Raw genomic sequence first — 103,768 nt, forward strand, 5'->3', positions numbered from 1 at the left:
TCCATGGGCGGCACCCTCGTGCAGCTGCTCCTGCTCGACGCCCCCGAGCGGCTGCGCAGCGCGACGGTGTTCGCCACCTCCGCGCTCGGGTCCGGCCTGGCCGACCCCACCGGCGCCTCCGAGCTGCCCGGCCCCGATCCGCGGCTGCTCGAGCTGTGGGCGACGATGGGGGAGGAGCGCGACGCGGCCGCCGAGCTGGAGTGGCGGGTGGCGCACTGGCGGCTGCTCAACGGCGACGGCGTGCCCTTCGACCCCGACTGGTTCCGCGCCCTCGAGCGGCGGCTCGCCGACCACCAGGGGTCGTGGCGCAGCCCCGTGGCGCACGCGCTGGCCGACCAGTCGGGCCTCGACCGCGGCGCGGAGCTGGCCGCGGTGCGCGTGCCCACGCTCGTGGTCGAGGCGCCCGAGGACCCGATCAACCCGCCGCCGCACGCCGCGCACCTCGCCCAGGTCATCGGCGGCGCCCGGCTGGTCCGCGTCCCGGGCATGGGTCACGCCCTGCCGCCGCCGGTGCTCGGCCCGCTGGCCGACGCGGTGCTCGCCCACACGGCCGCGGCCGACCGGGACCAGAGACCTTGATCGGCCCGGCGCGACGGGGGCAGGCTGTGACGCACACCACACCAGCCGGACCGTCGCGGAGGCCACCGTGGAAGACCGCACCGGAGACCTGATCCCCAGCAACCCGCCCCGGGGGGGGGGGGGGGGCGGCGGCCCCCCCCCCCCCCCCCCCCCCCCCCCCCGCCCCGGGCGGGCCCCCCCGGCGCCCCCCCCCCCCCCCCTCCGCCCGGCGCCTCCGACGGTCTGCGGCTGAGGCCCCGCCATGGCCAGGGACACCGCCCCCGCTCCCGCCCCGCGCCCCGCGGACCGGGTGCGCAACGTCGCCCTCGTCGGCCACGCCGGCGCCGGCAAGACCACCCTCGCCGAGGCACTGCTGGTCGCCGCCGGCGCCCTGCCCCGCGCGGGCCGGGTGGAGGACGGCGCCACCTGCCTCGACAGCGAGGACGTCGAGATCCGCCAGCAGCGCTCGGTCGGGCTGGGCGTGGCGACCATCGAGCACGCCGACCACCGCATCACCCTCCTCGACACCCCGGGCAGCCCGGACTTCGTGGGCGAGCTGCGGGCCGGCCTGCGCGCCGCCGACGCCGCCCTGTTCGTCGTCTCCGCGGTGAACGGCGTGGACGCGGCCACCGTGGCGCTGTGGGAGGAGTGCGCCGCGGTCGGCATGCCGCGCGCCGTCGTGCTCACCCAGCTGGACCGCTCGCGGGCCGACGTCGACGACACCGTGCGGCTGTGCCAGACGATGCTCGGCGAGGGCGTGTTCCCGTTGCACCTGGTGCAGCGGGGGCCCGACGGCGCGGTCCGCGGGCTGGTCTCGCTGCTGGAACCGCACGTCGAGCTGCCCGAGGCCGACCGGCTGCGGGCCGAGCTCATCGAGGCGGTGATCGGCGAGAGCGAGGACGAGACGCTCATGGACCGCTACCTGGCCGGCGACGAGATCGACGTCGCCGACCTGGTGACCGACCTGGAGACGGCGGTGGCCCGCGGGCACTTCCACCCGGTGCTGTGCGTCGCCCCGCTCACGGGCATCGGCGTTCCCGAGCTGCTCGACCTGCTGGTCTCGGCCTTCCCGTGCCCCATGGAGCACGGCTGCCCGCCGGTCACCCGGCCCGACGGGCGCCCCGCGCCGGCGCTGTCCTGCGACCCCGACGGCCCGCTGGTCGCCGAGGTCGTCAAGACGACCACCGACCCCTACGTCGGCCGGGTCTCCCTCGTGCGCGTCTTCTCCGGCACGCTGCGGCCGGACATCCCGGTGCACGTCTCCGGGCACGGCATGGCCGACCGGGGCCACCCCGACCACGACAGCGACGAGCGGATCGGCGCGCTCACCTCTCCGCTGGGGCCGACGCTGCGGCCGGTCGCGGCCTGCCCGGCCGGCGACATCTGCGCCATCGCCCGGCTCACCTCCGCCGAGACCGGCGACACCCTGTCCTCGCCCGACGACCCGCGGCTGGTGCCGCCGTGGGAGCTGCCCACCCCGCAGCTGCCGGTGGCCGTCGAGGCCGCCTCCCGCGCCGACGAGGACCGGCTGGCCACCGCGCTGGCCCGGCTGGCCGCCGAGGACCCCACCGTCCGGCTCGAGCGGCGGCCGGACACCGGGCAGCTGCTGCTCTGGTGCGTCGGCGAGGCGCACGCCGAGGTACTGCTGGACCGGCTGCGCAGCCGGCACGGCGTCGGGGTGGAGACGGTGCCGGTGCGGGTGCCCATGGTCGAGACCCTCGCGGGGCCGGCGCGGGCCACCGGGCGGCTGGTCAAGCAGTCCGGCGGGCACGGCCAGTACGCCGTGGTCGTGGTCGAGGCCGAGCCCGGCCCGCCGGGCTCGGGGATCGTCTTCGAGCAGCGGATCGTCGGCGGCACCGTGCCCAGCCAGTTCCACGGCAGCGTGGAGAAGGGCGTGCGCGCCCAGGCCGCCCGCGGGGTCACCGGGGACCGGCCGCTGGTCGACGTGCACGTCACGCTGGTCGACGGCAAGGCGCACTCCGTGGACTCCTCCGACGCGGCCTTCCAGTCCGCCGGGGCGCTGGCCCTGCGCGAGGTCGCCGCGGCCGCCGGCACCCGGGTGCTCGAGCCGTGGTGCGCGGTCGAGGTGACCGTGCCCGGGGAGTACGTCGGCGCGGTGATGAGCGACCTGTCCGCCCGCCGGGCGCGGGTCACCGGCAGCGACGCCGACCCCGACCGCGACCGGACGACGGTGCACGCCGAGGTGCCCGAGGTGGAGCTGCTCGCCTACGCCGGGGCGCTGCGGTCGGTATCGCACGGCACCGGCGCGTTCACCCGGCGGCCGCTGGGCTACGAGCCGGCGCCGGCGTCCCTGGCGGTGCCGGTGTGAGGGCCGCCCGCCTGCCCGCGCGGCTCGCCCGCGGGCGCGGCGGGGGGGACGGGGTGAGGTCGTCCTCCGTTCCGGGCGGCCCCGTCCGGAGGCTCGCCGCGAGCCTGCGAGCGGTGAGAGGGACGGGGTCCTTCGACTAGCCTCGGCACCGGAAGCGCGGCACGTGCGGGGTGGAGGAACGGTGACGTCGTCGAAGGGGCAGCCGGCCGCTGCCCGGGCACCGGCGGCGGGCACCGCCGGCACCACCGTCGCGACCCCGGTCGACCGCAACGAGCTGCCCGACCGGGTGTGGACCCTCCCCAACGCGCTCTCGGTGCTCCGGCTGCTCGGCGTGCCGCTGTTCCTCTGGCTGCTGCTCGGCCCCCAGGCCGACGGCTGGGCCGTCATCGTGCTCATGGTCTCGGGCTTCACCGACTGGGCCGACGGCAAGCTCGCCCGGGTGCTCGGCCAGTCCAGCCGGCTCGGCGCGCTGCTCGACCCGGCCGCCGACCGGCTCTACATCGTGGCCACCCTCATCGCCTTCGTCCTGCGCGACGTCGTGCCGCTGTGGGTGGTGGCCGTCCTCGTCGGCCGCGAGGTCGTGCTCGGCGTGATGCTGCTGGTGCTGCGCCGGTACGGCTATCCGCCGCTGCAGGTGCACTACCTGGGCAAGGCGGCCACCTTCATCCTGCTCTACGCCTTCCCGCTGCTGCTGCTCGCCGACGGCGACGGCCCGCTGGTGGCCGTCGCCCAGCCGGTGGCCTGGGCGCTGACCATCTGGGGTGGCGTGCTGTACGTGGTCGCCGGCCTGCTGTACGTCGTCCAGGTGCTCGGGCTGGTCCGCGCCGAGCGGGCCGCGGGAGCCCTCCGGACGCCGTCGTGAGCGCCCCCCGAGGCGGGCTGCGCTCGGCCGGTGCCTCGCTGCTGGAGCAGGTGCTGGCCGAGACCCTCGACCCCGCGTACGCCCGCGCCGCCCGGGCGCGGGAGGCCGCCGGCGGCGAGGCCCCGGCCGCCGCGGCACGCCGTCCGCGCGCCCGGCTGGCGGTCGCGCTGGTCATGGTGGTCGCCGGGGTGCTGGCCGCGGTCAGCTACGGCGAGGCAGCCGCCGGCTCGGAGGGCCGCCAGGAGATCCGCGCGGCGCTCGTCGGCGACATCGACGCCGAGCAGGACACCACCGATGCCCTCGCCGCCGAGCTCGAGCAGCTGCGCGCCGACGTCACCGCCGCCCGCGAGGAGGCCCTGGCGAACACCGACGAGGGGCAGCGGGTCCTCGACGACCTCGCCGCGGCCGAGCTCGCCGGCGCCGCGCTCCCGGTGCGCGGCCCCGGCCTGCTGGTCACCCTCGCCAACGCCGAGCCCGACGCCGACGCCGACCCGGTCGGCGGCGGGGACGCCGAGCAGGACCCCCGCGGCATGGTCCGCGACGGCGACCTGCAGCTGGTGGTCAACGCGCTGTGGTCGGCCGGGGCCGAGGCGATCAGCATCAACGGCCAGCGCCTGGGCCCCACCACCGCCATCCGCTTCGCCGGGCAGGCCGTCCTCGTGGACTTCCGCCCGGTCACCAACCCGTACCTGATCAGCGCGATCGGGGACCCGGACACGTTGCGCTCGCGCTTCCTCGCCAGCCCCGAGGTCGGCGCGCTGGCGGTCATCTCCGAGTCCTTCGGTCTGCGCTTCGACTTCGCCCAGGAGGACGAGCTGTCCCTGCCCGCGGGGGGCACCCCCGAGCTGCGATCCGCCACGTCCGTCGACCCCTCCGGGGCCGGCGCCGCCGAGCCCGTGGAGGTCCCACCGCCGGGCACCGGGCCTTCCGACGCCCTGCCCGGCTCGGGCGCGCCGGCGGACGGGGGCACCCCGTGATCCCCGTGCTCGGCCTGGCGATCGGCGTGGTCCTCGGCCTGGTCTTCGACCCCACGGTGCCGCTGTGGCTGCAGCCCTACCTGCCGATCGCCGTGGTCGCCGCCCTCGACGCGGTCTTCGGCGGTGCCCGGGCGCACCTGGACCGGATCTTCGACGCGAAGGTCTTCGTCGTCTCGTTCGTGTCCAACGTCGTGGTCGCCGCGCTGATCGTCTTCCTCGGCGACCAGCTCGGGGTGGGCGCACAGCTGTCCACGGCCGTCGTCGTCGTCCTCGGCATCCGGATCTTCGGCAACGCCGCCGCGATCCGCCGGCACCTGTTCCGCGCATGAGCGACGACCCGCGCACCGAGCCCCCGGCCGACGACGCCGTCCCGGCGCCGGAGGACGCGGCGACGACTCCCGAGCCGGGGCCGGGGCCGGAGCCGGGGCCGGAGCCCGAGCCGGAGCCCGAGCCGGAGCCGGAGGACGCGCCCCCGGCGGAGGAGGCCGAGCGCGGCGACGGGGCCACCGGGGCCGCGCCGGCCGGTCGGAAGCGCCGCCGCGATCCGCTGGCCGCCGCCCTCATCGGCATCCTGACGCTGCTGCTCGGCTTCGCCTTCGCCGTCCAGGTGCGCACCACCGACACCGCCGCCGACCTCGCCGGCGCCCGCGAGGAGGACCTCGTCCGCATCCTCGACGAGCTCAACGCCCGGGAGGACCGGCTGCGCGCCCAGATCGCCGACCAGCGCTCGGCGCTGCGCGACCTCAACAACTCCGACAGCCAGTCCGAGGCGGCGCTGGCCGAGGCCCAGGCCCGGGCCGACGCGCTGGCCATCCTCAACGGCACCGTGGCCGCCGAGGGTCCCGGGCTGCGCATGACCATCCGCGATCCGGAGGGGGAGGTGCGGGTCGCCGACCTGCTCGACGCCATCCAGGAGCTGCGCGGCGCCGGTGCCGAGACGATGCAGATCGACGGCGTGCGCATCGGGGTCTCCTCGGCGGTGACCGGCGAGCCCGGCGCGCTCAGCATCGACGGGACGCCGATCACCAGCCCCTACGAGATCGTCGTCATCGGCTCCCCGCAGGACCTCGAGACCGCCATGGACATCCCCGGCGGCGTGGTCGACAACGTCAACCGGCAGGGCGGCAGCGTGACGATCACGCAGTCCGACCGGGTGCTGGTCGACGCGTTGCGGCCCCTGGACGAGCCTCAATACGCTGCGCCCGAGACCGGCGACGACTGAGCCCGTCCCCGCCGGACACCCACCCCGCCCCCAGCCCTGGAGCCCCGCCGCATGGCCACACCCGACGACCGCCGCTACACCGACCAGCACGAGTGGGCCCTGGTCCAGGGCACCGAGGGCGCGGCGACCGTCGTCCGGGTAGGGATCACCGACCACGCGCAGGACGCGCTGGGCGACATCGTCTACGTGCAGCTGCCCGAGGTGGGCACGGAGGTCGGGCCCGGCGCGCCCATCGGCGAGGTGGAGTCGACCAAGTCGGTGTCCGACGTCTACGCCCCCGTGGCCGGCGTCGTGACCGCCGTCAACGAGGCCCTGGCCGACGCCCCCGAGACAATCAACGCCGACCCGTACGGCGCGGGCTGGCTCGTGGAGATCGCGGTGACGGGGGACGACGGCGACCCCACCGCGGCGCTGCTGGACGCGGCGGCGTACCAGGCCCTGGTCGACACCGCCTGACGACTGCGGCGGGAGCATCGCCGCGAGGGACGAGCGAGGCGCGGACCGGCGCGCGGAGTCGGGCCGAGGGACACGACCCAGCACCGCGCGGCGGCCCGATCGCGCCGGTCGGGCGGTCACTATGCTGCCCCTGGGCGCGCCGCTCCGGTGCCTTCCGGGCCCCCGCGTCGCACCCTGGACCTCCGGTTGACCCTCGGGACGACCGCTGGTTCCATGACCAACGGCCCGCCGTGCCCCGCACGGCGGCCGACCCACGACGGACTGTCCGGTCCGCCGTCCGCCGGCCGCCCGCGGCGACCTCCCCAGGACCGCGGCGGTGCCCCCTGCACCAGAGGAGACAGACGTGCACTGCACTCGTTGTGGACACAACAACCCCGAGGGCAGTCGCTTCTGCGCGCAGTGCGGCACGGCCCTGGCGCCGGAGCGCATCGGTGAGTCCACGAGCGTGATCCCCAAGGTCGGCGGGGAGGACTCCGGCGAGGTCGCCGAAGTCACCGCCGACAGTGCCGCCGACGCCCACGCCGGCGCGGTGGAGTCGCTGCCCGCGGGCTCGGCGCTGCTGGTCGTCAAGCGCGGCCCCAACGCCGGCAGCCGGTTCCTGCTCGACCAGGACGTCACCACCGCCGGCCGGCACCCCGACAGCGACATCTTCCTCGACGACGTCACCGTCAGCCGCCGGCACGTGGAGTTCCACCGCGAGGGCGGCGGCTTCTCGGTGCACGACGTGGGCAGCCTCAACGGCACCTACGTCAACCGCGAGCCGGTCGACGTGGCGACGCTGGCCGGGGGCGACGAGGTCCAGATCGGCAAGTTCCGGCTGGTCTACCTCACCGGTCCCCGCACGGGCGAGCCCGCAGCGCGCTGACCGCGGTGCCCAGCGCGCGTGCCCGCGCGTTGGGGGACGACGCCGCCGGCGAGCACACGCCCCGCCTGACCATCGGCGAGGTGCTGACCGTCCTCCGCGACGACTTCCCCGACGTGACGATCAGCAAGATCCGCTACCTCGAGTCCGAGGACCTGGTGCACCCGCAGCGCACGCCGTCGGGGTACCGGAAGTTCTCGTCGGCCGACGTCGCGCGGCTGCGCTACGTGCTGTCCGCCCAGCGGGACCAGTACCTGCCGCTGCGGGTCATCAAGGAGCACCTGGACGCGCTCGACCGGGGGGAGCCGCTGCCCGGTGCCCCCGGGCAGCCGGCGCCCCCGGCCGCCGCGGGGGAGGCCGGGGACGCCACCGGGGACCCCGCCGAGGACGAGGGGCCCCGGTCGATGGACGCCGCGGAGTTCGCCCGCGCCGCGGGCCTGGAGGACGGCCAGCTGGCCGACTGCGTGCAGTTCGGCCTGCTCACCCCCGACGCCGACGGCCGGCACCCCGTCGCCGACCTCGCGGTCGCGCGGGCCGCGGCGGGCCTGGCCCGGCACGGCATCGAGCCGCGCCACCTGCGCGTCTACCAGAACGGCGCCGAGCGGGAGGCCGGCCTGGTCGAGCAGCTCGTGGCGCCGGTGCTGCGCGCCCGTTCCGAGGACGCGCGGACCCGCGCCACGGAGAAGCTGCGCGAGCTCGCGGGGCTGTCCGCCCAGCTGCACAGCGCGCTCCTGGAGGCGCGACTCCGGGACCTCCTGCGTCCCTAGGGCGGGCGTACCGTGGTCGGCGTCGGGAGGCGCCCACCCGGTGCGCCGCCGCCCGCACAGGAGCACCGCACGCCCGTACCGCCGCCGAGGGAGACCACCGTGCACGAACTGCGAGTCGTCGGCGTCCGGGTCGAGCTGCCCGGCAACCAGCCGATCCTCCTGCTGAAGGAGACGCAGGGGGAGCGGTACCTGCCGATCTGGATCGGCGCGGTGGAGGCGGCGGCGATCGCCTTCGAGCAGCAGGGCGTGCGCCCGGCGCGGCCGATGACCCACGACCTCCTGCGCGAGGTGATCAGCGCCCTCGGCGCGACCCTGCAGGCGGTCAACATCACCGAGATGCGCGACGGCATCTACATCGCCGAGCTCGACTTCGGCGACGACCGCGTGGTCAGCGCGCGCCCGTCGGACGCCGTCGCCCTGGCCGTCCGCACCGGCACGCCGATCTTCGGCGCCGAGGCCCTGCTGGACGAGGTCGGGATCGAGATCCCCGACGAGCAGGAGGACGAGGTCGAGAAGTTCCGCGAGTTCCTCGACCAGATCTCCCCGGAGGACTTCGGCGCCGGCTCCGGTTCCGGCGGCGGAGGCGCCTGAGGCGCGTGTGACCTCAGCAGTCACAGTCGTCCCACCCGTCCCGGCCGGCTCCAGTGACCGGATCGTGATGCCGATACCCTCCTGATGGGTTGAGTGCTGCGACACGCCGCCCCGCTCAGTTGACCGGCCCCAGGGCCCGGCTTACGGTCGGCGAACAACACCGGTGGAATCCCTGGGGTGACCTGGGGGAGAGCCGGGGTCACCGCTGCGACCGTGGCGGGACACGGAGGAGGACGCTGACGTGAGCGACCAGAGCAACGGCTCCCAGGGTCAGCTCTTCAGCGACGCCGCCGTCGGCGCGCCGTCGTACGACGAGGTCGACACCGACCTCGTGGGGTACCGCGGCCCGACGGCGTGTGCTGCTGCCGGGATCACCTACCGCCAGCTGGACTACTGGGCCCGCACCGGCCTGGTCGCCCCCTCGGTGCGCAGCGCCACCGGCTCGGGCACCCAGCGGCTCTACTCCTTCCGCGACATCCTGGTGCTCAAGGTCGTCAAGCGGCTGCTGGACACCGGCGTCTCCCTCCAGAACATCCGCAAGGCCGTCGACCACCTGCGCAACCGCGGCATCAAGGACCTCGCCAACGTCACGCTCTTCTCCGACGGCGCCACGGTCTACGAGTGCACCTCGGCCGAGGAGGTCGTCGACCTGCTCGCCGGCGGTCAGGGCGTCTTCGGCATCGCCGTCTCCGGCGCGCTCCGCGAGCTCTCCGGTGAGCTCGCCGAGCTCCCGGCCGAGCGGATCGACGGCGCCCCGGTCAACGCCGCCGACGACGAGCTCTCCATGCGCCGCCGGCGCCGGGCCGCCACCGCCTGAACCACCCCGCTCCCGACGAGGGGCGTCCCGCTGCCGCGGGACGCCCCTCGTCGCGTTCCCGGCGGTCCCCTCCGCCACGTACGACCGTTATCCCCAACAACTGTGGCCACGGACGGCCGCCGGCGCCAGGACGGCGACGAGGGGAGCGGGTCCCGCGCCGCTGGTAGCGTGCCTTCAGTGACCGACCGCGCACCGTTGACCGGGTCGCTGCCCTCCCTGACCGATCTGGACCCCGCGGGGTCCTTCGCCGGCCGGCACATCGGCCCGCGGGCCGCCGAGACCGAGCAGATGCTCGCGGCCGTCGGCTTCGACTCGCTGCAGTCACTGGTCGACGCCTGCGTGCCCGAGGCCGTCCGCGACCGCCGGCCGCTGGACCTGGCGCCCCCGGCGGACGAGGCCGGGGTGCTCGCCCAGCTGCGCGAACGGGCGAGGGCCAACGAGGTCTTCACCTCGATGATCGGGCTGGGCTACTCCGGCACCGTGACCCCGGCGGTCATCCAGCGGACCATCCTGGAGAACCCCGCCTGGTACACGGCCTACACGCCCTACCAGCCCGAGATCAGCCAGGGCCGGCTCGAGGCGCTGCTGAACTTCCAGACGATGGTCGCCGACCTCACCGGCCTGCCGGTCGCCGGCGCGTCCATGCTCGACGAGGCCACCGCCGCGGCCGAGGCGATGACGCTGGTCCGCCGCGCCGGCGGCGTCGGCGGCGGGCGTGGCGCCAGGGACGGAGCGGTGTTCGTCGTCGACGCGGACACGCTGCCGCAGACCCTGGCCGTGCTGCGCACCCGCGCCGAGCCGCTGGGCATCGGGCTGCACGTCGCCGACCTCTCCGCCGGCTGGCCGGCCGACCTGCCCGAGGCCGGCGCGTTCGGCGTGCTGCTGTCCTTCCCGGGCGCCAGCGGCGCGGTCCGCGACCACCGGGCGCTGGCCGCCGCGGCGCACGAGGCCGGTGCCGCGGTCGTCGTCGCCGCCGACCTGCTGGCGCTCACGCTGCTCGAGGCTCCGGGGGAGTGGGGCGCCGACGTCGCCTGCGGCAGCACCCAGCGGTTCGGCGTCCCGCTGGGCTACGGCGGCCCGCACGCCGGCTACCTGTCGGTGCGCGAAGGGCTGGCCCGCCAGCTGCCCGGTCGCCTGGTCGGGGTGTCGGTGGACGCCGACGGCGACGTCGCCTACCGGCTGGCGCTGCAGACCCGCGAGCAGCACATCCGCCGGGAGAAGGCCACCTCCAACATCTGCACCGCGCAGGTGCTGCTGGCCGTGATGGCCGGCGCGTACGCGGTCTACCACGGGCCCGAGGGGCTGGCCGCGATCGCCGCCCGCGTGCACCGCACCGCCCTGGCGCTGGCCGGCTGGCTGCGCGCCGGTGGCCTGCGGCTGGTGCACGACTCGTTCTTCGACACCCTCACCGTGGCCGTGCCCGGCCGGGCGGCCGACGTGGTCGCCGCGGCCGCGCAGCGCCGGATCAACCTGCGGCTGGTCGACGCCGACACCGTGGCGGTCGCCTGCGACGAGACGACGACGGTGGACACCATCGCGGCGGTCGCCGAGGCGTTCGGCGTGGCGGCCGACCGCGCCGTCCTCGACGACGACGGACCGGACGCCCTGCCCGGGGACCTGCGCCGGCGGACGCCGTACCTCACCCACCCGGTCTTCTCCGCCCACCGGTCGGAGACGGCGCTGCTGCGCTACCTGCGCGCGCTGTCGGACAAGGACCTCGCGCTGGACCGCACGATGATCCCGCTGGGCTCGTGCACGATGAAGCTCAACTCCGCGGTAGAGATGGCCGCGATCACCTGGCCGGAGTTCGCCGGGCTGCACCCCTTCGCCCCGGCGGAGCAGGCCCGCGGCTACCGGCAGCTGATCGACGAGCTGTGCACCGACCTGGCGGAGATCACCGGGTACGCCGCGGTGAGCGTGCAGCCCAACGCCGGCTCGCAGGGGGAGTTCGCCGGGCTGCTGGCGATCCGCGGCTACCACGCCTCGCGCGGGGAGAGCCACCGCGACGTCTGCCTGATCCCGAGCTCGGCGCACGGCACCAACGCCGCCAGCGCGGTGATGGCCGGCATGCGCGTGGTCGTCGTCGCCTGCGACGAAGCCGGCAACGTCGACGTCCCCGACCTGCGGGCCAAGGTCGACCAGCACGCCGACCGGCTCGCGGCGATCATGATCACCTATCCGTCGACGCACGGGGTGTTCGAGACCGAGGTCCAGGAGATCTGCGCCGCGGTGCACGACGCCGGCGGCCAGGTGTACGTCGACGGCGCCAACCTCAACGCCATGGTGGGCCTGGCCCGCCCGGGCCGGTTCGGCTCCGACGTCAGCCACCTGAACCTGCACAAGACCTTCTGCATCCCGCACGGCGGCGGCGGTCCCGGCGTGGGGCCGATCGGCGTCCGGGAGCACCTGGTGCCGTTCCTCCCGGGCCACCCGCTGGCCGACACCGGCGGTGACGGGCCGACGGTCTCCGCGGCGCCGTGGGGGTCGGCGGGCATCCTGCCGATCTCGTGGGCCTACCTGCGGCTCATGGGGCCCGACGGGCTGCGCCGGGCCACCGAGCACGCGATCCTCGGCGCCAACTACCTCGCCGCCCGGCTGCGCGAGCACTTCCCGGTGCTCTACACCGGCCGCGACGGGCTGGTCGCGCACGAGTGCATCCTCGACATCCGGCCGCTGACCAAGGCCACCGGCATCACCAACGACGACATCGCCAAGCGGCTGGTCGACTTCGGCTTCCACGCCCCGACGATGAGCTTCCCGGTGGCCGGCACGCTGATGGTCGAGCCGACCGAGAGCGAGGACAAGGGCGAGCTCGACCGGTTCGTCGAGGCGATGGTGTGCATCCGGGCCGAGATCGAGAAGGTGGCCTCGGGCGAGTACGACCGCACCGACAACCCGCTGCGCAACGCGCCGCACACGCTGGGCATGGTGGCGGGGGAGTGGGGCCGGCCCTATCCGCGGTCGGCGGCGGTGTTCCCCGTGCCGCGGCTGGCCACCCGCGGGTACCTCAGCCCGGTGCGGCGGATCGACCAGGCGCACGGCGACCGCAACCTGGTCTGCTCGTGCCCGCCGCCGGAGGCGTTCGCCGAGCCGGCTCCGGCGACCGCGCCGGTCGGCCGGGTGCCCGGCCGGTCCGAGGGTGCCCCCGACGACCTCGGGACGGCGGCCGACGCCGTCGGCGCCTGACCGGTCAGCCCACCATCCGCGCCAGCGCGGTGACCGTCCGCCAGTTGCGGGTGGTCGCGCCGTAGCGGGGGCGGGCCAGGCGCTCGGCGAGCTTCGAGGCGAGGAAGCCCTCGGGGGTGTGCAGCCACAGCACGCGGCCCTCGATGCGGGCGTCCTCGGCGCTGCCGGCGGCCCGGGCGGCGGCCAGGGCCGCGGTCAGCTCGTCGACCATCTCCGGCGGATACGGCTCGCCGCGCGCCGCGACGTGCAGCCGCTTGGGGTCGTCCTGCTCGGGGAACGGGTTGCCGGCCACCACCGCGGCCACCTCGGCGCGGGTCAGGACGACGACCGGCACGGTGAGCCCGAGGTCGGCGGCGATCGCCGCGGTGATCCGGTCGGCCAGCTCCGTCGTCGTCGGCGACCCGGCGGCGGTGAGGACGACGTTGCCGCTCTGCAGGTACGTGGCCACGTCGGTGTGGCCGAGGCCGGTGACGACGGCGGTCAGGTCGGCCATGGAGATCCGGTTGGTGCGGCCGACGTTGATGCCGCGAAGCAGAGCGACGTGGGTGGGCACCCCGGCATGGTGCCCCGCGCGGTCAGCGCCCGGCGAGCGCCGGGGTGCGCCAGTCGCGGTGGTGGGCGACGGCCCGGCCGTCGGGGAGCAGCTCGCCGTCGTCGTCGAAGAGGACGACGCCGTTGCAGAGCAGGCTCCAGCCCTGCTCGGGGTGGCTGCTCACGACGACGGCGAGGTCGCGTACGTCGCTGGAGGCGTCGGGGCAGGGGGTGGCGTGCTGGCACATCGGAGGACTCCCGATCGTCGGCGGGGAAGGCCGCGGATACGTGGTGTGAGCGCCCGATCACTCGGACAGCACGAGTGTGCTCCCGGTCACGGCGCCGTGTCAGGGACCGTTCTCGCCCACGTCACCCGAACGGGTCGTCAGGACCTGCCATGGTGTGCCACGCCCTCCGCGGCGCACCATGCGCGGGCGTGGGGGACCGCCCCGTCACGCGAGCCCCGCCGGGAGGCGGATGCGCCGGCGCGGCGTCCCGGGCCCGATCCGGCGGTCCGGGCGCACACGCCGGGCGGGCGTCAGATCTTGCGGAGGAGGACCCGGCGCACCGAGTGGTCGGCGGACTTCTGCAGCACCGCCCGCGCGCGCGACCGGGTGGGCGCGATGTTGCTGCGCAGGTTCGGCCCGTTGACCCCGCGCCAGATGTCGAGCGCGGTCGCGCGCGCCTCGTCGTCGCTGAGCCCGGCGAAGCGGTGGAAGTAGGCGCTGGAGTCGGCGAACGCCGTCCGCCGCAGCGCGAGGAACCGCTCGACGTACCACTGCTGGATGTCGGCCTCGGCGGCGTCGACGTAGACGGAGAAGTCGAAGAAGTCGGAGAGGAAGACCTCCGGCGCGCGGCCGTCGCTGCGCCGGCCGGCCTGCAGCACGTTGAGCCCCTCGAGCACGAGGATGTCGGGCCGGTCCACCACCTGCACCGAGCCCGGCACGATGTCGTAGGACTGGTGGGAGTACATCGGCGCGCTCACCTCGCCGCGGCCGGACTTCACGTCGGCGAGGAAGCGGATCAGCGCCCGCCGGTCGTAGCTCTCGGGAAAGCCCTTGCGGCCCAGCAGCCCGCGCGCCTCGAGCACCTCGTTGGGGAACAGGAAGCCGTCGGTGGTGACCAGGTCGACGCGGGGGGAGCCGGGCCCGGCGGCCAGCAGCGTCTGCAGCAGCCGGGCGGTGGTGCTCTTGCCGACCGCCACGCTGCCGGCCACGGCGATCACGTACGGCACCTTGGCCGTGCTGTCGCCCAGGAACCGGCTGCGCTCGGCCCACAGCCCCCGGCTGGCCTGCACGTGCAGGTCGAGCAGCCCGGCCAGCGGCAGGTAGACGGTGGCGACCTCGTCGAGGTCGATGCGGTCCCCGAGGGACTTCAGCGCGGCCAGCTCGGCCTCGTCGAGGGGCAGCTGCTGGCCGGCCGCGAGGGCGCGCCAGGACGCGCGGTCGAACACCGCGTAGGGGGAGATGGAGGTGCGCGTCCCGGCCGTCACGGGCCCCATCGTGCCGTCCGCCCCCGCGGCCTCACCCGGCCGGGTGGGAGCCGGCGGCCATCCGGCGTCCGTTCCCGCCGGTGCGCGCCGACGCGTCTAGGGTTCCCCTGTGCCCTCCACCCGCGGGCTGCTCGACCGGATCGAGCAGTACCACGCAGCCGCGCCGCTCCCGGACGGGCCGGTCGAGCGGGTGGGCGCGCTCGCCGTCCCGCTGACCCCGCCGACCTGGCCGTTCCCGGCCCGGCCGGCGCCGGGTGCCGGACCGGTGACCGCGGACGACGTCCGCGCGGCCGCGGCGCTGCAGGAGCAGCACGGCCTGCCGGTGGCGCTGGAGTGGATCTGCGAGCGGTCCACCGAGACCGCCGGCGCGGCCCGCGAGGCCGGGCTGACCGTCGAGGACATGCCGCTGCTGGTCGCCGCCGACCCGGTCGAGCTGCTGCTGCCGGCCGGCGTCCGGCTCTACATCGTCGGCGCCGACGACCCGCAGCTGGCGCACTACCTGCAGCTCACCGAGATCGCCTTCAGCAACCCCGGGGGCGCCGCCGACGTCGACGGCCCGGACGAGGACCTGCCGGCCCCGCCGCGCACCGAGGTGCTGCGCGAGCGGATCGCCACCGGCCGCACGGTGATGATGGTCGCCGTCGAGGACGGCGAGCCGGTGGCCGTCGGCTCGCACCAACCGGTCGACCTCGACGGCACCGAGGTCACCGAGATCGCCGGGGTCGCCACGCTGCCCCGGCTGCGCGGCCGCGGCCTGGGCGCCGGGCTGACCTCCGCGCTGGCCGCGCACGCGCGCGAGACCGCGGACCTGGTCTTCCTCACCGCCGGCGACGACGACGTCGCGCGGTTCTACGAGCGGGTCGGCTTCGCGTGGCTGGCCACCACGGGGGTGGCCGACCGCCCGGCGTCCCCGGTGGGGGAGCCGCCGGGCGGCCGGGGAGCTCAGGCCTCCTCGTAGGTCGCCACCAGCGTGGCGCGCCCGAGGGTGTGGCTGAACAGGTTGAAGCCGAGCACGGCCGGGGTCGCGTCGGCGGGGACGCCGAGGTCCTCGGTGTCCACCGCGTGGACGACGACGAAGTACCGGTGCGGTCCGTGCCCGGACGGCGGCGCGGCACCGACGTAGCCGGCGAAGCCCGCGTCGTTGCGCAGCTGCACCGCGCCCTCGGGCAGGCCCGCGCCACCCTGGTCGCCGGCGCCGCTGGGCAGCTCGGTCACCGAGGCGGGGATGTTGCACACCGCCCAGTGCCAGAAGCCGCTGGCCGTCGGGGCGTCGGGGTCGTAGACGGTGACCGCGTAGCTGCGCGTGCCCTCCGGGGCGCCCGACCACGACAGCTGCGGGGACCGGTCCTCGCCGCCGGCGCCCATGACACCGCTGACGTGCGGCCGGTCCAGCGGCTGCCCGTCGGCGACCTCGGTGCTGGTCACCTGGAAGCTCGGCACCTGGGGCAGGAAGCCGTACGGGTCGGGCGGGGTGGGCCGGTCGGCCATGGGGGTCCTCTCCTCGGTCGGCACGCGGAACGGCGTCCGCCGTCCCGCGCCGAGACTAGGAGCGTGGGGGAGTCCACGCTCTCCCGTCCGACGCGCGGGCCCGGCCGCCGGTAGCGTCGGGCCGTGCTCGGGCTCCCGCACGGCATCCGTGCCTGCCTCTTCGACCTCGACGGCGTCCTGACCCGCACCGCCACGGTGCACATGGCCGCCTGGAAGCGCACCTTCGACGAGTTCCTCCGCGCCCACGATCCGCAGGCGCCGGAGTTCACGCAGGAGGACTACAACCGCTACGTCGACGGCCGCCCCCGTGCCGACGGCGTCCGCGGCTTCCTGGCCAGCCGCGGGATCACCCTGCCCGAGGGCGGCCCCGGCGACGTGCCCGGCGCGGCGACCGTCTCCGCGATCGCGCTGCGCAAGAACGAGCTGGTGCTGACCGAGCTCGCCGAGCACGGCGTCGAGGTCTATCCCGGCTCGATGCGGTACCTGCGCGCGGTGCGCGACGCCGGGCTGGCCACCGCCGTGGTCACCGCGTCGGCCAACGGCGGGCAGGTGATCGCCGCCGGCGGCTTCGCCGACCTCATCGACACCCGCATCGACGGCCTGGTGACCGCCGAGCGGGGGCTGCGCGGCAAGCCGGCCCCCGACACCTTCCTCGCCGGCGCCGAGGCGCTCGGGGTCTCCCCGGCCGAGGCCGTGGTGTTCGAGGACGCGATCGCCGGCGTCGCCGCCGGACGGGCCGGCGAGTTCGGCTACGTGGTGGGGGTGGACCGCGTCGGCCAGGCCGACGAGCTGCGCGACGCCGGGGCCGACGTCGTCGTCACCGACCTGGACCAGCTGCTGGAGGACCGGCGATGACCGAGGGCCGGGCCACCTTCCCCATCGAGCCGTGGGCGCTGACCGAGATCGGCCTGGACCACGCGTCGCTGGGCACCCACGAGTCGGTGTTCGCGCTGGCCAACGGGCATATCGGCATGCGGGGTTCGTTCGAGGAGGGCGAGCCGGTCGTCGTCCCCGGCACGTACCTCAACGGCTTCTTCGAGGAGCGGCCGCTGCCCTACGCCGAGGCCGGCTACGGCTTCCCGGAGCAGGGGCAGACCGTCGTCAACGTCACCGACGGCAAGCTGATCCGGCTGCTGGTCGGCGACACCCCGCTGGACCTCGACTACGGCGAGATCGTCGAGCACCGCCGCACCCTGGACCTGCGCCGCGGCGTGCTGCGCCGGCTCACCGAGTGGCGCTCGCCCAACGGGCGGACGGTGAAGGTGACCAGCACCCGGCTGGTCTCGCTGCGCCGCCGGTCGATCGCGGCCATCGAGTACACGGTGGAGTGCGAGGACGGCCGCGGCGACCTCTACATCGCGCTGCAGTCGGACCTGCTGGCCAACGAGCCGGTCGACAGCGGCAGCGAGAGCGACGACCCGCGCGCCGCGGCCGCGCTGCGCCGGCCGCTGGCCAACGAGCTGGCCGTCGGCCGCGGGCAGCGGGCGGTGCTGGTGCACCGCACCAAGCGCAGCAAGCTGCGGATGGCCGCCGGCATGGACCACGTCGTCGAGGTGCCGGACTCCGCCACCGAGGACATCGAGGCCGGGGAGGACCTCGCCCGCTTCACCCTGGCCGCGCGGCTGCCCCAGGGGCAGAAGGTCACGCTGGTGAAGTACCTGTCCTACGGCTGGTCGTCCCGGCGCTCGGCCGCCGCGCTGCGCGACCAGGTGGAGGGCGCGCTGGCCACCGCGAAGCTGGCCGGGTTCGAGCGGCTGCTGCGCGAGCAGAAGGAGGTGCTCGACGAGCACTGGGCGCAGGCCGACGTCGAGATCGAGGGCGACGACGAGCTGCAGCAGGCGGTGCGGGTCGGCGTCTTCCACCTGCTCCAGGCCGGGCTGCGCGCCGAGCGGCAGCCGATCCCGGCCAAGGGTCTGACCGGCCCCGGCTACGACGGGCACACCTTCTGGGACACCGAGACCTACGTGCTGCCGGTGCTCACCTACATCGCACCGCACGCCGCGCGCGACGCGCTGCGCTGGCGGCACTCCACCCTCGACCTGGCCCGGGCCCGCGCCGCCGAGCTCGGCCGGCGCGGCGCGGCCTTCCCGTGGCGCACCATCCGCGGCGAGGAGACGTCGGGCTACTGGCCGGCCGGCACCGCGGCCTTCCACATCAACGCCGACATCGCCGACGCCGTCGTCCGGTACTGGCACGCCACGCTGGACGAGGAGTTCGACCGCGACTACGGCGCCGAGCTGCTCATCGAGACCGCCCGGCTGTGGGCCTCGCTCGGGCACTTCGACGCCGAGGACGGCTTCCGCATCGACGGGGTGACCGGCCCAGACGAGTACACGGCCGTGGTCGACAACAACGTCTACACGAACCTCATGGCGCAGCGGAACCTGCGCGAGGCGGCCAACGCCGTCGAGCGGCAGCCCGACGTCGCCGGGCGGCTGGAGGTCGGCGAGCACGAGGTGGCCGGCTGGCGGGAGGCGGCGCGGCGCATGCGCGTGCCGTGGGACGCCCGGCTCGGCGTGCACATGCAGTCCGACGCGTTCACCCACCACGAGGAGTGGGACTTCGCCGGCACCCCGCCGGAGAAGTACCCGCTGCTGCTGCACTACCCCTACTTCGAGATCTACCGGCGGCAGGTGATCAAGCAGGCCGACCTGGTCATGGCGCTGCACCTGCGCGGCGACGCCTTCACCCAGGAGGAGAAGGTCGCCGACTTCGCCTACTACGAGGCCCGCACGGTGCGCGACTCCTCGCTGTCGGCGGCCCAGCAGGCCGTGGTGGCCGCCGAGACCGGGCACCTGGACCTCGCCTACGACTACTGGGGCGAGGCCACGCTCACCGACCTGCAGAACCTGCACGGCAACTCCGGCCACGGGCTGCACATCGCCTCGCTGGCCGGCGGCTGGACGGTCGCGGTCGCCGGGTTCGGCGGCATGCGCGACCACGACGGCCGGCTGCTGTTCGCGCCCCGGCTACCGCGGCGGATCACCCGCCTGCGGTTCCGGGTGGCCTACCAGGGCCGCTGCCTGGAGGTCGTCGTCGAGCCGGAGCGGGCCACCTACCGGCTGGTCGAGGGCGAGCCGCTGGACATCCACCACCACGGCCGCCGGGTGACCGTCGACCTCGACGACCTCGTGGTCGACATCCCGCCGCCGCGCGAGGTGGAGCCGGTGTACCAGCCGGCCGGTGCGGCGCCGCGGCGGCGGAGCCGCTGACTCAGGAGAGCAGCCACCAGCCGCCGAGGGCCAGCGCGCCGAGGTCGACGGCGAGGAAGACGCCGACCCACAGCGTGCCGGGCAACCGGGTGAGCCGGGCCAGCTGGTCGGCGTCGGAGTCCGGCGCGGCCCGCCGGCGCCGCGAGCGCTGCAGCTCGAGCACCGTCTTCGGCGCGGCCAGCAGCAGGAACCAGGTGAGGGTCGCGGCGACCACCGCCTGCCCCTCCGGCGGCAGCCACCGCGTCGCGGCGAACACCGCGACGCCGGTGACCAGCACCGACCACAGCCCGTACCAGTTGCGGATCTGCACGAGCAGCAGCGCGAGCAGCCCGAGCAGCGCCCACAGCAGGCCGACGGCGTGCCCGGCGGCGAACAGCGCCGCGGCGCCCAGGCCGAACAGCGCCGGCCCGGGATAGCCGGCCGCGCAGGTCAGCACCATGCCGAGGCCGGTCGGCCGGCCGGCGGAGACGGTGAGCCCCGAGGTGTCCGAGTGCAGCCGGATGCCGGCCAGCCGCCGCCCGGCCGCCAGCGCCACCAGGCCGTGCGCCCCCTCGTGGGCGATGGTCACGACGCTGCGCGCCGGGCGCCACAGCGCGGGGGAGAGGACGACGGCCAGCGCGGCGAGCGCCGTCAGCAGCAGGACGGGGAGCGGCAGGTCCGGCACCGGCGTGGTCACCCGCGCCCAGAACCGGCCGAGGGCGTCGGCCACGCGCGTCGTCCTCCTCGGTCCGGCGGTCGGTGCCCCAGCCTCGCAAAGCTTCCTGGCAGCCTCCTGGACGTTCGACCGTTATCCCTAACAGCACGCCAACTCTCGCTCCGCTGGGCACGACGCGTCGGGGGAGGAGCAGCGACGGTCAGGCCGCCCGCCGCCGGAATGCCCAGGAGGCGGCGCCGGCACCGACGGCCAGCAATCCGGTGCACCAGAGCAGCGCCACCCAGCCCGAGGATCCGACGGGCGTGCCGGTCAGCAGGCCGCGCACCGTCTCGATGACCGGCGTGATCGGCTGGTGGTCGGCCACCGCCCGCAGCGCGGAGGGCAGGGTCTCGGTCGGCACGAAGGCGCTGCTCAGGTAGGGGAGGAAGAGCATGAGGAACGACAGCGCGCTGGCCGACTCGACGCTGCGGGCGAGCACCCCGAGGAAGGCCGCGATCCAGCTCAGCGCCAGCACGTAGAGCAGCAGCAGGCCACCGACCGCCGTCCACTCGAGCAGGCCGGCGTCCGGCCGGAAGCCCATCGCGACCGCGGCGGCCACCACGACCGCCGTCGAGAGGGCGTTGCGGGCGACGCTGGCCACCACGTGCCCGGTGAGGACGGCCGAGGCGGCCACGGGCATCGACCGCAGCCGCTCGACCATCCCGCCGGTCATGTCGGAGGCGACCGCCATCGCGGTGGACGCCGCGCCGTAGCCGGCGCACAGCAGCACGATGCCGGGGACGACGTAGTCGACGTAGTCGCGCCGGGTGCTGATGGCGCCGCCGAAGACGTAGACGAACAGCGCCATCAGCATCAGCGGCAGCACGATCGACATCACGAGGGTCTCGGCGTCGCGGCGGGTGAGCCGCACGCTGCGGCCGATCATCGTGAGCTGGTCGGAGGCGGCGGCACGCAGTCCGCCGTGCACGGGCGTGGTCACGGAGCGCTCCTCGGACATCAGGCGGGGACGGGGGAGGGGAGGGGTGCTGCGGCGCGGCCGCCGCCGGTCAGCGCGAGGAAGGCGTCGTCGAGGGTGGGCCGGGCCGCGGTGACCCGGTCGACGGGGACGCCGGCGGCGAGGAGCTCGTCGAGCAGCCGGTGCAGGGTCGCCGCGGTGCCGTCGGAGGGAACGGCCACGGTGCGCCGGGCCGGGTCGGGGACCCCGCCGCGACCGGCCAGCAGCGCGGCCGCGCGCGTGGCGGCCGCATCGTCGGGGAGCTGCAGCACCAGCCGCTCGCCGCCGACGCGGGCCTTGAGCTCGTCCGGGGTGCCGGTCGCGGTCACCCGGCCGCCGTCGACCAGCACGATCCGGTCGGCGAGCCGGTCGGCCTCCTCCAGGTACTGGGTGGTGAGCACGATGGTCGTGCCGGCGTCGACCAGCTCGGCGATCGCCGTCCACATCGTCGCCCGGCTGGCCGGGTCCAGACCGGTGGTGGGCTCGTCGAGGAACAGCACCCGCGGCGTGCCGACGAGGCTCATCGCGAGGTCCAGCCGCCGGCGCATGCCCCCGGACCAGGTCTGCACGCGCCGGCCGGCCGCGTCGGTCAGCTCGAAGCGGTCCAGCAGCTCGTCGGCCCGCTGCCGGGCGGCGCGGCGTCCGAGGTGGGCGAGCCGGCCGACCATGACGAGGTTCTCCCGCCCGGTCTGCCGATCGTCGACGGCGACGGACTGGCCGGTCAGGCTGAACACCGCCCGGGCCCGCGCCGGCTCGCGGACGACGTCGTGGCCGGCGATCCGCACGCTGCCGCTGTCGGGCCGGGTCAGGGTGGTCAGCACCCGCACCGTCGTCGTCTTGCCGGCGCCGTTGGGTCCGAGCAGCGCCAGCACCTCGCCCTCCGCGGCGCTGAGGTCGATGCCGTCGAGCACCCGGTGCTCGCCGTAGGTCTTGCAGACGCCGCTCGCCTCGACGATCACGGCTCCTCCTCAGGAGTGGAATGCGTATGCGTACCGCATACGCGAAAAAGCGTATGGCCTACGCTGTGCAGCGCACAAGACCTCGAGAGCCCGGGAGTACCTGTCGTGGACACCGACGCCGAGCTGCCACCGGACGTGGCGCTGCTCTGGGGACGGCGGCCGGCGCCCCGCCGCGGGCGGGCGCCGTCGCTGACCCTGGCGGCGATCACCGCCGCGGCGATCCGGATCGCCGACGCGGAGGGGCTGGCGGCCGTCTCGATGGCGCGGGTGGCGGGGGAGCTGGGCAGCGCGCCGATGTCGCTCTACCGGTACGTGGCGAGCAAGGACGAGCTGCTGCTGCTGATGTCGGACGCCGCGCTGGAGGATCCGCCCGAGCGGCTGCCGGGGGCGGACTGGCGGGAGCGGCTGACCGCCTGGGCGTTCGGCGTGCTCGGGATGCTGCGCCGGCACCCCTGGTACCGGGAGATCCCGATCAAGGGGCCACCGGCCGGCCCGCGCAACCTCGCCTGGCTGGACCGCGCGCTGGCCGCGTTCGAGGACGTGCCGGTCGCCGAGGAGGAGAAGCTGCTCGTCGTCATGGGTCTCATGCCCGTGGTGCACGGGCAGGCGCGGCTGTCGATCGACCTGGCCGCCGGCTACGCCGAGGACCCAGCGGCCTTCGGCGCGGCCTACGGCGCCGCCCTCGCGGCGCTCGTCGACCCGGTGCGCCTCCCCGCGCTGAGCCGGACGGTCGCCGCCGGGGTGTTCGCGCCCGGTGACCCCGGCGCCGAGGAGGTGCCACCCGAGGGCTACGACGACTACGGCCCCGAGTTCGCCTTCGCGCTGAACTGCTACTTCGACGGCGTCGCTGCCTTCCTGGCGCACCGGACCGCCGGCGCCGGCTGAACCCGCTCGACGTCACCGTGCGGGCCTGCCACCCTCGCCGCCGTGGACCTCCCCGCCGGAACCGGGCTGCCGGCCTTCCTGGCGGCCGTGCTGCTGATCGCCGCCAGCCCGGGTCCGGCGATGGCGCTGATCGTGCGCCGGGCCGCGCTGCGCGGCCGGCGGGCCGCGGTGCCGACGGTGCTCGGCATCGAGGCGGGGCTGTTCGTCTGGGCGCTGCTGGCCGGCGCCGGCGCCGCGGCGCTCGTGGCCGCCTCCGAGGCCGGCTACCTCGTGCTCCGGATCGGCGGTGCCGGGGTGCTCCTGTACCTCGGCGGCCGGGCGCTGCTGGGCGTGTGGCGCGAGCGCCACGGCGGGGGAGCAGCGGAGGAGGCGGCCGTCCGGCCGGCCGGTCGGCCGTGGGCCGCCTTCGGCGAGGGGCTGGTCGTGCAGCTGGCCAACCCCAAGCTCGCCGTCTTCCTGCTCGCCTTCTACCCCCAGTTCCTGCCGGCCGGCCGATCGCCGTTCACCGCCACCCTGCTGCTCGCCGCGCTGCAGGTGGCCGTCGAGACGGTGCTCTACCTGGCCCTCGCCGCCGGCGTCGCGCGGGCGGGGGGCTGGTTCCGGCGGCCACGCGTGCGGCGGCGGCTCGAGGCGGTCACCGGCACGGTGCTCGTGGCCCTGGGGGTGCGCGTCGCCGTCTCCAGCCGGTGAGCGGTCAGGGCCGCCACCCGGGATCCGGTCGGCGAGGGCCTGCCGGCCACCGCGGCCGCCGGGCGCGGCTCGCCGTGCGGGGGCCGGGCGTCGCTGCCAGCATCTCTGCAGGTGGGAGGGGGAGTGCCAGGACCCGCCGTTCGGCACGCGTCCGGGAGGACCCCTCGTGAGCAGCTTCCGCTACAAGCCCAGCAAGCCCGTCGCCGTGCTCTCCGCGCTGATCGGCGCGGCGATGATCGTCTTCGCGCTCACCTCGCTGCGCGACGGGCCGGCCTGGTTCCTGGTGGTGTGGTGCCTCTTCGTCGCCGGGATCGTCGGGCTCAACCTCTGGGCCGCGTTCTCCCGGAACGGCTCCCTGGCCACTTTCACGCGGGTGCCGGACGACGACCGGCCCTGACGCCGCTCAGCGCGTCGTCGTCAGGTTGACCAGGTTGCCGTCGGGGTCCGCCACGTGGGCGACCCGCTGCCCCCAGGGCATGTCCGTCGGCGGGCCCTCCACCCGGCCACCGTGCTCCTCGACGCGCGCCCGCGCGGCGTCGACGTCGGGGACCTCGATGCTGAGCAGCACGCGCCCGGGCGACGTCAGCCGCTCGGCCTCCGTCACGAGGCCGAGGTCGGAGCCGCCGATCCGGAGGCCCTGGTAGAAGACCGGGCCTTCCTCGGGCATGCGCTCGGTGGCCACCGCGCCGGCGACCGCGGAGTAGAAGCGGACGAGACGTTCGACGTCGCCGGTGAGCAGCATGGGCAGGACGGTGCTGGGCACGGGGCCTCCAGGGGAGCAGATGTCGAGGGGTGGACCGTCGGGGCGGCCAGGACTCATCGCCAGGTCAGGACCCGGTCAGCACGACGAGTCGGTGCGTCGCCCGGGTCATCGCCACGTACCGGTCGACCGCCCCCTCGACGCCGGTGCCGAACCGGTCGGGGTCGACCAGCACGACCAGGTCGAACTCCAGCCCCTTGGTCAGCTCCGGGCGCAGCGACCGGACGCGGTCGCTCCCGCGGAAGGCGGGGTGCCCGATGACGCAGGCGATGCCCTCGGCGTGCCCGGCCCGCCAGGTGTCGAGGACGGCGTCGAGCTCGGCCAGGTCGCCGTGCTGGACCGGCACGCCGGTGCGGCGGATGGAGGTCGGCACGTTGGCGTCGGGCAGCACCGCGCGGATGACCGGCTCGGCCTCGGCCATGACCTCCTCGGGCGTGCGGTAGTTGACGGTCAGGGAGGCCAGGCGGACGTCGGTCAGGCCGATCCGCTCGAGCCGCTCCTGCCAGGACTCCGGGAAGCCGTGGCGGGCCTGCGCGCGGTCGCCCACGACGGTGAGGCTCCGCGACGGGCAGCGCAGGAGCAGCATCTGCCACTCGGCGTCGGTGAGCTCCTGGGCCTCGTCGACGACGACGTGTGCGAACGGGCCGGCCAGCCGGTCGGGCTCGGCCACGGGCACCGCCGCCTGGTCCACCAAGGCGTCGCGCAGGTCCCCGTGGCGGAGGCTGGTCATCAGCAGCAGCTCGGAGTCGTCGGTGGCGATGAGCTCGTCGATGACGCCCGACATCCGCTCCCGCTCGGCGGCGACCACGGCGGCCTGCTCCCGGCGGCGGCGGGCGGCCTCGGGGTCGCCGAGCCGCTGGCGCGCGGCATCGAGCAGCGGCAGGTCGGACACCGTCCACGCCCGGGCGTCCGCGCGCTGCAGCATCCGGACCTCCTCGGCGGTCAGCCAGGGCGCGCACCGGCGCAGGTAGGCCGGCACCGACCACAGGTCGCCGACCAGGTCGGTCGCCTCGAGCAGCGGCCAGGCCCGGGCGAAGGTGGTGCGCAGGGCGTCATCCTGGCCGATCGTCTTCCGGAGGACGTCGGGGGAGACGTCGGCGTCCTCGTGGGCGTCGACGAGGAGATCGAGCAGCTCGTCCCACACCTCGTCGCGGGCGTCGTTGTGCGGAGTGGCCGCGTCGCGGGCGTCGAAGGCCGCCGCCCAGTCCGCGGCGCGGACCCGGACGTCGCACCACGGTGTCGACACGGTGACCGCCCGGGCCGGCGGCTCCTCGTAGAAGCGGACGGCGGCCTCGACCGCCTCCACCATTCGAGCCGACGCCTTCAGCCGGGCCACCTCGGGATCGGCCTCGGCCGGCGCGGCGGCGCCCTCGGGTACGAGATCGCGCAGGGTGCAGATCTGGACGCCCTCCTCGCCGAGACCGGGGAGGACGTCGGAGACGTAGGCCAGGTAGGGCTGGTGCGGGCCGACGAACAGCACACCGCCGCGGCCGGCGGTCAGCCGTGGGTCGGCGTACAGCAGGTAGGCCGCGCGGTGCAGGGCCACCACGGTCTTGCCCGTGCCGGGGCCGCCGTCGACCACCAGGGCGCCGCGCGACCCGGCCCGGATGATCGCGTCCTGGTCGGCCTGGATCGTGCCGAGGACGTCGCGCATGCGCTCGGACCGGTCGCTGCCGAGGCTGGCGATGAACGCCGACTGGTCGTCGAGCGCGGCGTGGCCCTCGAGCCCGTCGGCGGTGAACACCTCGTCCCAGTAGTCGCGGATCCGTCCCCGGGTCCACCGGTAGCGCCGCCGGCTGGCCAGGCCCATCGGCGCGGCGTGGGTGGCGGCGAAGAAGGGCTCGGCGGCAGGGGAGCGCCAGTCGACCAGCAGCCGCCGGCCAGTGCTGTCGGTGAGTCCCAGCCGCCCCACGTAGACGGGGTCCCCGCCGTCGGCCGGCACGATCCGGCCGAGGCACAGGTCCAGCCCGAAGCGCCGCAGCGCCCGCAGCCGGGCGGTGAGCCGGTGCACCTCCAGGTCGCGGTCCAGCGCCTCCTGGCCGATCCCGCCGGGGGCGCGGCGCTCGGCGTCGAGGCGGGCGGCGAGGTCGGCGATCGCCCGCTCGAGGCTGTCGGCGACGTCGGCGAAGTGCCGTTCGTCGGCGGCGACGAGGGCGGGGTCGGCCTTGGCGGCGAGGTGCTCGGGCAGGTCGAACGCGCTGGTCACGGGGCTCACGGCGAGCGAGTGTGCGGCCCGACCGGGGTCTTGCCGCAAGCCCCGGGGTGAGCTATACGTTGAAGTGGGACGGAGTGAGGCGTGCCTCCGACCACTGTCTTCCTGGCCTGTTCGTGTCCGTCGCCCGGGCGACGGACAGCCGGGACCGTGCTGCGGATGCTCGTGCTCTGCCCCCACGTGGGGGCAGAGCACGAGGTCGCCGGCGGTAGGTCGGGCCGGCTGCCGATCGCCCGATGTACCGGACGCCTGCGCTCCGCAGGCCGCCGAAGCGCCGGACGGCGGGGGCCGTCCGGGACCATGCTGCGGACGCTCGTGCTCTGCCCACCGGTGGGGGCAGGGCACGAGGACGCGGACGAGAGGTTCCTCCGGCTGGAGAGCGCCGGACGGTCCGGACGTCAGCGGAGGCGGGGTCCCGGCACATTGGTTGACATAATGTGCATTATCGGCGCGAGGTCTACGGACGGCGGAGAGGGGCTGACCTCGGTTCCAGCCGAGTTCGACGAGTCGGCTGGTCCACCGATCGAGTCCGCCCGACGGTTCCCGGCAGTTCGTCGTGGCGAACGCCCGCCGGTCGCCGCACGACCGTCGACGCCCCATCAGGTCAGCCGGCGCCTGCCCCGTCGACGCAAGGCCCGCGCCTGGGCGCATGCGCCCCGGTCCGGGATCCCTCGGTGATCTCCGCTTCTCGGTCCAGCCGGCCGGCTCCCGGCGCCGTCCGGCACGCGTCCCCGGACCCTTCGCGCCATCCCCGCCACGACTCCCCCCACCCGCCAGGTCACCCCCAGATACGTCACAGTGACGCAATCGACCCCGTGTCGGCGGCTCGACGGGCGGACCGCCGGTGATCTCCGTAGGGTCGGGGCATGCACCTCCGCCGTCCCGTTGCCGCTGTGATGACCGCCCTGGCCCTCTTCGGGGGCACCGCCACGCTGGCCGCCTGCGGTGACCCCGCGGGCAGTGAGGTGGAGCGCCGGGACGGGACCACGGACGACGAGGTCAACGAGGGCGACAGCGAGGAAGAGGGTCCGAACTACACGGACCCGGAGCGCGACAGCGACGACGACGAGGACACGCAGGACCCGGACTGAGCCTCCCGGGTCAGCCGGCCCGCTCGGTGACCCAGAGCCGGTCGAGCCGGCCGGTGGAGCGCAGCAGGTCGGCCAGCGAGCGCTCGAGCTCGGCCTTGGTCGGTCGCTCGGTCAGCAGTGTCTGCACGTCCTCGAGGGCGCAGCGCAGCTGGTACAGCCGGTCCTGCAGGCCGTCGAGCTCGGCACGGGTCACCAGGACGACGTCCGGCGACAGGCCGGCCTTCGCGGTCGCCGACCGCTGCTCGTAGGCACGCTGCCGGCAGGCCTGCCCGCAGTACAACCGCGGCCGGCCCACCGAGCCCTGCTGCGGCAGCACCCGCCGGCACCAGCCGCAGCGCCGCTCGGGAGTACTCCCCTTCGTGCTGCCCTGGCCTGCGTCGCCGGAAGTCTCGACCTGTCCCTCCAGGGTCTGCTGCTCTGCCACGGGAGGCACGGTAGACCGCCCCTCCGACAGGACGCCGGGACACGCCCGACCCGCCGGTCGACGCGCCGCCGCCTCGCCGGGGCGGGACGGGCGGGACGGGTGTGACGTCGCTCCCGAGGTCCTGACCGGCCGGTTCCGGCCGCGCACTAGCGTGAGGGACGTGCCCCCGGCCCGTTTCGCGTTCCTCGACGCGCCGACCCCGCTGGCGATGGCGCACCGGGGCGGCGCGATCGAGCACGTCGAGAACACGATGCCGGCGTTCCAGGCGTGCGTCGAGATGGGCTACCGCTACCTGGAGACCGACGTGCAGGTGACGGCGGACGGCGTCCTGGTGGTCTTCCACGACCCGACGCTGGACCGCGTCACCGACCGCACCGGCCGGCTGGACCAGCTCCCGTGGTCGGAGGTGGCCGGCGCCCGCATCGGTGGCCGGGAACCGATCCTGCGGCTGGAGGAGCTGCTGGGCGCCTGGCCCGACGTCCGGTTCAACCTCGACATCAAGGCCGCCGGCGTGCTCGCTCCCCTGGTCCGCACCGTGCGGCGGATGAAGGTGCACGACCGCATCTGCCTGGGCTCGTTCTCCGACGCGCGGATCGCCGCCGCCCGCCGGCTGTTCGGCCCCACCGTGTGCACGTCGCTGGGCCCGCGGGGCGTGGCGGCGCTGCGGCTGTCGTCGTACTCGCCGCGCGCGGCGGGCCTGGTGCGCATCCAGGCCGGCTGCGCGCAGGTGCCGCTCAGACTGGGGGGCCGGGCCCTGGTCGACGAGCGGTTCCTGGCCGCCGCGCACGCCCGGGGCCTGCAGGTGCACGTCTGGACGGTCGACACCGTGGAGGAGACCACCGAGATGCTCGATCTGGGGGTCGACGGGATCATGACCGACCGTCCGTCGATGCTGCGCGAGGTGCTCCAGCAGCGCGGTCAGTGGGCCGGCCGGTGAGCGCACTTGGCGAGCGGCTGCGCGCCTGGCGGCCGGCGACCCCACCTCTGCCCGAGCACCTCGAGGGGATCCTCAAGCCCGACGACCCCGAGTGGTTCGCCCGCGAGCTCGCCATCGCCGCGGCGCCGCCGTGGTGGTTCTGGCGGTTCATGCTGCGCCGGTTCTCCTGGCTGGTGAGCATCTTCGGCCGCGTGGAGGTCACCGGCGAGGTGCCGGAGGAGCTGCGGAACGGCCCGCTGCTGCTGGCGGCCAACCACATCGGCGACTTCGACCCGTTCGTCATCGCCGTCGCCCTGCACCGGCTGGGCGTCATGCCGCGGATCATGGCCACCGGCGGCATCATCTCCGCGCCCGTCGCCGGCCCCCTGCTGGAGCGCACCGGGGGCATCCGGGTCGACCGCGGCACCGACCACGCCCGCCACGCCATCCGGGTCACCGAGGTCGCCCTCGTGCACGGCGGGCACGTCGTCGCCTATCCCGAGGGCCGGGTCGGGCTGACGCCGGACGGCTGGCCCGAGGCCGGGCGCACCGGCATGGCCCGGCTGGCCCTCGGCATGGCCGTGCCCGTGCTGCCGGTCAGCCAGTGGGGCGCGCACGAGGTGCTGCAGTACGCCAACGACTGGGGAAAGCTCCGCACGCTGCTGCGCGCCGTGGTCCGCCGTCCGGCGCTCAAGGTGCACGTCGGCCCGCCGGTGCGCCTGGACGACCTGCAGATGGGCCGGGTCGGCGACGCCAACCGGGCCCGGATGCGGATCGCCGCGGCGATCACCCGCGGCCTGGTGCCGCTGCGCGCCGGCGAGGCCGACCGGCCGCACTACGTCGACCGCACCCGGCCGACGACGGCCGTCGCGGCGTTCCCCGGCGGCGTCGTGCCCGACGACATCCCGTGAGGCGCCCGATGCGGGACGAGACCGTGCCGTGCTGGACCGGCCCCGCCGGGGCTGACACCCTGCGCCCGTGAGCAGCGAGGCCCTGGCCAGCGATCCCGCCGCCCCCTCCCCCGACCGGGCGCGGCGGCGCGAGCGGTTCGGCTGGTACTCCTACGACTGGGCGATGTCGGTGTTCAACACCAGCGTCACCACGGTCTTCCTCGGCCCGTACCTGACGTCGGTGGCCGAGGAGGGCGCCGGCGCCGACGGCCGCCTCGACGTGCTGGGGCTGTCCATCCCGCCGGGCAGCTGGTTCTCCTACGTGCTGTCGCTGTCGGTCGTGCTGCAGGTCGTGGTGCTGCCGCTCACCGGCGCCGTCGCCGACCGCACCGGCCGCAAGCGCGAGCTGCTGGGCGGCTTCGCCCTGCTCGGCGCCCTGGCCACCACCGCGCTCTACTTCGTCGCCGACGGCCGCTACCTGCTCGGCGCGGTGCTGTTCGTGCTGGCCAACATCTGTTTCGGTGCCGCCACCGTCGTCTACTACTCGTGGCTGCCCGACCTCGCGGGCCCCGACGAGCGCGACGCCGTCTCCAGCCGGGGCTGGGCGTTCGGCTACGTCGGCGGCGCGCTGCTGCTCGCCGTCCACCTGGGGCTGTTCCTCGCCCACGAGTCGCTCGGGCTCACCGAGGGCGAGGCGGTGCGGATCTGCCTGGCCACCGCCGGCCTCTGGTGGGGCGCGTTCACGGTGTTCACGATCTCCCGGCTGCGCAACCGCCGGATCGTCGCCGAGGTCGGCACACCGGCGTCCCGACCGCCCAGCGGCTTCCGCCAGCTGCTGGCCACGATGCGGGAGATGCGGGCCTTCCCGCTGACGCTGTGGTTCCTCGGCGCCTACCTGCTGTTCAACGACGGCGTCCAGACCGTCATCTCGCTGTCGGCCACCTACGCCACCGAGGAGCTCGGGCTCGACACCGGGGTGCTCACCGGCGCGATCCTCATGGTGCAGGTGGTGGCCGTCTTCGGGGCGCTGGGCCTGGGCCGGGTCGCCGCCCGGTACGGGGCCAAGCGGACCGTCCTCGGTTGCCTCGTGGCCTGGACGCTGGTGCTGGTGGCCGCCTACACGCTGCAGGAGGGCGCCGTCGGCCAGTTCTACGCGCTGGCCGCCGTCATCGGGCTGGTGCAGGGCGGCACCCAGGCGCTGTCCCGGTCGATGTTCAGCCAGCTGATCCCGGCCGGCAAGGAGGCCGAGTACTTCGGCTTCTACGAGATCAGCGACCGCGGCACCAGCTGGCTCGGGCCCCTGGCCTTCGGCCTGACCTACCAGCTCACCGGCTCCTACCGGTACGCGATCGTCAGCCTGGTGGTCTTCTTCGTGCTCGGGTTCATCGCCCTGGCCAAGCTGCCCATGCGGCGCGCGGTGGTGGCGGCGGGCAACACCCCGCCGGAGCGGCTGTGACCGCGCCGGGCGGGGAGCCCCCGGCACTGGTCGACGTCCCGGACCCCGATCCGCGCCGGCGCGCCCGGCCGACCGCCGTCCCCGCGGCGGGCAACCGCCGCTCCTATCCGGCGCCGGCCCACCTGCGCTTCTTCCACGGCACGATGGACTGCGGCAAGTCCACCCTCGCGCTGCAGGTCGACCACAACCAGAGCCGGCAGGGCCGCTCGGGGCTGCTGCTGACCCAGGGCGACCGGTCGGCGCGGCCGCAGATCTCCTCCCGCGTCGGGCTCAGCCGGGCGGCGGTCGAGGTCGACGCCGGCACCGACCTGCGGCTGCTGGTGCGCAGCCACTGGGCCGACGGCCACCGGGTCGACTACCTGATCGTCGACGAGGCCCAGTTCCTCACCCCGGCCCAGGTCGACCAGCTGGCCGAGCTGGTCGACGAGTCGCACGTCGACGTCTGGGCCTTCGGCCTGACCACCGACTTCCGCACCCGGCTGTTCCCCGGCACCCAGCGGCTGCTGGAGGTCGCCGACGACGTGCAGCGGGTGCAGGTCGAGGTGCTGTGCTGGTGCGGGCTGCCCGGCCTGCTCAACGCCCGGGTGGTGGACGGCGCGATGGTGCGCCACGGCGCCACCGTCGTCGTCGCCGACACCGCGCCCACGCCGGCTCCCGGAGAGGCCGGTCCGGAGCCCCGGGCGTACGCCCAGGTGCACTACCAGGTGCTGTGCCGGCGGCACCACGTGCTGGGCCAGCTGGGGCCGACGGCGGCCGGTCCGGGGCAGCTCGCCCTCCCCTGATCCCCCGTCCGAGGGGTGCCCGCGGCGCGGATCCCACCCCATGCGATGATTGTGGGCCGATACAGCGGAATCTCTCCGCGGAATCTGTCGTTGGTCTTTTCGACTCCCTCGTCCGGTGGGTAAGCCCCTGCCTGCGACGAGGAGTACCGACCGACACCACCAGCACGAGAGGACGGTGTGCCATGGGCGAGCGTTCCCTGCGGGGCAGCCGACTGGGCAGCGTGAGCTACGAGACCGAGCGGAACACCGCGCCGATCGAGCGGCAGTACGTGGAGTACCGGTGCCCCTCGGGTCACCTGTTCACGGTGCCCTTCGCCGACGACGCCGAGGTGCCCGACACCTGGGAGTGCAAGTTCGACGGCGGCGCGGCCAAGCTGGTCGGCGGCGCCGAGCCGGCGCCCAAGAAGGTGAAGCCGCCGCGCACCCACTGGGACATGCTGCTCGAGCGCCGGTCGGTCGAGGACCTCGAGGAGGTCCTCGCCGAGCGCCTCGAGGTGCTCCGCGGTCGTCGCACCCGCGCCAGCTGAGCGCACCCCGCACGTAGGAACGGCCCCGGTGGGAGAACCCACCGGGGCCGTTCCGCGTCCGCGGGCGGCCCGGGTCAGGCCGGCCGGTCGGGGTCGGGATCGCGGACGACCTCGCCCTCGATGACCAGCGGGCGCCCGCGCCCGTCCTCCCCGCGTTCCCGCACGCCCGCCGTGCGGGTGCTGCGCACCTGCACCGGCCCGCGCAGCTGCTCGGGCAGCCGCGAGACCAGCAGCCGGCCCAGCAGGGCGCGCACCAGCGGCCGGGTCGGCGGCAGCAGGCACAGCAGGCCCAGGACGTCGCCGATCAGACCGGGCAGCAGCATCAGCAGCCCGCCGACGGCGACCAGCCCGGCGTCCCCCAGCGCCCGGCCCGCGGGCCGGTGCTCCCGCGCCCGCTCGCGCAGGTCCCGCAGGGCGCGGGTGCCCTGCGAGGCCAGCAGCAGCAGCCCCAGGGCGCTGGTGCCCAGGGTGAGCAGGATGGTCCACCCGGCGCCGATCTGGCTGGCGACGAGCACCAGCACGACGATCTCGGCCAGCGCCAGCAGGGCGGCCACGGTGCGGATGCGTCGTGCCACGGTTCTCCTCCGGTCCCCCTCGGGAGCGGCCCGCGGTCCGCCTACCGGACCGCGCCCGACCGCCCGCCGTCGCGGACCCGTCCCGGCACGGGCCGCCGGACCCGCCCCGGCAGCCGGTCGGCCAGCCGGTCGGCGAGGCCCCACCAGGTGACCCGTACCAACGCTTCTCTAACGATCGAGAAGGTCATCTTGCTCCGGCCGAAGGCACGTTCGGTGAACGTGATCGGCACCTCGACCACGCGGGCGCCGGCCCGCCACGCCCGCCAGGCCCAGTCGACCTGGAAGCAGTAGCCCTGGCTGGCGACGTCGTCGAAGGGCAGCCGGTCCACCAGCTCGCCGCGGACCGCGCGGAAGCCGCCGGTGGCATCGGTCAGGGGCAGCCGCAGCGCCCAGCGGGTGTAGACGTTGCCGGCGCGGGAGAGCAGCAGCCGGTGTGCCGGCCAGTCCTCGACCGCACCGCCGGGCACGTAGCGGGAGCCGAGCACGAGGTCGGCGTCCTCCAGCGCGGACAGCAGCCGGGGCAGCTGCTCGGGCGGGTGCGAGCCGTCGGCGTCCATCTCGACCAGCACGTCGAAGCCCTGCTGGCGGGCCCAGCGGAAGCCGGCGACGTACGCCGGGCCGAGACCGGACTTCGCCGTCCGGTGGAGCACGTGCACCCGCGGGTCGAGGGCGGCCAGCTTGTCGGCCAGCTCCCCGGTGCCGTCCGGCGAGCCGTCGTCGACGACGAGCGCGTGCGCCTCGGGCACGCTGCGGTGCAGCCGGTCGAGGATCGCCTCGAGGTTCTCCACCTCGTCGTAGGTCGGGACGACGACGAGCACCCGCCGCCCGGGGAGCACCTCGCTCACCGGGCCCTCCGCTCCCCCGCCCGGCGGCGCAGCGAGGGAACCACGACGCCGAGCAGGGCACCGACGCCGAGGGCGGTCAGCACCCACTCGGGGCCGGCGCCCAGCCGCTCGGCCAGGGTGGTGCTGTCCCGCTGGGCGATGTCCTCGACGAACGTGGCCGCGGTGAACAGCTGGGAGCGGCGGACCAGCGAGCCGTCGGGCGACACGACCGCGGAGATGCCGCTGGTCGCGGCCACCACCACGGTCCGGCCGAACTCCACCGCACGCAACCGGCTGGCGGCCAGCTGCTGCTCGCTCTCGTCGGTGAAGCCGAAGGTCGCGTTGTTGGTCTGGACGACGAGCATGCCGGCGCCGGCCGCGACGGTGTCGTGCACCAGGCCGTCGTAGACCACCTCGAAGCAGATGACGTCACCGACCCGCGCCCCGGCCATGTCGAGGACGCCGACCTCCGTGCCGGCGCGGAAGTCGCGCCGGACCAGGTCGACCTTGTCGCTGAAGAAGCGGAAGAAGTCCCGCGCCGGCACGTACTCGGCCAGCGGCACCGGATGGCGCTTGACGTAGGTCTGGCCCGGCCCGTCGTCGGGGTCCCAGACGATGCCGGTGTTGCTGAGGTACTCCCCCGGCCCGTCGACGACGGCGCCGACGAGGATCGGCGCGTCGATCGCCTCGGCGGCCCGGCTGATCGCGCGGGCGGCGTCGGCGTTGGTGTAGGGGTCGATGTCGGAGCTGTTCTCCGGCCACACCACCAGGTCGGGCTGCGTCTGCTCGCCCCGGGCGACCTGGGCCGCCAGCTCGACCGTGCGGTTCACGTGGTTGTCCAGCACCGCCCGGCGGCGGGCGTTGAAGTCCAGCCCGGCCTCGGGGACGTTGCCCTGGATGACCGCGACCGTCACGGTCGGCCCGCCCTCGGTGAGCGAGCGACCGGGCAGCGGCAGCCAGGCGACCGCGCCGGCCAGCGGGACCAGCAGCACGCCGGCGACGGCGAGCGCGGCCGCGCGCAGTGCCGGGGCCCGCTGCGCGCCGTCGGCGTCGGCGTCGGTTCGTGCGTGGCTCCAGGCGCGCCCCAGCGCGAGCACGGCGGCGGCCAGGAGCGTGCCGGTGAGCGCCACGGCGAAGCTGACCAGCGGCACGCCCCCGTAGGCGGCCAGCGACAGGAAGGGCCCCTCGGTCTGGCTCAGCCCGAGCCGGCCCCAGGGGAAGCCGCCGAGGAACCAGCGGCCGCGCAGCGCCTCGTCGGCGACCCAGAGCGCCGCGGTCCACAGCGGCCACCAGCGCAGCCGCGAGGTGACCGCGGTCGCCGCACCCAGCAGTCCCAGGTAGGTGGCCTGCCAGACGGCCAGCGCCAGCCACGGGAACGAGCCGACGTAGATGCCGGTCCAGGACAGCAGCGGCACGAAGAAGGCCAGGCCGAACACCAGCCCGAGCCAGAAGCCTCCGCGGGCCCGCACGCCACGCACGGCCAGCGCGAGAGCGGCCGGGCCGAGGACGGCCAGCGCGCTGAGCGAGTAGCCGGGGAAGGCGAGCAGCAGCAGGAGACCGCCGGCCACGGCGAGGGCGGTGCGCCACGGCAGGCGGCGCCGCGCCCGGGCCGGCTCGCCCGCCGGCGGCGGCGCGGGGCGCGTGGTCACGGTGCCGGTCGCTGCAGCCGACACCATCGCCTCCGGGGACCTCGACGCGCCGGGGAGGTCCCGGGCGGGAACGGCACCCGCGCGGCGGGCGCCAGGGCCGCGGCACCCGTGCGGCGACCCGTCGCCCAGCATCCCACTCCCGAGCCGCCCGGCCGCACCCTGCTGCGCGGCCGGGTGCCGACGGCCCGTCGTGGTCACCCGTCCAGGTGGCGCCGGCGGGACCGGTCGCGGGCTCCCACGCCTTCGGGCCGGCCTCCCGGGTCGCTGGCGGCGACCGGCAGACCGTTGTCTGGTGGCGCGGGGTCCGGGCCGGACCTCGCCGGGTGCCCGGCTCGCCTCCCCCGGCGATCCGCGCGGCCCCCTCGTCCCGGTGCGGACCGGGGGGCCGGTGCGGTGCGTCCGGAGGAGCACGGACCGGTGCTCCCGGATGGAACTGCAGCGACTGTAGGAAGTGCGCCGCCGCCGTGCGCCTGCCCCGGGATTCCGGTGTCGGACTGTGACCCGATCGTTACGGCCAGGTCTGGACGGCGGGATCGTTCAGTGCCGGGGCCCGACCGGTTGCCCGCCCACGTACAGCCCCCGGCAGGCCGGCCGCAGCCGCGTCGCCAGCACCTCGGAGAGGGTCGCCTCGGTGGCCCAGAGGGCGAGGTCGCCGGGGGCGCCCACCGCCAGGGGGCCGGCCGGGTGCTCGGCGCGGGCCGCGTGCCAGCCGCCGTGCGTGGCGGCGTCGAAGGCGTCGAACGGCCGTAGCCCGGACGACGGCGTCCGGTGGTCGACCGCCGCGTACACCCCGCCCCACGGGTCCAGGGGCGTCACCGGGGCGTCGCTGCCCAGCGCGAGGGCGACCCCGGCGTCGGACAGGTCGGCCAGCGGGTTGCAGGCCAGCGCCCGCTCGGTGCCCAGCCGCTCGGCGTACATCCCGTCGGCCCCGCCCCAGGCGGCGTCGAACGCGGACTGGACGCTGGCCACCATCCCCCAGCGGGCCATCTGCGCGACCGCCTCCTCACCCACCATCTCCACGTGCTCGAGCCGGTGCCGGCAGGCGCGCACCGCGGCGACCCCGAGCTCCTCCACCACCGCGCCGACCGCGGCGAGCACCTGGGCGACCGCCGCGTCGCCGATGCAGTGGAACCCGGCCTGGAGCCCGGCCTCGGTGCAGGCGCGCACGTGGTCGACGACCGAGGCGGTCTCGAACCGCAGGGCTCCGGAGGTGTCCGGCCGGTCGCGGTACGGGGTGCTCAGCGCCGCGGTGTGCGATCCCAGCGCGCCGTCGCAGAAGAGGTCGCCGCCGGCACCGGCCAGCCCCAGCTCTCGGACCAGCGCCAGGCCGCCGCGCTCGGCCAGCTCGCCCCAGTAGCCGACCACCCGCGGGCCGGGCTCCTCGGCGGCCAGCGCCAGCAGCGCGGCGAGGTCGTCGGCGCCGGACACCTCGGGCCCGGCCATCTCGTGCACCGTGCCGATGCCCAGGGCGGCCGCCCGCGCCCGGGTGGCCCGCTGGGCCGCCCGGCGCTGCTGCGCATCCACCGCGCCGTAGGCGGCCTGCCGGGCCGCGTGGTGGGCGTCCAGCCGCAGCCGGCCGTCGGGCGAGAACCCGGGCAGGTCGGCGATCCCCGGGAGCCGGTCGAGCAGGGCGGTGGAGACGGTCGCGGAGTGGACGTCGACCCGGGCCAGGTAGGCCGGCCGGTCCCCCACCACGGCGTCCACGTCGGCGCGGGTCAGCCCCCGGCCCTCGGGCCAGCCGGTCTCGTCCCAGCCGGTGCCGAGCACCACGCCGCCCGGCACCCGGGCGACGTACCCGGCGATCGACGCCACGGCGTCGCCGAGGCTCGACCTCCCCGAGAGGTCGAGGCCCGTGAGCGACAGGCCGGTCGCCGTCGCGTGCACGTGGGCGTCCACGAACGCCGGGGTCAGCAGGGCACCCTCCCCCGCGACGACGCGCCCGGCGGCCGGTGCCTCGGCAGCGGCGCCCAGCCAGGCGATCCGGCCGTCGACCACGTGCACCGCCCGGCCGGGCCGGTCGCCCACGGTGACGTCGGTGAGGAGCAGGTTCATGGTCCCGAGCATGCCGGGCCCTGCCCGGGTGGCCACGCGCCGGGCCGGGGGGTAGGCACGACGGATGAACACGACGGCCGCGGTGCGGTGCACCACCGCCCGGCTGCGGCTGCGCCCGTGGACGACCTGCCGCGACGACCTGGCCCGCCTGGCCGACATCTACGGGCGCGACGAGGTGACCCGCTGGCTGGGCGGCACCCCGTCGGTGACGCCGGTCGAGCTGGTCGCCCGCTGGGCCGCGGTGACCGCGGCCGACGAGCGGTTCGGCTGCTGGGCCGTCGAGCGGCGCGAGGACGGCGTCGTCGCCGGCACCCTGCTGCTCAAGCCGCTGCCCGGCGGCGTGGGCGAGGTGGAGGTCGGCTGGCACCTGCACCCCGACTCGTGGGGCCGGGGCTACGCCACGGAGGCGGCGCGGGCCGCGATCGACGGCGCCTTCGCCGCGGGGCTGCCGGAGGTCTACGCCGTCGTGCGGCCCGGCAACGAGGCGTCGATCGCGGTGTGCCGGCGGCTGGGCATGGCGCCGCTGGGGCGCCTGCGGCGCTGGTACGACGTCGAGCTCGAGGCGTTCCGCCTCATGGCCCCGGTGGTCGTGGAGTGACCGCTCAGCGGCCGCGGCGGACCAGCCGGCGCACCCGCCCGGCCAGCGTCGGCTTCGGCTTGCGGACGCGCGTGCCGGTGTAGTCCGCGACGTCCAGCGCCCGGCCCTCCTCGGGCGTCGGCGCCGTGCCGCCCAGGTGGGCCGGCTGCCACCAGGTGTCGTCGGGCCCGGCCGGCCGGTCGGGATAGGTGCGCTGGGCCTCGTCGAGCAGCGCCTCCATGGCCGCCCGGGTGCGGCGCAGCAGCGGCTGCACCTTCTCCCCCGGCTCCGGGTGGATCGGCTCGCCGAGGACGACGGTGACCGGCACGTCGCGGCGCAGCTGGGTCGCGTGGTGCTTGGTGGCGATGCGCTGCCCGCCCCAGACCGCGGCCGGGATGATCGGCACGCCGGCGTCGATGGCCATGCGGGCGGCGCCGGCCTTGAGGTCCTTCACGGTGAAGCTGCTGCTGATCGTCGCCTCGGGGAAGACGCCGACGACCTGGCCGTCCTTGAGCGCGCGGACGGCGGACTCGAAGGCCGCGGCGCCGGCGGCCCGGTCGACGGGGATGTGCTGCATGGCCCGCATGAACGGGCCGGCGAACCAGTGCCCGAAGACGGCGGCCTTGGCCATGAACCGCACGAGCCGGTGCTGCGGCAGCGCGCCGAGGCCGAGGAACGTGAAGTCCAGGTAGCTGACGTGGTTGCTGCAGATGATCGCGCCGCCGGTCGTGGGCACGTGCTCGCTGCCGCGGACGTCGAAACGGAACCGGAACAGCCGGAAGATCACCAGCGCCAGCCGGATGATGAACCGGTAGGGGCGGTCGCGCGGGTCCGGCCGCGGTCCGAACAGGTCACGACGGACGACGTCGCCCCAGCTGGCGGTGTACATGGGCGGACGATAACCGGCGACCCCGGAACCCGCCGGTCCGCCCGGTCAGCCCTCCGCGGTGGTGGCCGCGACCGCCGCCCGGACCACGGCGGTGAGGTCGCCGGACTCGCGGTGCACCCGGCGCTGCAGCTGCGCGCCGTTGCCGCGGCCGAGCAGGGCGGCCACGCCCTCGGCCACCCGCTCCTCGTCGCCGGCGTCGGCCAGCGCGGGGCGGATCCCGTCGAGCAGCGCGGTGACCACGTCGGCGGCCGGCGCCGGCCGCCCGGTCAGCGGGTGCACCAGATCCCCGGTCAGGCCGGAGCGGCCGGCCCGCCAGGCGGCCACCCGCACGACCTCGCTGCGGACCTGCGGCGCGGGGACGCCGTCGCGCCACGCCCGTGCGGCGGTCTCCACCAGCCCCCGCACGAGGCCGGCGTGGGTCACGGCGTCCTCGACCCGCAGCGCGACGTCGGCGATGCGCACCTCGACCGTGGGCCACGACTCGGACAGCCGGGCGTCGAAGTAGATCATCCCGGTGTCGACGATCGTCTGCGTCGCCACGAGGTCGGAGACGACGCGGTGGTAGTCGGCGGCGTCGGCGAACAGCTCGGTGGCCCCCGACGAGGGCCAGCGGTTCCAGGCCTGGGAGCGGAAGCTGGCGTAGCCGCTGTCGCGGCCCAGCCAGAACGGGGAGTTCGCGGTCAGGGCGGTGAGCACCGGCAGCCAGACCCGGATCCGGTTGAGGACGGCCACGCCCTCCTCCTCGTCGGCCACGGAGACGTGCACGTGGCAGCCGCAGGTCAGCTGGTCCAGGGCGATCAGGCCGAAGGTGTCGGCCATGTCGGCGTACCGCTCCCCCGGCGTGGTCACCGGGGCCACCCGCACCGGCGAGCTGGCCAGCGCGGCCACCCGGGCGCCCACCTCGCGCGCGGCCGCATCGGCCCGGCCGCGCCAGTGCCGCAGCTCGCTGTCCACCTCGTCGAGACCGGTGCAGACCCGGGTGCCCAGCTCGATCTGCTGGGCCTTCAGCTCGGGCACCAGGTGTCCGGCCGGCCCGCCGTCGTCCTCCGTCGGCGCGGCCTCGCCCCGGTCGTGCTCGGCCGGCGTCTCCCCCTCGCCCCACCGGGCGGCGACCTCGAGCGCGGCGGGCCCCTGGGGCACGGGGGTGCCCGAGGGGTCCACGACCAGCAGTTCTTCCTCGACGCCCACGGTGCGCACCCGGCCATCGTTCCCAGCCGCGGGCCGCGCCGCAGGCCGGCGGACCCGACCGGGTGACCTCGCTGCTCCGGCGCCGGAGGCGCCGCCGTGGCGTCCAGAGCGAGGACCGCCGAAAATTAGGTACAAATTTGTTGTGGATAACGGTAGAGTTCGATCATGTCGAGTGCATGGCAGCTCCCCCTGCCGGACATGCCGGCCCCGCCGGCCGATCGGGCCTGGCGCCGGCTGCGACCCCCGGAGGGGTACGAGGTGCAGTGGCGCCGCCTGGTCGACGCGGCGCTGGAACTCGGGCTCGGTCCCGACCAGGTCGCCGAGGAGGGTCTCGAGCCCATCGCCGCGGCCCGCGGCTGGAAGCCGGCGACCGTGACGCTGTACAGCAAGGTCGCCCGCTACGGCGGCGTCGCCCTGCCTGTGCCGAAGACCCCGGAGCCCGATCCGGTCACCCTCGACCTGCGGCCGCTCACCGAGATCCGCAGCGCCGACCCCGAGCACCTGCGCACCGTCGCCTGGTGCGCGCTGGCCCTGGGATGGCCGGCGCCGGTGGGCACCTTCCGGTCGCTACGGCGGGAGCAGGTGCACCCGACCGCCCGCCGGCTGCTGGTCAGCACCGAGGACGGCGACTGGTCGGTGCCGGGCGCGCTGTCCGCGTGGCACGCGTGGGAGGAGGTGCGCAACCGCTTCCCCGCCCTGGCCGCGAGCCCGTGGGTGCTGCCCGCGCTGCGCAAGGGTCCCGGCATGGCATCGGCGGTGGGCGGCCGGCTGTCGTCGCAGGCGCTGCAGGTGACCTTCGCCAAGCACGCCGCAGGCACGGCCGACCACCTGCGGGCCACGGTGACGGGGCGCGGCCGCGCGCGGGCGCTGGCCCTCGCCGAGGCCTACGACGAGCTGTCCTACGACTCCTACCGGCGGCTGGCGCTGGCCGCCGGGGCGCCGCCGGTCGCCGCGCGGGGCGTGGTGCGGGCGACCCGCACGGTGAACCGGCTGGCCCGCGCCGCCGGCTGAGGAGCGGACCCCCCCACCCCGGCACCTCCCGGCCCGCCGGTCCTCGTGCTCTGCCCGCCCGTGTGGGCAGAGCACGAGGGCGCCGGTGCCCTGCCCGGCTCAGAGCAGCGCGAGCTGCTCCGGCGCCTCCACCACGGGCTGCGGAGCACTTCCCCGCCGCAGCTCGGGCAGGCTCCCGGCCGGGAACGAGCCCTCGTCGTCGCCGGGGATCCCGGCGTCCCGGGCCTCCCCGCCCGACCGGCGGTCCAGCCCGTGCGCGGCCAGCAGCGGCGCCACGCGGGCGGCGAGCCAGCGCCGGTACTCCGCCGGTACGTAGGCGCCGCGGCCGTACAGCTGCCGGTAGCGCGGCACCAGGTTGGGGTGCTCGCGGGCCAGCCAGGCGGTGAACCACTCGCGGGCTCCCGGCCGCAGGTGCAGCGGGACGACGGTCACGCCGGTCGCCCCGGCGGCGGCGATGGCGCCCAGGGCGGCGTCGAGGTCGGACAGCCGGTCGGTCAGCCCGGGCAGCACCGGGGCGAGGAACACGCCGCACGACAGGCCGGCGTCGGTGACCGCCTTGACCAGGTCCAGCCGGGCGCGCGGCGTGGGCACCCCCGGCTCGAGGGCGGCGTGCAGGGCGTCGTCCCAGATGGCCATCGAGACCCCGAGCCCGACCGGCACGTCACGGGCGGCCGCCGCCAGCTGCGGGATGTCCCGCCGCAGCAGGGTGCCCTTGGTCAGGATCGAGAACGGCGTGCCCGAGCCGGCCAGCGCGCCGATGACTCCGGGCATGAGCCGGTAGCGCCCCTCGGCCCGTTGGTAGGGGTCGGTGTTGGTGCCGAGCGCGACGTGCTCCCGGCGCCAGGAGGCGCGCCCCAGCTCGCGGCGGAGGACGTCGACGAGGTTGGTCTTCACCACGACCTGGGTGTCGAAGTCGCGGCCGGTGTCGAGCTCCAGCCACTGGTGGGTGCCACGGGCGAAGCAGTTGTGACTGATCACGCCGTTGGCGACGAAGTCGCCGGTGCCGGTGGTGATGTCGAACAGCGGGAGGTCGAGCCCGAGCGGTTCGACCGAGACCACGCGCAGATCGGCGTCGCCGGTCACCTCGGCGCCCACGAGCCGGCGGGGTGGGGTTGCCACCGAGCTCCCGAGGCCCACGAGCTCGTCGTCGGTCGTGAGGTGCGGCCGGCGGGCGGCACCGGACGTCGTCCCGGTGACGTACTTCCAGCCGCGAGCGGTGAGGAAGCGGTGGTCGCCGCTGGCGACGAGCTCCGTGCCGTCGGCCAGGTGGACGCGGTGGGCCGGCTTCGTCGTCGACCAGTGCGCCTGCACCTCGGTCGTCACATAGCGCCGACAGCCGCCCCGGCGCTCCGTGCCGACGATGCGGTCACCGACCCGCAGGTCGGCGAGTGCCCGCTGCCGGCCGTCGGCCAGCAGGATCTGCGTGTCGCCTGCCAGGCAGTAGACGCACGCGTGCGAGCAGCCCCGGTACGGGTTGATCGTCCACCGGAACGGCATCCCCGAGCCCTCGGGCACCGCGTTCAGCGCGCTGCGGCTGCGGACCTCGTGGAAGGTGAGCCCGGGGAACTCGGCGACCTCGACGCTGCGCAGCAGCCCGCGCACCGACGGCATCCCCGGCAGCGCACCCGGCTCGTCGAGGTCCAGGCGCTGGGCGTCCCACCGCATGCCCCCATCCGAACACGCGTTCGAACCGGTGTCCAGTCCGGCGCGCCGGACCGCACGGTCAGCCCGGCAGGGCGACGAGCTCCCGGGGGCCGGAGTTGAGCACCCGGACGTCGTCCTCGGTGCAGACGACGATGTCCTCGATCCGCGCGCCGCACCGGCCGGCCAGGTAGATGCCCGGCTCGACGGAGAACGCCATGCCCGGCGCCAGCGGGAGGCCGTTGCCCGACACGATGTAGGGCGCCTCGTGGGTGTCCAGCCCGATGCCGTGCCCGGTGCGGTGGATGAAGTGCTCGCCCCAGCCGGCCCCGGCGATGACGTCGCGGGCGGCGGCGTCGATCGACTCGGCCGTCGCGCCCGGCCGCACCGCCTCGGTGGCCACCCGCTGCGCCTCCTGCAGCACCGCGTACCACTCGGCGACCTCCGCGCCGGGCTCCCCGCCGACGACGTACGTGCGCGTGCAGTCCGACCGGTAGCCGGTCGCCGTCTCCCCGCCGATGTCGACGACCACCAGGTCGCCGGCGGCCACCACCCGGTCGGACAGCTCGTGGTGCGGGCTGGCGCCGTTGGGCCCGGAGCCGACGATGGTGAAGTCCACGCCGACGTGCCCCTCGGCCAGGATGGCCGCCGCGATGTCGGCCCCGACCTCGGCCTCGGTGCGGCCGACCCGGAGGAACTCGCCCATCCGGGCGTGCACCCGGTCGATGGCGGCGCCCGCGGCGGCCAGCTCCTCGACCTCGGCGGGGGTCTTCACCATGCGCAGCCGGTCGAGCACCGGGGCGGCGAGCTCCAGCGCCGACCCCGACAGCGCGCGCTGCACGCCGAGGGCGTGCTCGGCCCAGGTCCGGGAGCCGACGGCGACGCGCTGCGGTGCCGCGCCCAGCCGCGCGGTCGCGGCGGAGGCCAGCAGGGCGAACGGGTCGTCGGTCTCGTCCCACGCCAGCACCTCGAGCCCCAGCCCGCCGGCCGGGCTCGCGTCCACCATGGGCGCCTCCAGCCGGGGGACGACGAGCAGCGGCTCGCCCCGCCGCGGCACCACGAGCGCGGTCAGCCGCTCCATGGCGTGGGCGTGGTAGCCGCACAGGTACCGCAGGTCCGAGCCGGGCGTGAGCACCAGCAGGTCCAGCCCGAGCTCGCCGGCGACCTCGCGCGCCGCGTGCACCCGGTCGATGGTCACCAAGGGGTCGTCCCCGCCCGACTTCGCCACGGGAGGCAGGGTATCCGCGGGGCCGGCTCGCTACCGTCCGCCCTGTGACCACGATGCTGCTGGACGCGGCCAGCCTCTACTTCCGGGCCTTCTACGGCGTCCCGACGAGCGTGACCTCGCCCGACGGCCGGCCGGTCAACGCCGTCCGCGGGTTCCTGGACATGACCGCGCGGCTGGTCACCACGCACGCCCCCGACCGCCTGGTCGCCTGCTGGGACGACGACTGGCGGCCGGCGTTCCGGGTCGAGGCGCTGCCCTCCTACAAGGCGCACCGGCTGGCCGCCGACGGCGGCGAGGAGACCCCCGACGAGCTCGGCCCCCAGGTGCCGGTGCTCATCGACGTGCTCGCCGCGGCGGGCCTGGCGCGGGTGGGGGCGCCGGGCTACGAGGCCGACGACGTCATCGGCACGCTGGCCACCCGGGCCCGCGGGCCGGTCGACGTCGTCACCGGCGACCGCGACCTGTTCCAGCTGGTGGACGACGAGCGGCAGGTGCGGGTGCTCTACACCGCGCGCGGCATCTCCGACATCGAGGTCGTCGACGAGGCGGCGGTCGCGGTGAAGTACGGCATCCCGGGTCGCGCCTACGCCGACTTCGCGGTGCTGCGCGGCGACCCCAGCGACGGGCTGCCCGGCGTGGCCGGCATCGGCGCGAAGACCGCGGCGGCGCTGATCACCGAGTTCGGCGACCTCGCCGGGATCCGCGCGGCGGCGGCCCGCACGGTCGTGCCGAAGCCGCCGCTGACCGCGGCGGTGCTGAAGAAGCTGCACGCCGGCGCCGCGTACCTCGACGCCGCCCCGGTGGTGGTGGCGGTCGCGCGGGACATCGACCTGCCCGCCGTCGACGGGGCGCTCCCCCGCCGTCCGGCCGATCCGGACCGGCTGGCCGAGCTGGCCGCCGCGCACGGGATCGAGTCGTCCCTGCGCCGGCTCGGCGCGGCGCTGGGCTGGCCGGCCGGCGCGCTGGACTGACGCGCCGGCCGGCCGGGGATCAGCGGTCCTCGGACCAGGTGTAGGAGCCCTCGTCGTCGGTCACCCGGATGGTGATCGAGACCTCCTCGCCCTCGTCGGTCTGCCCGGTGCAGGTGTAGGTCGCGTCGACCTCCACCTCCATGCCCTCGGGGCAGGTCAGGGTGAGCGCGTGCCCGGAGTTCTCCTGGAACTGCGCGGCGACGGCGTCCTGCACGGCCTGCGGGCGCAGCTCGGTGGAGCCGAGCGCGAACGGCTGGGCGAGGATGATCCCAGCGGCCACGAGGACGGCGACGAGCACGACCAGCCCCACGATCAGGCCGGTCTTGGACTTCTTCGGCGGCTGGCCGTAGCCGCCCGGCTGGCCGCCGTACTGCGGGCCCTGCGCGTACGGCTGCTGCCCGTACTGCGGCTGCTGGCCGTACCCGGGCTGACCGCCGTACTGGCCGGGCTGCTGCCCCGGCTGGCCGTACCCGGGCTGACCGCCGTACTGGCCCGGCTGGCCGTACCCGCCGCCCGGCTGGCCGCCGTACTGGGGCTGCCCGTACTGCTGGCCCGGCTGCTGCCCGTACTGCTGCCCCGGCTGGTAGCCACCCTGCGGTGGGTTGGTCATCGTCTCTCCCGGTCGTCCCATGACGTGCGGTCCCATGACGGTGCGTCACGGGGCGGGTGGCATTGTGCACCACTGCGGCCCTCGGCACGGGCATCTGCGGCGCAGGTCAGCCGCTGACGGCCACCGCGACCACTCCCCGGCGCACCTTGCCGACCGCGGCGCGGGCCACTCCGGCCACCGGCTCGTCGGCCACCTTGGCCAGCTGGTCGAGCAGGTCGACCAGCTGCCGGGCCCACCGGACGAAGTCGCCACCGGAGAGCTCGGTGCCGGCCTGCTCGGCGCCGGCGAGCACCCGGTCCAGGCTCTGGCCGTCGGCCCAGCGGTAGGCGGCCCAGGCGAAGCCGAGGTCCAGGTCGCGGGTCGCCGGCACCTCGTGGTCGAGCTCGACGTCCTGCAGGCGGGCGCGGATGCCGCGCATCGCGCCGATGGCGGCCGACACCTTCCCGGCCGGCACCGCCGGCTGCACCGGCGAGTCCCGGCGTGCCTCGAACACCAGGGTCGAGACGCAGGCGGCCAGCTCGGCCGGCCCGAGCCCGCGCCACACCCCGGCGCGCAGGCACTCGGCGACCAGCAGGTCGGCCTCGGACCAGACGCGCGCCAGCCGGCGGCCGTCGTCGGTCACCACCGGCAGGTCGTCCACACCGGCCGGCTCCCCGTCGGCCGGGGACAGCGGTGCGACCTCCGGCACCAGGTAGCCCAGCTCCTCCAGCACGTCGCAGGTGCGGTCGAACTGGCGGGTCAGCGAGCCGGTGCGCTCGGCCATGCGCCGGTGCAGCGCCTCGGCCTCCCGGCGGGCGCGGATCCAGCGCTCGGCGGCGCGCACCCGCTCCTCCCGGTCGGGCAGCGCGTGCACCGGGTGGGCGCGCAGCGCGCGCCGCAGGTCGGCCAGCACCGGGTCGTCCGCGGCGGCCGAGCGGTTCTTGACCCGGCGGGCGCCGAGATCGTTCTCCATCCGGGCGTTGCGCAGCGTGGCGGCCAGGTCGCGGCGGGCGTGCGGGCTGCGCGCGTTGAAGTTCTTCGGCACCCGCACCCGCGCCAGCGCGGTCACCGGCGTCGGGAAGTCGCCGGCGCCCAGCCGGCCGGCCCACTTGTCCTCGGTGAGCACCATCGGCCGGGGCTCGTCGAGGTCGGTGACCCCCGGGTCCAGGACGACGGCCAGCCCCTGCCGCCGGCCCGACGGCACCCGGATGACGTCGCCGGGCCGCAGCGCCGCCAGCGCCTCCGCGGCCTCCATGCGCCGCTTGGCCTGCGAGTCGCGGGAGAGCTCCTTCTCCCGGTCGGCGATCTGCCGCCGCAGTTCGGCGTAGTGCCCGACGTCCCCGCCGGCGGAGTGCATCTCCTCCGCCCACCGCTCGGCGTCCCGCTCGTGGCGGGCGGCCGAGCGGGCCAGCCCGACCACCGAGCGGTCGGCCTGGAACTGCGCGAACGACGACGCCAGGAGCTCGCGGGCGCGGGCCCGGCCGAAGGAGCTGACCAGGTTGACGGCCATGTTGTAGCTGGGCCGGAACGACGAGCGCAGCGGATACGTGCGGGTGCTGGCCAGGCCGGCGACGACGGCGGGGTCCACCCCCGGCGCCCAGACGACGACCGCGTGCCCCTCGACGTCGATCCCGCGACGGCCGGCGCGGCCGGTGAGCTGGGTGTACTCCCCCGGCGTCACGTCGACGTGCGCCTCGCCGTTCCACTTGACCAGCCGCTCGAGGACGACGGTGCGCGCCGGCATGTTGATGCCCAGCGCGAGGGTCTCGGTGGCGAACACGGCCTTGACCAGGCCGCGCACGAAGCACTCCTCGACGGTCTCCTTGAACGCCGGCACCAGCCCGGCGTGGTGCGCGGCGAGGCCGGCCAGCAGGCCCTCCCGCCACTCCCAGAAGCCGAGGACGTGCAGGTCCTCCTCCGGCAGCGAGCCGGTGCGCTCGTCGATGATCGCGGCGATCTCGGCCCGCTCGGCCTCGTCGGTCAGCCGCAGCCCGCTGGCCAGGCACTGCGCGACGGCGGCGTCGCAGCCGTTGCGGCTGAACACGAAGGTGATCGCCGGGAGCAGGCCGGCGCGGTCCAGCCGCTCGACGACGTCGGAGCGGGCCGGCGGGCGGTACCGCGGCCGGCCGAACCCCTCGCGCCGCCGTCCGTCGCCGTTGCCGCCGCCCCAGCTGTCCAGCCGCCGCTCGTACTCCCGGACGTAGCGGACCAGCTCGGGGTCGACCACCGAGGCGCCGCGCTCGCGGGTGGCCTCCTCGCGCGGGTGTTCGCCCTGCTCGGCGGCGTGCGCGGCCGGGCGCAGGGAGAACAGGTCGAACACCCGGTTGCCGACCAGCATGTGCTGCCACAGCGGGATCGGCCGGACCTCGCTGACCACGACCTTCGTGTGGCCCCGCACGGTCACCAGCCAGTCGGCGAACTCCTCGGCGTTGCTGACCGTGGCCGACAGCGACACCAGCGTCACCGACGGCGGGAGGTGGATGATCACCTCCTCCCAGACCGCACCGCGGAACCGGTCGGCGAGGTAGTGCACCTCGTCCATCACCACGTAGCCCAGGCCGGTCAGCGCCGGGGACTCCGCGTACAGCATGTTGCGCAGCACCTCGGTGGTCATCACGACCACGGGAGCGTCGCCGTTGACGGCGTTGTCGCCGGTCAGCAGGCCCACCTTGTCCGGGCCGTAGCGGTCGACGAGGTCGGCGTACTTCTGGTTGGACAGCGCCTTGATCGGCGTCGTGTAGAACGCCTTGCGCCCCTCGGCCAGCGCCTTGTGGACGGCGAACTCGCCGACGACCGTCTTGCCGGCGCCGGTCGGCGCGCACACCAGGACGCCGGCACCCTCGTCGAGCGCCTCGCACGCCTCCACCTGGAAGGGGTCGAGCGAGAAGCCGAGCTCGGCGGTGAAGTCGGCGAGCGCGGGATGGGCGGAGCGCCGCCGGGCAGCCGCGTACCGCTCAGCGGGGCTGGACATGGCTCCCACGGTAGGCGCTGCCCTGCGCGCGCACCGCCGGACACGATCAGGGTCCCTGGTCGTCCGGGGTCCTCCCGGACGTCCCGCGCCCGGGGAGGACCCCGCGGGATCAGGTCACCTGATCGTCCGGGAGCGCCGGCCGGTCCCCACGACCCGCAGCGCCCCGGGCACGCAGACGCTTCCCGCGGGCAGCGGAGCGACCGGCTCGCCGTCGGCGTAGGTGGTCAGCCCCTCCCCCGCCAGCTCCACGCGCGCCGCGCGGTGCACGGTGACGGCGGGGTGCTCGACGTGCGTGCCCGCGGTCAGCCGCGGCCGGGTGCGCACCAGCTCCCGCCGGCCCACCGGGCCGACGACGGTGACGTCGAGCAGGCCGTCGGCGGGGTCGGCGCCCGGGCAGACCCGCATGCCGCCGCCGTACCAGGCGGTGTTGCCGACCGCGACGAGGGTGACCGGCAGCGTCCGCCGCTCCCCGTCGAGGGTGAGGGTCAGCTCGCGCGGCCGCAGCCGGGCCAGCTCGGCGAGGATCGCGACGTCGTAGCGCCGGGGTCCGCGCGGCCAGCGCAGCCGGTTGGCCCGGTCGGTGACGGCGGAGTCGAACCCGCAGCAGAGCACGGTGGCCCACCAGCGCTCCCCCGTGCGGCCGGCGTCCACGGCGCGCACGGTCCCGGCCGTGAGGTCCGCCGCCGCCGCGCGGGCCGCGGCGACCGGCTCCGGGGGCGTGCCGAGGGCCAGGGCGAGGTCGTTGCCCGTACCGGCCGGGACGACGGCCAGCGGGGTGTCCGTGCCCGCGACCGCCTGCAGCCCGGCGTGGGCCGCGCCGTCCCCGCCGACGGCGACCACAGCCCCGGTGCCGGACGCGACGGCCGCGGCGGCCTGTTCCTCGGCCTGCGCGCGGGTGGTCGCCGGCAGCACGCGCGGGGTCAGCCCGGCGCCGCGCAGCGCGTCGAGGACCGCGCCGGCCACCGACCGCGCCCGGCCGCGGCCGGCGGCGGGCGGCACCAGGACGGCGACGTCCACCGGCAGGTCAGCCGCGGCGGCCGGCGGCGCCGTCGACCGGCGTCTCGTCCAGCGACGAGGGGCGCACGTCGAGGTCCGAGGGCGAGGCGTCCAGCGGGGACGCCGCGTCGTCGTCCAGGTCGTGGAAGTGCTCGGCGGCCGCCCGCTTGGCCCGCCGCTTGTCCACGAAGCGGGCGATCTGGATGGCCAGCTCGAACAGCACGATCATCGGCCCGGCCATGAGCAGCATGGTGAACGGGTCCTGGGTGGGCGTGACGAACGCGGCGAAGACGATGGTCAGGAAGAAGATCCAGCGGCGGCTCTTGCGCAGCGTCTCGTAGGTCAGGACGCCGACGGCGTTGAGCGCCACGGCGATCAGCGGCACCTCGAAGCTCACGCCGAAGGCCACCAGCAGCGCGAGCACGAAGCCGATGTAGTCCTGGGCGGTGAGCGCGATGACCACGCCGTCGCCGGCCAGGCTCAGCAGCAGCTGCAGGCCCGCCGACAGCGAGAGGTAGGCCAGCACCGCGCCGCCGGCGAACAGCAGCGTCGAGACGCCGACGAAGGTGATGCCGTAGCGCCGCTCGTTCTTCTTCAGCCCCGGGGTGATGAAGGCCCACAGCTGGTAGAGCCAGACCGGGGCCGAGAGCACCGCGCCGGCGAGCAGGCTCACCTTGAGCCGGATGAACACACCGCCGAAGACGTCGGTGATCAGCAGGCCGCAGCCGGTGTCGGCGTCCCCGTAGCGCAGCTCCGGCTCCAGGCCGCAGTACGGGGCGCGGATGAAGTCACCCAGGCCGTGCTCGTACCACCAGAAGGCGAACGCCGAGGCGATCAGCAGGGCCAGCAGCGCCTTGCCGATCCGGTTGCGCAGCTCGGTCAGGTGCGCGATCAGCGACATCGTCGCCGCGGGGTCGCGCGGTGGACGGCGTCGGCGGCGGGGTGCGCGCGTCGCGGCCTCGCTCACGGGTGTGGTGCCCCCGCCGGGGGCGTCAGGAGGTGCTGTCGGCGGAGCCGGCGCGCTGCGCGGCCCGCGCCCGCAGCTCGGCGGCCCGGGCCTCCGCGGCCCGCGCCTCCGCCTCCAGCTGGGCGGCCTCCGCCTGGGCGGCCGACTCCGCGGGGGTCAGCACCTCACCGCGCAGCGGCGTGCTGGTGTTCGCGGGGCTCTTGCTCCGGACGTCGGTCTTGTCGTCGTCCTTCATGCCCTTCATCTCGCCCTTGAAGATCCGCAGGGACCGGCCGAGCGAGCGGGAGGCGTCGGGCAGCTTCTTGTACCCGAAGAGCAGCAGGACGGCCAGGATGATCAGGGCGATCTCCATGGGACCGAGGTTCATCGGGGTCCTCCAGGGGTGGGTGGCACCGGCGATGCTACGCCGGGAGGTCGCGAGGACCGGGGACGTAGCGGGTCGTCGCCGGCCGTTCACCCGCGTCGGCGACCCGGGCTGCGGTGGCCTGGGCCTGCTCGAGCAGGGGCCGGACCTCCCGGTCCAGCGCCGCGATCTCGCGGCCCAGCCGCTGGAGCGCACCGAGCAGCCCGTAGCCGAGCGCGGCCAGCACGACCAGCGCGAGCACCGGGACGGCGATCCAGACCACCAGCATGAGCACGGGTCGACCCTAGCCGCCGGCGCCGCGACCGGCCGCGGCGTAGCGGGCCAGCGCGGCGCGCGCGTCCGCGGCGACGTCGGCGGCGAGCTCGCGGGGCTCGTCGACCCGCGCGGCGCCCCCCAGGGAGGCGACCAGCCGCCGTGCCCACGCGAGGTCCGCCGTCCGCAGGGTGACCGCGAGGCCTCCGGGCGGGTCGTCGACCTCGCGCACGTCCTCCACCGGGTAGTACTCCGCCACCCACCGGGCGGTGCCGGCCAGCCGCAGCCGTACCCGGGGCGCGTCGGGCCCGGGCTGGTAGATGCCGGCCTCGACGTCGCGCTCGTGCGCCTCCGGTGGCGGCGCGGCCGGCTCGTCGAGGACGACGACGTCGTCGACCCGGTCGAGGCGGAACAGCCGCACGCCCTCGGCGCGGCGGCACCAGGCCTCCAGGTACCAGCGGCCGTCGACCAGCAGCAGCCGCATCGGGTCGACGGTGCGCTCCGTGCGCTCGTCGCGGGTGGGCACGTAGTAGTGCAGGTGCAGCGCCCGCTTGGCCTCCAGGGCCTCGCGGACGACGGCCAGCGCCTGTTCGCGCGCGTCGACCGACAGCGCCACCGGGGTCACCCGGTCCCCCGCCGTGCCCGCCGCGGCCGACACCTTGGCCAGCGCCCGGCTGACCGCCTCGCGCTCGGCCAGGCCGGGCAGCTCCAGCAGGGTGCGCAGCGCGACCACCAGGGCGACCGCCTCGTCGGTGGTCAGCCGCAGCGGGCGCACCATGCCCGCCGTGAACGTGACCCGCACCCGGTCGCCCTCGAAGGAGAGGTCGATGAGGTCGCCGGGGCCATAGCCGGGCAGCCCGCACATCCACAGCAGCTCGAGGTCTCGGCGCAGCTGCCGCTCGGGGACGCCGAAGTCGCGCGCCGCCTCGACCAGCGGCACGCCGTCGGGGCGCGCGGTGAGGTACGGGACCAGCGTGAGCAGCCGGGTCATGCGCTCGTTGGTGCCGGGGCTGGTCACGCCGTCTCCCCCAGCGCCGCCAGGCGGGTCAGCCGCTCGACGACCGCATCGCGGACCGCGGCCGGCGACTCGACCAGCACGTCGGGGCCGTAGGCGGCCAGCTGGTCGGCCAGCCGGTACGGCTCGGTGGTGCGCAGCTCCAGCCGGTCGTCGCCGTCCTCGGCCGGGCCCAGCGGCACCGCGTGCCGGCGCAGGCCGATCGCGGTGCCCGGACGGGCACGGACGACGACCAGGTGCTCCTCCCCGCCGTCCTGGTTGGCGATGAGCGCGGCGAGGTCGACGTCGGCCGGAGGCTCGAACGCGCCCGACGGACCGATGACCTTCGGCTCCCCCGCCACGCGGGAGAGCCGGAAGACCCGCGGCGCCTGCCGGTCGAGGTCGTGGCCGACGAGGTACCAGCGGCCGTGCCAGGCCACGACCCCCCAGGGCTGCACCCGCCGCCGGGCCGGCTGCTCCTCGTCGGGCCGCCGGTAGTCGAACTCCAGCTGCCGCCGGTCGCGGGCGGCGGTGTAGCAGGCCTCGAAGGCCGGCTCGTCGGAGTCCAGCCGCGGCTGCAGCGGCAGCCGCCGGCCGGAGTCGACCTCGATGCCGGCGGCCTTGAGCTTCACCAGGGCGCTGTGCGCGGCGCCGGCCAGCTGCGCCGACTCCCACAGCCGCAGGGCCAGCCCGACCGCGGCGGCCTCCTCGCCGGTCAGCGTGATCTCCGGCAGCTCGTAGTCGGCGCGGGCGATGCGGTAGCCGTCCTCGGTGTCGAACGCGCTGGTGCGGCCGGTCTCCAGCGGCACGCCCATCTCGCGCAGCTCGGCCTTGTCCCGCTCGAACATCCGCTTGAACGCCTCGTCGGCGCGGGCGGTGCCGTCGTCGGGCTCGTAGCCGGGCACCGTGGCCCGGATCCGCGCCGCGGTCACGTACTGCCGGGTGCCGAGCAGGGCGATGACCAGGTTCACCAGTCGTTCCGCCCGCTTCGCCGCCACGGGCACAGAGTAAGGACCCCGCCGCTCCCCACGCCGCGCGGAGCTCGGCACGGGCCCCTGCGGCGGAAGCCGGGCGCTGCATAGGCTGCCCCGCGTGGGGGACGAGCAGACGACGCAGACCCGGATCCGCTGGCGGCGCGGCACCGTGACCGCCCTCGGCCGCGCCTGGCGCGACGCCCAGGAGCTCACGGTGCAGGTGCCCGACGACGGCGAGGTGCGGGCGCTGGCCCATCCCTCGCTGGTCGGCACCCCCCAGGTGGGCGACGACGTGCTGCTCAACACGACCGCGTGGGCGCAGCGGCTGGGCACCGGCGGGTACGCGCTCGTCGTCGCCGTCCCCGACCGGCTGCCGCCGGACCCGGCCGGCCCCGGGCACCTGGTCAAGGCGCGGTACACGCCGCTGCAGGTGAGCGTGCAGGGCGTGGACGAGCAGGACACCGAGCACCACGCGACCATCGCCGACGCCGAGGACCTCGCCGGCATGCCGGTGGTCGTCGCCGACCTGCACTCCGCGCTCCCGGCGGTGCTGATCGGGATCCTGGCCACCGACCCCGACCTCAAGGTCGCCTACGTCATGACCGACGGCGGCGCCCTGGTGGCCGGCTTCTCCCGGACGCTGTCGGCGCTGGCCCCGTCGCTGGCCGGGGTGGTCACCGTCGGGCAGGCCTTCGGCGGCGACGTCGAGGCGGTCACCCTGCACACCGGGCTGCTGGCGGCCAAGCACGTGCTGGGCGCCGACGTGGCGATCGTGACCCAGGGACCGGGCAACCTCGGCACCGGGACGCCGTGGGGGTTCTCCGGCGTCGCCGCGGGCGAGGCGTGCAACGCCGTCAGCGTGCTGGGCGGGCAGCCGATCGGTGCGCTGCGGATCTCCTCGGCCGACCCCCGGCCGCGGCACAACGGCGTCTCGCACCACTCCCTGACCGCGTTCGGGCGGGTGGCGCTGGCGGGGGTCACGCTCATCGCCCCGCGCGGGCTGGGCTCGGAGCTCGGCAGCCAGGTCGAGGAGGACCTCGCCGGGCAGCCGGAGCGCAACCCCGTCGTCTGGATGGACGTCGACGGCCTGGAGGAGGCGCTGGGCCTCTCCCCCGTGCCGCTGTCGACGATGGGCCGCGGCTACGACCAGGAGCGGCCGTACTTCCTGGCCGCGGCGGCCGCCGGGCGCTACGCCGCGCTACGCGCGCCGCTGCCGCCCGAGGAAGCGGCGGAGTAGCTCAGCGGCGGAGCCAGTCGAGGTCCTCCTGCTGGTCGCGCACCCATTCGACCTGCTCCCCGGCGGGCGGGACGTCGGTCAGCCACCACGTCGCGTCGGGGTGCCAGCCGGCCAGCAGCGTGCGCGCCTCCCCCGCCGGCAGCGCCCGGCCGGCGGCGGTCAGGTAGCCGGCGACGGTGACGTGGACGGCGTCCCAGTCCGCGGCCACGGCGACCCAGTCGGGCAGCACCCAGGCGCCGTCCCAACCGCTGACCTCCCACCAGGCGTGCCGCCGGCTGCGGGTGACCTCCAGCGGGTACCGGGCGGCGAGGGCGATCCACGCGCCGGGGCCGGTCACCTCGTACACCCGCGCGCCGGGCGGGACGGCGATCCGCCGGGTGCGACCCGCGGTCCAGCCGAAGCCGTCCTCGACGAGGGACAGGCCGATCGGGATGGTGCCCCGGCCGCAGCCGGTGGTGAGCGTCAGCAGCGTGCCCAGGGGGCTCGACCACCGCGAGGAGCCGCCGTCGGACGCGCGGCGCTCCTCGTCCACGGTCTCCGCGCGCCACCGGCGCAGCTCGTCGGCCGCGGGCCGCGGCGCCGGCTCCGGCTCTCCCCCGGATGGCGGCCAGAGGACCGCGTGCTGGTCGTCGCGGTCGATGGCCGCCTCCCACCACGCCGCCGCCGGCGCATCGGCGACCGCCTCGGCGACCGGAACCAGCGCCCGGGCCACCCGGGGGTCGCGGAGGGCGGAGTCGACGTCGTCGGGACCCTGCCAGTACCTGGCGGCATCCACCGTGGCGGCCAGCGCGGTCAGCAACCGGTCGGCGTCGCACCGGGCCGGCAGGGCGGTGGCGGCGACGGCGTCCGCGAGCCGCTCGGCGAGGGCGGGCTCCTCGCACGGTCGCCGGAACCAAACCGGAGCTGCCGGCCGCTCAGCCAGCAGCTCCCAGCACAGCCGCCGCCCGCGCGGCCCGGCCAGCAGGCCGGCCGCCCGGTCACCGGTCATCACATGCTCGCGATGAGCTTGTCCACGCGGTCGTCGACGGACTTGAACGGGTCCTTGCACAGCACGGTGCGCTGGGCCTGGTCGTTGAGCTTGAGGTGCACCCAGTCGACGGTGAAGTCGCGCCGCTTCTCCTGCGCCCGGCGGATGAACTCACCCCGCAGCCGGGCCCGGGTGGTCTGCGGCGGCACGTTCTTGGCCTCGAACACCCGCGGCTCGTGGGCCACGCGGTCGACCTGGCCGTTGCGCTCCAGCAGGTAGTACAGGCCGCGGGTGCGGCTGATGTCGTGGTAGGCGAGGTCCATCTGCGCCACCCGCGGCGAGGACAGCGGCAGGTCGCGCTTGGCCCGGTACCGCTCGATGAGCTGGTACTTCGTGGCCCAGTCGATCTCCCGCTCGATCAGCGAGAGGTCACCGGTGTCGACGGCCTTGAGCACCCGGCCCCACAGCTCCAGCATCTGCCGGTGCACCGGGCCGAAGCCCTCGCGGTCGACGAACTCGGTCGCCCGCGCGTGGTACTCGCTCTGGATCTCCAGCGCCGACATCTCCCGGCCGTTGGCCAGCCGCACCTTGCGCCGGCCGGTCATGTCGTGGCTGATCTCGCGGATCGCCCGGATCGGGTTCTCCAGCGTCATGTCCTTGACCGGGACGCCGGCCTCGATCATCCGCAGCACGAGGTCGGTGACGGTGACCTTGAGCAGCGTCGTCGTCTCGTTCATGTTCGAGTCGCCGACGATGACGTGCAGCCGCCGGTAGCGCTCGGCGTCGGCGTGCGGCTCGTCGCGGGTGTTGATGATCGGCCGCGACCGGGTGGTGGCGCTGGAGACGCCCTCCCAGATGTGCTCGGCCCGCTGGCTCACGCAGTAGATCGCGCCGCGCGGGGTCTGCAGCACCTTCCCGGCACCGACGATGATCTGCCGGCTGACCAGGAACGGGATGAGGACGTCGGCCAGCCGGCTGAACTCCCCGTGCCGGCCGACCAGGTAGTTCTCGTGGCAGCCGTAGCTGTTGCCGGCCGAGTCGGTGTTGTTCTTGAACAGGTAGATGTCGCCGGTGACACCCTCCTCGGCCAGCCGCTGCTCGGCGTCGACCAGCAGGCCCTCGAGGATCCGCTCGCCGGCCTTGTCGTGGACGACCAGCTCGGTCAGGTCGTCGCACTCCGCGGTGGCGTACTCGGGGTGACTGCCCACGTCGAGGTACAGCCGCGAGCCGTTGCGCAGGAACACGTTCGAGCTGCGCCCCCACGACACGACGCGGCGGAACAGGTAGCGGGCCACCTCGTCCGGGGACAGCCGACGCTGCCCCTTGAAGGTGCACGTGACGCCGTACTCGGTCTCGATCCCGAAGATCCGTCGGTCCACGTCCCGAGACTAGGCCGCGGAGCCGACAGTGGCCGGTCGTCGCCGCGCCGGGTCGGCCGCGCTCCGCCTCCAGCCGCCGGAGCAGGTCGTCGACGGCCTGCTCGACGGCCTGGTCGTGGCGTCGCAGCGGCCGTGCCGCCGGTCAGATGTTTCCGGCGTCGCCGGCGGTGCCGCCCTCGCCGTCGGCCGGACCGGGCTGGGGCCCGGCGCCCTCTCCCCCGCCCTGCGTGCCGCCGGCGGTGTCCGGCGCCGCGGGGTCGCCGAGGCCGGCGGGCGTGCCCGGTGCCGGGTGGCTCGGGGTGTGCGCGGCCGTGGTGCCCTCGGCCGGCTCCGGCCCGCCGGCCTCGTCGCCGAGCAGCCGGCGCAGCGCGGACCCGACCACGCGCCGGAAGGCCCGCTTGGGCCGGCTGCGGTCGAGGACGGCGACCTCCAGCTGGGTGGCCGGCAGCAGCCCGTCGCCGTCGCCGACGGCCGGGCTGACCGCCGACAGCGCCCGGACGCCGACCATGAGGGCCTCGGCCAGCCCCATGCCGGCGGTGAAGCCCTCGCGCAGGTGGCCGGTGACCGCCTCGGCCTGGCCGCCCATCACCACGAAGTCCGGCTCGTCGACGACGGAGCCGTCGAAGGTGAGCCGGTAGAGCTGGTCGGTCTCGGGGGTGTCGCCGACCTCGGCGACGCAGAGCTCGACCTCGTAGGGCTTCATCTGCTCGGTGAAGATCGCACCCAGGGTCTGGGCGTAGGCGTTGGCGATCACGCGACCGGTGACGTCACGGCGGTTGTACGAGTACCCGCGGACGTCGGCCAGCCGGACGCCGGCGACCCGCAGCGACTCGAACTCGCTGTACCGGCCGACGGCGGCGAAGCCGATGCGGTCGTAGATCTCGCCGACCTTGTGCAGCGTGGAGCTGGGGTTCTCGGCGATGAACAGGACGCCGCCGGCGTAGGTGAGGACGGCGACGCTGCGGCCGCGGGAGATGCCCTTGCGGGCGTACTCCGAGCGGTCCCGCATGACCTGCTCGGCGGAGGCGTAGTACGGCATCGTCATGGCGTCAGGCCCCCTGGGTGGCGTCGCGGTCGGCGGCGGTGCGCTCGGCGACGATCGAGTCGGCGACGGCGGCCACCTCGTCGTCGGTCAGCCGCACCGCGCCCTCCTCGTCGACCCGGTAGACGATCGGGTAGAGCCGGCGCACCGGGTCCGGTCCGCCGGTGGCGGAGTCGTCGTCGGCGGCGTCGTAGAGCGCCTCGACCACGGTGCGGGTGGCGGCGTCGGCCGACAGGCCGGCCCGCCAGGTCTTCTTCAGCGAGTTCTTGGCGAAGATCGACCCCGAGCCCACGGCGGCGTAGCCGCGCTCCTCGTAGTTCCCGCCGGTGACGTCGTAGCTGAAGATCCGGCCGGGCGTGGTGCCCTCGGCGGCGTCGAGGTCGTACCCGGCGAACAGCGGGACGACGGCCAGGCCCTGCAGCGCGGCACCGAGGTTGCCGCGGATCATCGCGGCCAGCCGGTTGGCCTTGCCGTCGAGGCTCATGGTGAGCCCCTCGATCTTCTCGTAGTGCTCGAGTTCGACCTGGTACAGCCGGACCATCTCGATCGCGATGCCCGCGGCACCGGCGATGCCGATGACCGACCAGGAGTCGGCCGGGTAGACCTTCTCGATGTCGCGGCTAGAGATCAGGTTGCCCATGGTGGCGCGGCGGTCGCCGCCCATGAGCACGCCGCCGGCGTAGGTGACGGCGACGATCGTGGTGCCGTGCGGAGCCATGTCCCCCACCGGGAGCTGCGGGGTGGGCCGTCGTCCGGGCAGGAGGTCCGGGGCGGCCACCGCCAGGAAGTCGGTGAACGAGGAGCCCACGCGGTCCAGATAGGCGGGCGGGAACCCGCTCCGACCAGCCGACGACTCGTTCACCCATCCGCCTTCCCCACCGGACCCTGCCGGCGTCGATCGCTGGTGTCCGCCCCGGTGGACCGGCTGCTGCGGGTCCGGCCAGGGCGTCGCTGCGACCCTACCGGCGGGGTCCCGGGTCGGCTGGCCGCGTCCGGGGCGCCGGAGGACGTCTCCTCGCGGGCTCGCGGGTGACGTACGCGGTGGATCTCCACGTAGGCCGCGGCCGACCGCATGAGCTGCGGGTCGTCACGGAGCAGCCCGAGCGCGAGGTTGCACCTCTCGCACAGCAGACCTCGCACCCGCCCGCCGACGTGATCATGATCGATGTGGCCGGGGTCCGAATCGGCGCAGATGGCGCAACGGTTCCCCTGACGGGCTCGGAGGTCGGCGATCCCCTCAGGAGTGAGCCCGTATCGCCGGTAGAAGTAGCCATGCCGGTCGGCGGTCCGCTTGCAGCTCTTGCAGTTGCTTCCGAACCCCGAGGCGGTGGAGGTCGACCTCGCGTAGTCCTCGTGCGCCACTGCCTGCTCACAGCTCGGGCACCAGCGGAACCCTTCCGGTATCCACGAGTGATCGCGCACGGCCTTGCCCTGTCGACGACGACGTTCCCGGTACCACTGGTTGCTCCGGGCACGGTTGCAGGACAGGCAGTAGAACGAGAGCCCGTCCCGCAATGTCTTGTTCCGACCGAATTCGGTGGCCGGCTTGACCTCGCCACAAGACGGGCACTGCTTCGACATAGGACCGCGCGTAACGCAGCGTAGTCGAGCGACTACTCTCCGCCCTTCTGCACGTAGCTTCTCACGAACTCCTCGGCATTCTCCTCGAGCACCTCGTCGATCTCGTCGAGGATGGAGTCGACGTCCTCGGACATCTCCTTGTGCCGCTCGGCGACCTCGGCGTCGACCGACGCCTCGACCTCCTCGGTCTCCTCGCGCGACCGCGTCGCCCGCTGCTGCCCGCCGGTGTCCCTCGTGGCCATGGTGGTGCCTCCCCAGTCCGTGCCCGAGCTGCTGCCGCTGAAGTTACCCGCCGCCGGTGACGGCGGGGTGTCGACGTGAGGGCCTGTGGAGAGGCGTGCCGCCGCGGATCAGCCGCCGGTGATGGTGTCGACCAGCTCCTGCGCGGTCGACGTCGACTCGAACAGCGCGCCGACGTGCTCCCGGGTGCCGCGCAGCGGCTCCATGGTCGGGATGCGCACCAGGTTCTCCCGGCCGAGGTCGAAGACGACCGAGTCCCACGAGGCGGCGGCCACCTGGGCCGGGTAGCGGCGCAGGCACTCCCCGCGGAAGAACGCCCGGGTGTCGGTGGGCGGGGTGACCATCGCGCGGGTCACCTCCTCGTCGGTGAGCAGCCGCTGCATCGAACCGCGGGCGACCAGCCGGTGGTAGAGTCCCTTCTCCGGCCGGACGTCGGAGTACTGCAGGTCGACCAGGTGCAGGCGGGAGTCGCCCCAGCCCAGCCCGTCACGGCCGCGGTAGCCCTCGAGCAGCCGCAGCTTGGCCGGCCAGTCCAGCCGGTCGGCCAGCCGCATCGGGTCGACGGCGAGGTCGTCGAGCACCTCCGCCCAGCGGCGGAGCACGTCGGCGGTCTGCTCGTCGCGCTCCCCCGCCCGGTCGACGAACCGCTCGGCCTGCTCGAGGTAGACCTGCTGCACCTCCAGCGCCGTCATGGTCCGCCCGTCGCGCAGCCGCACCTTGTACTCGAGAGACGGGTCGTGGCTGATCGCCTGCAGCGCCGCGACCGGCTCGTCGAGCGAGAGGTCCTGCGTCAGCGCTCGGGCCTCGATCATGGCCAGCACCAGCGACGTCGTCCCGACCTTGAGGTAGGTCGACAGCTCCGCGAGGTTGGCGTCGCCGATGATCACGTGCAGCCGGCGGTACTTGTCGGCGTCGGCGTGCGGCTCGTCGCGGGTGTTGATGATCGGCCGCTTGAGCGTCGTCTCGAGGCCCACCTCGACCTCGAAGAAGTCCGCCCGCTGGGACAGCTGGAAGCCCTGCGTGCGGCCCTCGGTGCCGATGCCGACCCGGCCCGAGCCGGCGAAGACCTGCCGGGTCACGAAGAAGGGGATCAGCCCGCGGACGATGTCGAGGAACGGCGTCCGCCGGTCCATCAGGTAGTTCTCGTGGGCGCCGTAGGAGGCGCCCTTGCCGTCGGTGTTGTTCTTGTACAGCTGGATCGGCTGGGTGCCGGGCACCCGCGCGGCGCGCCGGGCCGCCTCGGCCATCACCTGCTCCCCCGCCTTGTCCCACAGGACGACGTCGCGGGGGTTGGTCACCTCCGGCGTCGAGTACTCGGGGTGGGCGTGGTCGACGTAGAGCCGGGCGCCGTTGGTGAGGATGACGTTGGCCATCCCGGCGTCCTCGTCGAGGTCGTTGTGGTCCAGCGCCTGGGCCGGCGAGAGGTCGAAGCCGCGGGCGTCGCGCAGCGGCGACTCCTCCTCGAAGTCCCAGCGGGCCCGGCGCGGGGTCGGCGCCTCGGCCACCGACCAGGCGTTCACCACCTGGCTGGACAACGTCGTCGGGTTGGCCGACGGCTGGCCGGGCACCGAGATGCCGTACTCGACCTCGGTCCCCATGACCCGGCGCACGCTCATGACCCAACCCTAGGCCGCTCGCGCACCCCGCCCGGGCGACGGTTCCGGTGGCCGGCGGTCAGGGCCGCAGGCTGCCGGTGACCTGACCGCCGGCGGCCGGCCGCACGACGCACCGCGGCTCGGCGCCGTTCTCCCACTCCTCGGCGGTGTCCACCCACACGTCCACGACGTAGTCGCCGGGCAGGGCCGCGCCGGAGAGGTACTCCTGCACGTCGTCCGAGCAGCTGGCGACCGCGGCCTGCCGGGTCGGGTCGTCGGGGTAGGGGGCGTCGCTCGGGATGTCGGCCAGCGAGTAGCCCACCGGCTCGGCGTCGTGGTTCTGGTCGCACGGGGTGACGGCGAAGTCGCTCGGCGTGCCCACGAAGCAGGTGCGGAAGGCGGCCGCGTCGTCGCCGGCCAGCGCGTTGGCGAGGACGCCCGGGGACGTGCGCGGCGTGACGTAGCCGTAGTAGACGTCGCAGCGCATCCAGCGGGCCCCGGCCGACCAGGCCTCCTCGCTGGGCAGGTAGGTGGCGTAGAAGGCGTACGGGTCCTCGAACGACTCGCCGCCGAGGTACTCGATCACCGTGTTGAGGTCGCACAGGTCGCTCAGGGCCGCCCCGATGTCGGTGTCGGGGTCGGTGACGTCGTCCTCGTTCGGCCGCGGCTCCTCGGGGCCGAGGCCGGTGTCCTCCACGACCGCCGTCTCGGCGTTGTGCTCACCGCCGCACTCGACCGGCATCGGCGGCTCCAGGGGCGTGTCCTCCTGGCCCTCGCCGATCTCGTAGCAGGCGCCGACCACCGGCAGCGCCGCCGGGTCGGCGCCTTCGATGCCGGCCGGCGGCACGGTGGGCTTGCCCGCCTCGAGCTCGGCCGGGAACGCCTCCCCCGCCACCGTGCTGGTGCAGCCGGCCAGCAGCAGCGCGGCAGCGCAGCCGAGCAGCGCGGACCTGCGACGCGCTCGCCTCATGACCAGCCCCCTCCGGACGTCGCGAGCGCCCCGGCGCGGGCGCGACCGGGTCGGTGGAGCGAACCAACCACGCTCGCTCCCCACGGCGCAACGGCTCGCCGCCCGGCGCGTGCGGTGCACCGGGCGGCGAGCCGGTCGCCGTTACAGGTACTGGCCGGTGTTGGTGGCGGTGTCGATGGCCCGGCCGGACTCGTTGCCCTTGCCGCTGATGAGCGTGCGGATGTAGACGATCCGCTCGCCCTTCTTGCCGGAGATCCGCGCCCAGTCGTCGGGGTTGGTCGTGTTCGGGAGGTCCTCGTTCTCCTTGAACTCGTCGAGGCAGGCCTGCATCAGGTGGCCGACCCGCAGGCCACCGGCCCCGGTCTCCAGCCGCTCCTTGATGGCCATCTTCTTGGCCCGGTCGACGATGTTCTGCAGCATGGCGCCGGAGTTGAAGTCCTTGAAGTACAGGACCTCCTTGTCACCGTTGGCGTAGGTGACCTCGAGGAAGCGGTTCTCCTCGCTCTCGGTGTACATGCGCTCGACGGTCCGCTGGATCATCCCGGCGATGGTCGCCTCGCGGCTGCCGCCGTGCTCGGCGAGGTCGTCGGGGTGGATCGGCAGCGTCGTCGTCAGGTACTTGCTGAAGATGTCCCGCGCGGCCTCGGCGTCCGGCCGCTCGATCTTGATCTTCACGTCCAGCCGGCCGGGCCGGAGGATCGCCGGGTCGATCATGTCCTCGCGGTTGGAGGCGCCGATGACGATGACGTTCTCCAGGCCCTCGACACCGTCGATCTCGCTGAGCAGCTGCGGCACGATCGTGCTCTCGACGTCGGAGCTGACCCCCGACCCGCGGGTGCGGAAGATCGAGTCCATCTCGTCGAAGAAGACGATGACCGGGGTGCCCTCGCTGGCCTTCTCACGGGCGCGCTGGAAGACCAGCCGGATGTGGCGCTCGGTCTCGCCGACGTACTTGTTGAGCAGCTCGGGGCCCTTGATGTTGAGGAAGTACGAGCGCCCGGAGTTCGGGCTCTCCTCCCCCCGCACCGCGGCGACCTTCTTGGCCAGCGAGTTGGCCACCGCCTTGGCGATCAGCGTCTTGCCGCAGCCGGGCGGCCCGTAGAGCAGGATGCCCTTGGGCGGCCGGAGCTCGTACTCGCGGAACAGGTCCGCGTGCAGGAACGGCAGCTCGACGGCGTCCCGGATCTGCTCGATCTGCCGGGACAGGCCACCGATGTCGCCGTAGTCGATGTCGGGGACCTCCTCAAGGACGAGCTCCTCGACCTCGCTCTTGGGGATCCGCTCGTAGACGTGGCCCGACCGGCTCTCCAGGAGCAGGGAGTCGCCGCTGCGCAGCGGCTGGTCGGACAGCGAGTCGGCGAGGGTGACCACGCGCTCCTCGTCGGTGTGCCCGATGACCAGGGCGCGGCGCGCCTCGCCCTCGATCGGCTCGAGCAGCTCCTTGAGCATGACGACGTCGCCGGAGCGCTCGAAGCCGCGCGCCTCGACGACGTTCATCGCCTCGTTGAGCATGACCTCCTGCCCGCGGCGCAGCTCGTCGAGCTCCACCACCGGGGAGACCGACACGCGCAGCTTGCGCCCGCCGGTGAAGACGTCGACCGTGCCGTCGTCGTACCGCTCGAGGAAGACGCCGTACCCCGACGGCGGCTGGCCGAGGCGCTCCACCTCCTCCTTGAGCGCCACCAGCTGCTCGCGCGCCTCGCGCAGCGTGCCCGCCAGCTTGTCGTTCCGCTCGGAGAGGAAGGCCGCACGGCCCTCCGCCTCGGCGATCCGCTCCTCCAGCGCCCGCACCTGTCGGGGGCTCTCGGCCACCTTGCGCCGCAGCAGACCGATCTCCTCCTCGAGGTAGGAGATCTGGGACAGCAGTGCCGTCACGTCACGCTCGCGCCGCGCTCGGAACTCGTCGGGACCCAGGCCCATCGCGCACCTCCACACCCATCGGGAGAGCCAGGAGGCAAATCTATACACGCCCGACGACAGCGTGCCGGGGGCTCGCGGCTCAGTCGGACGACGGGCGGTCAGCCCTTCTGGGGGCGCCTCTGCCGCAGCGGTGCCACCGTGCCCTCCGCCAGCCGCCGGGCGGTCACCAGGAAGGCGGTGTGGGCGACCATCCGGTGCTCCGGCCGCACGGCGAGGCCGACCGCGTGCCAGGGCCGCAGCAGCGACTCCCACGCGTACGGCTCGGTCCACACGCCCTGCGCGCGCAGCGCCTCGACGTAGGTGGACAGCTGGGTCACCGTCGCGACGTAGCCGACGAGCACGCCGCCGGGCCGCAGCGCCGCGGCCACCGTGGGCAGCACGGCCCACGGCTCCAGCATGTCGAGGACGACGCGGTCCACGACCTCCTCCGCCGGGTGCTCGGCGAGGTCGCCGAGGCGGAGGTCCCAGTTGGCCGGGCGCTCGCCGAAGAACGCGGTGACGTTGGCCGTGGCGATCCCGGCGAAGTCCTCCCGCCGCTCGTAGCTGGTCACCGAGCCGCCGCTGCCGACGGCGCGCAGCAGCGAGCAGGTGAGCGCGCCGGAGCCGGCACCGGCCTCCAGCACCCGCATGCCCGGGCCGACGTCGCCGAAACCGACGATCTGCGCGGCGTCCTTGGGGTAGATGACCTGCGCGCCGCGGGGCATGGACAGGACGAAGTCGGCCAGCAGGGGGCGCAGCGCCAGGTAGCCGGTGTTCGCCGTCGAGTGCACGACCGACCCCTCGGGCGCGCCGATCAGGTCGTCGTGGGCGATGGCGCCCCGGTGGGTGTGGAAGGCCTTGCCCGGCTCGAGGACGACGGTGTGCAGGCGGCCCTTGGGGTCGGTGAGCTGCACGCGGTCGCCGACCCGGAACGCGCCGGCCACGGGCTCGCGCGGGGTCTCGACCTCCACCTCGGGTCGAGGCTCCTCCCCGGCCTCGTCGGCGGGCTGGGTCCCCTCGGCGGGGTCGAGGGGCTGGTCCGGCTGCGTGTCCACGGGCGTCGAGGGTACGGAGCGCCCGGCTGTGGCCGCGCTCTCGGCGTCCGGCACCGGCGCGGGCGCTCGGAACTGTCGGTGGCCCGACCTAGCCTCGGACCCATGACGGCGATGGTGCAGACGGTGGGGGCCGGGGCCCCCGTCCCCGCGGCCCCGGCGGGCGGCGACGCGCAGGCGCCCCGGCGTCCCTCGCTGTCCCCGAGCCGGGCGGCCGACTTCAAGAGCTGCCCGCTGCTCTACCGGTTCCGCACCATCGACCGGCTGCCCGAGAAGAAGAGCAGCGCCGCGGTGCGCGGCACCCTCGTGCACGCGGTCCTGGAGAAGCTCTACGACCTGCCGCCGCGCGAGCGCACCCCCGAGGCGGCGCGGGAGCTGATCGCCCCGGCGTGGGCCGAGCTGTCGGCCGATCCCTCGATCGCCGAGCTGTTCGCCGCACCGGAGGCGCCCGCCGAGGGCCAGGCCGCTCCCCCGTCGCTGGAGGCGTGGCTGGCGTCGGCCGGCAAGCTCGTCGACGCCTACTTCACCCTGGAGGATCCGACCCGCATCCAGCCGCACGGCCGGGAGGAGCTGGTCGAGGTCACCCTGCCCGACGGGCTGCTGCTGCGCGGCTACGTCGACCGGCTCGACGTCGCCCCGACCGGCGCGCTGCGGGTGGTCGACTACAAGACCGGCTCGATGCCGCGCGAGGCGTTCGAGTCCAAGGCGCTGTTCCAAATGAAGTTCTACGCGCTGGTGCTGTGGCGTACCCGCGGCGTGGTGGCCAGCCAGCTCAAGCTGCTGTACCTCGGCGACGGCGACGCGCTGACCTACGCCCCCGACGAGGCGGAGCTGGTGCGCTTCGAGCGCACGCTGCTGGCCATCTGGGCGGCGATCGAGCGGGCCGCGGCGACCGGCGACTTCCGGCCCAACCCCAGCCGGCTGTGCGGCTGGTGCGACCACCAGGCGTTCTGCCCGTCGTTCGGCGGCACTCCCCCGCCGTTCCCGGCCGAGGCCGCCGCCGCGGCCGGGTGGGCGACGCTGCCGGTCGTCGAGCGGGACTGAAGCAGGACGGGGCCAGCTCCTCCCACGGGCTGCCGGAGGCGCCGGGCCGTCCGGCCCTGACGCCGCCGCGATCCCCGTCCTAGCGTGACCTCGCCAGTCGCCTTCGCCACGTCAGGGGGCCGGCCATGCGGGCACACCGGGCAGCGCACGCCTTCGACGGCGACCGCGTCCTGCCGGGTGGCGCCCTGGTCCTCGTCGCGGACGGCCGCATCGCGGGCGTCGAGCCCGCCGGTGCGCCGGTGCCGGCCGACTGCCCGGTCACCGACCACCGGAACGCGACCCTGCTCCCGGGCCTGATCGACACCCACGTCCACCTCTGCGCCGACGCCGGCCCGCGGGCGCTGGACACCATCCCCGATCTGTCGGCGGCCGCGCTCGACCGGGTCGTCGAGACCTCCCTGCGCCGGCACCTCGCCGCCGGCGTCACGGCGGTCCGCGACCTCGGCGACCACCGATGGGCCGTCGTCGAGCGGCACCGGGGCCGCGTCGAGGGGCCCACCGTGGTCGCGTCGGGGCCGCCCATCACCTCCCCGGGTGGCCACTGCGCCTCCATGGGCGGCGAGGTCACCGGCCCGGACGGCCTGCGCCGAGCCGTCCGGGAGCGGGCCGAGCGGGGCGCCGACCTGGTGAAGGTCATGGTCAGCGGCGGCATGCTGACGCCCGGCACCGACCCGCTGGCCTGCCAGTTCGACCTCGCGGACCTGCGCGTCCTGGTGGACGAGGCGCACCGGCTGGGCCTGCCGGTCGCCGCGCACGCCCACCCGCTCACCGCCGTGGAGCGGGCACTGGACGCCGGCGTCGACGGCATCGAGCACTGCAGCTGCCTCACCCCCGACGGCATCCGCACGCCACCCGGGGTCGCCGCCCGGCTCGCGCGAGGCCCGGCGGCGGTCTGCCCCACGGTCGGCAACCTGCCCGGCGCGGACCCGCCCCCGCACGTGCGGGCCCGGATGGCCGCGGCCGGCGCCGGCTTCGAGCAGCTGCTCGCACACGCCGGGGATCTCTGCCGGGCGGGCGTCCGGCCGGTCGCGGGCACGGACGCGGGCATCGCGCCGGGCAAGCCGCACGGCGTCCTGCCCTACGCCGTGGCCGAGCTGGTCTCCGGTGGTCTCGCGGTGCCCGAGGCGCTGGCGGCCGCGACCGGGCGCGCCGCCGATGCCTGCGGGCTGACCGGCCGGACGGGGCGGCTGGCCGCGGGGCTCGACGCCGACCTGCTGGTGGTGGACGGCGACGCCACGGCCGATGTCGGCTGTCTCCTGCGACCCCGCCTCGTCGTCTCCCGCGGCCGGGAGGTCGACCTCGGGCCGGAGCCCCGCTAGCGGCCGGCGGCCGCGAGACGGGCCGCGGTCAGCACCCCGGCCAGCGTCGCCACGTCGGTCCCGGCCAGCGTCTCCACCAGCGTCAGGCCCGGCGCGGGTGGCACCGCCTGCAGGGCCGGCACCCCGAGCACGGCCATGCCGGCTGCGAGCCCCGCCTGCACGCCCACCGCGGAGTCCTCGACGACCACGCAGGCGTCCGGGTCCACGCCGAGCCCGGCGGCGGCCTGCAGGTACGGCGCCGGGTCGGGCTTGCGCGCCGGCACCTCGTCGCCGCACACGGTCAGGTCGAACGGATCGCCGCCCAGGTCGCGCGCGAGGCTGCCCAGCACGATGGCGGCCAGCCGGCGCGGCGTCGTCGTCACCAGGGCGGTGGCCACCCCCGCGGCGCGGACCGCCTCCAGCAGCTCGCGGGCGCCGGGTCGCCACGCGATGCCGGTCGACATCAGCTCCCCGGCCCGGTCCTCGACCCACCGGGCGTCGGCCTGCAGCTGCTCCTCCGTGCGCCGCAGGCCCAGGTCGGCGTGCAGCACCTGCATGGACCGGCGCATGCTCGTGCCGACCGTCGCCGCCCGCGCCTCGGGCGACATCCGGCCCCCCAGGGAGCCGGCGAGCTCGAACATCGCCTCGCCCCAGTACTCCTCGGTCTGCACGAGCGTGCCGTCCATGTCGAAGAGGACGGCGGCGAGCTCGTGGGACACGGGACCTCTGCTGATCGGCTGGTGCGGACGCGGCGGGGGTACCGCACCCCGAGTCTCCCAGCCGGTCCGCAGCCCGGGCGCCTCCTGAGGGGCAGATCACCCCGGCGGGCGCCGGTCAGCGGACGGTGTAGGGGCCCGTGCTCACCTCGTGGTAGCCCTTGGCGCCGATGCGGTCGGCCAGCGGACTGCGCGCCGGCCTGCCGTCGCGCAGCAGGTCCAGGGCGGTGGCGAAGTCGTAACGCGGCCGCCAGCCGAGGTCGTCCCGGGCCCGGGCGTTGACGTACACCCGGTCGATGCGCGGGAACATCCGCCAGCCCAGCCGGTCGTACACCTCCCGATATCCGGGGACCAGCCGCTCGACGACGGCGGGCGCGTCGCGGTGCAGCTCGTCGAGGTCCCCCGGACCGAAAGGGGTAGTGGCGCTGACGACGTACCGCCCGAAGCCGAGCGCGGGTGCGCGGTCCAGCGCGGCCAGGTGCGCGTCCACGACGTCGGCGAGGTCCACGCGGCGATACAGCAGCTCGTTGACCTTGGCGTTCGCGTCGGCGTACCCGGTGCGCACCGCCTCGCTGTCGTCGGCCTCCGGGAAGAAGCGCGACGTGCGCAGCACCAGGCAGGGCAGGCCGGCGTCGCGGGCGACGAGCTCGCAGAGGTCCTCGGCGGCGACCTTGGTCACCCCGTACACGTTGCGGGGCCGCGGGACGACGTCCTCGGTGATCCACGCCGCCGGGGCCCCCTCCCCCGGCGTGAGCGCGCGCCCGAAGGCGCTGGTCGTGCTGGTGAAGACGAAGGAGCCGACCCCGGCCGCCACCGCCTCCTCCAGCAGGACGAGGGTGCCGGTGACGTTGGCGTCGACGAAGTCCTGCCGCGGGTGGGTGCCGACGTGCGGCTTGTGCAGCGTCGCGGTGTGCAGCACGGCCGCGACGCCGTCCAGGGCCCGGCGGACGGCGTCGCGGTCGGTGACCGAGGCGACCACGTCGGTGTGCGGCGACGGCAGGCGGTCCAGCCCCACGACGTCGCCGCCCCCGGCCCGGAGCGTCGTGACCAGCGCCTCCCCGAGGTGCCCGGCGCTCCCCGTGACGAGCACTCGGCCGTGCCCCCCGCGGCCCCCGTGCAGGCCCCCGCGGGGAGCGGAGCGAGTCGTGGGGGGCACGGGGGTCCTTCTACTTCATTCGTCCTCGGTGCGGTAGCCCAGGTTCGGCGACAGCCACCGCTCGGCCTCGGCGACGGTCCAGCCCTTGCGGGCGGCGTAGTCCTGCACCTGGTCGCGGCCGATCCGGCCGAGCACGAAGTACCGCGCCTGGGGGTGGGCGAAGTACAGGCCGCTGACCGCGGCGCCGGGCCACATGGCCATGCTCTCGGTGAGGCTGATGCCGGTGGCGGCCTCGACGTCCAGCAGGTCCCAGATCGTCTGCTTCTCGGTGTGCTCGGGGCAGGCCGGGTAGCCGGGGGCGGGCCGGATCCCCCGGTACTTCTCCGCGATCAGCTCCTCGTTGGCCAGGTGCTCGTCGGCGGCGTAGCCCCAGAACTCCCGCCGCACCCGCTCGTGCAGCCGCTCGGCGAACGCCTCGGCCAGCCGGTCGGCGAGGGCCTCGAGCATGATCGCGCTGTAGTCGTCGTTGTCGGCCTTGAACGCCGCCACCCGCTCCGCCGAGCCGAGCCCGGCGGTGACGGCGAAGGCGCCGACGTAGTCGCGCAGGCCGGTCTCGCGGGGGGCGACGAAGTCGGCCAGCGACTTGCGCGGGGCACCGTCACGGCCCTCGGTCTGCTGCCGGAGCTGGTGCAGCGTCGTGCGCACCGCCGTCCGCGACTCGTCGGTGTAGACCTCGATGTCCTCGCCGCCCACCCGGTTGGCCGGGAACAGCCCGAGCACGCCGTTGGCCGTCAGCCACCGCTCGCCGATGATCCGGTCGAGCATCGCCTGGGCGTCCTCGTACAGCCGGCGCGCGGCCTCCGCGGTGGCCGGGTTGTTGAGGATGTCGGGGAACCGCCCGCGCATCTCCCAGGCGGAGAAGAACGGCTGCCAGTCGATGTAGCCGCGCAGCTCCTCCAGCGACTGGTCGCGCAGCACCTTGACGAACTGCGTCGCCGCGCCGTGGGCGTGTCCGCAGTCGGGGCCGGTGCACACGTCGCGGGCCTGCTGCAGCAGCATCCGCGGGCGCGGCGGGGTGTAGGCGCTCCAGTCGAACTCCGGCGCGGCGGCCCGGGCGGCGGCCAGCGGCAGCAGCCGGCGGGTGTCCTCGCGGGCGGCGTGCCGCTCGCGCAGCGCCTCGTACTCGCTCTCCACCGACGCCAGCAGCTCCGGCCGCTGCTCGTCGGACAGCAGGGCGGCCACGACGGGCACCGACCGCGACGCGTCCTTCACCCACACGACGGGGCCGTGGTACCGGGGCGCCACCTTGACGGCGGTGTGCGCGCGCGAGGTCGTCGCACCGCCGATCAGCAGCGGCACCTCGAAGCCCTGCCGCTCCATCTCCGAGGCCAGGTTCACCATCTCGTCCAGCGACGGCGTGATCAGCCCGGACAGGCCGATGACGTCGGCGCCGTGCTCCTTGGCCGCGTCCAGCACCTTCTGCGCCGGCACCATCACGCCGAGGTCGACGACGTCGTAGTTGTTGCACTGCAGGACGACGCCGACGATGTTCTTGCCGATGTCGTGGACGTCGCCCTTCACGGTGGCCATGACCACGGTGCCGTTGGTGCGCTCGGCGTCCTCGGGCCGCTTCTCGGCCTCGATGAAGGGCACCAGATAGGCGACCGCCTTCTTCATGACCCGCGCGCTCTTGACCACCTGCGGCAGGAACATCTTGCCGGCGCCGAACAGGTCGCCGACGACGTTCATGCCGTCCATCAGCGGGCCCTCGATGACCTCGATCGGCCGGCCGCCGCGGGCGCTGATCTCCGCGCGCAGCTCCTCGGTGTCGGCCTCGACGAAGCCGTCGATGCCCTTGACGAGCGCGTGGGTGATGCGCTCCCCCACGGGCAGGGAGCGCCACTCCTCGGAGGCCGCCTCGCGCACCGCGCCGTCGCCGGCGAAGTCGGCGGCGATCTCCAGCAGCCGCTCGGTGCTGTCGGGCCGGCGGTCGAGGACGACGTCCTCGATCCGCTCGCGCAGCAGCGGCGGCACCTGCTCGTAGACCTCCAGCGCGCCGGCGTTGACGATCCCCATGTCCATGCCGGCGGCGATGGCGTGGAAGAGGAACACCGCGTGGATGGCCTCGCGCACCGGGTTGTTGCCGCGGAAGGAGAACGAGACGTTGGAGACGCCGCCGGAGACCAGCGCGCCGGGCAGGTTGGCCTTGATCCAGCGGGTGGCCTCGATGAAGTCCACGCCGTAGGTGGCGTGCTCCTCGATGCCCGTGGCCAGGGCGAAGACGTTCGGGTCGAAGATGATGTCCTCGGCCGGGAAGCCGACCTGCTCGACGAGGATGTCGTAGGCCCGCCGGCAGATCTCCTTGCGCCGCTCGAGGGTGTCGGCCTGGCCGTGCTCGTCGAAGGCCATGACCACGACCGCGGCGCCGTGCATGCGGCACAGCCGCGCCTGGCGGACGAAGTCCTCCTCGCCGGACTTCAGCGAGATCGAGTTGACGATCGACTTGCCCTGCACGCACTTCAGGCCGGCCTCGATGACCTCCCACTTCGAGGAGTCGATCATGACCGGCACGCGGCAGATGTCGGGCTCGGCGGCGACCAGCTTGAGGAAGCGGTCCATGGCCGCGACGCCGTCGATCATCCCCTCGTCCATGTTGACGTCGATCACCTGCGCGCCGGCCTCGACCTGCTGGCGGGCGACGGCGAGGGCGGCCGGGTAGTCGCCGGCCTTGATCAGGTTCCGGAAGCGCGCCGAGCCGGTGATGTTGGTGCGCTCGCCGACGTTCACGAACAGCGACTCGGGGGTGACCGTGAGCGGCTCCAGACCCGACAGCCGCAGCGCCGGCGCGACGACCGGCGGGATGCGCGGGGTCGCGCCGTCGACCGCGGCCGCGATGGCGGCGATGTGCGCGGGCGTCGTGCCGCAGCAGCCGCCGACCAGGTTGAGGAAGCCCGCGCCGGCGAACTCGGCGAGCACGGCGGCGGTCTCCTCCGGCGCCTCGTCGTACTCGCCGAAGGCGTTGGGCAGCCCGGCGTTGGGATAGCAGGAGACGAAGGTGTCGGCGATGCGCGACAGCTCGGCGATGTAGGGCCGCAGCTCCGCGGCGCCCAGCGCGCAGTTCAGCCCGACCGCCAGCGGCCGGACGTGGCGCACGGAGTGCCAGAACGCCTCGGTGACCTGCCCGGACAGCGTCCGCCCCGAGGCGTCGGTGATCGTGCCGGAGATCATCACCGGCCAGCGCCGGCCGCGGGCCTCGAACAGCGTCTCCAGGGCGACGATCGCGGCCTTGGCGTTGAGCGTGTCGAAGATCGTCTCGACCAGCAGGACGTCGGCGCCGCCGTCGACGAGCCCCTCGGCCTGCTCGCGGTAGGCCGTCACGAGTTCGTCGAAGCCGACGTTGCGGGCGCCGGGGTCGTTGACGTCGGGCGAGATGGACGCCGTCCGGGTGGTGGGGCCCAGGGCGCCTGCGACGTAGCGCGGCTTGTCCGGCGTGCGCGCGGTCATCGCGTCGGCCTCGCGGCGGGCCAGCCGGGCCGCCTCGAGGTTGATCTCGCCCGCGAGCTCGCTCATGCCGTAGTCGGACAGCGAGACGGCGTTGGCGTTGAAGGTGTTGGTCTCGATGAGGTCCGCGCCGGCCTCGAGGTACTCGCGGTGGATGCCGGCGACCAGCTCCGGCTGGGTCAGCACCAGCAGGTCGTTGTTGCCCTGCACGTCCGACGGCCAGTCGGCGAAGCGCGCGCCGCGGTAACCGGCCTCGTCGGGCCGGTCCCGCTGGATGGCCGTCCCCATGGCCCCGTCCATGACCAGCACCCGCTCCCGGAGCAGGGCGGTGAGCTCGGCGGTGGCGTCGGGGCGCGGCGACGGGTGTGCGGGCACGGGCATCCTCAGCGGTCGGTGTCGACTCCGGTGGGGCGGCGGCGTCGCGGCCCCGGACCGGCCCAGGCACGGACGACCCGGACGTCGGCGCCATTGTCCCACTGGTGTCCACCGCGAGCAGCCGCCCGGTACATGGCACCGGGACGGGTGGTACGGGTGGTCCGGACGGGTCGCGCGGCCACGGCGGGGTGGCCGGACCGACGTAGGCTCGCAGGGGTGATCGACCCCAAGTCCGCACCCGAGGACCTGCCCGAGCTGACCGACCCCGTGGTGGTGGTCGCCTTCGAGGGCTGGAACGACGCCGGGGACGCCGCGACCGGGGCGCTGGAGCACCTCGAGCTGATCTGGGACGCCACCCCGCTGGCCGCCCTGGACCCCGAGGACTACTACGACTTCCAGGTCAACCGGCCCACCGTCTCCCTCACCGGCGGCCTCAGCCGGCGCATCGAGTGGCCGACGACCCGCATCTCGGTGGCCCGCCCGCCGGGCAGCCGGCGCGACGTCGTCCTCATCCGCGGCATCGAGCCGAACATGCGCTGGCGCAGCTTCTGCGAGGAGCTCATCGAGCTGTGCCACGAGCTCGGTGCACAGACCGTGGTCGCCCTCGGCGCGCTGCTGGCCGACACGCCGCACACCCGGCCCACGCCGGTGACCGGGTCGGCCTACGACACCGAGTCCGCCGAGCGCTACGGGCTGGAGACGTCCCGCTACGAGGGGCCGACCGGCATCCTCGGCGTCTTCCAGGACGCCTGCGTGCAGGCCGGGCTGCCGGCGGTGAGCTTCTGGGCCGCCGTGCCGCACTACGTCTCCCAGCCGCCCTCGCCGCGGGCCACCGTTGCGCTGCTGCAGCGGGTCGAGGAGGTGCTGGAGGTTCCCGTGCCGCTCGGCGCGCTCCCCCAGCAGGCCGACGAGTGGGTCAAGACCGTCGACGAGATGGCCCAGGAGGACGACGAGGTCGTCGAGTACGTGCGCTCGCTGGAGGAGCGGGCCACCGAGGACGACCTCTCCCGCGCCAACGGCGACACCATCGCGCGGGAGTTCGAGCGATACCTGCGCCGGCGCGGCACGAACTAGCCGGCCGCCTCCGGAGGCTCGCCCCGAGCGTGCGAGGGGTGAGGGGGAGGCGGTCCTTCCCCTGCGCCGGCGCGGCACGAACTGACGGCAGGGTGGGGGCATGCAGCCCCGCCTCGACCTGCTGACCCTCGCCGTCCCCGACCTGGACGCCGTCCGCCGCTTCTACGTCGACGGGCTGGGCTGGACGCCGGCCCTCGACGTGCCCGGCGAGGTGCTGTTCGTCCAGGTGAACTCCGGGCTCCTGCTCGCCCTCTTCGGCGCCGCGGACCTGGCCGCCGACATGGGCCTGGACCCCGCGGACGTCGTGCCGGGCGCCGGCTTCACCCTGGCGCACAACGTGGACAGCCCGGACGCCGTCCGCGAGGCGATCGCCGCGGCCGTGGCGGCCGGCGCGCGCCTGCTCAAGGAACCGCAGCCGGCGGCGTTCGGCGGGTTCCACGGCTACGTCGCCGATCCGGCCGGCATCCGCTGGGAGGTGGCCTGCAACCCCGGGTGGTCGGTCGCGGCCGACGGCACGGTGACCATCCGCCCGGTGGAGGGCTGAGCAGCGCCGGTCAGGCGGGCAGCAGCGGCCGCATCCGGGCGGTGGCGTCGTCGCCGAACAGCCGGTCGTGCGTCGCGAGGGCGAACCGGTCGGTCATGCCGGAGACGTAGTCGACCACCTGGGTGACCGGATCGGCCTCGGTGTCGCGGTAGCTGGCCGGGATCAGCTCGGGGTGGGCCAGGTGGTGGTCGACCAGCCGGCGGATGACGTCGACGGCCAGCTGCTTCTGCCCGGCGGCGGTCTCGGAGCTGTAGACCCGCTCGAACATGAAGGCCCGCAACTCGTGGAAGGCGGCCAGCGGCTCCGGGGCCATGACCACCGCACCGGCGGTGTTGGCCTCGGCCAGGCTGCCGGTGACCACGGCGTCGATCATGGCGCCGACCATCGTGCTGCCGGGCTCGCCGAAGACGGCGCGGGCGCCGGCGGGCAGGTCGCCCGGCTGCAGCACCCCGGCGCGGACGGCGTCCAGCGCGTCGTGCGACAGGTAGCCGATGCGGTCGGCGTAGCGCACGCACTCGGCCTCGCGGGTGGCCGGCGGCGGGTCGATCTTCCAGCTGTGCGCCCGGACGCCGTCGCGCACCTCCCATGTCAGGTTGAGGTGCTCGAGCACCTCGACGATGCGCACGCCCTGCGCGGCGTGGTGCCAGCCGCCGGGCACGTAGGGCTCCAGCGCGTCCTCGCCGATGTGGCCGAACGGCGAGTGGCCGACGTCGTGGGCCAGCGCGATGGCCTCGGCGAGGGTCTCGTTGAGCCCCAGCGCCCGCGCCAGCGACCGGGCCACCTGGGTGACCTGCAGGGTGTGGGTCAGGCGGGTGACGAAGTGGTCGCCGTCGGGGTTGAGGAAGACCTGCGTCTTGTGCTTCAGCCTGCGGAAGGCCTTGGCGTGCAGGATCCGGTCGCGGTCGCGCTCGAAGGCCGTGCGCAGCGCGTCCTCCGGCTCCGGCCGGGCCCGGCCGCGGGTGGCCGCCGAGCGCGTGGCCGCGGGGGCCAGCGCCTCCTCGGCGCGTTCCCGGGCGGCCCGGTCGGTGAGCCGGAACGGAGGCATCAGCAGTCCTGCACCGCGACGCCGAGCAACGCGTCGACCGCGTCGCAGACCACGGCGGGGGCGCCGTCGTCGAGGTCGTCGTCCGGGCCGGCCGCCAGGGTGCGCGCCGCCCACTCGTCGACCAGCGCGATCGCGCCGGGGCTGTCGAGGTCGTCGGTGAGCCGCTCCCGCAGGCCGGCCAGCACCGGCGCGGCCGGCGCCCCGGCGGGCAGGGCCATCGCGCGGCGCCAGGTGGCCAGCCGCTCCTCGGCGGCGGCCAGCAGGTCCGGCGTCCAGGCGCGGTCGGTGCGGTAGTGCCCCGACAGCAGCGCCAGCCGGATCGCCATCGGGTCCACGCCCTCGCCGCGGAGCTTGGAGACGAACACCAGGTTGCCGCGGCTCTTGCTCATCTTCTCGCCGTCCAGGCCGATCATCGCCGCGTGCACGTAGGCCCGGGCGAAGGGCTTGGTGGCCGTCAGCGCCTCGGCGTGCACGGCGGAGAACTCGTGGTGCGGGAAGACCAGGTCGCTGCCCCCGCCCTGGACGTCGAAGCCCATGCCGATGGTGTCGAGCGCGATCGCGGCGCACTCGATGTGCCAGCCGGGCCGCCCGGCGGTGCCGCGCGGGCCGGGCCACGAGGGCTCACCCGGGCGCTGCCCGCGCCACAGCATCGGGTCCAGCCGGTTGCGCTTGCCGGGCCGGTCGGGGTCGCCCCCTCGCTCGGCCGACAGCCGCAGCATCGTCTCCTCGTCGTAGCCAGACTCCCCGCCGAAGCCGGGGGCCTGGGCGATGTCGTGGTAGACGTCGCCGGTGCCGTCGTCGACAACGTAGGCCAGGCCCTCGTCGAGCAGCGACTCGACGTAGGCCACGATCGCCGGGATCGACTCGACCGCGCCGACGTAGTCGTCGGGCGGCAGCACCCGCAGCGCCGTCATGTCCTCGCGGAACAGCGCGGTCTCCCGCATGCCGAGCACGACCCAGTCCTCGCCGTCGCGGTCGGCGCGCTCGAGGAGGGGGTCGTCGATGTCGGTCACGTTCTGCACGTAGTGGACGGCGTGCCCGGCGTCCCGCCACAGCCGGTTGACCAGGTCGAAGGCCAGGTAGGTGGCCGCGTGGCCGAGGTGCGTGGCGTCGTAGGGGGTGATGCCGCAGACGTACATGCGCGCGATCCGGTCGGGACTGGTGGTCACCACCTCGCCGCGGGCGGTGTCGTGGAGCTTGAGCGCGGGCCCCGTCCCGGGGAGGGTGGGCAGGAGCGGAGCGGGCCAGGCGAGCACCCCCCGAGCCTAGAGGCGACCGCCGACGGTGCCGCCCGGCCCTCGGCCGGACCTGTGGAGGCGAACGTGGACGTGGACCAGTACCTGCCGGTGCTCCAGCGCACCGACGCCCGCCTCGCCGACGCCGCGGCGGAGGCCGTGCTGGCCCGCGGCTGGTCGGCGCCGGTGCCCGGCTGTCCGGGGTGGCGGCTGTCGGACCTGGTCTGGCACGTGGCCTCGGTGCAGCACTTCTGGGCGTGGGTGGTGCGCACGCGGGCAGCCGACCCATCCACCTACGTCGAGCCGGCCCGCCGTCCCGACGACGAGCTGCTCGGCTGCCTGGCCGGGCACGCCGCGGAGCTGGAGACGGTGCTGGCCGGCGCCGACCCCGCCGAGCGGGTCTGGACCTGGGCCCCGCAGCAGGACGTCGCGTTCGTCCTGCGCCGGCAGGTGCACGAGGCGGTGGTCCACGCCGTCGACGTCGAGCAGGTGCTCGGCGACGTCCGGCCGATCCCCGCCGACGTCGGCCTGGACGGGCTCGACGAGTGGCTGCAGGTGATCGTGCCCGGCGTCCTCCCGGACGGCCCGCCGGAGGACGCGCACCCCGTCGTCCTGCACGCCGTGGACGCCGACGCCGAGCGCGTCCTCTTCCCCGGCAGCCGGCCGTTCCCGGTGGCCACCCTCACCGGCACCGCCGGCGACCTGCTGCTGGCGGTGTGGCGGCGGGTGCCGCTGGAGGTGCTCACCGTGCACGGCGACGGGCTGCAGGCCGCGGCGATGATCGACCGCGTCCGGCTGGAGTGAGGCTCAGGGCCAGCTGACGGCGAACCGGTCGAACTCGTCGGGGTGCTGGACGCCGACCACGCAGAACACCAGCCCCACCGGGTCGGTCATCTGCCACCAGCCGCCCTGCTCGCTGCTCTCGACGAAGCGCAGCCGCTTCGCCCCCAGCCCTTCCAGGCGGGTCACCTCGGCCTCGATGTCGTCGGCTTCGATGTCGAGGTGCCAGCGCGCCGGCGTTCCCTCCCCCGTGCGCTGCACCTCCAGGTGGAAGCCCTCGGCGAACCGGCCGAGCACCGCCCAGTCGGGGTCGTCGGGCTGCGGCTGGGCGGTGCGGCCGGTGGCCTCGGCCCAGAACAGGCTGCCCACGGCGTGCTGGTCCGGCGGGAGGTCGAGCAGGAGGATCGACAGGCGCGACCGGTGCGGCATGCCCCGATCCTGCCGGGCCGTCCCGGTGCGTGCGCTGCGGCCGCAGAACGGCCCCGGAACCGCCGCCTGAGCGCACACGCTGCGGTCAGAAAGGCGGCCAGGGCAGCGCCGGCCACTCCCCGCTCGGCTCGGGGTGCACCTGCGTGCGCAGCAGCGTGGCCACCCGCTGCTGGGTGCAGCGCACCTCGCGGCGGGTGAGGTGCTCGTGCAGCTGCTCGCCGAGGTCGCCGCGCAGCTCGTCGTCGAGCCGTTCGAGCACCTCCAGGGCGCCCACGGGCAGCGGCTTGCCGGCCCAGCGCCACAGCAGGGTGCGCAGCTTGGGGTCGACGGAGAAGCAGATGCCGTGGTCGACGCCGTACACGTGCCCGTCCGGCGTCGGGATGATGTGCCCGCCCTTGCGGTCGGCGTTGTTGACCACGGCGTCGAAGACGGCCATGCGGCGCAGCCCGGGGTGGTCTGAGCGGACGAACGCGGCGAGGTCGACCTCCGGGTCGCCGTCCACCCACAGCTGCACCATGCCCGGGCCGAACGGCCCGTCGCGCAGCACCGTCGGGGGCACCACGCGCCAGCCGGTGGCCTCGGACACGAGTGCGGCCGAGACCTCGCGGCCGGCGAGGGTGCCGTCGGGGAAGTCCCACAGCGGCCGCTCCCCCGCCACCGGCTTGTACACGCACTCCGCGGTCAGCGTGCCGGTACGGATGGTGCCGAACAGGGTCACGTTGCTCGCGTCGAGCATCCGGCCCTCGAGGTCGATCTCCCCGTCCAGCAGCAGGGCCCGGGCCTCACCGTCCCCGTCGGGCGCGCGCAGGTCCGGCACGGGCTCGGCCGGCTGCCCGGTCAGCGGCGGTACCCGTTCTGCCGTGGGCAGACGTGCCCGGTCGGGTCCAGCGGCAGCGAGCACAGCGGGCAGGCCGGCCGGCCGGCGGCGACCACCCGGCGGGCGCGGGCGACGAAGGCACGCGCGGCACCGGGGCTGATGGTCACCCGCAGGGCGTCGGGGCCCTCCTCGCTGTCGGAGAGGATCGCGTCCTCCTCGATCGGCTCCTCGCCGGCGGCGACGGCCTCGACGACGACGGCCTGCGCCTCGCCGTCCCAGGCCAGGCCCATGGCGGCGACGCGGAACTCCTCGTCGACCGGCGCGGTGAGCGGATCGAGGTCGTCGACCTCGACGTCGGCGGGGATGGCCGCGCCGGGGCGCGTGGCCACCTCGTCGAGCAGTTCGGCCATGCGCTCGGCGAGCACCTGCACCTGGCTCTTCTCGAGGGCGACGCTGACCACGCGGCCGGTGTCGTCGGAGGCCTGGAGGTAGAAGGTGCGGTCTCCCGGCTGGCCCACCGTGCCGGCCACGAACCGGGACGGGCGGTCGAAGAGGAAGACCTGTCGGGGCACGTGCCCAGGTTACGCGGGGACGGCGACGCGGCGCGGCGGGCGCCGAGGTCAGACGGTCGCGCCGGCCCCGCCGCCGACCACGGCGTCGGAGTCGGCGGCCTTGCGGCGGCGGCCCTTCTTCTTCGGAGGGATCAGCGCGGCGACGTCCCCGCCGGTGTCGTTCATGCGGACGACGAACGGCCGGGTGTCGGTGTAAGTGACCACCGAGATCGACGCCGGGTCGACGACGATCCGCTGGAACTGGTCCAGGTGCAGGCCCAGCGCGTCGGCCAGGACGGCCTTGATCACGTCTCCGTGGCTGCAGGCCAGCCACACGGCCTCGGGGCCGAGCGTGGCGTTCCACGCGCGGACGGCGGCCACCGCGCGGGCCTGCGTCTGCGCCAGCCCCTCGCCCTCGGGGCCGGGGAAGACCGCCGCGGACGGGTGCTGCTGCACGACCTTCCACAGCGGCTCCTTGGCCAGCTCCTTGATCGGCCGGCCGGTCCAGTCGCCGTAGCGGGCCTCGCCCAGCCGGTCGTCGGTCCGCAGCTCCAGCGACCGCCCCTCGAGGACGGCGCCGGCGGTCTGCCGGCAGCGCTCCAGCGGGCTGCTGACCACCGCGGCCAGCGGCACCGGGGCCAGCCGCTGCGCCACCGCCTGCACCTGCGCCTGGCCGGTCTCGTCGAGCTGCACCCCGGGGGTCCAGCCGGCGAGCACGCCGCCGGTGTTGGCGGTCGTCCGGCCGTGCCTCAGCAGGAGAACGGTGGTCATCCGCGCAGCTTATGGCCGGGCTGCAGGGTCCCGCCGCGAGCTCGCGGGCGGCGGGGAGCAGCCGGGCCCTTCCGCGCTCAGGTCGGTGCCAGCACCCCTGCGCCGACCAGCGCGAGCAGGGTCAGGCCCAGGACCACCCGGTAGACGACGAACGGGGTGAAGCTGCCCCGGTCGAGGTAGCGCAGCAGCCAGGCGATGACGGTCAGCCCGATGCCGAAGGCCAGGACGGTGGCCACGATCGTCGGGCCCCAGTCGACGGTCTCGCCGGCGACGCCCCCGGTGAGCACCTCGTAGACCTGGAAGAAGCCCGATCCGAGGACGGCGGGAACGGCGAGGAGGAACGAGTACCGCGCCGCGGCCGCCCGCGAGTAGCCGAGGAACAGGCCCATGGTGATCGTGCCGCCCGAGCGGGAGACCCCGGGGATCAGCGCGGCGGCCTGGGCCAGCCCGTAGGCGATGCCGTGGCCGACGGTGAGGTCCCGGAGCTCGCGCTGCTTGCGGCCCACGCGGTCGGCCCAGTACAGGACCAGCGAGAAGGCGACCAGCGCGATCGCCACGATGCGCAGGTCGCGCAGGGTGGTCTCGATGCGGTCCTGGAACAGCAGGCCCAGGACCACGATCGGGATGCTGCCGACGATGATCAGCCAGCCCATGCGGGCGTCGGGGTCGCCCTTGCGCTTGCCGGCCAGCGAGGCCAGCCAGGCGACGACGATCCGGGCGATGTCGCGGCGGAAGTAGAGCAGCACCGCGGCCTCGGTGCCGATCTGGGTGATCGCGGTGAACGCCGCACCGGGGTCACCCCAGCCGAAGGCCTCCCCCACCACGCGCAGGTGGGCGCTCGAGGAGATCGGCAGGAACTCGGTGAGCCCCTGGACGACGCCGAGGACGACCGCTTCGAACCAGCCCATCGCGCTCAGCCCGCCCGGCCGGCGGACATCGGGGCAGGGACGGGGCGGGCTCCGGACAGCACGGGGAGCCAGCCTAGGCGGCCCTCCCGGCATCCCCCGGGCGCGTCGCCCACCGCTCGGCGCGTCGTCCACCGGTCGGCCGTGCCCACCGGCCCGGGCCGCCGGGCGCCGGTAGGTTGGCCGGTCGTGGAACAACGGGCGCTCGGACGCAGCGGGCTGGTCGTCTCCCGGCTGGCGCTGGGCACCATGACCTGGGGCCGGGACACCGACGAGGACGAGGCGGCCATGCAGCTCACCGCCTTCGTCGACGCCGGCGGCACGCTGGTCGACACCGCCGACGTGTACTGCGACGGGGAGAGCGAGCGGGTGCTCGGCCGGCTGCTGGCCGACGTCGTCCCCCGCTCGGAGGTGCTGGTCGCCACCAAGGCCGTCGGCCGGACGGCGAACGGCCCGATGGGCCGCGGCGCCTCCCGCGGGCACCTGCTGGCCGCCCTCGACGCCTCCCTCGACCGGCTGGGCCTGGACCACGTCGACCTCTGGCAGCTGCACGCCTGGGACGAGGTGACCCCGCTGGAGGAGACGCTGGCCGCCTGCGACGCCGCGGTGGCCAGCGGCCGGGTGCGCTACGTCGGCGTCAGCAACTTCACCGGCTGGCAGACGGCCCAGGCCGCCACCTGGCAGCGGGCCTGGCCCGGCCGGGTGCCGCTGGTGAGCACGCAGGTCGAGTACTCGCTGCTGCAGCGCGGCGTCGAGCGCGAGGTGGTGCCGGCCGCCGAGCACCTGGGCCTGGGCGTGCTCGCCTGGTCGCCGCTGGGCCGCGGGCTGCTGACCGGCAAGTACCGGCACAGCACGCCGTCGGAGTCCCGCGGGGCCTCGCCGCAGTGGCAGGGGTTCATCGACGGGCTGCGCTCGGCGACGTCCGACCGGATCGTCGAGGCGGTCATCACCGCGGCGGAGGGCCTGGGCACCACGCCGCTGGCCGTCGCGCTGGCCTGGGTGCGCGACCGGCCGGGTGTCGCCGCTCCGGTGGTCGGCGCGCGCACCGCCCAGCAGCTGCAGGTGTCGCTGGACGCCGAGGCCGTGCGGCTGCCCGCGGCGATCCGCACCGCCCTGGAGGACGTCTCCGCGCCGCCCTTCGGCTATCCCGAGCGGCGGTACGACCGGTGAGCGACGCCGCCCCCGCGCCGGCTGCCGGCGACCCGGTCTTCACCGCCTTCTGCGCCGCCGGCCTGTGGCCGGGGCTGGGCAAGCGGACGGCGGCCGAGCTGCCCGCGGCCGGCATCACCGGCCCCGACGACGTCACCGCCGCTCGGCTGCTCAAGCTGCCGCGGGTCGGCCGGCAGCGCGCCGAGCGGCTGTTCTCCGGCTTCCTGTCCGCCCAGCCGACCTACGACGTCGTCGCGCTGCTGGTCGGCGCCGGCCTGGACGCCAAGCTGGCCGCCTCCGCCGCCGACGCGCTCGGCCAGGACGCCGCCCGCCGGCTGCGCGACGACCCGTGGGCGCTGCTCGCGCTGACCGGGGTCACCCTCGCCGACGCCGACCGGCTGGCGATCGCCGTCCTCCCCCGCGCCGACCGGCAGGACAGCCGCCGCGGCCGGGCGATCGTCTCCCTCACCCTGCGCACCGCCGCCCGCGACGGGCACACCGTGCTGCCGGTCGATCTCGTGGTGGCCGCGCTGCGCGCCGAGGGCATGGCCGACCCGGCCGCCGCGATCGTCGCGGCGGTGGAGTCCGGCGAGGTGCTCGACCACGAGCCGCCGGAACCCGACCTGGACGAGGACGCCGACCTCGACGAGCTCCCCGAACCCGACCCCGCGCTGCGGATGGTGTCGCTGGCCCGCTACGGCATGGCCGAGGAGGCCGTGGCCGAGAACGTGGCCCGGCTGGCCGCCACCGCCGAGCGGATCGCCGATCCGGCCGCGGTGCGGTCGGTGGCCAAGGGGCTGGACGAGGCGCAGCGGCAGGCGGTCGCCCAGGTGCTCGGCGCCGGCGTCTCCCTGCTCACCGGTGGCCCCGGCACCGGCAAGAGCCGCACGGTCGCGGCCGTCGTGAAGCTCCTGATGGCCAAGGGCACCGAGGTGGCACTGGCCGCGCCGACCGGGCGGGCGGCCAAGCGCCTGGAGGAGCTGACCGACCACCCGGCGGTCACGGTGCACCGGCTGCTGGGCGCGCAGGGCTTCTCCGGCGGCTTCGCCCGCAACGAGGAGTGGCCGCTGGACGCCGACGTCGTCGTCGTCGACGAGGCCTCGATGCTCGACGTCGAGCTCACCGCCGCGCTGCTGGAGGCCTGCCAGGACGGCACCCACCTGCTCCTGGTCGGCGACCCGGCGCAGCTGCCCTCGATCGGCCCGGGCCACGTGCTGGGCGACCTCATCGACTCCGGCGTCGTGCCGGTCACCGAGCTGACCACCCTCTACCGGCAGGCCGAGGGCGGGGCGATCGCGCGGCTGGCGAACGCCGTCCGGGCCGGCGAGCTCCCGCCGGTCGACTCCCCCGACCGCGAGGTGGTCGTGGTGCCGGCCACCGGCAGCGCCGAGGCCGCCCGCCGCGTGGTGCAGCTGGTCACCGACTCCATTCCGCGGGCCCTCGGCATCGACCCGGGCACCGTGCAGGTCGTGACGCCGGTGCACCGCGGCCCGGCCGGCACCATCGAGCTCAACAAGGCGCTCAAGGCGAAGCTCAACCCCGGCGACGGCACGGTGTGGGGCTTCGACGTCGGCGACCGGGTCGTGGCCACCGCCAACCACCTGGACCTCGAGCCGATCGGCTTCGCCAACGGCGAGACCGGGGTGGTCACCGGCACCGGCGACGGGTCGCTCGACGTCGCGTTCGCGTCCGGTCCGGTCACCGTCACCGGCACCGCGCTGTCGGACCTGCGGCACGGCTGGGCGATCACCGTGCACCGCGCGCAGGGCTCGGAGTGGCCCGGCGTGGTCGTGGTGCTGCCGCCGGAGGCCGGCGGGATGCTGTCGCGGCCGCTGGTCTACACCGCGCTGACCCGCGCGCAGTCACACCTGTCGATCGTGCACGCCAGCGGCGCGGCGCTGGCGCGGGCGGTGCGGGAGGTCGACGTCCGGCCGCGCCGCACCCGGCTGGCCCGGCTGCTCGCCGAGAACCTCGGGTGAGGCCCCCGGGTCAGCCCTGCCGGCGCAGCGCCGCCCGGGCGGCCCACAGCAGCTGGGCGGTGGCCGCGCGGAGCTCGCCGGCGCACCCGAGCGGCCGCGGGAACGGGATGCGGACGTCGGCGTGCCCGGCCGGGCGCTCGATCCGCAGCCGGTAGCCGTAGCGGTCCAGCCCCAGCGGCCGGACGGCGTCCCGCGGGCCGACGGCGCCGGCCGGGATGCGGCTGCGGAGCAGCGTGAGCACCTCGGGGTGGTCGCGGTCGAGGTGGGTGAGCATGTCGGCCTCGACGGCGGCCAGCGGATCGGGGCGGGCGGCGGCGTACTCGGGCAGGCCGACCTCGGTGCAGGCGCCGTGCTCGCCGAGCACGACCTCCGCGAGGTCCAGCCGCAGCAGCGTCGTCCCGCGGCCGACGTCGAGCAGCTCGCCCGCCGGCCGGACGTCGGCGAAGGCCAGCGTGGCCTCGCGGCGGTCGTGCGCCGGCACCGGGGTGAGCCAGCCGGACAGCCAGAGCTGGGCGCGGACCGGGTCGCGCAGCGGCACCGGCGCGCGGTCGCTGACCATCAGCAGCGCCGTCACGTCGGAGGTGGCGCCGGCCTGCAGGGTGCGCATCACCTCGCCGTCGTCGGGGACGAGCACCAGCACCCGGCCGTCGGCGGTGGTGGCGTGCGCCAGGGGCCGGCCGGGCTCACGGCCGGCGACGCACAGCGCCGCGGCGGCCCGGGTGGCCACCGTGCGGGCGCGCTCGGCGGGCGCGGCCAGGGTCGGGACGGCGGCCGGCTGCGGTCGGGTCATGCGCTCCCCCTCGGGTTGAGTTAGGGGAGCCTAACCAAACTGGGGCGTCGAGGGGAAGTCGTCAGGACGCGGCGGCCGGGCCGGTGTTCCGGTCGACCGCCCGCTGCAGGTTGCGGCGCAGCAGCCAGGGCAGCACCGCCTGGTTGCCGAGGTTGACCACCGCGAGGACGAGCACGAACAGGTGCGCGCCGCTCCCCCGCGCCACGGCCAGCGCGGCGCCGACGAGCAGCAGCACTCCTCCGAGTAGCAGCAGCGTGCGCACGACGGCGGCCCGGCGCGGATGCGCGCGCCGCTGCTCGTCCAGGGCCGTCAGGCCGGCCTGCGCCCAGTCGGCGGTGGCGCGGCGCAGCCGCGGCTCGGTCAGCGCGCGGCCGCGGGACATCGCCCGCTGCACCTGCGGGATCTCCGCCGGCGTCAGCCGGTGGCGGCGGACCATGTCGGTGTAGGTGGTCCCCGACGACGCCCCGCCGGCCGAGGCCCAGAACCGCCGCCCGCCCACGTACCAGGCCAGCAGGGGCAGCCCGAAGGCCAGCAGCACGATGATCGAGAGTGCGAGCGCCACGCCCGCAGCATGCGGGACCGGCGGTGGAGCGCCGCCGCGGGGTCAGGCGTCGCGGGCGTCGGCGGGGTCGGGCTCGTTGAGGGCCAGCGTGCGGCGCAGCCCTCGCCGCCGGCGCACGAGCCAGATGCCGGCGGCGGTCCACACCGCGGCCATGACCCAGTTGACGTCGCCCGCATGGCCGCTGACCACGCGGGAGACCGCCCAGCCGACGACGGCCGCGGCCCACAGGACGGCGGCACCGACCAGCAGCCGCCGGCCCCGGGCGCTGCGGGGCCACTGGTTGCCCGCGGTGTCGAGCAGCTCGTGCGCCCACTCGACGGCGGCAGCGCGCAGCCGGGCGTCGTCGAAGCGGACCCCGCGGGGCACCGCGGCGCCGATGCGGGCGGCCTCGCCCGGGGTCAGCCGGTGCCGGCGCACCAGGTCGCCCCACGGATCCCGCTCGGGCCGGCCGCGCAGCCGCGCCCAGAACGGCCGGCCGCCGATCCACCACGCGAGCAGCGGAACGCCGACCAGCAGCCCGACGACGAGCAGCACCAGGCCGGTCACGGCCGCCGCACCGGCTCCGCCGAGCCGCCGTGCCGGGCGATCGCCCGCCGCAGGCCCGCCCGCCAGGGCGCCTCGGCTCCGCGGACCAGCAGCCCGCGCACGCCGGGCCGGGCAGCCCGCTCCTCGGCGCGGCGCAGGTCCCACCCGAACCAGTCGACGGCGGCCGCGCGCAGCGCGGGATCCTCCGGCGGCCGCACCGGCCACTCGGCGGAGAGCCCGACGTGCCGCGCCAGCCGGTGCATCTCCGGCCCGGTCAGCCGGTGCCGCTGCATGATCTCCGTCCACGGCTCGCCGGCCCGGCCGGGACGCAGGCGGGACCAGCCCGACCAGCGGGCGGCGAGCAGGGCCAGCAGCGGCAGGCCGACGGCGATGCCGCACACGACCAGCACCGCCGTCACGACCGGCGATCGTGCCCGATCCGGGGCATCGCCGCAGGTCGGCGGCTCGGGTGGGTCAGTCGGCGAGGTCCTCGTCGTCGTCCAGCGGGACCTCCGCCTCCTGCTCGAGGACGTCGGCGTCGTTGGCCTCCCGGTCGCCGACCGGGCGCAGCGGACTGCCCGCCTCCCCCGGCCGGGCGGCGAGCTGCTGCTCCAGGGCGTCGGCCTCGGGCACGCCGTCACCGGGGGCGGCCGCCTCCGCGGCGGTGCCCACGGCGGGCGGGTCGACCAGGGCCTGCTGCTCCGCGCGGTCGGCGTCGTCGGCGCCGTCCGTACCGGCGAACTCGGTCACACGTACCTCCGTCGTCGAGGGCTGGGGCCGCCCTCCATCCTGCCGCCGGAGACGTCGCACGGCAGGACGGGAGCGATCGCGCGGGTGACGAGCAGGTGACCGGCGTGCACAATCGCGAGGATGGAGGCGGTCGCGGGAGAGTACGAGTTCGCGCCGCTGCGGATCCCGCCGGGCACGTCCCGGTCCGCGGCGGCGACCATGCTGAGCCTGCAGGCGGACACCGGCGGATGGGAGCTGGCCCGCCTGCAGCTGCATCCCGACGGCACGCGCAAGGTGATCCTGCGCCGCCGGGCGCGGCTGTCCTACCTGCCCGGCCCGGTCATCTAGTCCCCGTCAGGGGACGAGCACGACCTTCCCGACCGTGCCGCGCTCGGCGAGCGCGGCCATGGCCTGCGGCGCCCGGTCCAGCGGCAGGACCGCGCCGACCAGCGGATCGACCTCGCCGCGCTCGACCATCCGCACCAGGTCGGCGTGGACCTCGCCGATGAGCGACGGCTCCTTCTGCCGGTAGAGGCCCCAGTGCAGGCCCACGACGCTGTAGTTCTTGACCATCGCGTGGTTGGCCGGCGCGTCGGGGATGCGGCCGCTGGTGAAGCCGACGACGACGATCCGGCCCTCGAAGGCGACGCACTTGCGCGAGCGGTCGAAGACGTCGCCGCCCACCGGGTCGTAGACGACGTCCGCCCCGTGCCCGCCGGTGACCTCCTTGACCACGCCGACGAAATCCTCGCTGGTGTAGTCGACGACGTGCTCGGCGCCGAGCTCCCGGCAGACCTCCACCTTGCGCGCTCCCCCGGCGGTGGCGATCACCCGCGCCCCGGCGGCCCGGCCCAGCTGGATGGCGGCCGAGCCGACACCGCCGGCGCCGGCGTGCACGAGCAGCCACTCCCCCGGCTGCAGGTGCGCCCGGCGGTGCAGCCCGACGTGACCGGTCTGGTACGTCAGGTAGAGGGCGGCGGCCTTCTCGTCGGGCATCGGGTCGGGCACCGGCCAGGCGTTGGCCTCGTCCATGAGCACGTACTCGGCGAACGCACCGGGCCCGCCCGACGGGCCGCCGACGACCCGCTGGCCGGTGCCCACGACCTCGCCGCACAGCTCCACGCCCGGGGTGAAGGGCAGCGGCGGGCGCACCTGGTAGGTGCCCCGCGCCATGAGGACGTCGGGAAAGTTCAGCGCCGCCGCCCGCACCCGGACCAGCACCTGCCCGGGACCGGGAGTGGGCTGCTCGACCTCGTCGAGGGTCATGACCTCCGCGGGGTCGCCGAGGGAGTGGACCCGCCATGCACGCATGGTCCGGACCCTGCCAGAACCGGCGTGACACCGGTCACGGGGTCCCGCTCCGGTCGACGTGCGGGCGCCGCCGTGTCAGGGTCCCCGGTGGGCGATCGCCCGGACCCCTCGCCCGGGAGGAGCCCCCTGTGAACCGACAACTGGCCGACCGGCTGCAGTTCCTCCGCGCCTTCGTCGCCAACCCCCGCCAGGTCGGTGCGATCCTGCCGACCTCCCGGTGGGCGGTGCGCGACATGCTCGACCTCGCCGACCTGCCGACCGCCAAGCTGGTGGTCGAGCTCGGCGCCGGCACCGGCGTGCAGACCGGCGAGCTGCTGGCCCGGCTCGGCCCGGAGGCCGAGCTGGTGTCGGTGGAGATCGACCCGTCGCTGGCGTCGCTGCTGGCCGGCCGGTACCGCGATCCGCGGCTGCACGTGGTCTGCGACTCCGCGGAGAACCTCGCCGAGCACCTCGACGGCCGGCAGGCCGACGTCGTGGTCTCCGCGCTGCCCTACACGTCGCTGGCCCCGGCGCTGCGCCGGCGCATCCTCGACGTGCTCCCGCGGACGGTGGCCCCCGGCGGCGACGTGCTCGTCATCCAGTACTCGCCGGTGATGCTCGGCGAGCTGCGCCGCCGGTTCGAGTCGGTCACCACCCGGCTGTCGCCGTGGAACGTGCCCCCGGCGTTCCTCTTCCGCTGCACGAAGCCGCGGGTGGACTAACGCATCTCCGGCGGCCGCAGCGCCTCGGGCACGACGGCGGTCTCACCGGTCGCCGTCCGCGCGGCCGGCACGCCCTTGAACCGGTAGGGCACCGTGCCGACGCCGGGCTGGACGACGTAGGCCGCGCCCGGCTCACCGGCCGTCCAGGCGGCGATCATCGCGTCGGCCACCTCGTCGGCGGTCAGCACCGGGAAGCTGGCGGCGGTGAACTGGTCGCGGATGCGGTCGATGATCGCGGTGTCGGCGAAGCCGGGGCAGATCGCGGTGATCGTCGTCCCCTCCCGGGCCAGGCGCGGCGCCATCGACCGCACGAACGCGATCGCCCCGCCCTTGGCGACGCTGTAGCCCGGGTCGGTGGCCATCGGCGAGAGACCGGCCAGCGAGGCGGTCACGACGATGGCCCCGCCGCCGGCGCGGGCGATCGCCGGCCGGGCGGCCTCCACCCCGTAGACGACGCCGAACAGGTCGACGGCGACCACGCGCATGAACTCGTCGATGTCGAGGGCGTCGTCGGTCTTCGCCGCGGAGATGCCGGCGTTGAGGTAGGCGGCGTCGAGCCGGCCGTGCTCGGCCTCGACCTGGGCGACGACGGCCTGGTTGGCGGCGCGGTCGGTGACGTCGAGCGGCAGCAACGGCGCGCCGAGGTCGGCGGCGACCGCGCGGGCACGCTCGCTGTCGAGGTCGGCGAGCACGACGCGGACGTCGGCGGCGAGCAGCTTGGCGGCCAGGGCGCGGCCGAAGCCGCCGGTGCCCCCGGTGATCAGCGCGACGGACCCGGGCGGCGGAGTGGGAGAGGTCACGCCCCCGATCACATCACGCCCCGATCCCGCCACGCGCTGCGGAGGAACCGGTCGAGCACCCGGATGCCGAAGCGCAGCGACTCCACCGGCACCCGCTCGTCGATGCCGTGGAACAGCGACGCGAAGTCCAGGTCCGGCGGCAGCCGCAGGGGCGAGAAACCGAAGCAGCGCATGCCCAGGCGCTCGAAGCTCTTGGCGTCGGTGCCGCCGCTCATGGTGAAGGGCACCGGCCGGGCGCCGTCGTCCTCGGCCTTCAGCGCCGCGACCATCGCGTCGACGGTCGGCCCGTCGAACGTCGTCTCCACCGCCTGGTCGTGGACGATCCACTCGCGCTGGATGCCCTCGCCGATCAGCGAGGCCAGCTGCCGCTCGAACTCCTCCTCCTGGCCGTAGAGGAAGCGGCCGTCGACCGTGGCGCTCGCGGTGCCGGGGATGACGTTGGTCTTGTAGCCGGCGTCGAGCATCGTGGGGTTGGCGGTGTTGCGCAGCGCGGCGCCGATCATCCGGCTGATCGAGCCGAGGCGGGCGAGGGCCTCCTCCGGCTGGTCGGGGTCGATCTCGACGCCGTAGGCGTCGCTGACCGCGTCGAGGAACTGGCGCATCGGCGGGGTGAGCACGGTCGGCAGCCGCGTGGAGCCGAGCCGCGCGACGGCCTGGCAGAGCCGGGTGACGGCGTTGTCGTCGTGCACGAACGAGCCGTGGCCGGGCTTCCCGCCGGCGGTCAGCCGCATCCAGGCCAGGCCCTTCTCCGCGGTCTGCACCAGGTACAGGCGCAGGTCGTCGCGGACGGTGATGCTGAAGCCGCCGACCTCGCTGATCGCCTCGGTGCAGCCCTCGAACAGGTCGGGGTGCTCGTCGACGAGGAAGCGGGCGCCCAGGCGGCCGCCGGCCTCCTCGTCGGCGACGTAGGCCAGCACGATGTCGCGCGGCGGGCGGACGCCGGTGCGCGCCCAGTCCCGCACCAGGGCCAGGACCATCGCGTCCATGTCCTTCATGTCGACCGCGCCGCGGCCCCAGACGTAGCCGTCGCGCTCCTCGCCGGAGAAGGGGTGGACGCTCCACTCGGCCGGATCGGCGGGGACGACGTCGAGGTGGCCGTGCACCAGCAGCGCCGGGCGGCTGGGGTCGGTACCGGGGATGCGCGCGACCAGGCTGGCCCGCCCGCGCTCGGACTCGACGATCCGCGAGCCGATGCCGGCCTCGTCGAGCTTGCCGGCGACCCACTCGGCCGCGGCCCGCTCACCCTTGCCGGTGGCGGTGTCGCCGGTGTTGGTGGTGTCGATGCGGATGAGGTCGGAGAGCAGTTCGGCGACCTCGGCCTGGGCCCCGGCGAGCGGTGCGCTGTCCATCGGGCGAGCGTAAGCGGGCGGCTGCCGCTGGGTCAGCCGGTGGCCTGCACGGACGGCGGCGACACGCTCCCCGGGCGGGGACGGGGGTGTCGGAGCGCCGGGGGCGGTCGGGTATCGTTGCCCTCGCACTCGTCCGGGTGGCGGAATGGCAGACGCGCTAGCTTGAGGTGCTAGTGCCCTTTATCGGGCGTGGGGGTTCAAGTCCCCCCTCGGACACAGCAGAGAGCCCCCGCGGTCATCGACCGTGGGGGCTCTGTCGTTCTCCGCGCCCCCCGGACCGGACGCGCCCGTCAGCGGCGGCGGGCGGCGAGGATCCGGGCCTCGGCGTCCGGCCCGGGTCCCACCGAGGGCAGCCGGAGCATGAACAGCAACCCGAGCCCCCACCAGGCGGCCAGGATCAGCCACTCGTACGGCCAGATGAGCGCCGCCGGCATCCCGGGGAGGAAGAGGACCCCGAGGCCGATGGCCAGCGCGGCGGCGAGGACGCCGGTCGCCTGGCCCCCGGGTGCGCGGAAGGGGCGGCTCATGTCCGGTTCGCGTCGCCGGAGCACGACGAAGCTCACCGCCACCATGATGTAGGCCACGGTGATGCTCAGCCCGCCGGCGTCGACCATCCACACGAGGGTCTGCCGTCCGAAGAAGGGCGCGATCACCGAGAGTGCTCCGATGAACAGCAGCGCGTTGCCCGGCGTCCGGAACCGGGGGTGCAGCCGGCCGAACCAGGCCGGCACCATGCCGGACTGACCGAGCGCGTAGAGCAGCCGGCTGGCCCCGATGAGGAAGCCGTTCCACGAGGTCAGGATGCCGGCGATGCCGCCGAGCACCAGGATGTCGCCCATGAGGTCGCTGCTCCAGAGCGCGGCCATCCCGTCGGCGGCGGCGAGCTCCGATGCGGCGAGCTCGCCGACGGGCAGCGACGAGCCGACCGTCAGCATGATCAGGACGTACCAGCCGACGGCCATGGCGACGGACACCAGCAGCAGCTGGCCGATCCGCCGGTAGGACATGTCGATCTCTTCGGCCGACTGCGGGATGACGTCGAAGCCCACGAACAGGAACGGCGTCGCGACCAGCACCGCGATCAGCCCGGCGGCGCCGCCGGTGAAGAGCGGCTGCATGTTCTCGGTGCTGCCGCCGACGAAGCTCCCCACGGCCAGGGCCAGGCCGACCGCGAGGAGGAAGAGCACCGCGACGCTCTGGAACACCGCGGCCGGCCGGACCCCGACGTAGTTCAGCGCGGTCATCACGACCGCCGCGACGACCCCCACCGCGACCCAGCTGGCGTAGACGTCGTATCCGGCGACCGTCCAGAGCTTCCCGACGAGCATGTCCGGGAAGAGGTAGAGCATGGTCTGCGGCAGGGCGACCGCCTCGAACGCCACCACGGAGACGTACCCGAGGACCAGTGCCCACGAGGTCACGAACGCCGGCCGGCTGCCCATCGCGCGCAGTGCGTAGTTGTGCTCCCCGCCCACGTGCGGCATCGCGGACACCAGTTCGGCGTAGGTCAGCCCGACCAGGGCGACCACCACCCCGCCGATGACGAAGGCGAGGGCGGCGCCGAGCGTGCCGGCGCTCTCGAGGAACCCGCCGGTGAGCACGATCCAGCCGAAGCCGATCATGGCTCCGAAGGCGACCGCCAGCACGTCCCACCGTCCGAGCGTGCGGATGAACCCGCCGTCCCCCCTGTCGGCCATCGCCACTCCTTCACCGGGCACGAGCGTGCAGAGAAGAGTTCCGTCGGTCGGGCCGATGATCCTCCGTCCGTGCTCGCGCGGCCCGGTGGAGCGGGATCTGGACCGTCGCGCCCTCCGAGCTGTCCAGGCCCTCGCCCGGAGGCGTCAGCCCGGCGCGGAGGAGCCGCCGTCCGCGTCGTCGTCGCCGAGGTCCTGCGGCACGCCCTCGGACGGCTTGCTGTGCCGTTCGGGGTCCAGGTCCTGGGCCAGCCGCTGCTCCACGTCCGCGTCCTGCCGGGGGTCCGTCATGTCCCTGGCGGTTCCCCGCCGTCGCACGCGGCATGCACCTGCCACGGCGCCGGCGCCAGTACGGTCCAGGCGCCGTGCCGCCCCCCGTGGCCGGCGGCGATCCGTTCCGACGTCCCACCGGGAGGCCACGGCCATGACGGCGAACCGCGAGACCCTGCTGCGCGCGCTGTACGACGCGTTCAACGCGCGCGACATCGACACGGTCATTGCCGCCATGTCACCGGACGTCGACTGGCCCAACGGGTGGCAGGGCGGCCGCGCGGTCGGTCACGACGCCGTCCGCCGCTACTGGGAGCGCCAGTGGGCCGAGATCCGCCCCAGCGTCCGGCCCACCTCCATCTCGGAGCGCAGCGACGGCACGGTGGAGGTCGGCGTCCACCAGGTGGTCCGCGACCTGACCGGCTCGATCCTCGCCGTCGCCGACGTCCGCCACGTCTACGCCTTCGACGGGGACGTCGTCGCGCGCATGGACGTCGAGGCGTAGGGGGCGCTCAGCTCCCCGCGGACAGCCGCCGGCCCATCTCCTCGTGGACGGCCTGGATCCCCTGGAGCGGCCGCATCATCACGCGGAACTCGACGATCCGGCCGGCGTCGTCGCAGCGGATGATGTCGACGCCGTTCACCTGCCTGCCGGCCACGCCCGTCTCGAACTCGAGCACCGCGGTGTCCTCGGACAGCACCTGCTTCGTGTACCGGAAGGCGCCGTCCGCTCCCTCGACCAGGGTGGCGTTCGCCGCCTCCAGGTACCGCGTCGTGATCGCCTTCCCGCGCTGGGGCGTGTGCACCACCGGCGAGTAGAAGACGACGTCGTCGGCCAGCAGCTCGTCGAGACCCCCGGGGAGCTCCCCGGCCAGGAAGCGGTGCCAGCGGTCGATCACGTCGTCGATCACGTCGATCCTCCTCGTCACGCCCTGGGGAGCGCTGCCACGCCCCGCCGCAGCTCCTCCAGCGCCTGGGCCAGGCCGACGCGCGGCGCCCAGCCCCACGCCCGCGCCCGGTCGGTGCGCAGCCGCCCCGTCCAGACCGGCCCGTCGGTCCACTCCGGGGCCACGCCGAGCGCGTCGGTGACCGTGCCCAGGTAGTCCCGCCACGTGGCCGGCTCACCGGCGACGATGACCGGAGTGGCGCGTCCGGCCACGGGACCGCGCTCCGGATCGTCGGCGGTGGCGACGGCACCGGTCGCGACGGCCGCGATCATGGCCGCCAGGTCGTCGACGTGCACCCAGCCCCAGGTCTGCGCCGGGTTCGCCCGGCGCTCGCCGTCGCGGATCCGCTGCGGTCGCAGCGTGTTCCAGACCGACGTCTCCCCGGCCCCGAGGATCGCCGGCGGGCGGACCAGGACGGTCGCCAGCCCGCCGATCTGCGCCAGGGCGGCGTCGGCGGCGTTCTTGGTGTCGGGGTAGGCGCCGCTGCCCTCGGGCAGCAGCGGACCGTCCTCGGCGATGTCGCCGTCGCCGTCCCGGCGGTCGTAGACGCCGGTCGTCGACACGTGCACCAGCCGGGCGACGCCGGCGTCCCGGGCCGCCCGGGCGAGCACCGCGGTGCCCTCGACGCCCACCCGGTACTGCACCTCCCGGGGCGAGCCCATCGGGTGGACCGTCGTGACGACCGCGTCGGCGCCCCGGGTCACCTCGCGGGCGAGGTCGCCGTCGGCGGGGTCGCCGACCACCTCGGTGACCCCGCCGAGCCGGGGCGCGCTGCCGGACCGGCGGACGACGGCGCGCACCCGTGCCGACCGCCCGGCCAGCGCCCGGCACACCGCGGTGCCGACCAGGCCGTTGGCGCCGGTGACCACGACGACGGGCGCGACCATGCCCACCACCCTGCCAGGACCGGCGGCGCCGCACCGGTCAGTGCCCGCGGAAGGCCTCCTCCAGCCACCACGACGGCTGGTCGCGGGTCACCTTGGCGTCGACCAGCAGCGGCGTGCTGCGGGGCCCGGCCAGCCACTCCCCCACCGCCGCCAGGTCGCCGGGCTCGCGCACGGTGACGGCGCTGAACCCGTGGCCGCGGGCGATCGCCGCGAAGTCGGTCTCGGGGAACCGCACCGTGTCGAGCGCGTGCCCGCCGGGGCCGAAGTGGTGCACCTCGGCGCCGTACGCCGCGTCGTCGTAGACCAGGACCACCATCGGCAGCCCCAGCCGGACGACGGTCTCCAGTTCCGAGGCGCCCATCAGCGCCCCGCCGTCACCGAGGGCGGCCACCGGCAGCCGGTCGGGGCGGGCCAGCGCCGCGCCGATCGCGGTGGCCAGCCCCAGCCCCACCGACTGGAACGCCTGGGTGAAGCAGAATCCGGCCTCGTCGGGGACGTCGAGGAACATGCTCGGGTAGCCCATGAAGTTGCCCGAGTCGACGGCCACGACGCGCTCGGCGGGCAGCAGGTCGTCCAGCGCGGTGGTCAGCGTCCGCGGGTCGACCAGGCCGCCGCCGCCGGCGTCGTCGTACGGCTCGTCCCGCCAGCGCCCCCGCTCGGCGATCGCGCGGCGCACCTCCGGGGTCCGGTACCCGGTCGCGGGGCCGGGGAGCAGCGCGGCCGCGGCCCGCGCCACGGCCCCGACGTCGCCGACGACCCCGAGGTCGACGGGGCGCTGCGCGCCGAGCGCGTCGGCGTCGAGGTCGACCTGGACGACGACGGCGTCGTCGGCGATCAGCCGGCCGTGCCGCGTCGTCCACATGTTCAGCGCGCATCCCCAGCCGACCACGAGGTCGGCCCCGGACACCAGCTCGGCGGCCAGCGGCGTGGCGAAGCCGCCCGACACGTCGAGGTCCCACGGCTCCCCCCGGAACAGGCCCTTGGCCACTGCCGACGTGGCCAGCAGGGCGCCGCCCCGGTCGGCGAGCGCCACCAGCTCGGCGCGCGCGCCGCGGGCGCCGCGGCCGGCGACGAACACCGGCCGGCGCGCGCGGCGCAGGGCGTCGGCCAGCCGGGCCACGGCGTCCGGGTCGGGCGCGGGGACGTCCTGACCGGCCGGCGCCACCGCGGGCGCGGCCGGCGCCTCGTGACCCTGCACGTCGAGCGGCAGGTTCAGGACGACGACGCGGCGCCCGTCCCGGGCGGTCCCGACCGCCTCGGCCGCCCGGGCGACGGCGTCGCCGGCCGAGTCGACGCGCATCGGCACCGCCCCGACCGCCTCGGCGAGCGCGGCCTGGTCGATCCAGAAGTTCGACCGGCGGGAGGTCGCCTCCGCCGTCACCACGACCAGCGGGGTGCGGCTCTTCGCCGCCTCGGTGATGCCGGTCAGCGCGTTGGTCAGCCCGCAGCCCTGGTGCACGCTGAGCGCCGCCGCCCGCCCGCTGGTGCGCGCGTAGGCGTCGGCCATGGTGGCCGCGCCGCCCTCGTGGCGGGCCGCGACGTACCGGGCGCCGGCCGCCACCATCGCGTTGGTGGTCAGGAAGTTGCCCGACCCGACGACGCCGAAGACGGTGTCGACACCGCAGCGGACGAGGGTCTCCCCGACCGCCCGCGCGACGGTCATCCGCGCTCGACCAGCGCGAGCACCCGCGCCGGCGATCCGGAGCCGTCCACGATCGGCAGCGGCGCGGCCACCACCAGCGCGCCCGTCGGCGGCAGCCGGTGGAGGTTCTGCAGCTGGGTCAGCCCGTACTTGCCGCTGCCCATCAGCGCGGCGTGGCAGGGGAACGGCGGGTCGAAGGAGTGCGCGGCGCCGGCGTCGGTGCCGACGGTCTCCACGCCCAGCCCGATGACCGGCGCCTCCTCGGCCAGCCAGCGGGCGCACGCCGGCGAGATGCCGGGCGTGTGCGGCCCGCTCTCGTCGGCGTTCAGGAACTCCTCCTGGGAGGCCGAGCGGGCGTCCCAGCCGGTGCGGTAGAGCAGCCAGCCGCCCTCCGGCAGCGGGCCGTGCGCGGCCTCCCACTCCCGGACGTGCTCCACCTCCAGGAGGAAGTCCGGGTCCCCGGCCACCTGCTCGGAGAAGTCGAGGACGACGGCCGGGGCGACCATCCGCCGCACCGGCACCGAGGCGACGTCGTCGCCGTCCTTGCCGGTCACCCAGTGGTTGGGCGCGTCGAAGTGGGTGCCGGTGTGCTCGCCGGTGCGGAAGTTGTTCCAGTACCAGGCCGGCCCGCGGTCGTCGTACCGGCTGAGCTCCTCCAGCTCGAACCGCGCCGTCTGCGCGAACTGCGGGGGCAGTCCGATGACCGGCGTCTCGGACGACAGCGGCGCGGTGAGGTCGACGACCTCGACGGAGCCGGAGGCCAGCGCCTCCGCGACGGTGGACAGCAGCGACATCGTGGGCCCTTCTCGCAGGTGGAGGGCCAGCCAACCATCCCGGGCCGCCGTTGCTCCAGAGCCGCCCGGCCGCGGCGGTCAGCCGTTCCCGCGGACCGTGACGAACGCCGACGCGACGAGGGCGACGGCGCGGTCCTCGTCCCCGGCCAGCCGGCGCAGCACCTCTCCCGGGGCCTCCCCCGGCAGCTCGACGAGCACCTGGGCCAGGCGGATCCGCGACGCGGTGCCCGCGCCCGGCGCGTCGAGCTCGTCGACCAGCGCGCCGAGGATCCCGGCCGCGCCGGCGGGGTCCGCGGACAGCGTCGTCAGGGCCTCGGCCGCCTCGACGTCGTGGTCGCCCTCGACCACCATGCCGACGAGCACGGGGACGGCCGCGGCCACCCCCAGCCGGCCCAGCGCCAGCGCGGCGTGCCCGCGCACCGTGGCGTCGTGGTCCTCCAGCGCGGCGGTGAGCACCGCGGCCGCGCCCGGCGCCTGCGGCATCCCGGCGAGCGCGAGCACCGCGCGCCGTCGGACCTCGACGTCGTCCGCCCGCGCGCCGGCGGCCAGCGCCGCCACGCCGTTCCCGTCGGCGCGGGCCAGCGCCCAGCGCAGCGCGCCCGCGACGTGGGGATCGGGCTCGGCGAGGACGGCCCCGGCCAGCACCTCGGCGGAGAGCGCGGCGCCCTCCGGCTGGGCCAGGGCGGCCTGCTGCCGGCGCGCGGCGCTGGCCGAGCCGAGCCCCTGCAGGAGCTCGACGATCCGCAGGACGTCCTGCCACCCGGGCGGTGCCGACGCGTCGATCGCGCGGAGCCGCTCGAGCAGCTCCCGGTCGCGCGCCAGCCGGTCCTCGGTCCAGCGGATCAGGTCGCCCACCAGGCCGGACGGCGCGAACGCCGGATCCTCCAGCGCGCGGCCGATCTGCCGGAGCGTGAGACCGAGGGAGCGCAGGCTCTCCACGTGGAAGATCCGGCGGACGTCGTCCGCCGAGTACTCGCGGTAGCCGCCGACGGTGCGGCCGGTGGGCCGCACCAGCCCCAGGGCGTCGTAGTGCCGGAGCATCCGGGTGCTCACCCCCGAGTGGCGGGACACCTCGCCGATCAGCACCGCGCCGCCCGGCCCGGACCGAGTGCCAGCACCCGCTTCGCCTCCTCGACGGCCGCCGCGAACCGCATGTCCGGATCCTGCAGGAGCAGGCCGGTGGCACGTGCGTGGGCGGCCACCGCGGGGTCGGGATCGGCGGCCGCCGCCTCCAGGGCGGGTTCGACCAGGTCGCCGAGGGCGACCAGCGCCCGGCTGAGGCTCAGCTGGACCTCGGGGCCGCCGCGACCGAGCTGCCCGGCGAGCTCGCCGGCCAGGCGCCGCCGCTCCTCCGCGTCCCCGGGCACCAGCGCGACCGCGGCGCGCCACGCGCTCCGGGCCACCTCGTCGTCGGGGTCGCCGATCAGCCCGGGCGTGATCCACTCCCGCGGACCGGGCTCGCCGATCTTGGAGAGCGTGTGCAGTGCCTGGCTGCGGGCCTGGGGGCGCGCCGCCTCCAGCTCCCGGCGCAGGCGGGGCAGCGTGACCTCCGGCGGGAGGCGGGTCAGCGCCCAGGACAGCATGTCCCGCACGAAGGGGTCCGGCTCGTCCGCGCAGCGCTCGACGAGCCGGTCGAGCAGGGCCGGGTCCGGGGCCGATCCGGCCGCCAGGGCGGCCCGGAGCCGGACCGACGGGTCGCCGGCGCCCAGGGCCCCGGCCAGGCGGGAAGTCAGCTGCATGTCGCCCGTCGTGGTCATCGACGTCACCTCCGCCCGCAGTAGGCAGGTTGGCACCGTGTCAAGGTCAAGGGCGCGGGACAGGATGGCGGCATGACTTCGCGAACGACGTCCGCGCTGGTCTCCGGAGCGGCGACCGTCGTCTACTACGCCAGTCCCGACTTCCTCGCCTCGCGGACCGCCCGGGGCTGGGTCAAGGCGGGGGTCGCCGCGGTCTCCCTCGCCACGGCCGTGCCCGAGCTGCGGGCCGCGCGCGCCGCCGCTCGCGCGCGCCGGGAGGCCGGCGAGCAGGGGCAGCCCTCTCCCGCGTTCGGCTCGCTCCCGGCGGCCACCCGGGCCGCCCTGCTGGGGGCCGCGGCCGCCGTGGCCGTCCTGTCGGTCCGCGGGGCGGTCGCCGCGGAACGGTGGGCCTTCCGGCGCGGCGAGGAGCGGGCCGCCGCCGGCCGGCGGCTGCCGCACACCGGCCCGGCCCTGCTGTACGGCGCGCTGACGACGGCGCTGGGGCTCCTCCCCAGCAGCTCCTCGGGCACCGGCTGACGGCTACGCCCGGGCCTGCCGCGCCTCCTCGCGCTGCGTCGCGGCGATCCAGTCGTCGATCGTCTCCCACCAGTGGTAGAGCCAGTCGCTGCGCTCGGTCTCCCCTCGCGGGACCTCGGCCGCCGGGACGAACCACCAGCGCAGGTGGAGGGTCTTGTCCATGGGCAACCCGCGCCACAGGTCACGCACCGTGCTGAGGTGCTCGAGCCCGGTGTGCCCGACGAAGACCACGTCGGCGTGCGGCGCCGCCTCCAGCGCCGCGGCGACCCCGGCCGGGCGCGGTGGGAGCAGGTGCTGCATCCCCTCGGCACGGTGCACCGCGCGCAGCAGCCCCCGGTCCCGCAGTCGCTGGATCGCCGTGGACCGCCGGCGCGGGGTGAAGTTCGCGCCCTCCGGGAAGATCAGCAGGGCGTCCTCCTCACCGAGGTCCCGCGCGAGACCGGCGATCGCCGCCGCGGCCGCGTCACCGGCCCCGGGGCCCGATCCGACGAAGGAGTTGGGCAGCCGGTTGAGGTACACGTCGATCAGCGGGTCCCACTGCAGGACGTCCTTGAGCACGATCCGCGGCCGGCGCAGGTGGTCGCGGTTCATCAGCGTGTGCACGAGCAGGAACGAGTCGCCGGGGCCGGCATGGCGGGAGAGCACCACCATGGCGTTCGTCGAGCCGGGCACGCCGTCGTCCAGCGGTGACCAGGACGTGCCGTCGGTGACCAGCCGGAGCGCGAACAGCCGCTGCGCCGCGCGCATCAGGACGTCGAGGAGCACGCGCAGCACGGTGTAGTGGGCCGCCTGGAACCGGGGACCGGCCAGCCGGCGGCCGAAGCCGCTCAGCAGCCACAGCAGGCCCGCGGCCAGCAGTCCGATCACCTCCGTCGCGAGGTACAGCAGCGCAAAGCACAGCAGGCGCAGCACGCGCCAGCGCCCCGGCGCGAACAGCGAGGCCACGGCTGCCAGCAGCACGAGCACGGGCAGCAGGAGGACGGCGGTCAGCAGGGCGCCGACGAGGAGGGGGCCGGCGATCCGGCGCACCCGGCGTGGTGGCAGCACCTCAGGCCTCCTGGGGGCTCGTCCGGTCGAGGTACCGGCCGGTCGCGGCGCGGGCCCGCTCGATGCGGGCGGGGACGCCGGAGAAGTCGCGGTAGCGCACGTTGGCGGTGGCGGTCGGCGCCGTGTCGCCCGCGGGCAGGACGTGCACCGTCACGTCGGGTGGGAGCGCGGCCATGTCGGCGGCGAAGCGGTGCCGCCGGGCGATCTCGAACGCCACCGTGGCGACCTCCCAGGGGCGGGCCGGAGGCCGGAGCGGGCTGTCGATCCGGCCGACGTGCAGCACGTAGACGGTGCCGGCCCCGAGCGCGACCGCCCGGCCGACCGGGATGCTGTGCACCAGACCGCCGTCGAGATAGTGCTCGCCGCCGACCTCGACGGGTGGCAGCAGGCCGGGCACCGCGCACGAGGCGAGGACGGCGTCGACCAGGTCGCCCTCGGTGAACCAGTGCTCGGCGGCCCGCTCGACGCTGGCCGCGATGCACTGGAACGGGACGGCGAGCTCGGCGAACGTCCGTGCCGGCAGGTGGGCCTCCAGCAGCTCCCGCAGCGGGTCCGGGGAGTGCACGTGGGTGCGGGTCCGCAGCAACGTGCCGATCCGGCCGAGCGCCGACCCGGCGAAGATCCGCCGGGAGGTCAGCTCCTCCCACACCGCGCGCAGCCGGTCCACGCCGCTGGAAGCCGGCTCGGCGGCGACCAGCGCGCCGTTGATCGCGCCCACGGACGTGCCGACGACCAGGTCCGGCCGGATGCCGCGCTCGAACAGTGCCTGCAGCATCCCGACCTCGGCCGCGCCCAGCACTCCTCCGCCACCGAGGACGAACGCCGTGCCGGCTCCGGCCGCCCCCTCCGGTGACGACATGGCCCGATCGTGTCACCCCTGCAGGGCATCGACCGGAGGCGGTCACCGGGCGGCGACCGTCCTCGGGTCCTCGGTGGGGTCGGCGTACATCGGCGGGCAGCCGTGCTCGACCGCCTCCGGGCGCAGCTCGACGTGCCAGGGCTCGTTGGCGTACACCTGGCAGAGCCCGTGGCCGGCGCCGTGCTGCGACAGCCACGAGATCGCCGACGACGGGCCGATGTCCACGGCGTCGCCCGACACGTGGGCCGACGTCTCCGCGGGCGCCACCCACCGGGCTGCCTCCTCCGCCGATCCGTACTCGGCGACCGCCTCGCGGAGCAGCTGCTCCTGGTAGCGCTCGGACCGCCAGCCGCTCGTCACGGTGAGCTCGATGCCCACGGCCCGGGCCTCCACGGTGGCCCGGCGCAGGGCACCCAGGAGCACCGGATCGAGGTGGGCGATCCCCGGCAGCCCGTCGTCGTCGACCGTGGCGCCCTCGGGCAGGACGCCGTCCTCCGGGCCGGCCACGGCGGCGCCCCGCCCGGCCGGCACCCCGGCCGTCCACGACTGCGACCCGAGGACCGCGGCGACCGCCGCGACCGCCACCAGCAGGGCGGCGACGACGATGCCGCCGGTCCCCCGCCCCGCTCCTCGTCCTGCCTGCCTCGTCGTCATGCCGCGAGCGAAGACGGCGCGGTGTCGCCGCAGCGTTCGCGTTTTCCGATATCCGCGCGATAGGCCGCCGTTCGTAGCATCGCCGGCGTGCGGGTACTGGTCGTCGAGGACGAGCCCTACATGGCCGAGGCCATCCGCGACGGGCTCCGCCTGGAGGCGATCGCGGCGGACCTCGCCGCGGACGGCGACACCGCGCTGGAGCTGCTGAGCGTCAACACCTACGACATCGCCGTCCTCGACCGGGACGTCCCCGGGCCCAGCGGTGACGCGATCGCCCGGCACATCGTCGCCTCCGGCAGCGGCCTGCCGATCCTCATGCTCACCGCCGCCGACCGGCTCGACGACAAGGCCAGCGGCTTCGAGCTCGGCGCCGACGACTACCTCACCAAGCCCTTCGCCCTGCGGGAGCTGGTGCTGCGGCTCCGCGCGCTCGACCGCCGGCGGGCCCACAGCCGGCCCCCGGTGCGGGAGATCGCCGGGCTGCGCCTGGACCCGTTCCGGCGCGAGGTCCACCGGGACGGCCGCTACGTCGCGCTCACCCGCAAGCAGTTCGCCGTCCTGGAGGTCCTCGTCGGCGCCGAGGGCGGGGTCGTCAGCGCCGAGGAGCTGCTCGAGCGGGCGTGGGACGAGCACGCCGACCCCTTCACCAACGCCGTGCGCATCACGGTGTCGGCGCTGCGCAAACGCCTGGGGGAACCCGGGATCATCGCCACCGTCCCCGGCGTCGGCTACCGGATCGACGCCGGACCCGGGCGGGGGAACCGTGGATAGGGCTGCCGGCCCCAGCGTCCGGCTCAGGCTGACCCTCAGCTACGCCGGTTTCCTGCTGCTCGCCGGAACGCTCCTCCTCGGGGTCGTGTGGCTGTTCCTGCTCCGCTACGTGCCCGACGGCGTGATCGTCACCGGCGGCTCCCGGGAGGGCACCCCCGGGCTGTTCGTGCCCAACCGGTCGGACCTCCAGCGGGCCTTCGTCCCCAAGGCGGCCGCGGCCCTGGCGTTCCTGCTGGGGTTCGGTCTGGCAGGCGGGTGGCTGCTCGCCGGCCGGATGCTCGCCCCGCTCACCCGGATCACCGACGCCACCCGGCTGGCCGCGCAGGGATCCCTCGCCCACCGGATCCGGCTGCCCGGCCCCCGGGACGAGTTCCGCGAGCTCGCCGACGCCTTCGACGGGATGCTCGCCCGGCTCGAGGCGCACGTCGCGGAGCAGCGGCGGTTCGCCGCCAACGCCTCCCACGAGCTGCGCACCCCGCTGGCCATCTCGCAGACGCTGCTCGAGGTGGCGCGGCCGGGGGGGCGGGGGGCGGCGGGGGCCGGCGCGGGGGGGGCGTCGGCCGCGCCGGCGGCCCCCGCGGGCGCGCCG

106 protein-coding genes and 1 tRNA gene (1 of these 107 cut by a window edge) are annotated in these 103,768 nt (G+C 75.4%); 42 read left to right on the plus strand and 65 right to left on the minus strand.

What is annotated here, in order from left to right; genetic code table 11:
• The 12 genes from ACI79R_RS06255 to gcvP all read left to right on the plus strand — a co-directional run.
• Positions 1-579, plus strand: the 3' portion of a protein-coding gene (locus ACI79R_RS06255) for an alpha/beta fold hydrolase (protein ID WP_456572721.1). The gene continues 297 nt to the left of window position 1, outside the view; the window shows 579 of its 876 coding nt (coding positions 298-876); the start codon falls outside the window, past its left edge; its stop codon occupies positions 577-579.
• A gap of 241 nt (positions 580-820) precedes the next feature.
• Positions 821-2,887: an elongation factor G-like protein EF-G2 gene (locus ACI79R_RS06260; RefSeq protein ID WP_456572722.1), complete on the plus strand. Its 2,067-nt coding sequence runs from the start codon at positions 821-823 to the stop codon at positions 2,885-2,887.
• A 181-nt stretch (positions 2,888-3,068) separates the two neighbouring features.
• Positions 3,069-3,749: a CDP-alcohol phosphatidyltransferase family protein gene (locus ACI79R_RS06265; protein ID WP_456572723.1), complete on the plus strand. Its 681-nt coding sequence runs from the start codon at positions 3,069-3,071 to the stop codon at positions 3,747-3,749.
• A complete protein-coding gene (locus tag ACI79R_RS06270) occupies positions 3,746-4,726 on the plus strand; it encodes a DUF881 domain-containing protein (RefSeq protein ID WP_456572724.1) in 981 nt (326 codons plus the stop codon). The genes ACI79R_RS06265 and ACI79R_RS06270 overlap by 4 nt, the downstream gene beginning before the upstream one ends.
• Entirely contained in the window at positions 4,723-5,055 is a 333-nt protein-coding gene (locus tag ACI79R_RS06275) for a small basic family protein (protein ID WP_456572725.1), read from the plus strand. The genes ACI79R_RS06270 and ACI79R_RS06275 overlap by 4 nt, the downstream gene beginning before the upstream one ends.
• A complete protein-coding gene (locus ACI79R_RS06280; protein WP_456572726.1) occupies positions 5,052-5,948 on the plus strand; it encodes a DUF881 domain-containing protein in 897 nt (298 codons plus the stop codon). Before ACI79R_RS06275 ends, ACI79R_RS06280 begins: the two co-directional genes overlap by 4 nt.
• Before the next feature lie 51 nt (positions 5,949-5,999).
• On the plus strand, positions 6,000-6,404 hold the full coding sequence (gene gcvH / locus ACI79R_RS06285) for a glycine cleavage system protein GcvH (protein WP_456572727.1): 405 nt from the start codon (positions 6,000-6,002) through the stop codon (positions 6,402-6,404).
• A 343-nt stretch (positions 6,405-6,747) separates the two neighbouring features.
• Positions 6,748-7,269 carry an oxoglutarate dehydrogenase inhibitor Odhl gene (gene odhI / locus ACI79R_RS06290; RefSeq protein WP_456572728.1) on the plus strand — a complete coding sequence of 174 codons (522 nt, stop codon included), beginning with the start codon at positions 6,748-6,750 and terminating at the stop codon, positions 7,267-7,269.
• 5 nt (positions 7,270-7,274) lie between these two features.
• Positions 7,275-8,033 (plus strand): transcriptional regulator FtsR, encoded by a 759-nt coding sequence (gene ftsR, locus ACI79R_RS06295; RefSeq protein WP_456572729.1) that lies wholly within the window; start codon positions 7,275-7,277, stop codon positions 8,031-8,033.
• 99 nt (positions 8,034-8,132) lie between these two features.
• Complete coding sequence (locus ACI79R_RS06300; protein WP_456572730.1) at positions 8,133-8,624, plus strand: bifunctional nuclease family protein; 492 nt, start codon at positions 8,133-8,135, stop codon at positions 8,622-8,624.
• A 241-nt stretch (positions 8,625-8,865) separates the two neighbouring features.
• Positions 8,866-9,441 carry a MerR family transcriptional regulator gene (locus ACI79R_RS06305; protein WP_456572731.1) on the plus strand — a complete coding sequence of 192 codons (576 nt, stop codon included), beginning with the start codon at positions 8,866-8,868 and terminating at the stop codon, positions 9,439-9,441.
• Positions 9,442-9,618: 177 nt separating this feature from the next.
• The gene (gene gcvP, locus ACI79R_RS06310) at positions 9,619-12,627 is read left to right on the plus strand and encodes an aminomethyl-transferring glycine dehydrogenase (protein ID WP_456572732.1); all 3,009 of its coding nucleotides are present in this window, start codon (positions 9,619-9,621) and stop codon (positions 12,625-12,627) included.
• Between the two features lie 4 nt (positions 12,628-12,631).
• Here gcvP and ACI79R_RS06315 read toward each other — a convergent pair whose 3' ends face one another.
• The 3 genes from ACI79R_RS06315 to coaA all read right to left on the minus strand — a co-directional run bounded on the left by ACI79R_RS06315 (position 12,632) and on the right by coaA (position 14,659).
• Complete coding sequence (locus tag ACI79R_RS06315; RefSeq protein WP_456572733.1) at positions 12,632-13,180, minus strand: DUF1697 domain-containing protein; 549 nt, start codon at positions 13,178-13,180, stop codon at positions 12,632-12,634.
• A 22-nt stretch (positions 13,181-13,202) separates the two neighbouring features.
• Entirely contained in the window at positions 13,203-13,406 is a 204-nt protein-coding gene (locus tag ACI79R_RS06320) for a DUF5999 family protein (protein WP_456572734.1), read from the minus strand.
• A gap of 290 nt (positions 13,407-13,696) precedes the next feature.
• Positions 13,697-14,659, minus strand: a complete 963-nt coding sequence (gene coaA / locus ACI79R_RS06325) for a type I pantothenate kinase (RefSeq protein ID WP_456572735.1) — start codon at positions 14,657-14,659, stop codon at positions 13,697-13,699.
• A 100-nt stretch (positions 14,660-14,759) separates the two neighbouring features.
• Here coaA and ACI79R_RS06330 point away from each other — a divergent pair, with 100 nt between their 5' ends.
• Positions 14,760-15,608: a GNAT family N-acetyltransferase gene (locus ACI79R_RS06330; RefSeq protein WP_456572736.1), complete on the plus strand. Its 849-nt coding sequence runs from the start codon at positions 14,760-14,762 to the stop codon at positions 15,606-15,608.
• On the opposite strand, the gene ACI79R_RS06335 is transcribed toward ACI79R_RS06330, so the two are convergent.
• Positions 15,593-16,138, minus strand: a complete 546-nt coding sequence (locus ACI79R_RS06335) for a YbhB/YbcL family Raf kinase inhibitor-like protein (RefSeq protein ID WP_456572737.1) — start codon at positions 16,136-16,138, stop codon at positions 15,593-15,595. The genes ACI79R_RS06330 and ACI79R_RS06335 overlap by 16 nt on opposite strands.
• Before the next feature lie 123 nt (positions 16,139-16,261).
• Between ACI79R_RS06335 and ACI79R_RS06340 the strand changes: the two genes are divergently transcribed.
• Positions 16,262-16,993, plus strand: a complete 732-nt coding sequence (locus tag ACI79R_RS06340) for an HAD family hydrolase (protein ID WP_456572738.1) — start codon at positions 16,262-16,264, stop codon at positions 16,991-16,993.
• Complete coding sequence (locus ACI79R_RS06345; RefSeq protein ID WP_456572739.1) at positions 16,990-19,350, plus strand: glycoside hydrolase family 65 protein; 2,361 nt, start codon at positions 16,990-16,992, stop codon at positions 19,348-19,350. Before ACI79R_RS06340 ends, ACI79R_RS06345 begins: the two co-directional genes overlap by 4 nt.
• 1 nt (position 19,351) lies before the next feature.
• Here the strand turns inward: ACI79R_RS06345 and ACI79R_RS06350 are convergent, their stop codons facing one another.
• From ACI79R_RS06350 to ACI79R_RS06360, 3 genes are all read right to left on the minus strand, one after another.
• Positions 19,352-20,059, minus strand: a complete 708-nt coding sequence (locus ACI79R_RS06350) for a M50 family metallopeptidase (protein ID WP_456572740.1) — start codon at positions 20,057-20,059, stop codon at positions 19,352-19,354.
• Positions 20,060-20,204: 145 nt separating this feature from the next.
• Positions 20,205-20,984 (minus strand): ABC transporter permease, encoded by a 780-nt coding sequence (locus ACI79R_RS06355; protein ID WP_456572741.1) that lies wholly within the window; start codon positions 20,982-20,984, stop codon positions 20,205-20,207.
• A gap of 17 nt (positions 20,985-21,001) precedes the next feature.
• The gene (locus tag ACI79R_RS06360; RefSeq protein WP_456572742.1) at positions 21,002-21,958 is read right to left on the minus strand and encodes an ATP-binding cassette domain-containing protein; all 957 of its coding nucleotides are present in this window, start codon (positions 21,956-21,958) and stop codon (positions 21,002-21,004) included.
• A 105-nt stretch (positions 21,959-22,063) separates the two neighbouring features.
• Here ACI79R_RS06360 and ACI79R_RS06365 point away from each other — a divergent pair, with 105 nt between their 5' ends.
• From ACI79R_RS06365 to ACI79R_RS06375, 3 genes are all read left to right on the plus strand, one after another.
• Complete coding sequence (locus ACI79R_RS06365; RefSeq protein ID WP_456572743.1) at positions 22,064-22,843, plus strand: TetR/AcrR family transcriptional regulator; 780 nt, start codon at positions 22,064-22,066, stop codon at positions 22,841-22,843.
• Positions 22,844-22,885: 42 nt separating this feature from the next.
• Positions 22,886-23,533 (plus strand): LysE family translocator, encoded by a 648-nt coding sequence (locus ACI79R_RS06370; RefSeq protein WP_456572744.1) that lies wholly within the window; start codon positions 22,886-22,888, stop codon positions 23,531-23,533.
• A gap of 166 nt (positions 23,534-23,699) precedes the next feature.
• A complete protein-coding gene (locus tag ACI79R_RS06375; protein WP_456572745.1) occupies positions 23,700-23,930 on the plus strand; it encodes a hypothetical protein in 231 nt (76 codons plus the stop codon).
• Between the two features lie 6 nt (positions 23,931-23,936).
• Here ACI79R_RS06375 and ACI79R_RS06380 read toward each other — a convergent pair whose 3' ends face one another.
• On the minus strand, positions 23,937-24,296 hold the full coding sequence (locus ACI79R_RS06380; RefSeq protein ID WP_456572746.1) for a VOC family protein: 360 nt from the start codon (positions 24,294-24,296) through the stop codon (positions 23,937-23,939).
• Positions 24,297-24,360: 64 nt separating this feature from the next.
• On the minus strand, positions 24,361-26,508 hold the full coding sequence (helR, locus tag ACI79R_RS06385) for an RNA polymerase recycling motor ATPase HelR (protein WP_456572747.1): 2,148 nt from the start codon (positions 26,506-26,508) through the stop codon (positions 24,361-24,363).
• A gap of 863 nt (positions 26,509-27,371) precedes the next feature.
• Here helR and ACI79R_RS06390 point away from each other — a divergent pair.
• Positions 27,372-27,596, plus strand: a complete 225-nt coding sequence (locus tag ACI79R_RS06390; RefSeq protein ID WP_456572748.1) for a hypothetical protein — start codon at positions 27,372-27,374, stop codon at positions 27,594-27,596.
• Positions 27,597-27,606: 10 nt separating this feature from the next.
• On the opposite strand, the gene ACI79R_RS06395 is transcribed toward ACI79R_RS06390, so the two are convergent.
• Entirely contained in the window at positions 27,607-28,020 is a 414-nt protein-coding gene (locus ACI79R_RS06395; protein WP_456572749.1) for a hypothetical protein, read from the minus strand.
• A 160-nt stretch (positions 28,021-28,180) separates the two neighbouring features.
• Between ACI79R_RS06395 and ACI79R_RS06400 the strand changes: the two genes are divergently transcribed.
• From ACI79R_RS06400 to ACI79R_RS06420, 5 genes are all read left to right on the plus strand, one after another.
• Positions 28,181-28,957: a glycerophosphodiester phosphodiesterase gene (locus tag ACI79R_RS06400; protein WP_456572750.1), complete on the plus strand. Its 777-nt coding sequence runs from the start codon at positions 28,181-28,183 to the stop codon at positions 28,955-28,957.
• A complete protein-coding gene (locus ACI79R_RS06405; RefSeq protein WP_456572751.1) occupies positions 28,954-29,847 on the plus strand; it encodes a lysophospholipid acyltransferase family protein in 894 nt (297 codons plus the stop codon). The genes ACI79R_RS06400 and ACI79R_RS06405 overlap by 4 nt, the downstream gene beginning before the upstream one ends.
• Before the next feature lie 67 nt (positions 29,848-29,914).
• Positions 29,915-31,282: an MFS transporter gene (locus tag ACI79R_RS06410; protein ID WP_456572752.1), complete on the plus strand. Its 1,368-nt coding sequence runs from the start codon at positions 29,915-29,917 to the stop codon at positions 31,280-31,282.
• The gene (locus tag ACI79R_RS06415) at positions 31,279-32,064 is read left to right on the plus strand and encodes a thymidine kinase (protein WP_456572753.1); all 786 of its coding nucleotides are present in this window, start codon (positions 31,279-31,281) and stop codon (positions 32,062-32,064) included. Before ACI79R_RS06410 ends, ACI79R_RS06415 begins: the two co-directional genes overlap by 4 nt.
• A gap of 182 nt (positions 32,065-32,246) precedes the next feature.
• On the plus strand, positions 32,247-32,591 hold the full coding sequence (locus ACI79R_RS06420; protein WP_456572754.1) for an RNA polymerase-binding protein RbpA: 345 nt from the start codon (positions 32,247-32,249) through the stop codon (positions 32,589-32,591).
• Positions 32,592-32,665: 74 nt separating this feature from the next.
• Here ACI79R_RS06420 and ACI79R_RS06425 read toward each other — a convergent pair whose 3' ends face one another.
• From ACI79R_RS06425 to ACI79R_RS06440, 4 genes are all read right to left on the minus strand, one after another.
• Positions 32,666-33,166, minus strand: a complete 501-nt coding sequence (locus ACI79R_RS06425) for an FxsA family protein (RefSeq protein ID WP_456572755.1) — start codon at positions 33,164-33,166, stop codon at positions 32,666-32,668.
• 41 nt (positions 33,167-33,207) lie between these two features.
• Positions 33,208-34,011 carry a polyprenol monophosphomannose synthase gene (locus ACI79R_RS06430; protein ID WP_456572756.1) on the minus strand — a complete coding sequence of 268 codons (804 nt, stop codon included), beginning with the start codon at positions 34,009-34,011 and terminating at the stop codon, positions 33,208-33,210.
• Positions 34,008-35,639, minus strand: a complete 1,632-nt coding sequence (gene lnt / locus ACI79R_RS06435; protein WP_456572757.1) for an apolipoprotein N-acyltransferase — start codon at positions 35,637-35,639, stop codon at positions 34,008-34,010. The genes ACI79R_RS06430 and lnt overlap by 4 nt, the downstream gene beginning before the upstream one ends.
• 537 nt (positions 35,640-36,176) lie before the next feature.
• Complete coding sequence (locus ACI79R_RS06440; RefSeq protein WP_456572758.1) at positions 36,177-37,691, minus strand: amidohydrolase; 1,515 nt, start codon at positions 37,689-37,691, stop codon at positions 36,177-36,179.
• Positions 37,692-37,755: 64 nt separating this feature from the next.
• On the opposite strand from ACI79R_RS06440, the gene ACI79R_RS06445 reads away from it, so the two are divergent.
• Positions 37,756-38,289 carry a GNAT family N-acetyltransferase gene (locus ACI79R_RS06445; protein ID WP_456572759.1) on the plus strand — a complete coding sequence of 178 codons (534 nt, stop codon included), beginning with the start codon at positions 37,756-37,758 and terminating at the stop codon, positions 38,287-38,289.
• A 4-nt stretch (positions 38,290-38,293) separates the two neighbouring features.
• On the opposite strand, the gene ACI79R_RS06450 is transcribed toward ACI79R_RS06445, so the two are convergent.
• Positions 38,294-39,157 carry a lysophospholipid acyltransferase family protein gene (locus tag ACI79R_RS06450; RefSeq protein WP_456572760.1) on the minus strand — a complete coding sequence of 288 codons (864 nt, stop codon included), beginning with the start codon at positions 39,155-39,157 and terminating at the stop codon, positions 38,294-38,296.
• Positions 39,158-39,202: 45 nt separating this feature from the next.
• A complete protein-coding gene (locus tag ACI79R_RS06455; RefSeq protein ID WP_456572761.1) occupies positions 39,203-40,354 on the minus strand; it encodes a carboxylate-amine ligase in 1,152 nt (383 codons plus the stop codon).
• A gap of 156 nt (positions 40,355-40,510) precedes the next feature.
• Here ACI79R_RS06455 and ACI79R_RS06460 point away from each other — a divergent pair, with 156 nt between their 5' ends.
• Positions 40,511-41,356, plus strand: a complete 846-nt coding sequence (locus tag ACI79R_RS06460; protein WP_456572762.1) for a hypothetical protein — start codon at positions 40,511-40,513, stop codon at positions 41,354-41,356.
• A gap of 99 nt (positions 41,357-41,455) precedes the next feature.
• Here ACI79R_RS06460 and ACI79R_RS06465 read toward each other — a convergent pair whose 3' ends face one another.
• Both ACI79R_RS06465 and ACI79R_RS06470 read right to left on the minus strand, forming a co-directional pair.
• Positions 41,456-43,021 carry an Rv2578c family radical SAM protein gene (locus tag ACI79R_RS06465; RefSeq protein ID WP_456572763.1) on the minus strand — a complete coding sequence of 522 codons (1,566 nt, stop codon included), beginning with the start codon at positions 43,019-43,021 and terminating at the stop codon, positions 41,456-41,458.
• 58 nt (positions 43,022-43,079) lie between these two features.
• Entirely contained in the window at positions 43,080-44,225 is a 1,146-nt protein-coding gene (locus tag ACI79R_RS06470; RefSeq protein WP_456572764.1) for a M24 family metallopeptidase, read from the minus strand.
• A 53-nt stretch (positions 44,226-44,278) separates the two neighbouring features.
• Here ACI79R_RS06470 and ACI79R_RS06475 point away from each other — a divergent pair, with 53 nt between their 5' ends.
• The gene (locus tag ACI79R_RS06475; protein ID WP_456572827.1) at positions 44,279-45,196 is read left to right on the plus strand and encodes a 5'-3' exonuclease; all 918 of its coding nucleotides are present in this window, start codon (positions 44,279-44,281) and stop codon (positions 45,194-45,196) included.
• Positions 45,197-45,215: 19 nt separating this feature from the next.
• Here the strand turns inward: ACI79R_RS06475 and ACI79R_RS06480 are convergent, their stop codons facing one another.
• The 8 genes from ACI79R_RS06480 to ACI79R_RS06515 form a co-directional block, all read right to left on the minus strand.
• Positions 45,216-45,806 carry a DUF4333 domain-containing protein gene (locus ACI79R_RS06480; RefSeq protein WP_456572765.1) on the minus strand — a complete coding sequence of 197 codons (591 nt, stop codon included), beginning with the start codon at positions 45,804-45,806 and terminating at the stop codon, positions 45,216-45,218.
• A 106-nt stretch (positions 45,807-45,912) separates the two neighbouring features.
• Positions 45,913-48,756: a DEAD/DEAH box helicase gene (locus ACI79R_RS06485; RefSeq protein ID WP_456572766.1), complete on the minus strand. Its 2,844-nt coding sequence runs from the start codon at positions 48,754-48,756 to the stop codon at positions 45,913-45,915.
• Between the two features lie 114 nt (positions 48,757-48,870).
• Positions 48,871-49,773 carry a diacylglycerol/lipid kinase family protein gene (locus ACI79R_RS06490; protein WP_456572767.1) on the minus strand — a complete coding sequence of 301 codons (903 nt, stop codon included), beginning with the start codon at positions 49,771-49,773 and terminating at the stop codon, positions 48,871-48,873.
• A gap of 7 nt (positions 49,774-49,780) precedes the next feature.
• Positions 49,781-50,719: a twin-arginine translocase subunit TatC gene (gene tatC / locus ACI79R_RS06495; protein WP_456572768.1), complete on the minus strand. Its 939-nt coding sequence runs from the start codon at positions 50,717-50,719 to the stop codon at positions 49,781-49,783.
• Between the two features lie 25 nt (positions 50,720-50,744).
• Positions 50,745-51,086, minus strand: coding sequence for a Sec-independent protein translocase subunit TatA (tatA, locus tag ACI79R_RS06500; protein ID WP_456572769.1), 342 nt, complete (start codon positions 51,084-51,086; stop codon positions 50,745-50,747).
• 34 nt (positions 51,087-51,120) lie between these two features.
• On the minus strand, positions 51,121-51,357 hold the full coding sequence (locus tag ACI79R_RS06505) for a hypothetical protein (RefSeq protein WP_456572770.1): 237 nt from the start codon (positions 51,355-51,357) through the stop codon (positions 51,121-51,123).
• Positions 51,358-51,366: 9 nt separating this feature from the next.
• Complete coding sequence (locus tag ACI79R_RS06510; protein ID WP_456572771.1) at positions 51,367-52,353, minus strand: helix-turn-helix transcriptional regulator; 987 nt, start codon at positions 52,351-52,353, stop codon at positions 51,367-51,369.
• The gene (locus ACI79R_RS06515; RefSeq protein WP_456572772.1) at positions 52,350-53,327 is read right to left on the minus strand and encodes a helix-turn-helix transcriptional regulator; all 978 of its coding nucleotides are present in this window, start codon (positions 53,325-53,327) and stop codon (positions 52,350-52,352) included. The genes ACI79R_RS06510 and ACI79R_RS06515 overlap by 4 nt, the downstream gene beginning before the upstream one ends.
• Before the next feature lie 94 nt (positions 53,328-53,421).
• On the opposite strand from ACI79R_RS06515, the gene ACI79R_RS06520 reads away from it, so the two are divergent.
• Positions 53,422-54,540 (plus strand): DUF3866 family protein, encoded by a 1,119-nt coding sequence (locus tag ACI79R_RS06520; RefSeq protein ID WP_456572773.1) that lies wholly within the window; start codon positions 53,422-53,424, stop codon positions 54,538-54,540.
• A 1-nt stretch (position 54,541) separates the two neighbouring features.
• Here ACI79R_RS06520 and ACI79R_RS06525 read toward each other — a convergent pair whose 3' ends face one another.
• The 10 genes from ACI79R_RS06525 to ACI79R_RS06570 all read right to left on the minus strand — a co-directional run bounded on the left by ACI79R_RS06525 (position 54,542) and on the right by ACI79R_RS06570 (position 65,268).
• Entirely contained in the window at positions 54,542-55,528 is a 987-nt protein-coding gene (locus tag ACI79R_RS06525; protein WP_456572774.1) for a hypothetical protein, read from the minus strand.
• Complete coding sequence (gene pafA, locus ACI79R_RS06530; protein ID WP_456572775.1) at positions 55,528-56,886, minus strand: Pup--protein ligase; 1,359 nt, start codon at positions 56,884-56,886, stop codon at positions 55,528-55,530. Before pafA ends, ACI79R_RS06525 begins: the two co-directional genes overlap by 1 nt.
• 142 nt (positions 56,887-57,028) lie before the next feature.
• Positions 57,029-57,931 (minus strand): proteasome subunit alpha, encoded by a 903-nt coding sequence (gene prcA, locus ACI79R_RS06535; RefSeq protein WP_456572776.1) that lies wholly within the window; start codon positions 57,929-57,931, stop codon positions 57,029-57,031.
• Between the two features lie 4 nt (positions 57,932-57,935).
• Positions 57,936-58,736: a proteasome subunit beta gene (gene prcB / locus ACI79R_RS06540; protein WP_456572777.1), complete on the minus strand. Its 801-nt coding sequence runs from the start codon at positions 58,734-58,736 to the stop codon at positions 57,936-57,938.
• 50 nt (positions 58,737-58,786) lie between these two features.
• The gene (locus ACI79R_RS06545) at positions 58,787-59,509 is read right to left on the minus strand and encodes an endonuclease domain-containing protein (RefSeq protein ID WP_456572778.1); all 723 of its coding nucleotides are present in this window, start codon (positions 59,507-59,509) and stop codon (positions 58,787-58,789) included.
• 32 nt (positions 59,510-59,541) lie between these two features.
• Entirely contained in the window at positions 59,542-59,751 is a 210-nt protein-coding gene (locus ACI79R_RS06550) for a ubiquitin-like protein Pup (RefSeq protein WP_456572779.1), read from the minus strand.
• A gap of 108 nt (positions 59,752-59,859) precedes the next feature.
• Positions 59,860-61,365 (minus strand): depupylase/deamidase Dop, encoded by a 1,506-nt coding sequence (gene dop, locus ACI79R_RS06555; RefSeq protein WP_456572780.1) that lies wholly within the window; start codon positions 61,363-61,365, stop codon positions 59,860-59,862.
• A gap of 58 nt (positions 61,366-61,423) precedes the next feature.
• Positions 61,424-62,314 carry a septum formation family protein gene (locus ACI79R_RS06560; RefSeq protein WP_456572781.1) on the minus strand — a complete coding sequence of 297 codons (891 nt, stop codon included), beginning with the start codon at positions 62,312-62,314 and terminating at the stop codon, positions 61,424-61,426.
• A gap of 141 nt (positions 62,315-62,455) precedes the next feature.
• Positions 62,456-64,189 (minus strand): proteasome ATPase, encoded by a 1,734-nt coding sequence (arc, locus tag ACI79R_RS06565; protein WP_456572782.1) that lies wholly within the window; start codon positions 64,187-64,189, stop codon positions 62,456-62,458.
• A gap of 143 nt (positions 64,190-64,332) precedes the next feature.
• On the minus strand, positions 64,333-65,268 hold the full coding sequence (locus ACI79R_RS06570; protein ID WP_456572783.1) for a tRNA (adenine-N1)-methyltransferase: 936 nt from the start codon (positions 65,266-65,268) through the stop codon (positions 64,333-64,335).
• A gap of 102 nt (positions 65,269-65,370) precedes the next feature.
• Here ACI79R_RS06570 and ACI79R_RS06575 point away from each other — a divergent pair, with 102 nt between their 5' ends.
• Together ACI79R_RS06575 and ACI79R_RS06580 are read left to right on the plus strand one after the other, a co-directional pair.
• Positions 65,371-66,309 (plus strand): RecB family exonuclease, encoded by a 939-nt coding sequence (locus ACI79R_RS06575; protein WP_456572784.1) that lies wholly within the window; start codon positions 65,371-65,373, stop codon positions 66,307-66,309.
• Between the two features lie 125 nt (positions 66,310-66,434).
• Positions 66,435-67,628 carry an amidohydrolase family protein gene (locus tag ACI79R_RS06580; RefSeq protein WP_456572785.1) on the plus strand — a complete coding sequence of 398 codons (1,194 nt, stop codon included), beginning with the start codon at positions 66,435-66,437 and terminating at the stop codon, positions 67,626-67,628.
• On the opposite strand, the gene ACI79R_RS06585 is transcribed toward ACI79R_RS06580, so the two are convergent.
• The 3 genes from ACI79R_RS06585 to metH form a co-directional block, all read right to left on the minus strand.
• Positions 67,625-68,326, minus strand: a complete 702-nt coding sequence (locus ACI79R_RS06585; protein ID WP_456572786.1) for an HAD family hydrolase — start codon at positions 68,324-68,326, stop codon at positions 67,625-67,627. The genes ACI79R_RS06580 and ACI79R_RS06585 overlap by 4 nt on opposite strands.
• A gap of 115 nt (positions 68,327-68,441) precedes the next feature.
• Positions 68,442-69,413, minus strand: a complete 972-nt coding sequence (locus ACI79R_RS06590; protein WP_456572787.1) for an NAD-dependent epimerase/dehydratase family protein — start codon at positions 69,411-69,413, stop codon at positions 68,442-68,444.
• A gap of 81 nt (positions 69,414-69,494) precedes the next feature.
• The gene (gene metH, locus ACI79R_RS06595) at positions 69,495-73,301 is read right to left on the minus strand and encodes a methionine synthase (protein ID WP_456572788.1); all 3,807 of its coding nucleotides are present in this window, start codon (positions 73,299-73,301) and stop codon (positions 69,495-69,497) included.
• A 210-nt stretch (positions 73,302-73,511) separates the two neighbouring features.
• Here metH and ACI79R_RS06600 point away from each other — a divergent pair, with 210 nt between their 5' ends.
• Positions 73,512-74,369, plus strand: coding sequence for a PAC2 family protein (locus ACI79R_RS06600; RefSeq protein ID WP_456572789.1), 858 nt, complete (start codon positions 73,512-73,514; stop codon positions 74,367-74,369).
• Between the two features lie 100 nt (positions 74,370-74,469).
• Positions 74,470-74,913 carry a VOC family protein gene (locus ACI79R_RS06605; protein ID WP_456572790.1) on the plus strand — a complete coding sequence of 148 codons (444 nt, stop codon included), beginning with the start codon at positions 74,470-74,472 and terminating at the stop codon, positions 74,911-74,913.
• Positions 74,914-74,923: 10 nt separating this feature from the next.
• On the opposite strand, the gene ACI79R_RS06610 is transcribed toward ACI79R_RS06605, so the two are convergent.
• Positions 74,924-75,958: an HD domain-containing protein gene (locus ACI79R_RS06610; protein WP_456572791.1), complete on the minus strand. Its 1,035-nt coding sequence runs from the start codon at positions 75,956-75,958 to the stop codon at positions 74,924-74,926.
• Positions 75,958-77,214 carry a cysteine--1-D-myo-inosityl 2-amino-2-deoxy-alpha-D-glucopyranoside ligase gene (gene mshC, locus ACI79R_RS06615; RefSeq protein ID WP_456572792.1) on the minus strand — a complete coding sequence of 419 codons (1,257 nt, stop codon included), beginning with the start codon at positions 77,212-77,214 and terminating at the stop codon, positions 75,958-75,960. Before mshC ends, ACI79R_RS06610 begins: the two co-directional genes overlap by 1 nt.
• A 66-nt stretch (positions 77,215-77,280) precedes the next feature.
• On the opposite strand from mshC, the gene ACI79R_RS06620 reads away from it, so the two are divergent.
• Positions 77,281-77,997 (plus strand): maleylpyruvate isomerase family mycothiol-dependent enzyme, encoded by a 717-nt coding sequence (locus ACI79R_RS06620; protein ID WP_456572793.1) that lies wholly within the window; start codon positions 77,281-77,283, stop codon positions 77,995-77,997.
• A 3-nt stretch (positions 77,998-78,000) separates the two neighbouring features.
• Here ACI79R_RS06620 and ACI79R_RS06625 read toward each other — a convergent pair whose 3' ends face one another.
• The 5 genes from ACI79R_RS06625 to ACI79R_RS06645 form a co-directional block, all read right to left on the minus strand.
• Entirely contained in the window at positions 78,001-78,402 is a 402-nt protein-coding gene (locus tag ACI79R_RS06625) for a VOC family protein (RefSeq protein ID WP_456572794.1), read from the minus strand.
• 85 nt (positions 78,403-78,487) lie between these two features.
• Positions 78,488-79,219, minus strand: coding sequence for an SCO1664 family protein (locus tag ACI79R_RS06630; protein WP_456572795.1), 732 nt, complete (start codon positions 79,217-79,219; stop codon positions 78,488-78,490).
• A 20-nt stretch (positions 79,220-79,239) separates the two neighbouring features.
• On the minus strand, positions 79,240-79,791 hold the full coding sequence (locus ACI79R_RS06635) for a DUF3090 family protein (RefSeq protein WP_456572796.1): 552 nt from the start codon (positions 79,789-79,791) through the stop codon (positions 79,240-79,242).
• A gap of 48 nt (positions 79,792-79,839) precedes the next feature.
• The gene (locus ACI79R_RS06640; RefSeq protein WP_456572797.1) at positions 79,840-80,541 is read right to left on the minus strand and encodes a histidine phosphatase family protein; all 702 of its coding nucleotides are present in this window, start codon (positions 80,539-80,541) and stop codon (positions 79,840-79,842) included.
• 77 nt (positions 80,542-80,618) lie between these two features.
• Positions 80,619-81,449 carry an undecaprenyl-diphosphate phosphatase gene (locus ACI79R_RS06645; protein WP_456572798.1) on the minus strand — a complete coding sequence of 277 codons (831 nt, stop codon included), beginning with the start codon at positions 81,447-81,449 and terminating at the stop codon, positions 80,619-80,621.
• Positions 81,450-81,635: 186 nt separating this feature from the next.
• On the opposite strand from ACI79R_RS06645, the gene ACI79R_RS06650 reads away from it, so the two are divergent.
• Entirely contained in the window at positions 81,636-82,616 is a 981-nt protein-coding gene (locus ACI79R_RS06650) for an aldo/keto reductase (RefSeq protein WP_456572799.1), read from the plus strand.
• Entirely contained in the window at positions 82,613-84,574 is a 1,962-nt protein-coding gene (locus ACI79R_RS06655) for an AAA family ATPase (RefSeq protein WP_456572800.1), read from the plus strand. Before ACI79R_RS06650 ends, ACI79R_RS06655 begins: the two co-directional genes overlap by 4 nt.
• Before the next feature lie 10 nt (positions 84,575-84,584).
• Here ACI79R_RS06655 and ACI79R_RS06660 read toward each other — a convergent pair whose 3' ends face one another.
• The 5 genes from ACI79R_RS06660 to ACI79R_RS06680 form a co-directional block, all read right to left on the minus strand.
• A complete protein-coding gene (locus ACI79R_RS06660) occupies positions 84,585-85,364 on the minus strand; it encodes a DUF2470 domain-containing protein (protein WP_456572801.1) in 780 nt (259 codons plus the stop codon).
• A 61-nt stretch (positions 85,365-85,425) separates the two neighbouring features.
• Positions 85,426-85,926, minus strand: coding sequence for a hypothetical protein (locus tag ACI79R_RS06665; RefSeq protein WP_456572802.1), 501 nt, complete (start codon positions 85,924-85,926; stop codon positions 85,426-85,428).
• Positions 85,927-85,968: 42 nt separating this feature from the next.
• Positions 85,969-86,472, minus strand: coding sequence for a hypothetical protein (locus tag ACI79R_RS06670; RefSeq protein WP_456572803.1), 504 nt, complete (start codon positions 86,470-86,472; stop codon positions 85,969-85,971).
• A complete protein-coding gene (locus tag ACI79R_RS06675) occupies positions 86,469-86,870 on the minus strand; it encodes a hypothetical protein (protein WP_456572804.1) in 402 nt (133 codons plus the stop codon). Before ACI79R_RS06675 ends, ACI79R_RS06670 begins: the two co-directional genes overlap by 4 nt.
• Positions 86,871-86,925: 55 nt before the next feature.
• On the minus strand, positions 86,926-87,201 hold the full coding sequence (locus tag ACI79R_RS06680) for a hypothetical protein (RefSeq protein ID WP_456572805.1): 276 nt from the start codon (positions 87,199-87,201) through the stop codon (positions 86,926-86,928).
• A 120-nt stretch (positions 87,202-87,321) separates the two neighbouring features.
• Here ACI79R_RS06680 and ACI79R_RS06685 point away from each other — a divergent pair, with 120 nt between their 5' ends.
• Positions 87,322-87,528, plus strand: a complete 207-nt coding sequence (locus ACI79R_RS06685; protein ID WP_456572806.1) for a DUF5703 family protein — start codon at positions 87,322-87,324, stop codon at positions 87,526-87,528.
• A gap of 6 nt (positions 87,529-87,534) precedes the next feature.
• Here ACI79R_RS06685 and ACI79R_RS06690 read toward each other — a convergent pair whose 3' ends face one another.
• Positions 87,535-88,491 carry an NADPH:quinone oxidoreductase family protein gene (locus ACI79R_RS06690; RefSeq protein ID WP_456572807.1) on the minus strand — a complete coding sequence of 319 codons (957 nt, stop codon included), beginning with the start codon at positions 88,489-88,491 and terminating at the stop codon, positions 87,535-87,537.
• Between the two features lie 128 nt (positions 88,492-88,619).
• Between ACI79R_RS06690 and ACI79R_RS06695 the strand changes: the two genes are divergently transcribed.
• Positions 88,620-89,192, plus strand: a complete 573-nt coding sequence (locus ACI79R_RS06695; protein ID WP_456572808.1) for a class I SAM-dependent methyltransferase — start codon at positions 88,620-88,622, stop codon at positions 89,190-89,192.
• Here the strand turns inward: ACI79R_RS06695 and ACI79R_RS06700 are convergent.
• Together ACI79R_RS06700 and ACI79R_RS06705 are read right to left on the minus strand one after the other, a co-directional pair.
• Positions 89,189-89,992 carry an SDR family oxidoreductase gene (locus ACI79R_RS06700; RefSeq protein WP_456572809.1) on the minus strand — a complete coding sequence of 268 codons (804 nt, stop codon included), beginning with the start codon at positions 89,990-89,992 and terminating at the stop codon, positions 89,189-89,191. The two genes, ACI79R_RS06695 and ACI79R_RS06700, sit on opposite strands and share 4 nt — an antisense overlap.
• Before the next feature lie 8 nt (positions 89,993-90,000).
• The gene (locus ACI79R_RS06705) at positions 90,001-91,341 is read right to left on the minus strand and encodes a M20/M25/M40 family metallo-hydrolase (protein WP_456572810.1); all 1,341 of its coding nucleotides are present in this window, start codon (positions 91,339-91,341) and stop codon (positions 90,001-90,003) included.
• Positions 91,342-91,472: 131 nt separating this feature from the next.
• On the opposite strand from ACI79R_RS06705, the gene ACI79R_RS06710 reads away from it, so the two are divergent.
• A tRNA-Leu gene (locus ACI79R_RS06710) sits at positions 91,473-91,557 on the plus strand.
• 74 nt (positions 91,558-91,631) lie between these two features.
• Here ACI79R_RS06710 and ACI79R_RS06715 read toward each other — a convergent pair.
• Entirely contained in the window at positions 91,632-93,038 is a 1,407-nt protein-coding gene (locus tag ACI79R_RS06715; RefSeq protein ID WP_456572811.1) for an APC family permease, read from the minus strand.
• Positions 93,039-93,182: 144 nt separating this feature from the next.
• Positions 93,183-93,326, minus strand: coding sequence for a hypothetical protein (locus ACI79R_RS06720; protein WP_456572812.1), 144 nt, complete (start codon positions 93,324-93,326; stop codon positions 93,183-93,185).
• Between the two features lie 133 nt (positions 93,327-93,459).
• Here ACI79R_RS06720 and ACI79R_RS06725 point away from each other — a divergent pair, with 133 nt between their 5' ends.
• Complete coding sequence (locus tag ACI79R_RS06725) at positions 93,460-93,810, plus strand: nuclear transport factor 2 family protein (RefSeq protein ID WP_456572813.1); 351 nt, start codon at positions 93,460-93,462, stop codon at positions 93,808-93,810.
• Between the two features lie 7 nt (positions 93,811-93,817).
• Here ACI79R_RS06725 and ACI79R_RS06730 read toward each other — a convergent pair whose 3' ends face one another.
• The 6 genes from ACI79R_RS06730 to ACI79R_RS06755 form a co-directional block, all read right to left on the minus strand.
• A complete protein-coding gene (locus ACI79R_RS06730; protein WP_456572814.1) occupies positions 93,818-94,216 on the minus strand; it encodes a nuclear transport factor 2 family protein in 399 nt (132 codons plus the stop codon).
• Positions 94,217-94,230: 14 nt separating this feature from the next.
• Entirely contained in the window at positions 94,231-95,139 is a 909-nt protein-coding gene (locus tag ACI79R_RS06735) for an NAD-dependent epimerase/dehydratase family protein (protein ID WP_456572815.1), read from the minus strand.
• 37 nt (positions 95,140-95,176) lie between these two features.
• Positions 95,177-96,802 carry a thiamine pyrophosphate-binding protein gene (locus tag ACI79R_RS06740; protein WP_456572816.1) on the minus strand — a complete coding sequence of 542 codons (1,626 nt, stop codon included), beginning with the start codon at positions 96,800-96,802 and terminating at the stop codon, positions 95,177-95,179.
• A complete protein-coding gene (locus ACI79R_RS06745; RefSeq protein ID WP_456572817.1) occupies positions 96,799-97,575 on the minus strand; it encodes a cyclase family protein in 777 nt (258 codons plus the stop codon). Before ACI79R_RS06745 ends, ACI79R_RS06740 begins: the two co-directional genes overlap by 4 nt.
• 78 nt (positions 97,576-97,653) lie before the next feature.
• Positions 97,654-98,661, minus strand: a complete 1,008-nt coding sequence (locus tag ACI79R_RS06750) for a MerR family transcriptional regulator (RefSeq protein ID WP_456572818.1) — start codon at positions 98,659-98,661, stop codon at positions 97,654-97,656.
• Complete coding sequence (locus ACI79R_RS06755) at positions 98,655-99,332, minus strand: HEAT repeat domain-containing protein (RefSeq protein ID WP_456572819.1); 678 nt, start codon at positions 99,330-99,332, stop codon at positions 98,655-98,657. Before ACI79R_RS06755 ends, ACI79R_RS06750 begins: the two co-directional genes overlap by 7 nt.
• 72 nt (positions 99,333-99,404) lie before the next feature.
• On the opposite strand from ACI79R_RS06755, the gene ACI79R_RS06760 reads away from it, so the two are divergent.
• The gene (locus tag ACI79R_RS06760) at positions 99,405-99,848 is read left to right on the plus strand and encodes a hypothetical protein (protein ID WP_456572820.1); all 444 of its coding nucleotides are present in this window, start codon (positions 99,405-99,407) and stop codon (positions 99,846-99,848) included.
• Positions 99,849-99,851: 3 nt separating this feature from the next.
• Here the strand turns inward: ACI79R_RS06760 and ACI79R_RS06765 are convergent, their stop codons facing one another.
• Genes ACI79R_RS06765 through ACI79R_RS06775 form a run of 3 tightly spaced genes read right to left on the minus strand, consistent with a single transcriptional unit; the run spans position 99,852 to position 102,408 of the window.
• Positions 99,852-100,895, minus strand: coding sequence for a 1-acyl-sn-glycerol-3-phosphate acyltransferase (locus tag ACI79R_RS06765; protein ID WP_456572821.1), 1,044 nt, complete (start codon positions 100,893-100,895; stop codon positions 99,852-99,854).
• Position 100,896: 1 nt separating this feature from the next.
• A complete protein-coding gene (locus ACI79R_RS06770; RefSeq protein WP_456572822.1) occupies positions 100,897-101,754 on the minus strand; it encodes a patatin-like phospholipase family protein in 858 nt (285 codons plus the stop codon).
• A 42-nt stretch (positions 101,755-101,796) separates the two neighbouring features.
• Complete coding sequence (locus tag ACI79R_RS06775) at positions 101,797-102,408, minus strand: M15 family metallopeptidase (RefSeq protein WP_456572823.1); 612 nt, start codon at positions 102,406-102,408, stop codon at positions 101,797-101,799.
• Positions 102,409-102,495: 87 nt separating this feature from the next.
• Here ACI79R_RS06775 and ACI79R_RS06780 point away from each other — a divergent pair, with 87 nt between their 5' ends.
• Both ACI79R_RS06780 and ACI79R_RS06785 read left to right on the plus strand, forming a co-directional pair.
• Positions 102,496-103,179 (plus strand): response regulator transcription factor, encoded by a 684-nt coding sequence (locus tag ACI79R_RS06780; protein ID WP_456572824.1) that lies wholly within the window; start codon positions 102,496-102,498, stop codon positions 103,177-103,179.
• Positions 103,172-103,768 (plus strand): HAMP domain-containing protein (locus tag ACI79R_RS06785; protein WP_456572825.1); only part of this gene is annotated, 597 nt, incomplete at its 3' end. The genes ACI79R_RS06780 and ACI79R_RS06785, both read left to right, overlap by 8 nt.

The organism is Blastococcus sp. SYSU D00820, from assembly GCF_054050695.1.

Excerpts from the sequence above, each read along its gene's own strand:
- ACI79R_RS06660 (WP_456572801.1), bottom strand. The coding sequence starts at position 85,364 with ATGACCCGACCGCAGCCGGCCGCCGTCCCGACCCTGGCCGCGCCCGCC.
- ACI79R_RS06485 (WP_456572766.1), bottom strand. The coding sequence starts at position 48,756 with ATGTCCAGCCCCGCTGAGCGGTACGCGGCTGCCCGGCGGCGCTCCGCC.
- ACI79R_RS06465 (WP_456572763.1), bottom strand. The coding sequence starts at position 43,021 with ATGCGGTGGGACGCCCAGCGCCTGGACCTCGACGAGCCGGGTGCGCTG.
- ACI79R_RS06445 (WP_456572759.1), top strand. The coding sequence starts at position 37,756 with ATGAACACGACGGCCGCGGTGCGGTGCACCACCGCCCGGCTGCGGCTG.
- ACI79R_RS06645 (WP_456572798.1), bottom strand. The coding sequence starts at position 81,449 with ATGGGCTGGTTCGAAGCGGTCGTCCTCGGCGTCGTCCAGGGGCTCACC.
- ACI79R_RS06335 (WP_456572737.1), bottom strand. The coding sequence starts at position 16,138 with ATGGCCGACCGGCCCACCCCGCCCGACCCGTACGGCTTCCTGCCCCAG.
- ACI79R_RS06770 (WP_456572822.1), bottom strand. The coding sequence starts at position 101,754 with ATGTCGTCACCGGAGGGGGCGGCCGGAGCCGGCACGGCGTTCGTCCTC.
- ACI79R_RS06450 (WP_456572760.1), bottom strand. The coding sequence starts at position 39,157 with ATGTACACCGCCAGCTGGGGCGACGTCGTCCGTCGTGACCTGTTCGGA.
- ACI79R_RS06280 (WP_456572726.1), top strand. The coding sequence starts at position 5,052 with ATGAGCGACGACCCGCGCACCGAGCCCCCGGCCGACGACGCCGTCCCG.
- ACI79R_RS06475 (WP_456572827.1), top strand. The coding sequence starts at position 44,279 with ATGCTGCTGGACGCGGCCAGCCTCTACTTCCGGGCCTTCTACGGCGTC.
- ACI79R_RS06735 (WP_456572815.1), bottom strand. The coding sequence starts at position 95,139 with ATGGTCGCGCCCGTCGTCGTGGTCACCGGCGCCAACGGCCTGGTCGGC.
- ACI79R_RS06545 (WP_456572778.1), bottom strand. The coding sequence starts at position 59,509 with ATGTCGAAGCAGTGCCCGTCTTGTGGCGAGGTCAAGCCGGCCACCGAA.
- ACI79R_RS06640 (WP_456572797.1), bottom strand. The coding sequence starts at position 80,541 with ATGACCACCGTTCTCCTGCTGAGGCACGGCCGGACGACCGCCAACACC.
- ACI79R_RS06755 (WP_456572819.1), bottom strand. The coding sequence starts at position 99,332 with ATGACCACGACGGGCGACATGCAGCTGACTTCCCGCCTGGCCGGGGCC.
- ACI79R_RS06720 (WP_456572812.1), bottom strand. The coding sequence starts at position 93,326 with ATGACGGACCCCCGGCAGGACGCGGACGTGGAGCAGCGGCTGGCCCAG.
- dop (WP_456572780.1), bottom strand. The coding sequence starts at position 61,365 with ATGAGCGTGCGCCGGGTCATGGGGACCGAGGTCGAGTACGGCATCTCG.
- ACI79R_RS06725 (WP_456572813.1), top strand. The coding sequence starts at position 93,460 with ATGACGGCGAACCGCGAGACCCTGCTGCGCGCGCTGTACGACGCGTTC.
- ACI79R_RS06715 (WP_456572811.1), bottom strand. The coding sequence starts at position 93,038 with ATGGCCGACAGGGGGGACGGCGGGTTCATCCGCACGCTCGGACGGTGG.
- ACI79R_RS06690 (WP_456572807.1), bottom strand. The coding sequence starts at position 88,491 with ATGCGTGCATGGCGGGTCCACTCCCTCGGCGACCCCGCGGAGGTCATG.
- ACI79R_RS06760 (WP_456572820.1), top strand. The coding sequence starts at position 99,405 with ATGACTTCGCGAACGACGTCCGCGCTGGTCTCCGGAGCGGCGACCGTC.
- ACI79R_RS06740 (WP_456572816.1), bottom strand. The coding sequence starts at position 96,802 with ATGACCGTCGCGCGGGCGGTCGGGGAGACCCTCGTCCGCTGCGGTGTC.
- ACI79R_RS06605 (WP_456572790.1), top strand. The coding sequence starts at position 74,470 with ATGCAGCCCCGCCTCGACCTGCTGACCCTCGCCGTCCCCGACCTGGAC.
- ACI79R_RS06345 (WP_456572739.1), top strand. The coding sequence starts at position 16,990 with ATGACCGAGGGCCGGGCCACCTTCCCCATCGAGCCGTGGGCGCTGACC.
- tatA (WP_456572769.1), bottom strand. The coding sequence starts at position 51,086 with ATGAACCTCGGTCCCATGGAGATCGCCCTGATCATCCTGGCCGTCCTG.
- ACI79R_RS06685 (WP_456572806.1), top strand. The coding sequence starts at position 87,322 with ATGGAGGCGGTCGCGGGAGAGTACGAGTTCGCGCCGCTGCGGATCCCG.
- ACI79R_RS06775 (WP_456572823.1), bottom strand. The coding sequence starts at position 102,408 with ATGACGACGAGGCAGGCAGGACGAGGAGCGGGGCGGGGGACCGGCGGC.
- ACI79R_RS06260 (WP_456572722.1), top strand. The coding sequence starts at position 821 with ATGGCCAGGGACACCGCCCCCGCTCCCGCCCCGCGCCCCGCGGACCGG.
- ACI79R_RS06610 (WP_456572791.1), bottom strand. The coding sequence starts at position 75,958 with ATGCCTCCGTTCCGGCTCACCGACCGGGCCGCCCGGGAACGCGCCGAG.
- ACI79R_RS06525 (WP_456572774.1), bottom strand. The coding sequence starts at position 55,528 with ATGACCGGTGACCGGGCGGCCGGCCTGCTGGCCGGGCCGCGCGGGCGG.
- prcA (WP_456572776.1), bottom strand. The coding sequence starts at position 57,931 with ATGACGATGCCGTACTACGCCTCCGCCGAGCAGGTCATGCGGGACCGC.
- ACI79R_RS06625 (WP_456572794.1), bottom strand. The coding sequence starts at position 78,402 with ATGCCGCACCGGTCGCGCCTGTCGATCCTCCTGCTCGACCTCCCGCCG.
- metH (WP_456572788.1), bottom strand. The coding sequence starts at position 73,301 with ATGCCCGTGCCCGCACACCCGTCGCCGCGCCCCGACGCCACCGCCGAG.
- ACI79R_RS06580 (WP_456572785.1), top strand. The coding sequence starts at position 66,435 with ATGCGGGCACACCGGGCAGCGCACGCCTTCGACGGCGACCGCGTCCTG.
- gcvH (WP_456572727.1), top strand. The coding sequence starts at position 6,000 with ATGGCCACACCCGACGACCGCCGCTACACCGACCAGCACGAGTGGGCC.
- ACI79R_RS06745 (WP_456572817.1), bottom strand. The coding sequence starts at position 97,575 with ATGTCGCTGCTGTCCACCGTCGCGGAGGCGCTGGCCTCCGGCTCCGTC.
- ACI79R_RS06705 (WP_456572810.1), bottom strand. The coding sequence starts at position 91,341 with ATGGACAGCGCACCGCTCGCCGGGGCCCAGGCCGAGGTCGCCGAACTG.
- ACI79R_RS06460 (WP_456572762.1), top strand. The coding sequence starts at position 40,511 with ATGTCGAGTGCATGGCAGCTCCCCCTGCCGGACATGCCGGCCCCGCCG.
- ACI79R_RS06390 (WP_456572748.1), top strand. The coding sequence starts at position 27,372 with ATGCACCTCCGCCGTCCCGTTGCCGCTGTGATGACCGCCCTGGCCCTC.
- ACI79R_RS06575 (WP_456572784.1), top strand. The coding sequence starts at position 65,371 with ATGACGGCGATGGTGCAGACGGTGGGGGCCGGGGCCCCCGTCCCCGCG.
- ACI79R_RS06320 (WP_456572734.1), bottom strand. The coding sequence starts at position 13,406 with ATGTGCCAGCACGCCACCCCCTGCCCCGACGCCTCCAGCGACGTACGC.
- coaA (WP_456572735.1), bottom strand. The coding sequence starts at position 14,659 with ATGGGGCCCGTGACGGCCGGGACGCGCACCTCCATCTCCCCCTACGCG.
- ACI79R_RS06560 (WP_456572781.1), bottom strand. The coding sequence starts at position 62,314 with ATGAGGCGAGCGCGTCGCAGGTCCGCGCTGCTCGGCTGCGCTGCCGCG.
- ACI79R_RS06440 (WP_456572758.1), bottom strand. The coding sequence starts at position 37,691 with ATGAACCTGCTCCTCACCGACGTCACCGTGGGCGACCGGCCCGGCCGG.
- ACI79R_RS06550 (WP_456572779.1), bottom strand. The coding sequence starts at position 59,751 with ATGGCCACGAGGGACACCGGCGGGCAGCAGCGGGCGACGCGGTCGCGC.
- ACI79R_RS06480 (WP_456572765.1), bottom strand. The coding sequence starts at position 45,806 with ATGACCAACCCACCGCAGGGTGGCTACCAGCCGGGGCAGCAGTACGGG.
- ACI79R_RS06420 (WP_456572754.1), top strand. The coding sequence starts at position 32,247 with ATGGGCGAGCGTTCCCTGCGGGGCAGCCGACTGGGCAGCGTGAGCTAC.